The sequence below is a fragment of the Neisseria mucosa genome, from assembly GCF_013267835.1.
In the GTDB taxonomy this organism is placed as follows: Bacteria; Pseudomonadota; Gammaproteobacteria; order Burkholderiales; family Neisseriaceae; genus Neisseria.
The window spans coordinates 57,672-173,014 of record NZ_CP053939.1; the positions used below are offsets into that span (position 1 = coordinate 57,672).

The following is a 115,343-nucleotide window of genomic DNA, read 5'->3' on the forward strand; positions in this document are numbered from 1 at the left end:
CACCCTGATTGGCGCGGTCGATGCAGGCATTATGGCGCAAAACGTCTTGCTAGCTGCCGAATCGCTTGGGCTGGGTGGCGTGTATATCGGCGCATTGCGCAATAATGCGCAAAAAGTGTCGGACGTATTGAGCCTGCCGGATTATTGCGTGCCTTTGGTGGGACTCTGCCTTGGTTATCCCGACCAAGACCCGCCGTTCAAACCGCGCCTGCCGAAGGAAATGGTGTACGCCGAAAACGCCTGCCCAAGCCTGAATGCCGATGCGGTTGAAACCTATAATCAGGCCGTGGCGGATTATTATGAGTTACGCAAGGGCAGCCCGATACCTTGGAAGGAATCGCTGGCCAAAACCTTGGGCAATCCCGTGCGGCCGCATATGTTGGCGTTTTTGCAGAAAAAAGGTTTTTTGAAAAGATAATGTTCAGACGGCCTGTATGTGGCTGAGGCCGTCTGAACATAAGAACTGGAAAAGAAATATATAAAGATAATTCTCAGTTGCGCTGGTTAAGTAGGTCTATTCCAATCGGTTTAAGTGCTTGGGATAAACAGAAATGACTTCATAGCTGATGTTGTTGAGGAAGAATAGAGAGATGCGATGCTTCAGATATTTAAGCAGTTATTTAGTAAAAAATCCCAAAAATCTCAAGAGCGTGAGTCAATACTTCCCCGTAATCGCTTTGCGGATCTAGATTTTGAGCGAGTGTTGAAGTCAGGAACTCGTTGTTGTGTTGATGAAGATGGGCACTATGCTGAGGATGGTAAAATCACATTATTTGAATTTTCTATAGACTTTGCAGAATTTGAGTTCATAGGTGATTTCAAAATTGAGGAGGAAGACCAGTTTAAGCAACTATTAGCTCGTTTAAATAGTATTGACAATGCCATTCAGTCCTATTTGGAAAGTGAGATGCAACAACCCATCCCTCAGTTTGCCAAGAATCTCGGCTATACTCAGAAGAGGTGGGAGAAAACCTTTTACTTCCATCCTTGGATATTAAGTTTTGATGAAAATCCTCCTAATCTTCGCTATGTTGCCGATTATGTAAATGATGAGTTTACGGTTTTTTTTGCTAAAAAACATGGTAGATGGAAGGTATACTGGGATGAAAAGTGCCAAAACGTGATCAAAGAATAGCTAGGTAGGATTTTCGTAGAGATATAGAAACAAAGAAGAGAGCAAACCATGAAGAAACTCGACACTCAATCCCCTGATTTTCAAGCCGGACTCAAAGCGTTACTTGCTTTTGAAACCGCGCAAAATCCTGAAATAGACCGTATTGTCGCCGACATCTGCGCCGATGTTCAAAAACGCGGCGATGCAGCGTTGATTGAATATACCAACCGCTTTGACGGTACATCCGCTCAAACCATCGACGATTTAATCCTGACGCAAGACGATTTGCAGTCTGCGTTTGAGCGTTTGCCCGAAAACATTCAGACGGCCTTGAAAACAGCCGCGAGACGGGTGGAAAGCTACCATAAACACCAAAAAATGGAGTCGTGGACTTACGAAGACGAAGACGGCACGCTTTTGGGCCAACAGATTACGCCGCTTGACCGTGTCGGTATTTATGTTCCGGGCGGTAAAGCCGCTTATCCGAGTTCCGTCATCATGAACGCCATGCCTGCCCACGTTGCCGGCGTGAAAGAAATCATCATGGTTGTTCCCACTCCGAAAGGCGAGCGCAACGATATTGTGTTGGCGGCTGCTTTTGTGGCTGGTGTAACCAAAGTGTTTACGGTCGGCGGCGCGCAGGCAGTTGCGGCTTTGGCTTATGGTACGGAATCTGTGCCTCAAGTCGATAAGATTACCGGCCCGGGCAATGCTTTTGTCGCTGCGGCCAAACGACGCGTGTTCGGTGTGGTCGGCATTGATATGGTGGCAGGGCCGTCTGAAATTTTGGTGATTGCCGATGGTACGACGCCTGCCGATTGGGTGGCGATGGATTTGTTCAGTCAGGCGGAACACGATGAAATTGCACAAGCGATTTTGATCGGTACTTCCCAAGCGTATTTGGACGAAGTTCAGACGGCCATGAACCGCCTGATTGAAACCATGCCGCGCCGTGCGATTATTGAAGCTTCATTGGGCAACCGCGGCGCAATGATTTTGGCTAAAGACTTGGACGAAGCCTGCGAAATCGCCAACCATATTTCTCCCGAACACTTGGAATTGTCGGTTGAGAATCCGCAAGAGTGGGCGAAAAAAATCCGCCACGCCGGCGCGATTTTCATGGGACGCTATACCAGTGAAAGCCTGGGCGACTATTGCGCCGGCCCCAACCACGTTTTGCCGACCAGCCGCACGGCGCGTTTCTCTTCTCCTTTGGGAACATATGATTTCCAAAAACGCTCCAGTCTGATTCAGGTTTCAGAACAAGGCGCGCAGAAATTGGGCAAAACCGCCAGCGTGTTGGCGCATGGCGAAAGTTTGACTGCGCACGCCAGAGCGGCTGAGTTCCGTTTGAAAGACAATCCGTAAGAAATCAAAAAGGGCATCTAAACAGATGCCCTTTTTATTGTGATGAAGGTTTGGCCGATAAGGCATCAGGCCGTCTGAAAACAGGTTTAACGGTTTTTCAGCCAGTCATTACGCATTTGTGCGGCTTCTTCAAAATAACGGTAAAGCTCGGTTTTGTTGCCGTCTGAAAGGAGTTGTTCCAATTTGGATAATTGTTCTTTCAAATCTCCGGTCAGTTTGAGCAGGGCAGGGCGGTTGGCCAGGCAGATGTCTGTCCAGACGGCAGGGTGGCTGGAGGCAATGCGGGTAAAGTCGCGAAAGCCGGTGGCGGCATAGGGGAGATAGTCTTTGCCGTGCGGATGGTCGAACAAAGCGTGGACATAGGCAAAGGCGGCCAAATGCGGTAAGTGGGAAACGGCGGCAAAAATATTGTCATGTTCTTCGGCACTCATGGTGAAAATCTGCGAACCAACCGCCTGCCACAGGCTTTTCAACCGTCTTAGGCCGTCTGAAGCCTCTTGGCCGTGCAAGGTAATGATCAGGCGGCTGTTTTGAAACAAACCGCAACGCGCGGATTTTGCGCCGCTTTGATCCGAACCTGCAATCGGGTGGGCGGCAAAACATTGCGGCAGGCGTTCGGACAAATGGGTGCGGAAGGCATTGAGTGCCGATTGTTTGGTGCTGCCAACATCGGAAACGCAGGCCGTTTCTTTTAAGAAAGGCTTGATGTCGCGGCATACGTCAGGCAGGACGGAGACCGGCGTGGCAATCAAAACCAAATCGGCATTGCCGATGCTTTCGGCGCAAATATTCGGGCAGGCATGGTCGATGATGCCGCAGTCGAGCGCGTAATTGAGGTTGTCGGCATTGGTGTCGATGCCGGTAACGCTTTGCACCAGCCCCAAGCGTTTGAGGTCGAGCATGAACGAACCGCCGATTAAACCGACGCCGATAAGGGTAATGTGGGGGAAGAAGGCGGAAGTGTTCATGGTTTGCATCCGGTTTAAGTGGAAAAGCTTATTTTAATCTGTCATCGAGGCCGTCTGAAAGATGGAATCAAGGTTTCAGACGGCCTTTTTTAGGGTCGATTTTTCATGATTTAGGCATAGAAAAATCCGTTTAGTAGGATCATGTAACCGATTATCAGATTTTCATACACTAAAATAATCATCTGAATTAGTATAACGTCTTAAAGTAAGTAATTGGTATCTTAAAGTAAATTATTACATCATATTTTATTCTGATTGGTATCGGATAAAATAATTCACTCAGAAAGAAGGAATTTATGAGTTTTTCACAAACCGAATTAGTCAATGCAATGCATTTGCTTTCCACCCGCCTGCCTCAATTTCCCGAGCAGCAAAACCAAGTATCCCGCATGTTGCGCATTGTAACCGAACGTTTGAGCAGCCATTTGAATGAAAACCTGAAAGCGTTCGGCATCAATGAAAATCTGTGGTTCTCCCTGATGGCGGTTTACGTCAGCCCAAACAGCGAAATCCTGCCTTCGCGCTTGAGCGACCTGATGGACTTGACGCGCACCAGTGCCACACGCCTGTCGGACGATATGGTTGAACGCGGCTGGGTAGAGCGTTATATCAATCAAAAAGACCGCCGTCAGATTGTGCTAAAATTGACCCCTTCGGGTGAGACCTTCATCCACGAAGTATGGCCGCAAATTGCCCGTCAGAGCGGCCAAGCGTGGGAAGATTTCACGAAAGAGGATTATGATACGCTGCAACACCTGTTGGGTAAACTGTTGAACCGTTTGGGCAATTGACAACAGAAGGCCTGATGGTCTGCGGCAGGCACACATAAACGGAGTCTGTATGAAATTAGGTTTGGTCAAATCAAGCGTATGCGTTGCCGCAGTTTCGCTGTTGGCGGCATGTGCGCCTTTCGGCAAACAGTCGCCTTTGGATGAGACAACAGCCTATCCGCTGCCGCAAGGCCAATCTGCCGCTACTGCCCAAGACGGCTGGTGGATGAAGCTGAAAGATGAAAAATTAAACAATTTGATTGCTTCCGCCATTCAGACGTCTACCAATCTGCGTGTCGTCAAGGCAAGGTTTGAGCAGGCTCAGGCGCAGCTGGGCGTTGTAGGAGCCGCAAACAAACCGCAAGTCGGCTTGGGTGTTACAGGTCTGGGTGCTTATGTTTCACCCAAACCTCAAGCCGGTATGATCGATACCGACCATACATTGGTTTTGGCGAACGCAGCCTTGCAAGGCAGCTTGGTTTTTGACTTTTGGGGTAAAAACCGAGAGCAGATTCAAGCCGTTTTGGGAAAAAGCCGGGCGGCGGTATATGAAGCGCAGCATGTCCGCACCGAGCTGGCTCATGCCGTTGCTGCACAATATTTTGCGTGGCAGATGGCGACAGAACAACTGGCGCTGCTGGATACGCGTATAGAGCTGGCGGATAAAGCATTGAAACTGATGCAACAACGCGTTAAAGCGCAGCTGGCGCCTGCTGATGCGTTGCACGCTCTGGAAATGGCGCAACAACAATTGCAGCTTGAAAAATCGGCATGGACTCAGAAAAACGAGAAAATCCGCAACAGTTTGGCTGTATTGACCGGCCGTGTACCGGGCGCATTGAATGGACAAGTTCCGGAAAAAATGGCGGCTGTGCCGTCATTGCCAGTTAGCCGTATTGAAGCGGATTTGCTGGCGGCCCGCCCTGATATCGCGGCACAAAAAGCCTTGCTTGAAGAGAAATGGCATATCGTCAAATCAACCGAAGCAGAGTTTTATCCGAATATTGAGTTGAAAGTTTTGGCAGGCATGACGCATATTGATGCGTTCAATCTGATTCGCGGACGGACATCCGGTATGTTGGGCATTGTTCCGGCTTTGAATCTGCCATTGTTTACTTCCGGCGCGCTGCAATCCAAATTGGCAGGCAAACGCGCCCAATATAACGAGCAGGTTGCCGTGTACGACCAAACTGTTTTGAACGCCATGCGTTCGGCGGCAGATGCCGTCGTAGATTATCAAAGCTTGAAAAGTCGACAAGATACTTGGAACAAGATGGTCAATATTGCAGATAAATCTGTGCAAAATGCGAAAGGACGCGTTCGTGCAGGCTTGGATAACGGCTTGACTGCCTTGCAAAAACAAGACGAAGCTGTGCGTACGAAAATGTCGGCAGTCCAATACCATGCAGAATATCTGACAGCTTGGAGTAACCTCAATGCCCAATTGGGCGGAGGCTTTAAATTAAATAAGAAATAAACGGTTTATCAAACGGCAGGCCGTCTGAAAGTGATTTCAGACGGCCTTTTGCTTACCTTATTTACATTTGCTACCGGAAGAAATTATTGTAATGAATAGAGTGTAACTATAAAATATGACCCTTTAGCGCGTTAAACGCGCGTATTGGGGGCTGATGGTATAAGTCAGCTACCCGACAGGACAATAATATCGTTATCACATGTGCAGAATTTAAAGTTGGGACTTATGGATACTCAATCAGAAAAAAATAATGTCCAAAATGAAACGGAAGTAGCCGCTTCCGGCGCAAAAACGCATCGCAAACGCAATTTGGTTATCGTTACACTCCTATTCCTTATTACGGCAACCGTAGTTGCTTTGGCGTATTTCCTGTTTTGGCAGCATGAAGAAGAAACGGAAGATGCTTATGTGGCCGGTCATTTGGTGATGATTACGCCGCAGGTGAACGGCACGGTGCGCAAAGTCATGTATGACGATACGGATGTCGTGAAAAAAGGCGATGTTTTGGTGGCTTTGGACGACAGCGATTTTCAGCTGGCATACGATCGCGCGCAAAATGAATTGATTCAGGCCATCCGTCAAAATAAACAGCAAACTGCGGTCAATTCAAAAGCCAAAGCGCAAGTATTGTTGCGCAAAGCCGATTTGGCCCGTGCGCAAGCCGATTTGCGCCGCCGCGAATCTTTGGCGGGTACGGAAGCGGTTTCCGGCGAAGAACTCAGCCATGCACGCGCCGCTGTGGTTCAGGCTCAGGCTGCATTGAAAGCGGTTGAGGCGGAAGAAGTTTCTGCTCAGGCAGCGTTGGGCAGCAATATTCCGCTGCGCCAACAACCGGCGGTTCAGACGGCCATCAGCCACATCAAAGACGCTTGGCTGAATCTGCAACGTACGCAAATCCGTTCGCCAATCAGCGGTCAAATTGCCAAACGCAATGTCCAAGTCGGTCAACGTATCGCGCAAGGTACGCCGATGATGGCCGTTGTACCTCTGTCTGAATTGTGGGTGGATGCCAACTTTAAAGAATCGCAACTGCGCAAAATGAAAATCGGCCAGCCTGTTGAAATGACAGCCGATTTGTACGGCAGCAAAGTGGTTTACCATGGCAAGGTAATGGGCTTGTCGGCCGGTACGGGCAGCGCGTTCTCATTACTGCCGGCACAAAACGCAACGGGCAACTGGATTAAAGTTGTGCAACGTGTACCGGTGCGTATCAGTTTGGATGCTAAAGAATTGCAACAAAATCCGCTCCGTGTCGGTTTGTCGATGACTGTTAAAGTCGATGTTGCCGAGAAGGGCAGCGGTAAAGCCATGACTGCCGAAGCAGAACGAAATACTGCGCTGCCGGAAACGGAAAGTGTGGATTGGAAAGCCGCCGATGCTTTAGTCGATAAAATCTTCGAGCAATATGCAAAATAATCTTTTCAGACGGCCTGGGTCTTTTATTGAAGGCTCAGGCCGTCTGAAACATTGATTCTCTTCAATCGACCGCTTTGGCGGTTGTCTTATAGTTTAAAAATATGAATTATCCGCCGTTACAAGGGTTTAAGCTGGTGTTGGCAACGTTGGCGCTCAGCTTGGCCGTATTTATGGAAGTCTTGGACAGCACCATCGCCAACGTCGCCGTGCCCGTTATCGCAGGAGATTTGGGTGCGGCGACCACGCAGGGCACTTGGGTGATTACCTCATTTGCCGTAGCCAATGCCATTTCTGTCCCCCTGACCGGCTTTTTGGCCAAGCGGTTTGGCGAGGTTAAAATCTTTATTGCTGCCGTGATTGGTTTTGTCGTAACGTCATGGCTGTGTGGTATGGCGCATAATCTTCAAGCCTTGGTTTTTTTCCGTGTATTGCAAGGCTTCATCGCCGGGCCATTGATTCCCTTGTCACAAAGCCTGTTGATGGCTTCCTATCCGCCTGAAAAACGAACATTGGCACTGGCCTTATGGGCGATGACCGTCGTTGTTGCCCCTGTATTGGGGCCGATTTTGGGCGGTTGGATTTCTGACAACTGGCATTGGGGATGGATTTTCTTTATCAATATCCCAATCGGGGTTTTATCCGCTTCCATCGCTTGGAAACAGCTTAGACACAGGGAAACCGAAATCGTCAGGGCGCCGATTGATTACGTCGGGCTGGTGTTGATGATTGTCGGTGTCGGCGCATTGCAAATGATGCTTGATAGGGGCAAGGAATTGGACTGGTTTGCCTCGGAAGAGATTATCGTTTTGGGCGTTACCGCTTTGGTGTTTCTGACCTATTTTATTGTTTGGGAGCTGGGCGAGAAATACCCGATTGTCGATTTGTCATTGTTTAAAAATAGAAACTTCACGATAGGCGTTGTTGCCACATCGTTGGGCTTTATGGTCTATATGGGCACATTGACCCTGCTGCCTTTGGTGTTGCAATCAAATCTCGGCTATACCGCTACTTGGGCCGGTTTGGCTGCTGCACCGGTAGGTTTTCTGCCGATTATTTTATCGCCGATTATCGGTAAGTTTGGTAATCGCGTCGATATGCGCCTGTTTGTCAGTGCCAGCTTCTTAGTGTTTGCCTACACATTCCATTGGCGAACCGATTTTTATGCCGGTATGGATATGAGCAACGTCGTTTGGCCGCAATTTTGGCAGGGTTTAGGCGTAGCCATGTTCTTCCTGCCTTTGACCAGTATCACGCTATCGCATATGAAAGGCAACCAAATTGCCTCGGCCAGTAGCCTGTCTAACTTCTTGCGTGTCTTTATGGGCGGTGTCGGAGTATCCGTTGTCAGCACCATGTGGGAACGGCGCGAAGCTCTGCATCATACTCAGCTGACCGAACATATCAATTCATTGTCCTCAATCAGCAACCAATCTATTCAAGGCATGATGGCCAATGGTCTGAGCAAAGAGCAAGCCCTGGCTGCGATAAATAGCACCATTTCCCAACAAGGCTTTATTATTGGCTCAAATGAAATCTTCTTGGCAGGCAGCATTATATTCATCAGCATGATCCCCATTATTTGGCTGGCAAGACCACCATTTAACGGCTCCAGTGGGGGAGGACATTAAATAAAAGGCCGTCTGAATTTCAGACGGCCTTTTATCTATATATTATTTAAGACTCAATAACAGATCTCTAAATGCATTCGGATCTTTAATAAATGTCATTTCGCCTGATTGAGGAAAATGGAAATCCAGCAGGCGGGACACCCAGAAACGGATACATCCGGCTCTTTGTGCAGTAGGGAAATATACACGTTCTTCATCAGATAAAGGACGTACGCTTTCATAGCCATGGATAAAAGCATCATAAAGAGCAGAGTCTAATTTATTATCGGCTGTCCGCGCCCAGTCGTTAACTGCAATGGCCAAGTCGTACATAAAATTACCATTGCACGCATAATAAAAATCGATAAAGCCGGAAACTTCATCTCCATTAAGCAGTACATTGTCTTTAAATAAATCGGCATGGATAATACCGGAAGGCAAATGTTCTCCAAGATTTTCATCTAAAGCAGCAATTTCAGCTTGAAGCAGTTTGGCATCTTCGCTATCTAAAACCGGGAGTAACTGGGTGCAGGCATCATGCCACCAGCCATCATAACGAGGATTTTTCATTTTTAAAGGAAAATCTTGGCCGGCTAAATGCATTTTGGCTAACATCGCACCAGTGTGGAAACATTGAGCCTCAGTCGGCCAGCCGGTATCGGAGCCATTCAAACAGGTCACCAAACAAGCAGGTTTTCCGGCTAAAATAGAATGCAGTCCACCATCTTTACGAGCAATCGGAGCAGCGCAGGCAACGCCATTTTGGCTCAAGTGTTGGTTTAGCTCTAAAAAGAAAGGCAGTTCCTCTGATTTTAAAACCTCAAAAACAGTCAATACATAACGACCGGTTGAGGTAGTCAGAAAATAATTACTGTTAGTAATCCCTTGGGCAATTCCCTGCAAAGAGACAAAATCTCCCAAATCATATTGCAGCAAGAAATCGCGCATTTGAGCGTCGGAAACACTGGTATAGACAGACATAGCAAACTCGAAGCTGAAATAAAATCAAAGAAACATCATACCAAAAAACAAGCGGCAACAATATAAATTAAAGCATAGGTCAAATTCAAAAGGCCGTCTGAAATACTCTTTCAGACGGCCTTAGTATTGAACCGGGTTGGATTTGGGAAGCGAATAGGGAAGATTTGAGGTGTTTTTAGAAAAATAAAAAACCTGTTAAAACAGGGGAGTGATTAAATTTTTGAAAATAATTTTGCGAAAGGTGTTGACTGGTTTTGTTGGGAGGCGTATAGTTCGGTTTTTCGCTGCTGACGCGGTGAAGAAAACGAAGCAGACAGTATAACACAGTTGGTTGAAATTTTCGATAATTTTAGTTGACTTTTGAAAATTGTACTGTATAATTCGATTCGCTCTTTAAAAAACAGATTACCGATAAGTGTGAGTGCATTAGGCCTCACACTGTTTGAAAGACAGACAAGATGATGTTTTAGACATTGTCCTGTCGGTTTCTTTGAAGCAGACCAGAAGTTATAAGTTAGAGATTGAACATAAGAGTTTGATCCTGGCTCAGATTGAACGCTGGCGGCATGCTTTACACATGCAAGTCGGACGGCAGCACAGAGAAGCTTGCTTCTTGGGTGGCGAGTGGCGAACGGGTGAGTAACATATCGGAACGTACCGAGTAATGGGGGATAACTAATCGAAAGATTAGCTAATACCGCATATTCTCTGAGGAGGAAAGCAGGGGACCTTCGGGCCTTGCGTTATTCGAGCGGCCGATATCTGATTAGCTAGTTGGTGGGGTAAAGGCCTACCAAGGCGACGATCAGTAGCGGGTCTGAGAGGATGATCCGCCACACTGGGACTGAGACACGGCCCAGACTCCTACGGGAGGCAGCAGTGGGGAATTTTGGACAATGGGCGCAAGCCTGATCCAGCCATGCCGCGTGTCTGAAGAAGGCCTTCGGGTTGTAAAGGACTTTTGTCAGGGAAGAAAAGGCTGTTGCTAATACCGACAGCTGATGACGGTACCTGAAGAATAAGCACCGGCTAACTACGTGCCAGCAGCCGCGGTAATACGTAGGGTGCGAGCGTTAATCGGAATTACTGGGCGTAAAGCGAGCGCAGACGGTTACTTAAGCAGGATGTGAAATCCCCGGGCTCAACCTGGGAACTGCGTTCTGAACTGGGTGACTAGAGTGTGTCAGAGGGAGGTAGAATTCCACGTGTAGCAGTGAAATGCGTAGAGATGTGGAGGAATACCGATGGCGAAGGCAGCCTCCTGGGATAACACTGACGTTCATGCTCGAAAGCGTGGGTAGCAAACAGGATTAGATACCCTGGTAGTCCACGCCCTAAACGATGTCAATTAGCTGTTGGGCAACTTGATTGCTTAGTAGCGTAGCTAACGCGTGAAATTGACCGCCTGGGGAGTACGGTCGCAAGATTAAAACTCAAAGGAATTGACGGGGACCCGCACAAGCGGTGGATGATGTGGATTAATTCGATGCAACGCGAAGAACCTTACCTGGTCTTGACATGTACGGAATCCTCCAGAGACGGAGGAGTGCCTTCGGGAGCCGTAACACAGGTGCTGCATGGCTGTCGTCAGCTCGTGTCGTGAGATGTTGGGTTAAGTCCCGCAACGAGCGCAACCCTTGTCATTAGTTGCCATCATTAAGTTGGGCACTCTAATGAGACTGCCGGTGACAAGCCGGAGGAAGGTGGGGATGACGTCAAGTCCTCATGGCCCTTATGACCAGGGCTTCACACGTCATACAATGGTCGGTACAGAGGGTAGCCAAGCCGCGAGGCGGAGCCAATCTCACAAAACCGATCGTAGTCCGGATTGCACTCTGCAACTCGAGTGCATGAAGTCGGAATCGCTAGTAATCGCAGGTCAGCATACTGCGGTGAATACGTTCCCGGGTCTTGTACACACCGCCCGTCACACCATGGGAGTGGGGGATACCAGAAGTAGGTAGGGTAACCGCAAGGAGCCCGCTTACCACGGTATGCTTCATGACTGGGGTGAAGTCGTAACAAGGTAGCCGTAGGGGAACCTGCGGCTGGATCACCTCCTTTCTAGAGAAAGAAGAGGTCTGATGCATTCACACTTATCGGTAAACTGTAAAGATGCGGAAGAGGAAAGCTTGAGTGAAGACAAGATTCGCTTAAGAAGAGAATCCGGGTTTGTAGCTCAGCTGGTTAGAGCACACGCTTGATAAGCGTGGGGTCGGAGGTTCAAGTCCTCCCAGACCCACCAAGAACGGGGGCATAGCTCAGTTGGTAGAGCACCTGCTTTGCAAGCAGGGGGTCATCGGTTCGATCCCGTTTGCCTCCACCAAGCACTTTACAAATTAAAGGAAGCCTGCTATACTTAGCAGCTTATTTTGATTTGCGAAGTGAAATATCGACGCATCGATCTTTAACAAATTGGAAAGCCGAAATCAACAAACAAAGACAATGCGTTTGTTTTGATTTTTTATTCTTTGCAAAGGATAAAGAATCTCTCGCAAGAGAAAAGAAAACAAACACAGTATTTGGGTGATGATTGTATCGACTTAATCCTGAAACACAAAAGGCAGGATTAAGACACAACAAGCAGTAAGCTTTATCAAAGTAGGAATTTCAAGTTTGCTTCCCTAGTCAACGGGTAGGCAAACGAAGTCAGAGAGGTTCTTGAAATGATAGAGTCAAGTGAATAAGTGCATCAGGTGGATGCCTTGGCGATGATAGGCGACGAAGGACGTGTAAGCCTGCGAAAAGCGCGGGGGAGCTGGCAATAAAGCTATGATCCCGCGGTGTCCGAATGGGGAAACCCACCTCTTAGGAGGTATCCTTATCTGAATACATAGGATAAGCGAAGCGAACCCGGAGAACTGAACCATCTAAGTACCCGGAGGAAAAGAAATCAACCGAGATTCCGCAAGTAGTGGCGAGCGAACGCGGAGGAGCCTGTACGTGATAACTGTCGAGATAGAAGAACAAGCTGGGAAGCTTGACCATAGTGGGTGATAGTCCCGTATTCGAAATCTCAATGGTGGTACTAAGCGTACGAAAAGTAGGGCGGGACACGTGAAATCCTGTCTGAATATGGGGGGACCATCCTCCAAGGCTAAATACTCATCATCGACCGATAGTGAACCAGTACCGTGAGGGAAAGGCGAAAAGAACCCCGGGAGGGGAGTGAAATAGAACCTGAAACCTGATGCATACAAACAGTGGGAGCACCCTTGTGGTGTGACTGCGTACCTTTTGTATAATGGGTCAACGACTTACATTCAGTAGCGAGCTTAACCGAATAGGGGAGGCGTAGGGAAACCGAGTCTTAATAGGGCGAACAGTTGCTGGGTGTAGACCCGAAACCGAGTGATCTATCCATGGCCAGGTTGAAGGTGCCGTAACAGGTACTGGAGGACCGAACCCACGCATGTTGCAAAATGCGGGGATGAGCTGTGGATAGGGGTGAAAGGCTAAACAAACTCGGAGATAGCTGGTTCTCCCCGAAAACTATTTAGGTAGTGCCTCGAGCAAGACACTGATGGGGGTAAAGCACTGTTATGGCTAGGGGGTTATTGCAACTTACCAACCCATGGCAAACTAAGAATACCATCAAGTGGTTCCTCGGGAGACAGACAGCGGGTGCTAACGTCCGTTGTCAAGAGGGAAACAACCCAGACCGCCAGCTAAGGTCCCAAATGATAGATTAAGTGGTAAACGAAGTGGGAAGGCCCAGACAGCCAGGATGTTGGCTTAGAAGCAGCCATCATTTAAAGAAAGCGTAATAGCTCACTGGTCGAGTCGTCCTGCGCGGAAGATGTAACGGGGCTCAAATCTATAACCGAAGCTGCGGATGCCAGTTTACTGGCATGGTAGGGGAGCGTTCTGTAGGCCGATGAAGGTGCATTGTAAAGTGTGCTGGAGGTATCAGAAGTGCGAATGTTGACATGAGTAGCGATAAAGCGGGTGAAAAGCCCGCTCGCCGAAAGCCCAAGGTTTCCTACGCAACGTTCATCGGCGTAGGGTGAGTCGGCCCCTAAGGCGAGGCAGAAATGCGTAGTCGATGGGAAACAGGTTAATATTCCTGTACTTGATTCAAATGCGATGTGGGGACGGAGAAGGTTAGGTTAGCAAGCTGTTGGAATAGCTTGTTTAAGCCGGTAGGTGGAAGACTTAGGCAAATCCGGGTCTTCTTAACACCGAGAAGTGACGACGAGTGTCTACGGACATGAAGTAACCGATACCACGCTTCCAGGAAAAGCCACTAAGCTTCAGTTTGAATCGAACCGTACCGCAAACCGACACAGGTGGGCAGGATGAGAATTCTAAGGCGCTTGAGAGAACTCGGGAGAAGGAACTCGGCAAATTGATACCGTAACTTCGGGAGAAGGTATGCCCTCTAAGGTTAAGGACTTGCTCCGTAAGCCCCGGAGGGTCGCAGAGAATAGGTGGCTGCGACTGTTTATTAAAAACACAGCACTCTGCTAACACGAAAGTGGACGTATAGGGTGTGACGCCTGCCCGGTGCTGGAAGGTTAATTGAAGATGTGCAAGCATCGGATCGAAGCCCCAGTAAACGGCGGCCGTAACTATAACGGTCCTAAGGTAGCGAAATTCCTTGTCGGGTAAGTTCCGACCCGCACGAATGGCGTAACGATGGCCACACTGTCTCCTCCCGAGACTCAGCGAAGTTGAAGTGGTTGTGAAGATGCAATCTACCCGCTGCTAGACGGAAAGACCCCGTGAACCTTTACTGTAGCTTTGCATTGGACTTTGAAGTCACTTGTGTAGGATAGGTGGGAGGCTTTGAAGCAGAGACGCCAGTCTCTGTGGAGCCGTCCTTGAAATACCACCCTGGTGTCTTTGAGGTTCTAACCCAGACCCGTAATCCGGGTCGGGGACCGTGCATGGTAGGCAGTTTGACTGGGGCGGTCTCCTCCCAAAGAGTAACGGAGGAGTTCGAAGGTTACCTAGGTCCGGTCGGAAATCGGACTGATAGTGCAATGGCAAAAGGTAGCTTAACTGCGAGACCGACAAGTCGAGCAGGTGCGAAAGCAGGACATAGTGATCCGGTGGTTCTGTATGGAAGGGCCATCGCTCAACGGATAAAAGGTACTCCGGGGATAACAGGCTGATTCCGCCCAAGAGTTCATATCGACGGCGGAGTTTGGCACCTCGATGTCGGCTCATCACATCCTGGGGCTGTAGTCGGTCCCAAGGGTATGGCTGTTCGCCATTTAAAGTGGTACGTGAGCTGGGTTTAAAACGTCGTGAGACAGTTTGGTCCCTATCTGCAGTGGGCGTTGGAAGTTTGACGGGGGCTGCTCCTAGTACGAGAGGACCGGAGTGGACGAACCTCTGGTGTACCGGTTGTAACGCCAGTTGCATAGCCGGGTAGCTAAGTTCGGAAGAGATAAGCGCTGAAAGCATCTAAGCGCGAAACTCGCCTGAAGATGAGACTTCCCTTGTGGTTTAACTACACTAAAGAGTCGTTCGAGACCAGGACGTTGATAGGTGGGGTGTGGAAGCGCGGTAACGCGTGAAGCTAACCCATACTAATTGCTCGTGAGGCTTGACTCTATCATTTGAAGAACTTCAAATAATAAAAGCTTACTGACTGATTCAGTCATCACCATTTATACCGATTAAGGCTTTACCGATTTGTAACAGTTTAAGTTTGGCGGCCATAGCGAGTTGGTCCCACGCCTTCCCATCCCGAACAGGACCGTGAAACGACTCAGCGCCGATGATAGTGTGGTTCTTCCATGTGAAAGTAGGTCACCGCCAAACACCCATTCCGAAGCCCCCGACTGATGTCGGGGGCTTTTTACATGCCTGTCGTTTCTGTCGGTTTGGCGGCAGAATTGGGATAATGGGTGTTGGGGTCAAACATTGGGATAGTGATGTACCGGTGTTTATGGAGTATTTGTGCATCTTGGTATTGGAATCGGAAATATTTATCCTGTTGTTATTCTTGCACAAAAGTACCGAAAGTTACGGTTAACCGTTTGGAATGTTTGAAATCGAACGGTATTTGCGTTAATATGTCGTATGCATTTATATGGAATGGGGCCGTGTTCTACTGTCGATGTGGCAGTGTCGGCGGGGTGGGTAAAACCGTCCTGCAGACGGCCCGGTTGATTCAATCTGACACGTTATAGGAAAACCCTGATGAAGAAATTTTTATTTGGTGTATTTGCCGCCATGTGTACGGCGTTCTCTTTGGCTGCCGTGAACGTCAATACCGCCTCTTCTGCGGAACTGGAGGCATTACCGGGTATCGGCCCGGCTAAGGCGAAGGCGATTGTGGAATACCGTCAGAAGAACGGTGCGTTCAAATCGGTGGAGGAGCTGAAAAACGTGAAGGGCATCGGTGATGCGGTGCTGAACAAGTTGAAGGCGGAGGCGACGGTTTCTTCTGCCGCGCCTAAGGCCGCCCAGCCTGCCGTGAAAAAATAAGCCGGACTCTGCCTATATGCCGCCCTGCGGCCGAACCGTTTGCCGGTTGGGCCCGGGGCGGCTTTGTTTGGGGGCGGGGATGAAGCTTGAACCAGTGGGGGCTTCCGTTGGGTAAAGGGATAAACGGATAGGACGCCTATTGGATAGGGATATAAAAGATAAAGGGAAGAAAGATATGTACTTAAAGGCATTTGACGGAAAACGGAATGGGGCAACTGTGCAGAGGGGGTATTCTTTGGTACAGCTGTTGGTGGTGATGCTGCTGGTTTCGATCTTGGCGGCGGCGGCCTTTACGGCCTATCGGGAATCGGTCCGCTCGGCCAACCTGCGTGCGGCGCATGCCGCGCTGCTGGAAAATGCGCGCTTTATGGAGCAGTTCTATGCGAAAAAGGGCAGCTTTAAGCTGACGTCGACGAAGTGGCCGGAATTGCCGGTGAAGGAGGCGGGCGGTTTCTGTATCAGGATGAGCGGCCAGGCTAAGGGTATCCTGGAGGGTAAGTTTACCTTGAAGGCGGTGGCGCTGGACAGGGAGGCGGAGCCGAGGGTGCTGCGCTTGAACGAGTCGTTGACGGCGGTGGTGTGCGGGAAGATGAAAGGGAAGGGCAGTTGTACGGACGGCGAGGAGATATTTAGGGGTAATGATGCGGAGTGTAAGCCTTTTATGGGGTGACAATAGGGTGGAATGGAGATAGGAAAGTAAAAAGGACGTGCGCGGGCACGTCCTTTGAGGAGAATGAAGGGAGCGATTATTCGCTCCAGCTGACTATGCCTAGCATCCAAGTAAGGAGAATCAGACCACCGAATACGATGCGGTAGTAGGCAAAAGGAACATAGTTTTTACTGGAAACAAATTTCAGCAAAGCTTTTACTGCTAATAAACCGGCGATAAATGCTGCGATAAAACCGATGGCAATTTGTCCGACATCTTGTAAGGTAAAGAGTTTATAGTTTTTTAAGATGTCGTAACCTGTTGCCGCAATCATCATTGGTACAGCAAGGAAGAATGAAAATTCAGTAGCTGTTTTACGTTCTAATCCCCACAGCATACCGCCCATGATGGTACTGCCTGAACGTGATGTCCCAGGGATAAGGGCACAAATTTGGGCGCATCCTACAACAAATGCGTCAATTGGGCGCATATCATCGACATGGTTGACTTTAGGTTTGGCTGTTGTTTGGCGTTTTTCAACCCATAAAATGAAGAAGCCGCCCAATATTAGCATGGTAGCAACGGTAATCGGGTTGAAAAGATGCAATTTAATTTGTTTACTGAATAAGAGGCCGACAATCGCAGCGGGGATGAACGCGATAAATAAATTCAGCACAAAGCGATTGGCTGTTTGCTCTTTGCCTAGTCCTTTTATGATATGGGTAAATCGTTGGCGATATTCGAATACAACGGCTAATACGGCACCGAGCTGGATGGCGATTTCGAATACTTTTCCGTTGCTTTGGAAATTCATCAAGTCGCCGAATACAATCAAGTGGCCGGTACTTGAAATAGGGAGGAACTCGGTTAAACCTTCGATGATACCGAGAATAAGTGCTTTAAATAAAATCAGAATGTCCATAAGTTTTCAGACGGCCTTGAGGCCGTCTTTCTTTTGTTGAATAGTTAAAGTGGTTTTGAGGATTGTTCGCGGCGGACTTTAATGATGAGCTCGTCTATGGTTTTCATACCGGCTTTCCAGTCGCTACCGTTGAAATTGACTTTGTATTTGCCACCGACAATGACAGTTGGTGTGTTTTCAATTCGATAAGTTTCCGTCAATTGCTGCATTTTTGCAGCAGCCGATGTGGCGGCAGGGTTGTTGTAGGCTTGAAGCAGTTTTTGACTGTCAAAACTCGTCTGTTTACCGACCCATGTGCGGAATACATTTGCATCAGCCAAGTTAATCTTCTGTTCGTAAACGGCTTTGAAGATGACTGGATTGGCCTGATATTTCAAACCTGAAAGATTGACGGCAGCGGCTACCTTGGCCAAGCCCAACATTTCGGGCATCCAAACGACGTGCTCTGTCCGTAAGGAAACATCTTTGGTGAAGGTTTTGCTGTGTTGCAACAAAACCGGATCGAGATGGTAACAATGGACGCAGAAGTAGCCGAAAAATTCTAGCACTTCAATTTTTCCGGCTTGCTGCTGCGGGATAGGGCGACTAAGAACGGTATAGTCCACGCCTTCAGTAGCAGCCTGCGCACTCAAACTGAGCAGGCTCAGGCTGAGTGCGGCAATAGTTTGTTTCATACGCTGCTTCATCAGTGATTCCATTATTTGGTAGAACGAATCAAGCTGTTGATATTATGGCCTTGCAGGTTTTTTTGCAGTTTCACAGCGGCTTCCTGCGGCATGGTGTTACTTTGAACTCGATAAATGGTTTTGTCGCCGTTTTGCGACTCAACCACTTTGGAAGACACACCTAAAATAGCCAATTTCGCACGTTGTGAATCTGCGCTGGAGCGGTCTGCATATGAACCAAGTTGCAGGAATGCCTTTTTACCGCTGTTGGCAGCTGCTTCGGCTTTTTCTGCCGATTGTTTGCCAGCGGCGTTGCTGCTTTCTTTTGTTGCAGAGGCATTTGCTGCTTTACGTGCTTTTTCGATGCTGCCGCTGTTGAGGATTTGCTCAGGTGTCGGCTTGTTTTGTTTTTTGGCTTCGGCCGCTTTTTTCTCAGCCAATTTGCGCTCGGCACGCTCTTTTTGTTTGTCGGTCAGTTGGTCGGCCGCTTTTTTGTCTTTTGCAGTTTTATCAGCAGCTTCTTTTTCAGCTTTGGCTTTTTCTGCGCGTTTTTTTTCTAATTCGGCTTTTTTCTCGGCCAGTTTTTTCTTGGCGGCTTCTGCTTCCGCTTTTGCGGCTTTTTCTTTGGCTTCACGTTCGGCTTTGTCGGCGGCAGTTTTGTCTGCTCTTTCTTTGGCTTCGCGTTCGGCTTTATCGGCAGCGGCTTTTTCAGCTTTTTCTTTGGCTTCGCGTTCGGCTTTTTCTGCTTCAGCTTTATCCGCTTTTTCTTTGGCCTCGCGATCGGCTTTTTCCTGAGCCTCTTTTTCTGCTTGTGCCGCTTTCTCTTCAGCTTCTTTGGCAGTCTTTTCAGCCGCTTCTTTTGCTTTGGCTTCTTTTTCAGCCGCTTCTTTTGCTTTGGCTTCTTTTTCCGCCGCTTCTTTTTCAGCTTTGGCTTTTTCTTCATCTGCTTGGCTGGACGAATTGTCGGTGGCAGGGCGTTTCTCTGCTTTGTCTTGAGGTTTCAGGATTTCAGGTTCTTCACTTTGTTTAGGCTGGGTCAGCTCTTTGAAAACGTTTTGGTTGCCTTGGTTCAGGAAGAACAAAATACCGGCAATAATACCTGTTGCCAGTATCAGGCCGAAAAAGAAACCGGCCAAGCCTTTGCCATATTGTGTAGATTTTTTCATGACTTACCTTGTAATAATGGATTCAGACGGCCTGAAGGGAGACTGTCTGAGTTTGAATTCGATATTTTATCAATAACCGTTATGGACGGCAAAATCCTGATGCTTTGTTTACTCTAGTTTTACTTAAACATAAAGATTCAGGCCGTCTGAAAAGTTAGAGGGCGCGACGGAAGCCGATGGCTTTCATCACATGGGTTTTACTGACTTCTTCGTCGCCTGCCAAATCGGCCAGCGTACGGGCGACGCGCATGATGCGGTGGAAGCTTCGTGCGGATAGGGACAGTTTTTCGAGCATGGTTCCCAAGGCTTCTTGCGCTTCTTTTTGGATACGGGCTTTGCCATCGAGTTCGCTGACACTCAATTCGGCATTAACCTTGCCTTGTCGGCCGTATTGGATTTTACGCGCGGCGGTAACGCGTTTTAATACGGCGGCACTGGATTCGCCGGCTTCTTGTTGCATCAGCTCGGCGGCGGAAAGGCTGGGTACTTCGATGGTTAAATCAATGCGGTCGAGTAATGGTCCTGAAATTTTGCTTCGATAACGGGCGATGCTTTCAGGCGTGCAGCGGCAAGGTTTGGACGGATGACCGAGATAGCCGCAAGGACAGGGATTCATGGCGGCGACGAGCTGGAACTTAGCCGGATAAACGGCTTGGCGTGCGGCGCGGGAAATATGGATTTCGCCGTTTTCCAAAGGTTCGCGCAATACTTCCAATACTTTACGGTCAAACTCGGGCAATTCGTCTAAAAACAACACACCATGGTGCGCCAATGAAATTTCACCCGGACGCGGGTCGGAACCGCCGCCGACCATGGCGGCCGAGCTGGCGCTGTGGTGGGGGCTGCGGAAAGGGCGGTTGCTGTCGAGTTGTTGCTGATGATTGGGCAGGAGCGAACGCAATGCCCAGACTTCGACCAATTCGTCTTCGGTCAAAGGCGGAAGGATACCGGGCAAACGTTGCGAAAGCATGGATTTGCCCGTTCCCGGAGGGCCCATCATCAGTAGGCTGTGTCCGCCTGCCGCGGCGATTTCCAAGGCGAGGCGGGCGGTATGTTGGCCTTTGACATCAGCTAAGTCGGGTATTTTACTTTGTTCAGGCGGCCTTTGTGGCAGTTTGCATTCGGTTTGTGTCAACGGTTCGATACCGTTTAAATGTGCGGCCACTTCGCCTAAAGAACGCGCTCCATAAACCGCGATACCGCGCATGACGGCAGCCTGTTCGGCATTTTCTTGCGGCAAGACGAAAGAACGTCCCGCCTGCATGCCCTGCCATGCCATGGCCAGCGCGCCGCGTACGGGACGCAGCAGCCCGGACAGCGCCAATTCTCCGGCAAACTCATATTGCGCGAGCTTTTCAGGATTAATTTGTCCCGATGCGGCAAGAATGCCCAAGGCAATCGGTAAATCGAAACGGCCGGATTCTTTGGGGAGGTCGGCCGGTGCGAGGTTGACGGTAATTTTCTTGGCGGGGAAGTCGAAGCCGCTTTGGATGATGGCGGCACGCACGCGGTCGCGGCTTTCTTTGACTTCAGTATCGGGCAAACCGACGATATTGAAATGTGGCAAGCCGTTGGCAAGGTGGGCTTCCACTTCGACCAACGGCGCGTTCATACCGCTTAAGGCGCGGCTGTAAACCAAAGCAAGCGACATGTTTCAGACGGCCTTATTCGGCGGCTTCGGTTTGTTGTACGATTTCGGCAACCGCTTCTTCGGCAGCTTCTTCGGCAGCTTTTAAAGCAGCTTCTTCAGGCTCTTGGGCGGCTTCGAGTTTGGCCAAACGGGCTTCCAATTCGGCCAGCTTGGTACGGGTTTTAATTAAAACTTGTTGTTGGATGTCGAATTCTTCTCGGGTTACCAAATCCATGCGGCTGAATGCGCTGCCGAGCATGGCTTTAACGTTTTTTTCCATGTCTTTGGCAGGGCTGTTGGCGATGGTTTCGCTGATTTTGGAGCTGACTTCTTCAAAAAGTTGTTTGCCGAACATAATCCGTATCCTTTATTCAGAATGTATATAGAAATTCAAGTGGCTATTGTATAAGGAAAAAGGCCGTCTGAAAACGGGAATTTTGAGACGGCCTTTGCTTCCTATCGTAAATATTCCGTGTCTTTTAACGCTCAACACGGGCTTCAAAAACAGGCATCAACCATGCGCCTCCCGTGAAGCCTTTACATGAACCGGTGGTGTGTTCCTCACTGCGGACAAACGTTTTACCGTCCCACACCGCCGCATTGCTTGTCCAGCAGTCGCCTATGCCGCGGCCTTTGAAGCTACCGCTGAGGGTGGCTGTTTTCTCGTCGAATCCGCCGTGCCCGCCGTATACCATCGGCGGCAGCACTTGTTCGATTTTGGTCAACTCTTTATCGGCAATGGCATAGTAGCCGCTGGTTTGATAAGCACCGCCGATACAGATGGCCGAAATCAACACCTGACGATCGTTGAGCGGATGGACATACAGGTTGCGGTTCCAATCCATTTGCTCTTTATTGTGCAGGGCGTAACAGTAATTATCGTCGCCTTCGGAAACGCGGTTGCTGTTGCGCAGCAGCTTCATGACGGCGCTGTGGCGCGGTGTGTCTTGTTCCAGTATATCGCCTGCTGTTTTCGGTACGGCAACGGCGCGGATGACGGGCTTAGGCTGCGGGCTGAGGACTGTCTGACTGCTGTTGCCTTTGCGTATCAGCGCGGAAGGCGTGTTCAGACGACCTTGGAATTCGTCCGCTTTCAACATTGCTGCCGCCGCGCCTTTGTCGGACAAATACCATTCATATTTTCCAGAGCGGATGCTGATTTGGCTTTCTTTTTTCAATGCTTCGAGCAAGGCATTGGTTTGCGCGCTGCTCAATTTGCCTTGGCCTGTTTTGTTCAGCGCTAATTTGCCCAGTGATTTGCCGTTCAATACCAATTCGTTGCGGGTTGCAATGCTGGCGAGTTGTGCGTCATCGTCATTAAATGGCAGTAGGGAAACTTCGCCGGCCACGGCGGAGTTCGCCCCCGCTTTTCGGGTTAACAAGATGGAAACCGGCGTTTCTGTTTCATCCGCCTGATATCCCGCAAGACGGCAGGTGCCGGTATTGTCGCAGGCAATGTCCCAGTCTTGGTAATTTTGATAAAAGCCTTGAGGCGGAGCAGCCAGTGCGGTGGCAGGCAAAACAGCCAGCAGCCATTTTTTCATGATGTATTCTTTCAATTTTATTTATGTAGATTCACAAAGACAGCATAGCAATCCAAAATTTGTTACGCTGTTTTGTGAAAATACGATGTGTCGTTCGTAAAAAGGTTTGAATATTTAGATGTAAAAAAGGCCGTCTGAAACTCCCGTTCAGACGACCTCCATGCTTTTTATACGCCTGAGGCTGCTTTCAATGCGGCTGCTTTGTCGGTACGCTCCCAAGTAAACTCAGGCTCTTCGCGGCCGAAGTGGCCGTATGCGGCGGATTTGCTGTAAATCGGGCGCAGCAGGTCGAGCATTTGGACGATGCCTTTAGGACGCAGGTCGAAATGTTCGCGAACTAAAGCAATCAGTTTTTCTTCGCTGATTTTGCCGGTGCCGAAAGTGTCGATGGAAATCGAAGTCGGTTCGGCAACGCCGATGGCGTAGGAAACTTGGATTTGGCATTGGGTTGCCAAACCGGCGGCAACGATATTTTTCGCAACATAGCGGCAGGCGTAGGCGGCGGAACGGTCCACTTTGGACGGGTCTTTGCCGGAGAATGCGCCGCCGCCGTGCGGAGCTGCGCCGCCGTAGGTATCGACGATGATTTTACGGCCGGTCAAACCGCAGTCGCCTTGAGGGCCGCCGATGACGAAGCGGCCGGTCGGGTTGATCAGGTATTTGGTTTCATCAGTCAGCATTTCAGACGGCAGAACCGGTTTGATGATGTGTTCGATCACGGCATTTTTCAGCTCTTCGTAGCCGATAGACGGATCGTGTTGGGTGGACAGGACGACGGTGTCGATGCGTTTTACTTTGCCGGTTTCGCTGTCGTAAACCACGGTCAGCTGCGCTTTGGCATCAGGACGCAGCCAAGGCAGGCGGCCGTCTTTGCGCAATTCGCTTTGGCGTTGCATCAGGCGGTGGCTGTAATAGATGGCAAACGGCATCAGGGTCGGGGTTTCGTCGCAGGCATAGCCGAACATCAAACCTTGGTCGCCCGCGCCTTGGTTCAAGTCGATGCCTTCGCCTTCGTTCACGCCTTGGGCGATGTCGGGGGATTGTTGGTCGTAGTACACGCCAACCGCGCAGCCGTTGGCGTCAAAGCCCAGCTCGGACGAGTTGTAGCCGATGCGTTTGATGGTTTCGCGTGCGACTTTGATATAGTCCACTTGGGCGGTGGTAGTAATTTCGCCTGCCAATACGCACAAGCCTGTGTTGACCAAGGTTTCAGCGGCGACACGTGCTTTGGGGTCTTGCGCCAAGATGGCATCCAAAATCGCATCGGACACTTGGTCGGCAACTTTATCCGGATGGCCTTCGGATACCGATTCGGAAGTAAACAGATATTCGCTCATTGCTATTCTTTCATTAAAAACAGGCTGCTGTGTTTTCAGACGGCCTTTTATTTCGGACAGCGGAAATCATAACAAAAACTCCGCTTTTTCTCTATACAAGTGAGAAACATTCGCACTTGCCTGCTGTTTCGGAATCCTGTTGCGCGTTTCTTACAGGCAAAAAAATTCCCGCATTAAGCGGGTTTGGATTGCTCTGGCGAGCCACATCGGTTTTTCAACCGTCCACCTTACCTTTCCGTTTGAAAAGCAGGTTGGCATGGAATTCCCAACTCTTAATGCAGCGCGGATAGTAGCAGAAAAGCAGGTGTGCCGCAATATATTTGCCCGAAGTCTGTTTTGTTCAGACGGCCTGTTTCGTTTACAATCTGTCCACTTCATTTTGGTAAAACCTTATGCAAACGCTTGTTACCTTTGTTTTTAAATTTTTGGCCGCGCTGCCTTTGGCTTGGTTGCACAAATTAGGCAACCTGCTGGGTAGTTTGGGTTTCCGCGTGCTGTCGAAAGATCGCCGGCGTGTTTTTGAAAACATGAAACTTGCCGGATTGAACCCGACGGACGAGGCAGTGAAAAAAGTTTTCCGTGAAACGGCAAAAGGCGGCTTGGAATTGCCGGTGGCGTTTTTCAGACGGCCTGAGGAAATTGAAAACCTGTTTGTCAGTGTCAACGGTTGGGAGCATGTTCAGACGGCCTTGAGTGCGGGCGAAGGTTTGCTGTTTATCACGCCGCACATCGGCAGCTATGATTTGGCGGGCCGCTACATCAGCCAGCAGCTGCCGTTTCCGCTGACGGCGATGTACAAACCGCCTAAAATCAAGGCTTTTGATGCGGTGATGCAGGCAGGGCGTGTGCGCGGCAAGGGCAAGACTGCGCCGACCAGCATTCAGGGCGTCAAACAAATCATCAAGGCCCTGCGCGGCGGAGAAGCGACCATTGTGTTGCCGGACCATGTGCCGTCTCCGGAAGAAGGCGGCGACGGCGTGTGGGTGGACTTTTTCGGCAAACCTGCCTACACCATGACGTTGGCGGGCAAGCTGGCGCAAGTCAAAGGCGTGAAGGCTTTGTTTTTCTGCGGCGAGCGTCTGCCCGACGGGAAAGGCTTTGTCTTGCACATCGAGCCATTGCGCGGCGAGTTGAACGGCGATAAGGAGAACGATGCGCGCGTGATCAATGAAAATACCGAATATTGGATACGCCGTTTTCCGGAACAATATTTGTTTATGTACAACCGCTACAAACATCCCGAAGGCGCGCCTTTCCCGCCGCCGGAAGTATAGGCTTGCCGAATGTAAAAAAACCTGCTTGGATTCAAGCAGGTTTTGTATTTGGTCGGAATGAGAGGATTCGAACCTCCGACCCCTTCGTCCCGAACGAAGTGCGCTACCGGGCTGCGCTACATTCCGAATGTGGGGGAATTATAGGATAGGAGAAGCCGGTTTGTACAGGGGGTCGATAAATAATTAATAATTGGCCGCCGATGGATTTGTTTTAGGCCGTCTGAAGCGATGTGTTTCAGACGGCCTGTGTTTTTGTTTGCCGCTTCTGCTGAAGCATTTGTCCTAATGGCATTATAATGTGGGCAATTGTTTTTTAGATTGTCTGCTATGTTTTATCTTTATCAGTCCGACCGTTTGGAAGCGCTTGCCGAAATGTGCGCGCATATTCATCAGGCCTTGCCTTTGGATGCGGTATTGGCACCGGAAGAAGTGGTGGTGCAGAGCCAGGGGATGCGGCGGTATCTGAATGTGTTTTTTGCGCGCAAACTCGGCGTGGCGGCGAATTTGAAGTTCAGCCTGCCGGCCGGTCTGGCGTGGCAGCTGATGCGTAAATTGGTTCCCGATGTGCCGCCGCTCAGCCCGTTTTCGCCTGAGGTCATGCGTTGGCGTTTGCTGGATTTGTTCCGCAGCGAAGCGTTTCAGACGGCCCCGGAATACGAAAACGTGCGCCTGAAGCTGGAAAGTTATTTGCACAGCTCGGCATCGGCGGATTATCAGCTTGCCGGACAAATGGCGGATATTTTCGACCAATATTTGGTGTACCGGCCGGATTGGATTGATGCGTGGCAGGCTGGGAAGCTGCTGGGTTTGGGCGATGATGAGGATTGGCAGGCGCGGCTGTGGCGTTATTTGGACGATGGCAGCCAATCTGCGCCGCACCGCGTGGCCTTGTGGGAAAAGTTGTTGGCGCAGTTGGATAAATCGGTCTTGCCGCAAAGGTTGTTCGTATTCGGTATTTCAACAATGGCGCCGATGTATCTGCAACTGCTGCACCAAATTTCCAAGCATTGCGATGTGTTTGTGTTTGCGCTCAACCCGAGCAGCCAGTATTGGGGCGAGGTCATCGACGAGGCGCAGATTTTGAAAAGGGGCGATGAGGCGGATTTGTCGCAAGCAGGGCATCCGCTGTTGGCTTCTTTGGGCAAGCAGGGACGCGATTTCTTTGATTTTCTGGCGGAAGTGGAAACCGAGCAGGATATTCAGGTTTATGAAGAAGGAAAAGACGATACCTTGTTGCATTGCCTGCAAAACGATATCCAAAACTTGATCATGCCGCCGTCTGAACGCTTATATCAACAGGAAGAAGGCGAGGCAGGCGCGCAGCAGGCTTGGGTTCAGGTTCACGATGCGGACGGCAATCCGGTGTGTGTCGAGCCGGACAAGCTGTTGAACGACGGTTCGGTCAAAATCGTCGCGGCCCACAGTCCTTTGCGCGAACTGCAGATTTTGAAAGAAGAGCTGTCGCTGGTGTTGCAAAATAATCCCGACTGGCAGCCGCACGATATTGCCGTTTTGACGCCGAACATCGAGCCGTACAGCCCGTTTATCGAAGCCGTTTTTGGACAGGAGCAGGCGGGCAGCCAGGCGTTGCCGTATTCGATTTCGGATGTAAAACTCAGCCGCCGTCAGCCCTTGTTGTATGCTTTGGCGCAAACGTTGGACTTGCTGGAAAGCCGGTTTGAAGTGGACAAGGTTTTACCTTTGCTGGAAAGCCGGTTGGTGCTGCAACGCTTCGGTTTGAGCGAGGAAGATGTGCCACTGCTGCATGAGGCTGTTGCCGGATTGAATGTGCATTGGGGTTTGGACCAAACCATGCGCGAGGGTAAAGACAACCTCTTTACTTGGCAGCAGGCGGTAGAGCGTTTGGCCTTGGGCTGGATGCTGCCCGAAGGCGGCTACGGCATGTGGCAGGGTGTGAGCGCGTGGCATAGCAACGTCAACCAGTTGGACGTGTTCAGCGGTTTTGCCGAATTTATCCGTACTTTGGCCGATATGGCGGCGCAATGGCAAGAGCCTGCCGATGTGGAAGGCTGGGTGCAGCGTTGCCGCGATTTGCTGGAGAAACTGTTTGCTCCGGATACGGACGACCAATACGCCAAGCAGCAGTTTGAGCAGTCTTTGGCGAAATGGCAGGAAGAGGCGCAGTTGGCCGAATTTGACGGATTGTTGCCGTGTAAAACCGTTATCCGCCATATCCGCCGTTTTTTGGACAGTGAAAGCCAAGCCGGATTTTTGAGCGGCGGCATCACTTTTTGCAGTATGGTGCCGATGCGCAGCCTGCCGTTTAAAATGGTTTGCCTGCTGGGTTTGAATGACGGCGATTTTCCGCGCAATACCAAAGCGGCGGTGTTCGACCTGATTGCCAAACATCCGAAAAAAGGCGACCGCGCCCGCCGCGACGACGACCGTTATCTCTTCCTCGAAGCCTTAATCAGCGCACGCGAAATGCTGTATTTGTCTTATATCGGCCGCGATATACGCAATGATGCCGAGTTTGCGCCGTCTTCGTTAATCAGCGAGCTGCTGGATACCATTGCCGCCATGACGGGGAAAAGCGGGCGTGAGTTGTCGGAGAAATGGGTGAAACATCATCCTTTGCAGGCGTTTTCGCGCCGTTATTTCCAAAAGGACGCGCTTTCAGACGGCCTCTTCAGCACGCGCCAAGATTACGCCGATGCGCTGAACCAACCGCCTGCGGAAGCGCAGCCGTTTTTCCTTGAGGCTTTAAGTCAGGAAGAACCGGGCAAAACCATTCAGCAGGGCGAGCTTATCAGTTTTTGGCGCAACCCTGTCAAAGTTTGGCTGAAGAGAAATTTAAGCTGGGATCAGCCGTATTTGGACGGCGCCTGGGAATCTGCCGAACCGTTTGAGCCGCAACATGAAGGCCGGATTGCCGATGCCTATTTGGATGCGCGGCGCAAAGGGGAAGATTTTGAAGATACGGCCATTCGGCTGAATGCAGAAAGCCTGATGCCGGTAGGCGAGTTGGGCGGCTTGTGGCAGAAGCAGTATCAGATATCTGCGAAAAACGTAGATGCCGAGCTGATACGCAGTGACAAAAGGCCGTCTGAACCTTATGAATTACACTTTGACGACTTGGTTGTACAAGGCACCATCGGCAATCTTTACGAATGCGGACGCATTGTGTTCCAAAACCAAAAAGACAATGCGCCCAACCGCATTGCCCGTTTATTGGAGCATTTGATTTTTTGTGCCGTCGCCCCTCAATCCGTTGCCAACCGACAAACCTATATTGTCAGCCTGGGACAGACCGAAACCTATGCCGCCATCGGGCAAGAGGCCGCGAGAGAGCTTTTGAAAGAATGGTTGGTATATTTCCGAATCGGACAAAATACCCCCTTGCCGTTTTTCGCCAAAACCAGCCTTGCCGCGGCGGAGGAGTACGGCAAAAAAGAGGATTGGGATGCCGCCTTGAGAAAAGCCCATGATGTTTTTAACGGCAATAAAATGAGCAAAGGGCAGAAAGAATATACCGAAGTGAAGCTGGTGTTTGGTCATTCGGACGAAGCGCCGCTTGAAGAGCCACTATTTGAAAACCTTGTCGTCAATCTGCTTGTTCCGCTTTTGAACAGCGCTGCAGGGAAAAACAATACAACAGAACAGGAGTAAAGCATGGCCACTTATACAGAATATTTGGATTTTGATACCGAAGAAGACAAATTGAAACAGCAGCAGCTCTATCAGGCAACTGAGCTGTCGGCGCAAACGGTAGCGGCGGTTAAAAAGATCAGCCGTCCGCAAAACTGGCTGCTTGCCGCTGCACCATATTGCCCTGATTGCCGCGTGTTTGTGCCGTTTATTCAAAAAATGGCGGAGTTGAACCCCAATATCCGCGTCAACTATATTGCCCGCAACGATTTTGACGACAGCAGCCGTTTTGAGAATCCGCGCCAACAGGAAATCGTCCGCGCCAATCAAAAAATCCCTGCGCTGTTTTTGATGGGGCATGAAGAGGCTGGGCCTGTGTTTAACGAGTTTCCACAAGTGGTGTTGAACCAAATTGCGGCAGATGAAACCCGGCGCACGGAATTGCGCGATGCGTACCGTGCCGGCGAGTTTAATGCCGATATTGAGGCTCAGATTGTAGCGGCGTTGGCATGGGCAGAGTAGCGGTGTTGAGCAGATATTGCTGGTGTGTAAGGATGTGTTTTGAACCGCTTTGATATTTTGCTTTGTAATAAAAAGGCCGTCTGAAAAGATTTCAGACGGCCTTTTTTGATGCTTAACGCTTTATTAAATCTCGATTTTATTTGGCGTAAAGGTTTGCCATTTGTTGCAGGCAGGGCAGTGCCAGAAGAAGACTTGGGATTTGAAGTGGCAGTTGCGGCAGCGGTACATAACGCTTTTTTGCAGCTGGCGGCCGATAATGGAACGAATCATATCGGTATCGGCTTTCCACTCCGGATTCATACTGCTGAGTTTCAAGCCAAGCAGGCGGTACACGCCGTTGAGGTCGGGTTTTTGGCGGACGAGTTCGACAGCGATTTGCGCCGCTTCGGTTTCACCTTTGAGCAACAGGGCCTTCTCGTAGATGACGTTGATCAGGTCGAGATCGGGGAAGGTTTGCATATAGCCGATAAGGCGGTTGAGGCCTTCTTCCTGCTTGCCTTGCGCGGCATAGGCTTCATAGAGTTTCTCGCCGACCATGCTCAAATAGGCGTGGTTTTGCTGCTCGATGGCGGAATACGCTTCCACTGCGGCAGGGAAGTTGCCCTGACGGTATTCAATGTCGCCGAGAATGATGTTGGCGCGCGTACATTTTTTGTTGGCTTCGAGTGCTTTGCCGATGTTGTAGCGTGCGGTGTCGAAGTTGGATTTGAACAGCGCGGCTTGGGCGATTTCGCAATAAAACTGGGCGATTTCAAACTGGTAGGTTTGTTCGTCATGACTCAAGAGCTGTGCCATCTCGATGGCTTTTTCCCAGTCGCGGTCTTGCTGGTAAATACTCAAAAGGTGTTGGCGGGCTTCGCGTGCCATGTCGCCTTCCTGCAAGCCGAGGAAGATTTGTTCGGCACGGTCCACCAAGCCTGCGCTTTGGTAGTTTTGCGCCAATTCAAAAAGCACGCGCGCGCGTTTTTCGTTGACGGTGTCGGGCGAATCGAGCAGGGCGCGGTGCATATTGATGGCTTTGTCGTTTTCGCCGCGTTGGCGGTAGAGCTTGCCCAAAGTCAGGTTTAAGTCGTATGACTGCGGCTGCTGGTCGATCACTTCCGCCAATTCGCGCGCGGCGCGGCCGCTGTTGCGGTCAACGAGGGCGTCAAGGCTTTTGTAAAAGCCTGCCGGTATGCTTTTGGCCTGTTTCAGGACGGTCTTCATATCGACGCGCGCGGCAAACCAGCCCATAGCGAAGAAAACGGGGAGGAGGACGATGGGCAGTAAGATGACCCACAATTCGTTGTCCATGGTATTCCTTTATTGATTGGTGGCATTACGCTTTGGGAGCGGTGTCGGAAGCCGTTGCCGGTGTTTCGGTTTTGACCGCAGTCAGGTCTTTTTCGGAAAGGTGGGCGTATTTTTTCACTTCGGCACGCAGGCGGTTGTTTTCGCTGCGCAGGGTCAGCAGACGGCCGAAGAGGGCAAACATACCGAACACGATGCCGATAATAAAGGCGCCGAAAAGCACGACAATCAGCGGCAGATTGACGTTTTGGCCGGGCAGGTAGAAGAAGGATACGGTGTGGGTATTGGTGATGGCCAGCAGGAGGAAAACAAGAAGAATCAGGATTTTGATGATGGTATAGATGAGTTTCATGGGTTGCTCCGGGTGGGCCGCGGTTGGTGCAGGCCGTCTGAAAAATGGTATCAGTTTAAACGATTTGCCGGATTTCGGATAGGACGGCATGTTTCAGACGGCATGGGAAGAGTGCCTTTAATGCTGACGGGTACTTGTCAAACCCATATTGAAAGGCGTATTGTTCAGTCTTTAGTTATTATCTTACAAATCAGAATAAGAAAGGCAATCATCATGAGCAGACCAGTCCCAGCCGTATTCGGCAGCGTTTTCCACGCTGAAATGCCCGTTATCGCTTATCGTGAAGGTAAATGGCAACCGGTAGAATGGCAATCTTCCAAAGACCTGACACTCGCCCCGGGCGCACACGCCCTGCATTACGGCAGCGAATGTTTTGAAGGTTTGAAGGCATTCCGTCAGGCAAACGGCAAAATCGTGATGTTCCGCCCGACCGCCAACATCGCGCGTATGCAGCAAAGCGCAGATATTCTGCACCTGCCGCGTCCTGAAACAGAGGCTTATTTGAATGCTTTGATCGAATTGGTCAAACGCTCCGCCGAGGAAATCCCTGACGCACCTGCCGCTTTGTACCTGCGTCCAACTTTGATCGGTACCGACCCTGTGATCGGTAAAGCCGGTTCTCCTTCCGAAACAGCCTTGCTGTACATTCTGGCTTCTCCTGTCGGCGACTATTTCAAAGCCGGTTCACCCGTTAAAATCTTGGTGGAAACCGAACACATCCGTTGCGCCCCGCACATGGGCCGCGTGAAATGCGGCGGCAACTACGCTTCCGCCATGCCTTGGGTATTGAAAGCCAAAGCAGAGCACGGTGCAAACCAAGTATTGTTCTGCCCGAATGGCGACGTTCAGGAAACCGGCGCGTCTAACTTTATCCTGATTAACGGTGATGAAATCATTACCAAACCGTTGACCGATGAATTCTTGCACGGCGTTACCCGCGATTCCGTACTGACTGTTGCCAAAGATTTGGGCTACACTGTTACCGAACGCAACTTTACTGTCGATGAGCTGAAAACTGCGATTGAGAATGGTGCGGAAGCGATTCTGACCGGTACGGCTGCGGTTATTTCTCCGGTAACTTCTTTTGTGATTGACGGCAAAGAAATCGAAGTGAAGAGCCAAGAGCGCGGTTATGCAATCCGTAAGGCAATTACGGACATTCAATACGGTTTGACAGAAGACAAACACGGCTGGTTGGTCGAAGTTTGTTAAGTAGAACGCAGTGAATATAAAAGGCCGTCTGAAATATTTTTTCAGACGGCCTTTTTTTATTGGTTTTTTGATGGGGAAAGCGATAATAAAATGCTAAATTTTTTAAACAAGCGGTAGTATTTTTAGATAATCGGTATATAATGCACAGTCATGTTGTAAAAATACACATTGGAAATATCGAATTTTATTGATTTTTAGAAGAAGTTAAAAACAGTTATAGATATTTATTCTGTATATTTTGTAAATTTAGTTAAATGGGGAATGCTAAAAACATATCGTGTTAGAATTTCCCTCCTTTTGGGCTTCGTGGGATTCACTCTGTCAAGTCAAAAAGGAAAACGATGCAAGATAAAACTATTTTTATTTTGCTATAAAAATCAAAAATAACTTAACTTTGGATGAACTAATCAATTAAAAAGGGACTCTGATACATTTCCGTCAAAAATAACCGGACACATGGTACGCGGACAGATCGCCTATATAAGTCATCCAAGGGTTCTGTCTGAACACCATGACCGTTTCCAATCAGAAAACCGGCAGAAGGGGAAACGCTGCCGAGTTTCTCAAAGTGGCCAACTTCAGTTTGGCCTTTATACAGGCAATTGCTGTTACGACAGAATCCGTCTTACCTCTTTAATCAATCGGCTTTTTTGTTGCACGCTTGTGCGGTGGGAAAGGCGATATTCGATACAAGGAAATACGCTGATTATGTCACATAAACTTGCTCCTCTTGGCCGTACCCATATTCGTCACGGCTCATCTACACCTGAAGCAAATTCCAAATCATCTTCTCCTCTAAAAGAATGGATATACACCCACAATTGGGGGGATATGCCGTCGGTTTCTCCTGAGCTTAAGCAATTAAGCGGTAAAAATACGGTAACGAGAGAAGTAGTGCATGTGGCGGAGGCAGCAAGATTTGATAGTTCTTCATCATCTTCAGACGGCCTTGTGACCAAAATGCATGTTACACGGGCCAGCGTTGCTTCTGTAAGCAGCGTTTCCAGTAAACATACCATTGCGCCTAAAGTGGCGAGCAAACACGTTGTTTCAAAAGAACCGGTTAATCAATCGATGGAAAAAGTCCTGGCTGAAAGGCAAAAAGTTTACGAAGAAGCCAAAGCAAAAAAAATAGCCGAGGCTGCCGCAGCCAAAGCAAAGGCTGTAGAGCGCGCAAAAGAAGCGCATAAAGCGGCAGTCGAAAAAGCGGTTGCAGAGCGTAAAGCCAAACTCGAAGCCGCACGCAAAGAAAAAGAGGCGGAAGACAGAGTTGCCGAAGAAAAAGAAACCGTTGAGATTGTCCATAAAAAGAATCTGAAGGATTCAGACGGCCATGACAAAATAGCGGGCGTTTCTTCCGGCAAAAAAGCAATCAATAGTCACGACGGACACCTCAGTTCGGGTAAAGCAAACAAAATTGACGATCATGCCGAAGGCAGGATAGGACTATCCGGAAAATACCGCGTGTATGAATCCAAAGAGTATGGCAATTACGTTCGTGTGAATGATTTTGGTGCCGATGCGCAGGGTAAAAAAGACAGCCTTCAGGCATTTAAAGCAGCTTTAGAGGCGGCACACAAAGAAAAGGCCATGGTTTTCTTGGATGGTACTTACTATATTTCCAATCAGATTGTGATGGATAAAACCGTCTCCGGCGCGCGCGGCTTGTTTGGTTCGGGGATGGGCAAAACCAAAGTAACGTTTGATAAGGCGCAAACAGGCGAATTCAATCCGGACACCAACCATGACGATATCCGCGAATTTGCCGGTATCTTGATCGATGGGCAAAACAATAAAACCATTGCCGATTTGTCGGTTCAATATACCAACCCTGATTTTTACCGCAAAGGCTTAAGCTATTTTGGCAAGGTAAACGGTATTTTGGTCAACGATGCGGACAATACTTTAATCAGTAAAGTAGAGGTTTCCGGTGCCAACCGTGCTGGTGTGATGTTTACCTCGACCGCTTCTTTGGAAACGGAAAAAGGCCATAAGCTGACCTTTAAAGAGCGCGTGCAAAGCGGCGAAATTGATGAAAAATACGAAGCGCTGCCTTTGGGTGAGAACAACCGTATTGTCGATTCGTATCTACACCACAACCGCGTTGCCGGTGCGCTGATTGGTTTCCAACAAAACTTTATCGGCGAGGGCAACCGTTTGGATTGGAACGGCCACGAAGCGGATGGCGGGACAGGCTACGGTATGGCTGTGGCTGCCGGCAGCTACAATTACGGCATCACATACCGTAAAAACACAACCGACCACAACTACCGCAAGGGTTTGGATGTGCACGATGGCACAGGCATTGTCATTGAAAACAATGTGTTAACGGGTGACCGGCTATATGGTATTGTTGCCTACAACCGCCAGTTTTCTATGGATAAAGTCAAAATTACCGGCAATACCATTATCCAAGACCCAAGCTTCCGTTTGAATGTTGATGATGACTTGGGTAAGTACTACCACATGTATTCAGGGATTCAGGTACAAACCAATACCCAATACAGAGATTTGCACTCGGCTGACAAAGGCTATTTCGATATTAGCGATAATGTCATTAAAAATCTGACGGTTTATCAAAACAATATTCAGACTTACGCGATTGAGTTCCGTAACCATGAAAGCAAAATGGATTACACGCTCAATATGGCAAACAACAAGATCAGTGGTGAATCCACCAAATATCTGATTGCCGTCATCAACGATACCTACGACCGTGTTTTATCTAAAAACGGCATGGGCAGCGGTACCATTACCATCAGCGGCAATGATGCCGATATCGGCAAGATTATGAAAGGCGCGGTACCGGTTTATGTGGAAGAACACCATGGCAATGTCGCTATGCATGGTGCGGTGACAATTCACAACAACAAAATTTCCGTGCGTGAAGAATCTGCCGGCTATGTCGAATTTGCTTATTTGAAAAGTAATGCCAAAGAGTACAACATCACCAATAATACATTGAAACTTGGCGGTGATTTGAATGATGCTTTGATAGACGTACATAGTACCAACCCTAAGGGCAAAGCATCTTTAAATGTGGCCAACAACAAAATCCTGACGGACATTAAAGGCAAGTTGTATGATTCATGGCTGCGCTTTGAAAATGACATCAACACGTATTCTGAAGGCAATAGCCATAATGGCGCGGCACTGAAAAAAGTGAATACGACCGGCAGTAAAGTGACATTGAGCGATGTTCTTTCGGAAGCCAACCATATTGTCGAAACGACTAAAGAGACTGTGTATCACCATACTCAGAACGTGTATACATCAGGAGTGGAAGAACATCATACAACGACAGGGATTTTGTAAGCTGTTGAAGCCGTAATCTTTATGGTTTAAATATTGATAAATAAAAAAAGGCCGTCTGAAAATTTTCAGACGGCCTTTTCATCTAACTCACATTATTTAGCCAGTTCGGCACGCAGTTTGTGGGTTACGTTCATCATCACTTGGAGTTGTTCCAGAGTTTCTTTCCAGCCACGGGTTTTCAGACCGCAGTCCGGGTTCACCCACAGACGTTCAACCGGTACAACCTCGATGGCTTTACGCAACAGGTGCTCAACTTCAGCTTCAGTCGGTACGCGTGGGCTGTGGATGTCGTAAACACCCGGGCCGATGTCGTTCGGGTATTTGAATTCACCGAACGCGGTCAAGAGTTCCATGTCGGAACGTGAAGTCTCAATGGTAATCACGTCAGCATCCATAGCGGCGATGGCCGGCAAGATGTCGTTGAACTCGGAGTAACACATATGAGTGTGGATTTGAGTGCTGTCTTCGCAACCGGTAGAGGACAGGCGGAAAGATTCGCCGGCCCAGTTCAGGTAAGCATCCCAATCGGCACGTTTCAAAGGCAGACCTTCACGGATGGCAGGTTCGTCAATTTGGATGACTTTGATGCCGGCTTTTTCCAGATCCAATACTTCGTCGTTCAGAGCCAATGCGATTTGTTTGCACACGGTAGAGCGAGGAATATCATTGCGGACGAAAGACCATTGCAGAATGGTTACAGGGCCGGTCAACATGCCTTTCATTGGGCGTTTGGTCAGGCTTTGCGCGTAAGTAGACCAAGCAACAGTCATGGCTTCAGGACGGCTTACGTCACCGAAGATGATAGGTGGTTTAACGCAGCGTGAGCCGTAGCTTTGTACCCAGCCGTATTGGGTGAATGCAAAACCGCTCAACAATTCGCCGAAGTATTCAACCATGTCGTTACGCTCGGCTTCGCCGTGTACCAGTACGTCCAAGTCCAGTTTTTCTTGCTCTTCAACCACCAAGGCGATTTCTTTTTTCATCGCAGCTTCGTAATCGGCGGCAGACAGCTCGCCTTTTTTGAAGGCTGCACGTGCTTGGCGGATTTCGGTGGTTTGCGGGAAAGAACCGATGTTGGTAGTAGGCAGCAGAGGCAGGTTCAACCATGCTTGTTGCGCTTTGATACGGTCGGCAAACGGTGATTTGCGTTGGTCTGCGTTGGCAGGCAAATCGGCCAGGCGTTTGGCAACGTCTGCACGGTGGATTTCGCTGCTGTTGGCACGGGAGTCGGCGGCAGCTTGGCTGGCGGCCAGTTCTTCGGCAACAGAGTCGCGGCCTTCGTTCAATGCGGCTTTCAGAACGCGCAATTCTTGGGTTTTTTGCAGGGTGAATGCCAACCAAGAGTACAGGTCAGGTTTGTTGGCTTTCAGTTTTTCTTCAACTGACAAGTCAAATGGAGTGTGCAGCAGGGAGCAAGAGCTGGAAATCCACAAACGGTCGCCCAGTTTGGCTTGCAGAGGCTCGACAGTTTCCAAAACTTTGTTCAGGTTGGCGCGCCAAATATTGCGGCCGTCGATAACGCCGGCAGACAGAACTTTGTCGTAGTCGGCAAATGCGTCCAGTTGCTCAGGCGCGCGTACCAAGTCGATGTGCAGGCCGTCAACAGGCAGGGATTTCAGCAAGGCAGCGTGTTCGGCAACGGAACCGAAGTAAGTGCTCAACAGGATTTTGGCGTTTACTTTGCTCAAAGTGGCGTAAACGTCTTTGTAGGCTTCTACCCATTCTTTAGGCAGGTCGACAGCCAAAGCAGGCTCATCGATTTGAATCCATTCGGCACCGGCTTCAACCAAAGCGTTCAGGATTTCAACGTAAACAGGCAACAGTTTAGGCAACAGGCTCAGACGGTCGAATTCGACAGCGCCTTTTTCTTTACCTACCCACAGGAAAGTCAATGGGCCAACGATGGTCGGTTTGGCTTTCAGACCCAAAGCTTGGGCTTCTTGCAGTTGTTGAACGTAGTGTTTGGCGTTGGCTTTGAATTCGGTATCGGCGTGGAATTCAGGCACCAAGTAGTGGTAGTTGGTGTCGAACCATTTGGTCATTTCGATAGCGAATTGGTCTTTGTTACCACGCGCCAGTTGGAAGAATTGTTCCAAAGACAGGTTTTGGCTGTCGAAGCCGAAGCGGGCAGGGATGGCACCGGTGGCAACTTGCAGGTCGAGGATGTGGTCGTAGAAAGTGAAATCGCCTACGGCAACGTAATCAGCGTTGGCAGCAGCTTGGTGTTTCCAGTTTTTCTCGCGCAAGTCTTTAGCAACAGCCAGCAATTCTTGCTCGCTGATTTCTTTGCGCCAGTATTTTTCTTGTGCGAATTTCAATTCGCGGAAGGCACCGACGCGCGGGAAGCCTGAAAAATGCAATGTTGTCATGTTAACTCTCCTAGTTGGAATTTTGAATCAGGCCGGTATGGCCTGAATGTTCGATATTGTAAATCAGAATGGGGAGGCCGTCTGTTTTATTAACGCGGACGCACGCCCAAAATATGGCAGATGGCGTAAGTCAGTTCGCTGCGGTTGAGGGTGTAGAAGTGGAAGTCTTTGACACCTTCGCGCGAGAGGACTTTGACCATGTCGATGGCGATGCTGGCGGCAACAAGGTTGCGCGTGCCTTGGTCGTCATCCAAACCTTCGTACATCTTAGACAGCCAGCTTGGGATTTTGACGTTGGTCACTTGGGCCATTTTGGTCAATTGTTTGAAATTGGTTACGGGCAGGATGCCGGGAACGATTTCAACGTCGATGCCCATCATCACGCAACGGTCGCGGAAGCGCAGATAGCTTTCCACGTCGAAGAAGAATTGGGTAATAACGTTGTTTGCACCCGCATCGATTTTGCGTTTCAGATTGATCAAGTCGGCTTGTGCGGATTTGGCTTCCGGGTGCACCTCTGGATAGGCCGCTACGGAAATGTCAAAGTCGGCAACGGAGCGCAACAGTTTGACCAAATCTTCGGCATAGAAAGGTTTTTTCTCGTAGCCGGGCGGCTCGTCGCCACGCAGGGCGACAATGCGGCGGATACCGCTGTCCCAATAATCTTTGGCGATTTGGCGCAACTCGTCAGGGCTGGCGTCGATACCGGTCAGGTGGGGGGCGGCGTCAAGGCCGGTTTCTTGTTTGATGCGTTTGACGATACTGTGTGTGCGGTCGCGTTCGCCGGAGTTTGCGCCGTAGGTTACGGAAACGAATTTCGGATGCAAGGTTTGCAGGCGATGGATGGAATCCCACAGCATGGTTTCCATTTGTTCGTTTTTCGGCGGGAAAAATTCGAACGAAACGTTGATGTCGCCTTTCAAATCAGAAAGGCTGTTGTTTAAAGCAGCGATTTCTCGAGCGTGATTCATGGTTATGCACCTTCTGCATATCTTTTATTTGTTGTCAGACTGCATAATAAATTTGAGGTTGGTATGAGTCAATTTCGAAATTTTCCGAAATTGTATGAATAGATTTAATAAAGACCTCAGGCCGTCTGAAAAACAGCCTGAGGTCTTGTTTGATGAAAAGGGAAAAGGTTATTCCGCTTCATCTATCCAGGCTTGTTGCACGGCTTCGAGAATGCGCTCGCCGCAACGCGCCGGATCATCGTCAAATTCAGGCAGAGCCATAATCAAATCACGCAGTTGGGTAAAACGCACGGTTTTCGGGTCGATGCTGTCGCCGTGTAAATCGTAGAGTTCTTCGGCGATGCGTTGAGTATCTGTCCATTTCATGATGTGTTCCTTTATTGGGTTTCGACTATTGCCAATTATTTTAATCAAGAAGAAGTCGGACTGCCAGATTGTTTTACGGAAGAAGGGCAGATAAATGATGACGCTATTTTTTAACAAAATAGCATAGTTGCGTTAAAATACGGCAAGACACTTAAAACTCACGGCAATCTGCCGTTTTATACTTTCTATTCCGTTTTGAATGATTTGGTTTTCATGCAAAATTTACATTTCGCTATGCAACCAAATTTTTTGGAACGGCTCTTAAGACAATCCATCGCTTAAAAATAAAAGGAAAAAAGATGAATAACGCACTCAACGCCAAGCTGTCCAAACTGATTTACGCGCTCGCTTCCGATGATCCGGAGTATCTGTCCAAAGCAGGCGCATTCGACCGTTTGCTGTTGTTGGTTCGCGAATTTTATCGGATGCTGGACGAAACAGAAGGTTTGAAACAGCTGGTGTTCCGTCTGTATTACGGCAAACACTATGGCTTGATTAAACTGGATGCCGCTTCACCCAACGACGATGCAGGCGCATTGAGGTTGAAACGTTGGATGGTTTATTCGCGCATCGCAGAGCGTATCGAAAATTGCGGCAAGCATTTGTCGGTCGTGCTTGAAGATGCGGTGTTGGAAAATGGCGCGGACAAATCTCATTATATAGATGAAGCCAATGCCATCATCGCGCGTTTCGGTTTGGCAAGGGATGAGGCTGTACTTTCGGCCATCGAGGCAGAGGAGGCGTTGAAGGCAGAGGCCGAACTGCCGACAGTAAACAAATCTCAGAACGCTACTTCCCGTTATAACGGCAATCTGCATCAAATCAGAATGCAAGAGAAAATTGAAAATTACTCCGCTACGCAGAAGGTGGCCTCCATGCAAATTTCGCGTATGCGTTTTATTTTTCCTCATATCAAATAGTTTGCCGCATAAGCAACAGGCCGTCTGAAAACCATGAATTTGTGGTTTCAGACGGCCTTTTTCATTAAGCCTTGTTTTAATGGTCTTCACGTGCATGGTTGATCGTATATTTGGGAATTTCTACGACCAAATCTTCATCGGCAACAACTGCCTGACAGCTTAAGCGTGAATCGGCTTCCAAGCCCCATGCCTGGTCAAGCAGGTCTTCTTCCAGTTCGCTCGGTTCTTCCAAGCTGTCAAAACCTTTGCGGATGATGACGTGACAGGTTGTGCAGGCGCAGGATTTTTCACAGGCGTGATCGACTTCGATATCGTGGTCGAGCAGTACGTCAAGGACGGTTTGACCTTCTGGTGCATCTTCGATAACCGCGCCTTCGGGGCATAATGTCGCGTGTGGGAGTACGGTAATTTTTGGCATTTTTATTGTCTCGGTTGTTTAAGAGTGGTTGTGGTTAAAGTAGTTTCAGACGGCCTTGGGTATTCAATATTCAGGCCGTCTGAAAAATGGGTTTATAACATGATGCCTTTACTTTTTAAATTTTCCAGGCATTCGTCCAAGTAGGCATCATCATGTTCGGCATAAATCGGCGAAGTAGCTGTTTCAGCCGCGTGCGAATGGTATGGGGCAACGGTTTTGCCGCGATATAGCGGGTCTTTCCATAAAGCATCGGGTTTGTAACCGCGCTTTTCCATCTCTTCCATAATCAACGCGTGATACAGATAGAGTTTGTAGGGAGAATGGGTAAAAACGTAATTAACCGTCGCATGCGGTCTGCCCCAGCCCGCTCCGCGTAAAGCAGCGCATTCTCGGTGTTGCCCCAAAAGCTGGGCACGGGGGAGTAGGGGGATAAGGGTTTGGTGCCAGAGTCTCATTGTGATTCAAATAATTTTGAATATTCTGCGTAAGCTTTCTCTAAATTTTCTTTTGAGTAGGTAGTATAAATATGAAGACCTTCTTCAATTTCAGTAGTTAGCTTTGTTCCACTTTTCCCAAAGTATTCGTCTTTATAGAGACGGACTTTGGAATTTTTAGGTTTATGTGTATTTTTCGAAGAGATGAGATTTCTTAATATAGAAGGATTTTGTTGGTGCTTTTCTTTGATAAAGGAGATAAATGCACTTCTGTCTATTTCAAAAATTTTTTCTTGATGATGTTCTTCGACAGTTTTTTCAAAACCCAACTCTGCTATTTCATTTTTAGGAAATACAATTTCGCCTCTTAATGAGAGAAAAAGCCTTTTCACAAGATTTTCATCAATTGCAAAAAGCTCAGTTTCTCCTATTCGGCTTTCGCCGAAAATTTCATGAAGTAAGGTTTCTTTTTCTTTATAGTTGTCGGTTTTAATGGCTAGAATGCGCTCTAACCCAGCAACGTTTGCGTAGCCGTTGTTTTCCAAATGGCGCATTCTAATTTCAAAATTATTTTCGTCAGTAATACCAATTTTATATACACCTTTGATGACGGTTTTCATCAGATAGACAATGCCTGCTTTTTCCATTGTTGTCCTTTATTTTTATATTTCTGTAAGAGGATATCTTTTCAGACGGCCTTTTGATTCAAGGCCGTCTGAAACCATTTGCCGTCAAATATTATCAACGCTTTGCCCTGTCAACGCGCGTTGGATGTTACGGTTCATGCGTTTGGCGGCGAAGTTGTCGGTGCTGTGGCTGAGTTTGGCGACGGCGGTGCGGATGTCTTCGGCTTTGCCGTCTTTCAGATAGCCTTGCAAAGCGGCAATGTCTTGTTGAATCTGTTGCAATTCTTCGGCTTCCAATAAATCGCTGTCCAACTCAAGGGCGGCATTGACGGCGTCGGTCAGGCTTTCGGCTTCGACTACGGCTTCGGCGCGTGCGCGTGCGGCCATGTCTTCGGCGGCGTTGTTCATACTGTCTTTGAGCATTTGGGTAATGGTGCCGTCGTCCAAGCCGTAGGAAGGTTTGACTTCGATTTGCGCCTGTACGCCGGTGCTTTGTTCTTGTGCGGAAACGGACAGCAAGCCGTCGGCGTCAACTTGGAAGGTCACGCGGATACGCGCTGCGCCTGCGGCCATCGGCGGAATGCCGCGCAGGGTAAATTTGGCCAGGCTGCGGCAGTCGGAAACGAGTTCGCGCTCGCCTTGTACGACGTGTATCGTCATGGCAGTCTGACCGTCTTTGAAAGTAGTGAAGTCCTGCGCGCGCGCGGTAGGAATGGTGGAGTTGCGCGGGATGATTTTTTCGGCAAGGCCGCCGTAGGTCTCCAGGCCGAGTGATAAAGGTGTAACGTCCAGCAGCAGCCATTCGCCGTCGGTTTTGTTACCGGCAAGGACATTTGCCTGTATGGCGGCACCGAGTGCAACCACTTCGTCTGGGTTGAGGTTGTTCAACGGAGTTTGTCCAAAGAAGGTGGCGACCGCTTGTTGAACATGCAACATGCGGGTCGAGCCGCCGACCATAATCACGCCTTTAATGTCGGCTTTGGTCACGCCTGCGTCTTTCAAAGCCTGTTTGACGGGTTCGATGGTTTTTTGTACCAAATTTTGGGTCAGATTGTGAAACTCTTGGCGGGTAATGACAGTATGGACTTTATGGCCGTCTGAAAGTGTGGTTTCGATGACGGCTTCGGTTTGGGTAGTCAGTTTTTCTTTGGCGGTACGGACAAGGGAAAGCAGAAGTTGGCTGTCTTGTTCGTTGAGTTTGGAAAGGTCGTTTTGTTCGAGTAGGTGGCAGAACAAACGATGGTCGAAGTCGTCGCCGCCCAATGCGCTGTTGCCACCGGTGGCTTTGACTTCAAACAATCCTTTGGTCAGTTGCAATACGGATACGTCGAACGTACCGCCGCCCAAGTCGTAAACGACAAACGTGCCTTCCGAGGCGTTATCCAGTCCGTAGGCAATCGCGGCGGCGGTCGGCTCGTTGAGGAGGCGCAATACATTCAAGCCTGCCAAGCGCGCGGCATCTTTGGTGGCTTGACGTTGGGCATCGTCAAAATAAGCGGGTACGGTAATGACGGCACCAACCAAATCGCCGCCCAATGTTTCTTCGGCGCGCAATTTAAGGGCTTTGAGGATTTCTGCCGATACTTCGATAGGCGTTTTCGCACCTTGACGGGTGTTTAATTCGACCACGCGCTCATTGGGTGTAAATTGATAGGGCAGGTATTGCGCGTCTTGTGTGAGGTCGGTAAGGGTGCGGCCGATCAGGCGTTTGGCGGAGCTGACGGTATTTAGCGGATCGGTTTTTTGTGCGGAAAGGGCGTTTTTGCCGACTTCGACTCCGCCATCCAAATAACGGACAACCGAAGGCAGGGTGGTGCGGCCGTCTGAATCGGGCAGGCAGACTGCGCTGCCGCTGCGTACGGTGGCCACCAAGCTGTTGGTTGTGCCTAAATCAATGCCTACGGCGAGGCGGTGTTGATGGGGGGCAGCGGACATGCCGGGTTCGGAAATCTGCAAAAGAGCCATGATTGTGTGCCTTCTGATGCTGTATTTATTAGGATGGGGCAGATTTTAGCAGATTTTTGGCAGATAGTTGAGTGGTTTGCTAGGAAATAACCCTAAGGCCTAATGTTGTTAATGTTGTTTTTTAATTGAAAAGAAAGTGGATTTTGAATCCGGACTTGTATTTTTTAAGAAATGCGGATAAAATTCAGCCTCTTTGCCTTGCCTTTTACTTCGCATGGTGAAAGGCTGTTTTTAATCATCCATAAGGAGATAACATGCGTCATTACGAGATCGTGTTTATCGTTCATCCTGATCAAAGCGAGCAAGTGCCTGCTATGGTTGAGCGTTACAAAACCATGATTACTGAAGCCAGCGGTAAAATCCACCGTTTGGAAGACTGGGGCCGTCGTCAATTGGCTTACCCAATCAACAAAATCCACAAAGCACACTATGTTTTGATGAATATCGAAACTACTCCTGAAGTGGTTGAAGAGCTGGAAACTGCTTTCCGCTTCAATGATGCCGTACTGCGTCACCTGACCATCAAAACAAAACACGCTGTAACTGAAGCTTCCCCAATGCTGGGCGGCGAGAAAGCAAAAAACTTGCTGAACGGTGCAGCTGAAGAAGTTGCAGCAGCCGAATAAGATTGAACAATCTGATTAAGCTTACCGCCCGTATCTTACAGGTTCAGCCTTTGAGATATACGCCGGCAGGAATTCCTGTTTTAGATGTTGTGTTGCAACATGAATCTTGGCAGGAAGAAAACGGACAGAAATGTCTGGTTAAATTTGAAATTCCCGCGCGGATTTTAGGTAAGCAGGCTGAGGAATGGCAGTATCGGCAAGATGTCGTCATCGAGTCGGAAGGTTTTTTGGCGCAACGCAGCCAACGCTTCCCCAAGCCGGTACTACGCATACAGAACATTAAAGAATATAAAGGTTAAACGACAATGGCTCGTCAATCATTCAAACGTAGAAAATTCTGCCGCTTTACGGCTGAAAAAATCCAAGAAGTTGATTACAAACAAGTTGATTTGTTGAAAGACTTCATCTCTGAAAACGGCAAAATCATCCCTGCCCGCATTACTGGTACTAAAGCACACTACCAACGTCAGTTGGCTACTGCTGTGAAACGTGCCCGTTTCCTGGCTCTGTTGCCTTACACCGATCAACACAAATAATTTTGGAGTTTAAATCATGCAAATTATTCTGTTAGAAAAAATCGGCGGTCTGGGTAACTTGGGTGATATCGTTACCGTTAAAAACGGTTACGCACGCAACTTCCTGATCCCTGCCGGTAAAGCAAAACGTGCAACCGAAGCCAACATGAAAGAATTCGAAGCACGCCGCGCTGAATTGGAAGCCAAACAAGCTGAGATCTTGGCTGATGCTAAAGCACGTCAAGAAAAACTGGAAGGCCAAACCATTACTGTTGCTCAAAAAGCCGGTGTTGATGGTCGTCTGTTCGGTTCTGTTACCAATGCTGACATCGCTGAAGCGATTGTTGCTGCCGGTATCCAAGCTGCTAAAGCAAACGTACGTCTGCCTAACGGTCCTTTGAAAGCTGTTGGCGAATACGAAGTTGAAGTGGCTCTGCACACTGACGCTGTTGCTAAAATTACCGTTGCTGTTGTTGCAGCTGCTGAGTAATTGATTCATTCAAGGCCGTCTGAAAATCAAGGGTTTCCTTGAATTTCAGACGGCCTTGTTTATCTGCTTGAGCCGAAGTAAGTAAATATCGATTTGTCTATATTTTTTAAGTCTGTCTAGAAATATAGCGGAAGAGATGATGTATTGGCCGAATGTTCATTCGTGTTCGGGTTTGTCGTATTATTTAGTAAAGAGATTATTTATGAATAAAATCAAAATCTTTGGGATAGGTCTGACTGCTTTGGCTTTAGCTTCATGCGGCACTCCGCAAAAGCCTGCTGTTGATACGGCAAAACCTGTCGAACCTGTTTTCTCTGCAAAACGCCCTGTATTTGATGCAGCGGCTGAATCTGTTGCCAGCAGCGGTTTTAATGAAAACGTCAATGTTCAGCAGTTTATCCAATATGAAGTGAAAAACCGCCGTTTCAGTGCGGAAGAGTTGCGCAATTTCTTTAATGGCGTGGTGTATAAAGGCAACATTATTACCATTATGTACCGTCCAAGCACTTCGCGTCCTTGGTATGAATTCCGCACCGGTAACTCCGGTGCAGCCAAATTTAACGGTGGCAGACAATTCTATGCGGCAAACCGTGCTGTAATCGATGATGTGGCACGCAAATACGGCGTACCTGCCGAATTGATTGTGGCGATTCTCGGTATCGAAACCAATTACGGCAAAAATACGGGCAGCTTCCGCGTTGCCGATGCTTTGAGTACATTGGCCTTTGATTATCCCCGCCGTGCCGAATTTTTCCAAAACGAATTGAGCGAACTTTTGCTGATGGCAAAAGAAGAAAAAGAAAATATCTTTGACTTCAAAGGCAGCTATGCCGGCGCGATGGGTATGCCGCAATTTATGCCTTCCAGCTACCGTAAATGGGCGGTGGACTATGATGGTGACGGGCATCGCGATATTTGGAATAATGTCGGCGATGTGGCGGCTTCTGTCGCCAATTATATGAAACAGCATGGCTGGCAGACTGGCGGTAAGATGGTTGTGCCGGTCAGTCTGACGATTACGCCGCACTTGCAGGCGATTATCGATGAGAAAACTGCTTTGACACGCACTGTCGCAGATTTCAAAGCCTTGGGTGTCGTGCCTCAGGCTGCTGTTGCCGATAATGAAAAAGCTGTATTGTATGCTTTGGAAACCAGTCCGGGTGTATTTGAATACTATTTGGGCCTGAATAACTTCTACACCGTATGGCAATACAACCACAGCCGTATGTATGTAACAGCGGTACGCGATATTGCGAATGCAATCAATAACAATGGCCTGTAAGCCATAAGAAAACCACCCTTCGGGGTGGTTTTTAGATATTGAGGATTTGTAAGGGAGTTAAGCCATCAGTCTGATTTTCATGGCGTAACGTTTTTTACTGTGCCCTGAAACAAATTGTCCGCCTCGGGCAGGGGATAAAAATGCATTGCCTTCTGCGGTTGGCTCTGCACAAGTATATTGGCCGTTTCGATCGCTCCAGAGTGCGTACACAGGCAGATTGTAGGTGCGGATATCCAGTTTCAAGCCGTCAAATGCAACGTGTGCATCTTGGTTGGAGGAAACAAATTCGGTATGGGAGATATAGTCGGCATCGTATGGCGCGCCGTTGAAATCAAATTGTGTACCTGCGGCGGTAAAGTAGGGGTGGAATCCTGGAGAAGTGCGGACGGGCGATTCGCCGTAATTGCAGACGGTCAGGATGGCGATGGCTTCATTTTCGTTAGGCAGGCTGTAATCGAGCAACCATTCGACGTGTTCATAGCCTTTTTCTGTGCTGATTAATTTCAAGCCGATATCTGATTCATTTTGATGGCGGATTTTCCAGTCTGAGGTTCTGCCGAAACCATGTTGGGCCAGATGATTTTTGCTGTCAGGTCCGAATTGGGGTAGGCATACGTGCATGCCGCCGCGTAATTTTGTGTCATCGCCGACTTGAACGCTGGTTTTCGGAAATAAGACTTCCCGTCCTTTTAGAATCAGGGAATCAATATATCCGCCCATTGTGTTGACTTGCATGGTGGCTGATTGGTTGCGTAGTATGATTTCAGACATAATAATTTGAGCTTCAAATTGTTTATCATTTGTGTAGCATTCTAACATTGCAGTAATATGCTGTCGCCGTTGGCTTGATAGAAAATCCTTAATAAAAATCAAAAAAATGCTAGAATATATGCCATTTTCTGAGGCTGTCTGAAAAGCGGAGAATTCTTTTCAGACGGCCTTCCGATTTATTTCCCGTAGAGAAACAACATGGCTTATCAAGTTCTTGCACGAAAATGGCGTCCGAAAACCTTTGCCGATTTGGTCGGCCAGGAACACGTCGTCAAAGCTCTGCGCAACGCGCTGGACGAAGGCCGTCTGCACCATGCGTATCTGCTGACAGGAACGCGCGGTGTGGGTAAGACCACGATTGCCAGGATTTTGGCCAAGAGCTTGAACTGCGAAAATGCCGTGCATGGCGAGCCGTGCGGTCAGTGTGAAAGCTGTACGCAAATCGACAGCGGCCGTTATGTGGATTTATTGGAAATCGACGCGGCATCGAATACCGGTATCGACAATATCCGCGAAGTGTTGGAAAACGCGCAATACGCGCCGACTGCGGGTAAATACAAAGTCTATATCATCGACGAAGTGCATATGCTTTCCAAAAGCGCGTTCAATGCCATGCTGAAGACTTTGGAAGAGCCGCCCGAACACGTTAAATTCATTTTGGCGACCACCGATCCGCACAAAGTCCCCATTACCGTATTGAGCCGCTGTTTGCAGTTTGTTTTGCGCAACATGACGACTCAACAGGTTGCCGAGCATTTGGCACATGTTTTGGACCGTGAAAACGTTCCTTATCAGCCGCAGGCCTTGCAGCTTTTAGGCCGTGCCGCCGCCGGCTCGATGCGCGATGCGTTGAGCCTTTTGGATCAGGCGATTGCCATGGGTTCGGGTAAAGTGGCCGAACAAGATGTCCGACAGATGATCGGAGCGGTCGATAAACAATATTTGTTTGAATTGCTTGAAGGAATCATCAATCAAAACGGTGAGGCCTTGCTGGAAAAGGCTCAGGAAATGTCCGCCAGAGCGATTGGTTTTGACAGCGCATTGGCAGAATTGGCCATGCTGTTGCAACGTTTGGCTTTGATTCAAACCATTCCTTCCGCCTTGGCGAATGACGACCCTGAACGTGAAACCTTGCTTCGTTTAAGTCAGGCTTTGAGTGGCGAGCAGATTCAGCTTTATTATCAATGTGCTATTTATGGCAAACAGGATTTGCCGCTGGCTCCGGACGAGTATGCCGGTTTTGTCATGACGCTTTTGCGCATGCTTGCATTTGCGCCATTGGCCGCTTCGGGTTGCGATACGCAAAGTCAGATTGAACATACGGATTTGCATTCCAACCATCAGAAAGCTGAGGCTGAAAAAAAGCCTTTTCAGCTGCCGAAATCTGAGCCGATAGCAGTACCGGCGGTTGAGAAAGAGGTTGTTTCTGCCAAGCAGGATACCGTTGAAAGGCCGTCTGAAGAAACGGTTCAGCCTGTTCAGCAACAACAGGCGGATGTACCGCCTTGGGAAGACATGCCGAGCCAATTATCGGCTGAGCCGCCTCAAACTCAAACGGCGCAGATACAAGAAGCTGCGGAACCATTGCCTGTTGTAAAAGTTCAGACGGCCCCTGAGCCGGAAGAATATCCGCACATGGATGAGGAAATTCCGCCTCCGTATTTTGACGAAGCATATGTATATGAAGATTCGCATCGTGCTGATGCGATGGAAGTACCGCAGCCGGTTGCATCTGCTGAGTCTGAAGAAGAGGAGGGAGATGAAGAAGAGCTTCAGTTCGCTCCTTTGCCTGAGTTTAAAACAGAGAATTGGCACAGCATTATCGAACGCTTCGCCCGTAAATTAGGTGCAGCGCAGATGTTGGCGCAAAATGCGGCATGGACGAGTTATGATGCGGAAGCAGGTTTAATCATGCTGTCGTTGACGGATGAGGCCAAAGCCACCGCCAATAAAGAGCGCTTGGATAAAATCTGCCAGACGTTGAGCGAGGCCTATCATCTTGGCAATTTAAGGCTGCAAACCGAGCCTTGGCAAGATGATAAAGGCTGGGAAACGCCGGTGATGCGTCGTAAACGTATTCAAGAAGAAGGGCGGCAGCAGGCGCAAGATTTGTTGGAAGCGGATACGACGGCGCAGAAAATCTTGCAAACCTTTGAAGCGCAATGGCTGCCGGATTCTTTAGAGTTGGTAGGACATTCTTAACATACTGATATACAAGGCCGTCTGAAAGGCAATAGCGTTTTCAGACGGCATGAGTGAAACCCATTTATTCAAACCCATAGGAGTAAAACATGTTTGGAAAAGCCGGATTAGGCGGCCTGATGAAACAGGCCCAACAAATGCAGGAAAACATGAAAAAGGCACAAGCCAAGCTGGCTGAAACCGAAGTAGAAGGCGAAGCAGGCAACGGCTTGGTGAAAGTCGTGATGACCTGTTCCCACGTTGTCCGCAAACTTGAAATCAGCCCTGATTTGATTCAAGAAGCCGCTGACGACAAAGAAATGCTGGAAGATTTGGTATTGGCCGCCATCAATGCCGCTTCTGAAAAAGCCGAAGAAACTACCAACAAAACCATGGGCGCATTCACCCAAGGCCTGCCAGCAGGCATGGGAGATTTCTTCCGTTGATTTAAAATCAATAAAAGGCCGTCTGAAGCCAGATTTGGGTTTCAGACGGCCTTTTTTATTATGAGGATTCAGGGCTTTCTTTGGGGAAGAACAATCGTTCTTTATTGATGTAAAAAAGCCTGAACAGAAGTTCAGGCTTTTAAAATTTGGCTCCCCGACCTGGGCTCGAACCAGGGACCTGCGGATTAACAGTCCGTCGCTCTACCGACTGAGCTATCGGGGAATGGGGCGTATTATAATGGCTGGAAAAAATGTGTCAATCCATATTTTCAAGAAAATGGTGCAGAATATTTCAAATATTTGAATGTTAAAAATATTTTGTAATCAAGTTTCACATACTTTTCAGCCGTTTCAGACGGCCTTTAGTATTTGGCGTTAACCAATTTGCCGTTTTGGAACACTTGCTGCTGCATCACGGTGCCGTTGTAGGCGTAAGTGGTCAGCGAGCCGTTGCTTGGCGTGGCGCGGAACTGCATCAGCTGGTTGCGGCTGAGGACATAGGGGTCCGTGCGTTTTTGGCTGTTGTCGCTGTAAAAGTCTTGGACGACATATTCGTTGTTGCGTTTGCTGATCAGTTGGCGATGGAAGCCGCCTTTGACTGCGCTGTTGCTGGGTGTGCCGTGTGCATCAAAATAGGTCACGATTTGTTCTTCTGAGATACGGATGCCGTCTGAATCTGTGCCTTTGGTGGTTTTGGTTTTGTCCAAGCCGACAGGGATGTTGATGGATGTACCCAGACCGACATGGCGGCCGATGCCGGTGCCGACGCCTAAGCCGACGGAAACACCTGGCGTGCCGACTGTACATGCGCTGAGTGAAGCGGCCAAAAGGGCAGGTAAGAGAACTTTTTTCATAATGTGTATCCTTGTAATAAGAAATGTTTGTAATGTTGGAAGTATAGTATTTTTGCGGGGTGGCTGGTGTTAGTATTGGTAAAAGGGCGCAAGGCCGTCTGAAAAACAAGATAGAAACGGATATATCATTCTGGTGTAGAATGTGCCGGAATAATGATTTAATAAGAATGTGAATGAATAATGAAAACTTTAAAATTTACGAAGATGCACGGCTTGGGCAATGATTTTATGGTGGTCAATGCCATCGAGCAGGATTTTGATCCGTTGGCTGCGCCGCTTGCCCAATGGGCAGACCGCTATCGCGGCGTGGGTTTTGATCAGTTTTTGGTGGTGGAGAAGCCTTCTTCTGATGCGGTCGATTTTCGGTATCGTATTTTCAATGCGGATGGTCGGGAGGTAGAGCAGTGCGGCAATGGTGCACGTTGTTTTGCGCGTTTTGTCGCGGATAAGGGTTTGACGGATAAAACGGAAATTTTGGTCGAAACGGCCAAAGGGATTATTGTGCCGAAGCTGTTGGATAACGGTTTGGTTACCGTCAACATGGGTAAACCGCGTTTCATGCCGTCTGAAATTCCGTTTGTGCCTGCACATGGTGAAACGGAAGATGCGCTGACACATATTGTCTTGGTCGGTTTGGAGTCTGTACCGGTAAGCTGTGTGAATATGGGTAATCCGCATGCGGTAATTTTGGTTGATAATGTTGAAACCGCACCGGTGGATCATTGGGGCAGTGCCATTGAATCGCACGAGCAGTTTCCTGAACGGGTCAATGTCGGTTTTATGCAGATTGAAGATGAGTTGTCCGTCCGGTTGCGTGTGTTTGAGCGCGGGGTGGGGGAAACTCAGGCTTGCGGCACTGGAGCGTGTGCGGCCGTGGTGGCCGGCGTGCGCAATGGCCTGCTGAAAGCGGGTGCGCCTGTGCGTGTTACTCTGCCTGGCGGCGAATTGTTTATCAGTTGGGAAGAAGGTGGCGATGTGCAAATGACCGGCCCTGCTGAAACCGTTTTCGAAGGCGAGTTGCAGTATTCATGATGGTTTCTTTGGATTTTTGGTTTGCCATTGCGTATGCTGCGGTATCGTTGGCGTTTATTTTTCGTGCGCAGCGGTTTCAATGGTTTTGGGCTGCGGTGTTGTTGTGGCTGGGGATTTCGGCACTGGGAGCGCGCCTGTTGCCCGGAATGTGGGGCTTTACGCATACAGGCCCTTTGTTCATCCCTCATTTTTACCTGACCGCCGCCAGTGTTTTTTTCTTTATTGACGATTGCAGTAAAACGGAAGACAGAAAGTTTTGGTCGGCAGGCGAATATGCCGGTTTGACCTTATTTGCCGTTTCCAACGTCGTCATGACTTTGGCCTTTGTTTTCCTGGCTTGCGCGGTTTATTTCATCTTGCCGCTGGCAGGCTCGGTTTTTGCATGGGCGGCCTTGCTGAAAATTTATGCTTTGAAACCCATTTATTGGTTTGCATTGCAGGGCGTCCTGATGCTGGTGTTTTATCTGCACCGCGTGGTTGTTTGCAAGCAGCCTGCCTCTCTTTTCAGTATGCGGCAGATGTGGGCAGGCTGGATGGTTGCCGTCGTGATGCAGGCTGTGGTTGCCGTTGCATTGATTTTTGAGCGCAGTGGATATTGACCGCGCTTGAACCAAAAGTTATAAAGAAAGAAATTTTCGATATTGGTTTTTCAGACGGCCTGAGTTTAATATGCAGGCTGTATTACATCTAAATCAGGAGCAGGAAATGAAAATTGCAAATAATATTACCGAGCTGATCGGCAACACACCTCTGGTGAAACTGAACCGCCTGACCGAAGGTTTAAAAGCGCAAATTGCCGTTAAACTTGAATTCTTTAATCCGGGCAGCAGTGTGAAAGACCGTATTGCTGAATCTATGATTGAAGCGGCCGAGAAAGCCGGTAAAATCAATAAAGATACCGTTATCGTCGAGGCAACCAGCGGTAATACCGGTATCGGTTTGGCCATGGTGTGCGCGGCCCGGGGGTATAAATTGGCCATCACCATGCCTGAAAGCATGAGTAAAGAACGCAAAATGCTGCTGCGTGCGTTCGGTGCAGAATTGATTTTGACCCCAGCTGCCGAAGGCATGGCAGGCGCTATCGCCAAAGCCCAATCTTTAGTGGACGAACATCCGGGCACTTATTTCATGCCGCGCCAATTTGATAACGAGGCCAATCCTGAAGTTCACCGTAAAACCACTGCCGAAGAAATTTGGCGCGATACAGACGGTAAAGTGGATATTTTCGTGGCCGGTGTGGGTACGGGCGGTACGATTACCGGCGTGGGCGAAGTGTTGAAAAAATACAAACCCGAAGTTCAAATCGTGGCCGTCGAGCCTGAAGCTTCCCCAGTATTGAGTGGCGGCGAAAAAGGCCCTCATCCGATTCAAGGTTTGGGTGCAGGCTTTATCCCCAGCGTTTTGAATACGACTGTTTATGACAGCATTTCCAAAGTACCTAACGAGGCAGCGTTTGAAACTGCGCGCGCTATGGCCGAAAAAGAAGGCATTTTGGTGGGTATTTCTTCAGGTGCGGCAGTATGGAGCGCATTGCAACTGGCCAAAAAACCTGAAAACGAAGGCAAGCTGATCGTTGTCTTGTTGCCATCATATGGCGAACGCTATCTTTCTACACCTCTGTTTGCCGATTTGGCATAATATAGGATTGTTGTTAAAAGGCCGTTTTCAGACGGCCTTTTTTGCGTATGGGCTTGAGATATCGTATGAAATCTGTTGTAATTCAGTTAATCTGTTTTGAATACCGTTATTCAAAAGTTGGTTTCTTCAACGAATCATGCTTATAATGCGCATTATGAAAAAATACATTCTTCCTATCCTTGCCGTAGCGGCACTTGCCGGTTGTGAATCGATTTATGTTCCGACTTTGAAAGAAGTGCCAGTTCGACCAACCAATGTCAAAAAGCCTAAGGCTGATTCACAAGTTTCAGCCAGCGGTTATCATTTGGCTCCTTCGCATTGGGCAGATGTTTCCAAGATTCATGATGAAGCACGCCGCTTGAGCACCCAAGTGAGCCAAGGTAACCTGACCAAAGTTCAGGCCGCCCAATATTTGAACCGCTTCCGTATCCAACAAGTGGGACGCAACTCCGTCGATGACAGTATGTACGAAGTTTATCTGCGTTCTGCCGTTGACAGCCAACGTGGTGAGATTACTACCGAGCAATCCAAACAGTACATCCAAGGTGCTTTGCGCGGTTGGCAACAACGCTGGAAAAACATGGATACTAAGCCAAGCAATCCTGCATTTACCAACTTCTTGATGGAAGTTATGGGTATGCAGCCTTTGAAATAAAAAAGTCATAAACCGAGAAGGCCGTCTGAATATTCAGACGGCCTTCTTTTTGCATTTTATATCGGTATTGTTGAACTCTATCTAATCAAGAGCCAAACAGCTTGTCAGCCGCTTGACGGGCTTTTTCTTTGATGTCTTCGGTCAGGTAGTTTTTCATTTGGGAATAAACCAACGCAATGACGGCAATGTCATCACTGAAGCCAAAGGGAATCAGAAGATCGGGAATGCTGTCGATAGGGCTGAGGAAGTAAACCAGTGCGCCGACAATAATCATTTTGGCGTGTTTGGGTGTATGTTCGGATTCCCAGAGATAATAAAGCGCATAAAGCTGGCGGACGACAGGTTTGCCCAAGCGGCCGGCAAAACGTCCAAGTTTTTTCATGAAGCCGGATGTGTCTAAGTTTCGACGGCGGAAGGAGGGGATGTAGTTTTCCGGATCGGGTGTGTTTTGATGAGGGGAGTGTGCCATGATTGAGCTTCCTTTTTAAGGTATGGAAACATGGTTGGTGTTGCGTTGTATTTTAGTCTATTTGGGGGCGGATAAAATGCTTATGAATGTATAACTATGTAATAGTGATACCAATGCTGCAATAGTAATAAGTTAAGAAAGGCATATGCCTTTGTAAAAATGGCGTTTAAGAATGAGAATTTATCTTGCAGTTGATATGATTCTCAAGTCATGATGATGTTATCGTCAGTGTTACGGCGGGCAGGGTGGCTTAATTGCAGGAAAGTCACAAAAAGACCAATCATACAAAAAAAAATTTAGAAATGATTATTTGATTTTATTGGTATTTTGGTAAAAACCATTGGAGTACTCATAAATTACACTGTTCAAAATGAGATAAAACAGGTAAATTATGGTTTATGTAGCTTATTGTAGTCTTGAGCTATAGGTTTTGAGCTGATAATAAATCATAGAGGAACTGACCATGTCCGCCAAATCACGCCCGGTATTTTTGGAAATTCCCAATATCCGATTGCCCATACCGGGGATTGTATCTATTCTTCACCGTATCAGCGGCGTCGGCTTGTTTTTGATGCTGCCTGTTCTTTTATACCTCTTCTCAGGAACATTGGATCGCGAATCGTCGTTTGAAGCATATCGTTCCGTTATTTCTAATCCGTTTGTGAAGTTGATCCTCATCGGTCTGCTGTGGGCGTATCTACATCATCTCTTTGCCGGCATCCGCTTTCTGTTTTTGGATGCGCATAAAGGCTTGGAGCTGAATACCGCGCGCAATACCGCTAAAGCCGTATTTGCTTCTGCATTGGTTTTGACTGTCGTTTTGGGAGCTTTATTATGGTAGATCGTAAATTGACAGGTGCGCATTACGGTTTGCGCGATTGGGCAATGCAGCGTGCAACTGCGGTCATCATGTTGGTGTATACCGTAGTTCTTTTGGTTGTTTTGTTCACGTTGCCTAAAGAATATTCGGCATGGCAGGCATTTTTTGATCAAACTTGGGTGAAAGTGTTTACCCAAGTGAGCTTTTTGGCCGTATTTTTGCATGCGTGGGTAGGTATCCGTGATTTGTGGATGGACTACATTAAGCCTTTCGGCGTGCGTTTGTTTTTACAAGTTGCCACCATCGTTTGGTTGGTAGGCTGCTTGGTGTATTCAGTTAAAGTAATTTGGGGGTAAATATGAGTTTTCCTGTTCGTAAGTTTGATGCCGTGATTGTTGGCGGTGGTGGTGCAGGTTTACGCGCAGCCCTCCAATTGTCTAAATCTGGTTTGAATTGTGCTGTTTTGTCTAAAGTGTTCCCGACTCGTTCTCATACTGTAGCGGCTCAGGGCGGTATTTCTGCTTCATTGGGTAATGTGCAGGAAGACCGTTGGGATTGGCACATGTACGATACCGTGAAAGGTTCCGACTGGCTGGGCGACCAAGATGCGATTGAGTTTATGTGTCGCGCCGCGCCTGAGGCAGTGATTGAATTGGAACACATGGGTATGCCTTTTGACCGCGTAGAAAGCGGTAAAATTTACCAACGTCCTTTCGGCGGCCATACTGCCGAACACGGTAAACGCGCGGTAGAACGTGCTTGCGCGGTTGCCGACCGTACCGGTCATGCGATGTTGCATACGTTGTACCAACAAAACGTCCGTGCCAATACACAATTCTTTGTAGAATGGACGGCGCAAGATTTGATTCGTGATGAAAACGGCGACGTCGTCGGTGTAACCGCCATGGAAATGGAAACCGGCGAAGTTTATATTTTCCACGCTAAAGCCGTAATGTTTGCTACTGGCGGTGGCGGCCGTATTTATGCGTCTTCTACCAATGCCTATATGAATACCGGTGATGGTTTGGGTATTTGTGCCCGTGCAGGTATTCCGTTGGAAGACATGGAATTCTGGCAATTCCATCCGACCGGTGTGGCCGGTGCAGGCGTGTTGATTACCGAAGGTGTGCGCGGTGAAGGTGGTATTTTGTTGAACGCCAACGGCGAACGCTTTATGGAACGTTATGCCCCAACCGTAAAAGACTTGGCTTCCCGTGACGTGGTTTCCCGTGCAATGGCAATGGAAATCTACGAAGGTCGCGGTTGCGGCAAAAACAAAGACCATGTATTGCTGAAAATCGACCATATCGGTGCAGAAAAAATTATGGAAAAACTGCCGGGCATCCGCGAGATTTCCATTCAGTTTGCCGGTATCGACCCGATTAAAGACCCGATTCCTGTCGTGCCGACTACCCACTACATGATGGGCGGTATTCCAACCAATTATCATGGCGAAGTTGTCGTTCCTCAAGGCGACGAATACGAAGTGCCTGTAAAAGGCCTGTATGCTGCAGGTGAGTGCGCCTGTGCTTCCGTACACGGTGCGAACCGCTTGGGTACCAACTCCTTGTTGGACTTGGTGGTATTCGGTAAAGCTGCCGGCGACAGCATGATTAAATTCATCAAAGAGCAAAGCGGTTGGAAACCTCTGCCTGCTAATGCCGGCGAATTGACCCGTCAACGTATCGAGCGTTTGGACAACCAAACCGGCGGTGAAAACGTTGATGCCTTGCGTCGCGAGCTGCAACGTTCTGTTCAGCTGCACGCCGGCGTGTTCCGTACCGATGAGATTCTGAGCAAAGGCGTTCGAGAAATCATGGCGATTGCCGAGCGTGTGAAACGTACTGAAATCAAAGATAAGAGCAAAGTGTGGAATACCGCGCGTATCGAAGCCTTGGAATTGGATAATCTGATTGAAGTAGCGAAAGCGACTTTGGTGTCCGCCGAAGCACGTAAAGAATCGCGCGGCGCGCACGCTTCAGACGACCATCCTGAGCGTGATGACGAAAACTGGATGAAACATACCCTGTATCATTCAGATACCAATACTTTGTCTTACAAACCGGTACATACCAAGCCTTTGAGCGTGGAATACATCAAACCGGCCAAACGCGTTTATTGATGAGTTTTCAGACGGTCTTTATCTTGGAGGCTGTCTGAAACCTAACCATACCCACATTGAACTGCCTGAATCCATAATACAAAATCATTGGGCAGTTTATGAGAAAAGGAACACTTCTCATGGAAAAAATGAGTTTTGAAATTTACCGTTACAACCCGGACGTTGATGCCAAGCCTTATATGCAACGTTACGAGTTGGAATTGGAACCAACCGACGTTAAACTTTTGGACGCTTTGGTGCGCCTGAAAGCACAAGACGATACATTGTCTTTCCGCCGTTCTTGCCGCGAAGGTATTTGCGGTTCTGACGGTATGAACATCAACGGCAAAAACGGCTTGGCATGTCTGACTGATTTGCGCAGCCTGAAACAGCCGGTCAAAATCCGTCCTCTGCCGGGCCTGCCTGTTATCCGCGACCTGATTGTGGACATGACCCAATTCTTCAAACAATATCATTCCATCAAACCTTATGTTGTCAACGACAATCCGATTGATGCGGACAAAGAGCGTTTGCAAACTCAGGAAGAGCGTAAAGAGTTGGACGGTTTGTACGAATGTATTTTGTGTGCCTGCTGCTCGACTGCCTGCCCGTCATTCTGGTGGAATCCTGATAAATTCGTCGGTCCGTCCGGTTTGCTGAATGCTTACCGCTTCATTGCGGACAGCCGCGATACCATTACTAATGAGCGTTTGGATAATTTGAACGACCCATACCGTTTGTTCCGCTGCCACACCATTATGAACTGCGTAGACGTATGTCCTAAACACTTGAATCCGACCCGAGCCATCGGTAAGATTAAAGAGATTATGTTGAAACGAGCCGTTTAAGAAATGATGGTTTTTGACGATATTGCCAAACGGAAAATCCGTTTTCAAACCCGCCGGGGATTATTGGAATTAGATTTAATCTTCGGTAGGTTCATGGAAAAAGAATTCGAGCACCTGAGTGATCAGGAATTGTCCGAATTTTCCGAAATCCTCGAATTTCAAGACCAAGAATTGCTTGCCTTGATTAACGGACATTCGGCGACGGACAAGAAGCACCTGATTCCCATGCTTGAAAAAATCAGACAGGCATGATGTGTTATAGAGCTTGTTTGCGATACCGATCCGAACAAGCTCTTTCCATACGGAGGCCGTCTGAAAAAAGACCGTGCCGCTTAGACGGCAACGAAAGCCCCAACCTACAAAGGAGTTTAAGAATGTCTAAATCAGTCAAGCTCACCACCCCAAATCAAGAGGCTTTGGAGCTGCCAGTATTGGAAGCAAGTATCGGCCATGATGTGGTTGACATCCGTGCGTTGACAAAAAATACAGGTCTGTTTTCATTCGACCCAGGATTCGTATCCACTGCAAGTTGCGAATCCAAAATCACTTATATTGACGGCGATAAAGGTCTGTTGTATTACCGTGGTTATCCTATCGAGCAGCTGGCCGAAAAATCCGATTACTTGGAAGTTTGCTACCTGTTGATCTACGGCGAGCTGCCTACGCCCGAACAGAAAAAAGAATTTGATGCCACAGTCAGCCACCATACTATGGTACATGAACAGTTGACTTGGTTCTTCCGCGGTTTCCGCCGTGATGCGCATCCGATGGCGATGATGGTGGGTGTGGTTGGCGCGTTGTCTGCGTTCTATCAAGACAGCTTGGATATTACCAATCCTGAACACCGCAAAATCGCGATTTACCGCTTAATCTCCAAAATTCCGACCATTGCGGCAATGTGTTACCGTTATTCCAACGGTCTGCCGTTCAATTATCCCAAAAATAACCTTTCCTATGCTGAAAACTTCTTGCACATGATGTTTGCCACACCGTGTGAAGAATACAAACCTAATCCAGTATTGGCCCGCGCACTCGACCGCATCTTTATTTTGCATGCCGATCACGAGCAAAATGCGTCAACTTCAACCGTACGTTTGGCCGGTTCTTCCGGTGCGAACCCGTTTGCCTGTATCGCAGCCGGTATCGCTTGCCTGTGGGGTGCTTCACACGGCGGTGCAAACGAAGCCGTGTTGAAAATGCTGGATGAAATCGGCGATGTTTCGAATGTTGCCGAATACATGGAAGGTGTGAAACAACGCAAATACCGCCTGATGGGCTTCGGTCACCGCGTATACCGCAATATGGACCCGCGCGCCAGCATCATGCGCGAAACCTGCTATGAAGTCTTGAAAGAGTTGGGTTTGGAAGATAGTCCGAAATTCAAGCTGGCGATGGAATTGGAACAAATTGCACTGAAAGACCCATTCTTTGTCGAACGCAAACTGTATCCAAACGTCGATTTCTACTCCGGCATCGTCTTGTCCGCGTTAGGTATTCCGACCGAAATGTTTACCGTTATCTTTGCGTTGTCCCGCAGTGTAGGCTGGATTTCACATTGGCATGAAATGATTAGCGATCCGACACTGAAAATCGGCCGCCCACGTCAACTGTATACCGGTGCGGAACGTCGTGATTATGTTCCGGTGGATAAGCGCTAACAGACAATATATTAATATATTGTTGAAAAGTCGTTTGAAAAAATCGAATTGTTGTTTTCAATGAGGTTGACCCGTAATTAATTAAGTTGATAACAGGTAATTTGATTTAAAATAGGGTAGAATAAAGTGTCATTTCAGACGGCCTGAATTCCGTTCGGAGAACACGGGATTCTACCCTTTGTTTATATTTTAAAGAAAAGAGCTCACGCCATGATGGACGAAAAACTCAATTTCTCTTATCTGTTTGGTTCTAATGCGCCATACATCGAGGAGTTGTATGAAAAGTTTCTGGAAAACCCGGAATCTGTCGATGAAAAATGGAAACAGTACTTTACAGATTTGAGTAAACAGCCGGGCGCAGTCGCTGTCGATGTTGCCCACACACCGATTCGTGAATCATTTGCCACTTTGGCTAAAAAGAAAATTGCATCTGCTGTTGCAGGCGGTGTGGATGAGGCAATGATGAAAAAGCAAGTCAGCGTTTTGCGACTGATTTCTGCCTATCGTATTCAAGGCGTGGGTGCGGCCCAACTTGATCCGCTCAAACGTATTCCCCCTCAAAACATCGAAGCACTCGACCCTAAATTCCACGGTCTGTCTGATGCCGACATGGCGCTTCAATTCAATATGGGCGAGGGCGACTTTTCCGGTCAAGGCAAATTGCCCCTTTCCCAAATCATCAGTAATCTGAAACAAACCTACTGCGGCCACATCGCATTGGAATATATCTATATTCCCAATACTGAAGAGCGTCGTTGGGTGCGCAATTATTTTGAAAGCGTATTGTCCACACCGCATTACAATGCCGATCAAAAACGCCGTATCTTGAAAGAAATGACCGCTGCTGAGACTTTGGAGCGTTATCTGCATACCAAATATGTCGGTCAAAAACGTTTCGGTGTCGAAGGCGGTGAAAGCGCGATTGCCGGTTTGAATTATTTGATTCAAAACGCCGGTAAAGACGGCGTGGAAGAAGTCATCATCGGTATGGCACACCGTGGCCGTCTGAATGTTTTGGTTAACATTTTGGGCAAAAAACCGGCTGATCTGTTCGCTGAGTTTGAAGGCCGTGCCGAAATCAAATTGCCTAGCGGCGACGTGAAATACCATATGGGCTTCAGCTCCGATATCGCCACTCCGCATGGCCCGATGCATGTTTCTTTGGCGTTCAACCCGTCACACTTGGAAATTGTTAACCCGGTAGTGGAAGGTTCTGCGCGCGCCAAACAAAAACGTTTGGGCGAAAACGGCCGCGATAAAGTCTTGCCGGTATTGATTCACGGTGACTCCGCATTTATCGGTTTGGGTGTTAACCAAGCAACATTCAACCTGTCTAAAACACGCGGTTATACCACCGGCGGTACCGTTCACATCGTGATCAACAACCAAATCGGCTTTACTACTTCCGATACCCGCGATACCCGTTCTACCGTACACTGTACCGATATTGCGAAAATGGTTTCCGCTCCGGTTATCCACGTGAACGGCGATGATCCTGAACGTGTTTGCTTTGCCATTCAAGCCGCTTTGGATTACCGCAAAAAATTCCATAAAGACATCGTGATCGACGTTGTCTGCTACCGTAAATGGGGCCACAACGAGGGCGATGATCCGACCCTGACCCAACCGATGATGTACAAAAAAGTATCGCAACACCCTGGTGCGCGTGCTTTGTACACCGAACAACTGATTGCCGAAGGCGTGGTCACCCAAGCTGAGGCTGACGGTTACATCCAAGCCTACCGTGATGCTTTGGACAAAGGCGAACATGTTGAACAAACAACGCTGAGCAACTTCCAACGCACACAAATCGACTGGAGCAAATACCAAGGCAAAGATTGGCGCGAAAAAATCGAAACCGGTTTGCCTGCCGCCGACATCGAGCGTCTTACCGAGAAATTCACCGCTGTACCGGAAGGCTTTGCCCTGCATCCGACAGCAAAACGTGTGATCGAAGCGCGTAAAGCCATGGCATCCGGCAAACAGCCTATTGACTGGGGTATGGCCGAAACCCTCGCATACGCAAGCCTGCTGACCAAAGGTCATGGCGTGCGTATCTCCGGTGAGGACTCCGGCCGCGGTACATTCTCACACCGTCATGCAGTATTGCACGATCAAAAACGCGAAAAATGGGACGACGGTACTTATGTTCCTCTGCGCAACATGGGCGAAGGCTTGGGCGAGTTCTTGGTTATCGACTCTATCTTGAACGAAGAAGCTGTGATGGCGTTCGAGTACGGCTTTGCCTGCTCCGCTCCTGACAAGCTGACCATTTGGGAGGCTCAATTCGGTGACTTCGCCAACGGCGCGCAAGTAACTATCGACCAATTCCTGTCTTCAGGCGAAACCAAATGGGGTCGTTTGTGCGGCCTGACCACCATCCTGCCGCACGGTTACGACGGTCAAGGCCCCGAGCACTCTTCTGCACGCGTAGAACGTTGGTTGCAACTGTGTTCTGAGAATAATATGCAAGTCATCATGCCGTCTGAAGCGTCGCAAATGTTCCACCTCTTGCAACGCCAAGTTTTGGGTTCATACCGCAAACCGTTGGTGATTTTCATGTCCAAACGCCTGTTGCGCTTCAAAGGTGCAATGAGCCCGCTGGAAAACTTTACCGAAGGTTCGACTTTCCGTCCGGTTATCGGCGATACCGCCGAACGCGCAAGCAACGACAGCGTGAAACGCGTAGTCTTGTGTGCCGGTCAGGTTTACTATGACTTGGAAGCTGGCCGTGCCGAGCGTAAACTGGAAGATGATGTTGCTATCGTCCGCGTTGAGCAGCTGTATCCGTTCCCATATGAAGAGGTTAAAGCTGAACTGGCGAAATATCCGAACGCAAAATCTGTGGTTTGGGTGCAAGAAGAGCCGAAAAACCAAGGCGCGTTCTACCAAATCCGCCACCGCATCGAAGGCGTTATCAGCGAAGAGCAAAAACTGTCTTATGCCGGTCGTCCAAGCAGCGCATCGCCTGCAGTGGGCTACTCAAGCAAACACATTGCTCAATTGAAACAATTGGTTGAAGACGCTTTGGCGTTGTAAGCCTAGCGGCATTCCGTTTGAAATTGTTCAGGCGGAATGCCCATATGCAGAATTAAAAACACACAACAGGCCGTCTGAAAGGGCCATTGGAGACACAAAATGATTATTGATGTAAAAGTACCTATGCTGTCTGAAAGCGTATCTGAAGGCACGCTCTTGGAATGGAAGAAAAAAGTTGGCGAAGCAGTTGCCCGTGACGAAATCCTGATCGATATCGAAACTGACAAAGTGGTTTTGGAAGTACCTTCTCCACAAGCTGGTGTATTGGTTGAAATCGTAGCGCAAGACGGTGAAACCGTTGTTGCCGACCAAGTTTTGGCACGCATCGATACAGCTGCCACTGCCGCTGCTGAAGCCCCAGCCGCCGCGCCTGCAGAAGCTGCCCCAGCAGCCGCTCCAGCAGCCGCACAAAACAACGCCGCTATGCCTGCCGCTGCCAAACTGGCTGCCGAGACCGGTGTTGACGTGAACGCATTGCAAGGCTCCGGCCGTGACGGTCGCGTATTGAAAGAAGACGTACAAAATGCCGCTGCCAAACCTGCCGCAGCCGCTGCTCCTGCTGTTGCACTTCCTGCCGGCGCACGTCCTGAAGAACGCGTACCGATGAGCCGCCTGCGTGCCCGTGTTGCAGAACGCCTCTTGGCTTCTCAACAAGAAAACGCCATTCTGACCACATTCAACGAAGTCAACATGAAACCAATCATGGACTTGCGTGCGAAGTACAAAGAAAAATTCGAGAAAGAGCACGGCGTAAAACTGGGCTTTATGTCCTTCTTCGTTAAAGCCGCTGTTGCCGCCCTGAAAAAATATCCGGTTGTGAATGCTTCTGTTGACGGCAAAGACATCGTGTACCACGGCTACTTCGACATCGGTATCGCGATTGGCAGCCCACGCGGTTTGGTTGTACCTATCTTGCGCGATGCCGACCAAATGAGCATTGCCGACATTGAACAAGCAATTGTTGATTATGCGAAAAAAGCCAAAGACGGCAAAATCGCTATCGAAGATTTGACCGGCGGTACATTCAGTATTACCAACGGCGGTACTTTCGGTTCTATGATGTCTACCCCGATCATCAACCCGCCTCAATCTGCGATTTTGGGTATGCACGCTACTAAAGAGCGCGCTGTGGTTGAAAACGGCCAAGTTGTTGTCCGTCCAATGATGTATCTGGCTCTGTCTTACGACCACCGTATCATCGACGGCCGCGAAGCTGTATTGACTTTGGTAGCCATTAAAGACGCATTGGAAGACCCAGCCCGCCTGTTGTTGGATCTGTAATCGTTTCAGACGGCCTTTTATTTATTAATGAAAAGGCCGTCTGAATTTTTATTTAGATGTAGCGTAATGTAGTATCGTGCTACAATAGGCTCAACGAACGATTGAGGCCGTCTGAAACATTTGATTCGAATGAATCGACAGATATGGACTTTCAGACGGCCTTTTCTTAAAACCATCAAAACGCAGTCATTCAAAATAAAAAAGAAACAAAAAGTATCGTTTTTATTTTGAGATACTGCCAAAAGCAAAGGATGACACGATGTCTCAATATGATGTAGTAGTGATTGGTGCAGGCCCGGGCGGATACGTTGCCGCCATCCGTGCCGCGCAACTGGGTTTCAAAACCGCTTGCGTCGATGCAGGCGTCAACAAAGCTGGCGATGCCCCTGCCTTGGGCGGTACTTGCTTGAACGTAGGCTGTATCCCTTCTAAAGCCCTGTTGCAATCCAGCGAACATTTCCACGCAGCGCAACACGAGTTTGCCGAACACGGTATCACTGTCGGCGACGTAAAATTCGACGCGGCCAAAATGATTGAGCGCAAAGATGCCATCGTGACCAAACTGACCGGCGGCGTGAAATTCCTGTTCCAAAAAAACAAAGTAACCAGCCTGTTCGGTACTGCTTCCTTTGCCGGTAAAAATGGCGATGCTTACCAAATCGAAGTCGATAACAAAGGCGAGAAAACCGTTATCGAAGCCAAACACGTCATCGTAGCCACCGGTTCCGTACCGCGTCCGCTGCCACAAGTCGCTATCGACAATGTAAACGTATTGGACAACGAAGGCGCATTGAACCTGACCGAAGTGCCTGCCAAACTCGGCGTGATCGGTTCCGGCGTGATTGGTTTGGAAATGGGTTCCGTATGGAACCGCGTAGGTGCAGAAGTTACCATTCTTGAAGCCGCGCCGACCTTCTTGGCTGCCGCCGACCAACAAATCGCCAAAGAAGCCTTCAAATACTTCACCAAAGAGCAAGGTTTGAACATCGAATTGGGCGTGAAAATCGGCGACATCAAATCTGAAGGCAAAGGCGTTTCCGTTGCTTACGAAACTGCTGCCGGCGAAGCCAAAACCGAAGTATTCGACAAACTGATCGTTGCCATCGGCCGTATTCCAAACACCAAAGGCCTGAACGCAGAAGCCGTCGGCTTGGAAAAAGACGAACGCGGCTTTATCAAAGTGGACGGCGAATGCCGTACCAACCTGCCTAATGTATGGGCAATCGGTGACGTGGTCCGCGGCCCGATGTTGGCACACAAAGCCAGCGACGAAGGCGTAGCCGTTGCAGAGCGCATTGCCGGTCAAAAACCGCATATCGACTTCAACAACGTACCGTTCGTGATTTACACCGACCCTGAAATCGCTTGGGTGGGTAAAACCGAAGAGCAGCTCAAAGCCGAAGGCGTGGAGTACAAAAAAGGTACTTCGGGTTTCGGCGCAAACGGTCGCGCATTGGCCATGGGCAAAGCCAAAGGTACGGTTAAAGTATTGGCAGATGCCAAAACCGACCGTATCTTGGGCGTACATATGATTGGCCCGGTTGTCAGCGAATTGGTTACCGAAGGCGTGACTGCGCTCGAATTCTTCGCCAGCAGCGAAGACATCGCCCGCATTATCCATGCCCACCCAACCTTATCCGAAGTGGTTCACGAAGCTGCCCTGGCGGCCGACAAACGCGCTTTGCACGGTTGATAGACATTAAGGCCGTCTGAAACTTTTCAGACGGCCTTAAGGCCTTCGACAAATTGAATGTTTCGATAGCTTCGTTTTCTGATTTATAATTCCGTCAGACAAACACACAGCATTTACATTCATTATGAACAAAGAAATAGTCGGTATTTTCTTTATACCGGCGGGCATCATCAGCATGTGTATGGCCGCATTGTGGCAAATGTATGTGATGATGACCGAAACTTATACGCTCAACCGTTTCAAAGATAAAGAATTGGTTTGGCGCGTGGCATTGTTGTTTATCAGTTTCAGCCTTGCCGTTTATCTGCTCTGCCCGAATTCGCGTAAAAAAGGCATTGTCTTTTTTATTCTCGGGGGAGGCGGCGCAACCATGTATCTGCTGGCGCGGATGTGGTTGCCCTTCAGTAAATAGTAGGGCCGTCTGAAAATATGGGATTGGCCGCAGGGCGATTCCTAAAACCCACTCACCTTAAGGAGAAATCCATGAATTTACACGAGTATCAGGCTAAAGAACTGCTGGCTAGCTACGGTTTGCCCGTACAAGGCGGTATTTTGGCACACAACGGCGAAGAAGCCGCTGCAGCTTACGACAAATTGGGCGGCAAATTCGCTGTTGTCAAAGCACAAGTACATGCCGGCGGCCGCGGTAAAGCGGGCGGCGTAAAAGTCGTTAAAAGCCGCGAAGAAGCTAAAGAAGTGGCTGAAAGCCTGATTGGCACCAACTTGGTAACTTACCAAACCGATGCCAACGGCCAACCTGTCAACAGCGTTTTGGTTTGCGAAGACATGTATCCGGTTCAAACCGAGCTGTACTTGGGCGCAGTGGTTGACCGTTCTACCCGCCGCGTTACATTCATGGCTTCTACCGAAGGCGGCGTAGAAATCGAAAAAGTTGCTGCCGAAACTCCTGAAAAAATCTTCAAAGTAACCGTTGATCCGCTGGTCGGCCTGCAACCCTGCCAAGCGCGTGAAGTGGCGTTCCAACTGGGTTTGAAAGACAAACAAATCAACGAGTTCGTCAAACTGATGACCGGCGCGTACAAAGCATTTGTCGAAAACGACTTCGCCCTGTTTGAAGTGAACCCGCTGGCAGTCCGCGAAAACGGCGCGCTGGCCTGCGTGGACGGCAAAATCGGTATCGACAGCAACGCGCTCTACCGCCTGCCGAAAATCGCCGAATTGCGCGACAAATCCCAAGAAAACGAACGTGAGCTGAAAGCCTCCGAATTCGACCTGAATTACGTTGCTTTGGAAGGCAACATCGGTTGTATGGTGAACGGCGCAGGTTTGGCGATGGCAACTATGGACATCATCAAACTCAAAGGCGGCCAACCTGCCAACTTCTTGGACGTAGGCGGCGGCGCGACCAAAGAGCGCGTAGTTGAAGCGTTCAAACTGATTCTCGAAGACAAATCCGTCAAAGGCGTATTGATCAACATCTTCGGCGGTATCGTCCGTTGCGACATGATTGCGGAAGCCATCGTGGCAGCCGTTAAAGAAATCAACGTTGACGTGCCTGTCGTTGTCCGTCTGGAAGGCAATAACGCCGAACTCGGCGCGAAAATCCTGAACGAATCAGGTCTGAAACTGACTTCCGCCGACGGCCTGAATGACGCAGCCGAAAAAATTGTCGCAGCCGTAAACGCCTAAGGAGAAAAGAATGAGCGTATTGATTAATAAAGACACCAAAGTATTGGTTCAAGGTTTCACCGGTAAAAACGGTACTTTCCACTCCGAACAAGCTCTGGCTTACGGCACTAAAGTCGTCGGCGGTGTAACTCCGGGCAAAGGCGGTCAAACCCACCTGAACCTGCCCGTGTTCAACACCATGAAAGAAGCCGTTAAAGAAACCGGCGCAGACGCATCCGTGATTTATGTTCCCGCTCCGTTTGTTTTGGATTCTATCGTTGAAGCGGTTGATTCCGGCGTAGGCTTGGTGGTTGTGATTACCGAAGGCGTACCGACTCTGGACATGCTCAAAGCCAAACGCTACTTGGAAACCAACGGCAACGGTACCCGCTTGGTCGGCCCTAACTGCCCGGGCGTGATTACTCCGGGTGAGTGCAAAATCGGCATTATGCCGGGCCACATCCACACTCCCGGCCGCATCGGCATCATTTCCCGTTCCGGTACACTGACTTACGAAGCCGTGGCACAAACCACCAAACTGGGCTTGGGTCAATCAACCTGTATCGGTATCGGCGGAGACCCGATTCCGGGCATGAACCAAATCGACGCGCTGAAACTCTTCCAAGAAGACCCCGATACCGACGCCATCATCATGATCGGTGAAATCGGCGGTACTGCGGAGGAAGAAGCAGCCGAATACATCCAATCCAACGTAACCAAACCCGTTGTCGGCTACATCGCAGGTGTGACCGCTCCTAAAGGCAAACGCATGGGCCACGCCGGTGCGATTATCTCCGGCGGTAAAGGTACTGCCGAAGAAAAATTTGCCGCTTTCGAAAAAGCCGGCATCGCCTACACCCGCAGCCCTGCCGAATTGGGCAGCACCATGCTGGAAGTGTTGAAAGCAAAAGGTTTGGCATAAGACTTAAGTCTTTAAGCTGAATTGAAAAGGCCGTCTGAAGTTTTCAGACGGCCTTTAATTTGAGGGATAAATGGCAATAAGAATTGCTGCAAATTAAACCAATATTGGTAAGGACAATGCCGAAAGGGCATAAGGATAGAATCCCCTAATTGTTAAACTGTTTTACTTCGTCAGTTTTTGAACAATTTTCCCAGTTGTGTTGTCCATTCGGTATTGGTTAATTGTACCGTTGACAATATATTCGGCGGCTTTTTCAATGACATCCAATCCGACATCAAACCATTCGTTGGGAATGTAACTTTTCCCATCTTTTCCCATTAAGCGGATATTCAGTTTTTGCGCAGCAAAGAAGGCATGCAATAAACGCTCGAACGTATGCGGATTGATATTGCGGCATTCAAAAGACAATACAGGGACAACTTTGCTTTCCAAGAAAGCAGTATCGTTTTCCGCATTAGCGATTCTGTTTTCCACCGTATCCGTAGTGAAGCCTATTTTATAGAGATTTTTATAGGCGGCAAGCTGCGGTGTGGGTTGAAGCAGTTTGACGATGTAAAGATGTCCTGTTACTAAATCCGGTTGATTATCGGCAGTCAAAATATCCGGCAGGGCTTCAGTATCGGACAGCATGACTTTTTTACCGTTTTCATCTTTATAGACAGCGCGGGCGAGCGAACGGGTCAAGATGTTAGATTCCGTCCCGTTTTCATAAATAACGCGTAACCGTCTGTTTCCCCTTGTACTTTTCCTATCTTCTGTCTCCGCAAAATCAGCGACGTAACACAAAGCCCCGTGCAATAGGAACACATCGCCCGGCTGAAGGAAGGTTTCAGTTTTGAGGCGTTCAAAATGGGCTTTACTGTGTTTGAGCATATGGTGGATTTGTTTGAACCAAGCTTCAAACCGCCAAAAGTCCGCACAGGGTTGCCGTACCGCATTGTCTTCGTCCGTATAGGGAGCACCATTTATCGTCCGCTGTTGGATGTGTTCTATCCTGAAAATATCCGTATTGCCCATGTCGAGCAGGTTTAAATCATCATTGTTGAAGATATCTTCCAGCGTAACCACATTTTCTGCTTTAGAGCGTTCCGTTTTTTCAGACGGCCTCAGCAAATTGAGCGTATCGTGTTGCTGGAGGGTTTCGCAATGCTGTTTGTTGTTCAGCAAGGCTTGCCATTTCCTATCTAAAATTTTCTCATCCAAATTACCGTCTTTATTCGGTAAACGTCCATGCCGTCTGAAAAACGCTTCGACTTCGCCGAATGTTTGCAAAACCATTGCATCGGCATCGGCTTTGGCGGCAATCGGTTTGACATCGGCAAGCAGGCCTAAATCGTCATGATTGAAAATATCGTCCAAGCTGTTGATTTTAGAATCAACGCGCATACCTTTTAGCAACATATTCAGCCCCTTGCCATGCGTTCCGCTTTTTTGTTGCGGATATAGATTAAGGCCTCCCCCATGCGTTTTTCCAAGGGGTCGTCTGAATCTTTGTCAGGTATCCGATTGTTGTTGCGGAAAAAATCATTGATACGCGGCCACAGCATAGCGGCCTCATCTTCCGTCATTTGGATACGGTCTGCCTGCACATAATCCTGAATCGCTTTCAACAGCGGCGCGTCCACATTTTTGGACAAAACTTCATATGCGTCCCTGAAAGGATTGACTTCGCGGATTAAATCCACATTCAACCTATCCACATTGATAAATTTTTCGCCGACTTTGATAAAACGGTTGTCAGCAGTTTTGACTTCGCCTGTTTGCAGATTTTTGATTTGCGCATTGTCAGGCAAATCACGTTCCCTGACGGTTTCTTCGACGGAATAACTCTGCCCGGCTTCTTGCAACTTAACCGTATCGACAAAAAAATCTCCTTGTCTGACATAGGTTTTTTCGCCTTCGATAAGCGCATTATCGGGCAAATCCTTGCCGTCTTTGATACCTCCACCCTGGGTTACCGCTATTTTAGTCAGCGTCCCTTGCACGATTTGGTCTTGCTCTTCTACCGACAGCTCGGGATAACGGCAGGCAACAATTTTCGGCAGCGCGGTTTCATTGACGGCAGAGGCTGGCGTGTCTTCTTGAATATAGCGTTTGGCATTTTGCGTATCCTGTACCAACGCAGCGATAAGGTCGTCTGAATCCTTATTCAGAATATCGACGACTTTTTTAGAAGCAGGCAGCGTCGTATCGTCGATAATCACATCGCCCGGATTGGGCTGCTCATCCGGCCTCATATCCGAGCGGCGGCGGAACGTGATATTGGGTGCCAATACCTGTTCCATCAGCAGCGACAGCGTAATCGCCTTCAAAAGATTATTGACCGACACTTTGACATCCTCATCTGCCGCATCGGGCTGCGCGATCAGATTGGTAAATTGAGCATGGGTTTTGCCCTCGCAATCCCGGGTGGCGCGACCGATAATTTGGACGACTTCCGTCATCGAGCTGCGGTAGCCTATGGTCAGTACATGTTCGCAATAAGGCCAGTCGAAACCCTCCTTCGCCATACCCAGCGCAACAATAATATCCATATCATCGCGCGATTTGATATTGCGTAAATATGCCTGGATTAAAGAACGGTCGGATGTTTTACGGTCGTCCACCAAATCCGCCAGTTTCAGCAGCCTGCCGTCATGCGCTTTGACCGTGATGATGCCTGTTTCACGGTCTTTTTCCACAAATTCGCCCAATGTGTCGATGATGTGGTCGACTGCCGAATACTTATCGACCGCCGCTTCGCCCGAATTGACGTTGGGAATATGGATAATTGTCTTTTTCGACGGATCGAGCACTTCACCCAAAGCATCAAGATAGCGGCCTTGGTAGAAATGGTAGCCCAATCCCAGAGATTTCAAATATCGGTAGCCGTTGAGTTGTTCGTAGTAGGTGTAGGTTACTTTTTCAAACTTGGCTTCGTCTTCTTCGCTCAAAATCGGCACGGCATCGCCTCGGAAGTACGAGCCGGTCATGGCGATAATATGGGCCGAGGAGTTGCGCATGATTTCGTCCAAGACTGCGCCCAAACGGTTGTTTTCTTCCGCAGAAACATGATGGAACTCGTCAATCGCCACCAGCGTGTCATTAAATGCCCCGACATCTGCGAGTTTGTCGAAAGCAAAGCGGAACGTCGCATGGGTGCAGACCAAAACTGGGTCGTTGCCGCGCATAAAGCGGATAAAAGCATCCACTTTGCCTTGGTCTTTATCGTCGCCGCTACCCGTGCAGAGATTGTTTTCCGGTTTGACGCGCCAATCGGCAAAAAAGCCGTGTTTCGCCAATTCGGTATCGGCAAACGAGCCGCCGATGGACATTTCGGGTACGGCGATAATCGCTTTTTTGATGCCTTGATGGGCCAGCTTGTCTAAAGCTAAAAACATCAGCGCGCGGGATTTGCCTGAGGCGGGCGGCGCTTTGAGCAGCAGATATTGCGCGTCGCGTTTGGCAAACGCTTTGGCCTGCATTTCGCGCATGCCCATATTGTTTGGTTTGGTGCTGTTGCCGGTTTGTCCGTATTCGACGTGGAGCAGGGGGATAGTCAAGATATTTTCCTTTTAAAGACGGTAATGTCGGGGCAAAGATGCCGTTTTACGGCGTGGTTTGGCCGTTGACGGCTTTTTCGTATAAATCAAACAAAAATTCTACGCGCTCCATGCCGTCTGAAAAGGGTTTTGCGCGGTAGAGGCGGTCAACGGCGGCATCGAGGCTGAGATGGGCTTCTTTAAGCGGCGGCGGCATTTTGTCTGGATCGTAGAGCTGCGCGAGGGTTTGATCGGGATAGTCGGCGCGGATAAGCAGGATGTCTTCGGCAAGCGCGGCTATGCGGGCTTTTTCAGCTTCGCCGGCTTCGGGCCAAGGAAAATTGTTGTACACAATCGTGCCGGAATAGCGATAACGGCTTTCCAGACGGCCTGCGACAGTGCGCATCCAGTCGTTGTGCATGGCTGAAGTGAGGATGCCGAATTCGTAGAGGGTTGCGTTGGGGATAGTTTGGTTGCTGTCGGTACTGATGATTTCACTATCAAAAAATGCCATAGGGACGTATTCGCGGCGTTCGGAGGATACACGGGGAACGAGGATGTAGTTTCCGGAAGTAGGGTGGCGGATTTCTCCGAATAAGTGAGGGGTTTCTGCCAATATTTGAGTTTCTTTGCGTCTGCTTTCAGAACGAATAGCGCGTACTTTTTCAATACGCTGATGGATTTCAGGATGTTTTGACGGCATATCTGCTAACTCTTGTTCGGAAATGCCGTTTAGCCAGATACACCAACGCTCTTTGCCATTGAGGAATTCTTCGGAGCCTAACAGCCGTTTAATCCATTTTTCTGCTGTAGGGTCTTTTTCTAAAAGCGCATCTTTTTCATATGTGGTTAGAATTAAATGTCCGCCATCATTGGGCATATTGCCGAAAACCATTTCGGGTATGTTGCAAATAGGGGTACGTCTAGCTTCAATAGCAAGATTACTCCCTGGAATCAGATAGGGGCTGATGTTGGCAACGCTTTGGCTGTGCCATTCTTTATCGAGAAGTTTGTAGAGTTTGGGCTGCACGCTATTGGGGCTGAGGCCGTCTGAAAGATATGCTGCTTCCAGGCCGATGATGACGACATGGACGGCGGCTTTGTCTTTGGCATTGTTTGCCCACGGGAAGGTTTGGTAGGCAAAGGCGATGCGGTTGCCCAATGAGAAAATAGGGGGCCAGAGGGTGGCGACCTGGTCGCCTTGGCTGATGGAATTGGTGGCGACAAGGGCGAGCCTGGCGCGGCTGGCGCGGATATATTGTGCGCCTTTCCAAAACCAACAGGCAACGTAATCCAAGACGCCGTATTTTTTCCAGCCGTTAAAGACAGTGTCCATGTCTATATTTTGTTCGGCATTACGATATTGTTTGCCGCCAAATGGGGGATTGCCGACGATATAGACTTCGTCTTCTGCGCGCTTGCCACGGGGGCAGAAGGCTTCCCAGTCTTCGCGCAGGCTGTTGGCGGCCTTAATGTTGCCGCCGCTTTTGAGGGGCAGTGTGGGCAGGCTGTTGCCCAGCTCGTTTTCATGGGCAAGGTTCATTTGGTGTTCGGCCAGCCAAAGCGAGAGCATAGCGATTTCGTGGGCGAAGTCGTCCAGCTCGATGCCGTAAAATTGGTCGAGGCGGATTTGGCTGCTGAAAATGGCGTTGCTGTCGATTTCTTTGACAGCTTTGAAGATTTCGATTTCGAGGCGGCGCAGTTCTTTGTAGGCGATAATCAGGAAATTGCCGCTGCCGCAGGCAGGGTCGAAGATTTTGATGTTGCCCAGCCGCATGGAGAGGCTGTATAGGGCTTTCAGACGGCCTTCATTGCTGGGATAGCGTTTGAAGATGTCTTGAAACGCCGCCTGAAAGTCGTCAAGAAAGAGCGGCTTGATGGCTTTCATGATGTTGGGGACGGAGGTGTAGTGCTGTCCGAGGCGGCTACGTTGGGCGGGATTGATGACGCTTTGGAACATGGAGCCGAAGATATCGGGATTAATTTCGGACCAGTCGAGTTTGCCGCATTCGAGCAAAAGGCGGCGGGTGCGGTCGTCGAAATCGGGGACAGGCTCGTCTGCTTGGAAAAGCCCGCCGTTGACGTAGGGGAAGCTTGCGAGATGGGCAGGCAGGGATTCGGAACGTTTTTCAGGGGGCGTGTCGAGGGTTTGGAAAAGTGCAGTCAGGACTTCGTCTGCATTTTCGCCGGTTTTGTGCGTATGGCTTTCGATGAGTTTGGTAAAGCTGTCTTTGGGGAAGATTTTGGTGTCTTCGGCAAAAAAGCAGAAGAGCAGGCGGGTCAGGAAGACATTGAGGGCATGGATGTCTTCGGATTTTTCAAGATGGTTGGTGCGGCGGATATGGTCGAAAAGGCGCCCCATTTTTTCGGCGGCTTTGGTGTCGGCGGGATTTTCTTCAAATCCGCTGCTTTTTTCCAAGCCTGCAAGGGGAAGGAAAAAGCCGTAGTTTTGCGCCAAGTCGGTGTAGGCGCATTCGAGGTAGTCGTCGGCTTGGCTATCGTAGGCGGCGATGTTTTGAAAATCGGTTACGATAAAGAAGCGGATTTTGTTTTTGTCGGCTGTGGCGGATTGTTTCAGGTCTTGCAGGACGTCGTATATGTCTGTATCGGGGGTGACGGGTTTGAAATAGAGTTTGCGGCTGAGGGCAATTTCGCCATGCAGGGGCATATCGGCAACGTTGGTGCCGGGGGTTTGGTTTTGCAGTTTGGTAATGGTGGCTTTCGGGGTATCGAACAGGCGCAGGAAGCCGTAGATGAAGTTTGCTTTGTCTTCCGACTGCACGAGCTTGGCCAGCCCGTCAAAAAGTTTGGTAGGATTGACTGCCATGGTTGCGATACCTTTGTTAAGAAATTGTAATGATATGAAATTATATCTTTTTTTATCAAAAAAGAATATTGGAATAGGCTGTGTAAAAGGTATTAAAAAAGGCCGTCTGAAGTTTTCAGACGGCCTTTTTTAAATTTCATCGGGTTGTTTTCATAATAAGCACTTAATTTTATTTAAATTAACGTTTATTTTAGAATAAACGGTTATAATTTATTAACAGATAAATATTCTGTAACCATATCAACCTATATCAAGGAGAGAAGCATGAAAAAACACAATTTTGAAGCGCGTCGCGAGGCTTTGCTGAAAGACATCCGAGAAGTGATGGATGATGTGGAAGAGTTGTACCGCGACGGTGTGGAAGCCGGTTCGGAAGAGGGCGGCAAAGCCCGGGCCAAATTGGAAGAGAAATTGGCCGCGGCCAAAGAACGTTTGAGCCGTTTTGAAGAAGAGGCCGGCGAACGTTTGCGCCATCATGCCGAGCGTGCGCGTGAAAAATACGAGCAGTTTGAAGAAGCGGCTCAGGAACGTTTTAAAGAAGGCAAAGAGCGTTTTGCCGAATTTGAAGCCGATGCGGGCGAGCGTTTGAAACGCGGTGCCAAACACGCTGATGAAGTGGTGCATGAGAAACCATATTATGCGATGGGTTTTGCCGCATTGGCCGGTTTGGTTGTCGGTGTGTTGTTGAACCGCCGTTAATGTGAATATGTTAAGGCCGTCTGAACAGGCGTGTACATGAAATCATGGATTTCATTGCGCCGTGCAGACGGCCTTAGCCTTATTTTTCCTGGGAAAAAGGATAATCGAGATGGGAATTCGCCAGCGTTTTGAACATGGCAAGGCTTTGTTGAATCAGGGCGCGGATTTGCTGCTGCTGCGTTTGCAGGTATTGAGCTTGGATTTGACGCGTCAGGCGGAGAATGTGTTCCGTTTGGCGGTTTGGTTGGTGTTGTCCGGCGCGCTGTTGATGGTGGGCTTGGTCGGTTTGCTGTTCGGCTTGAACCGCGTGTTGTCGGATGTGGCGGCGTTGTGGGTGTTTTTCGGCATTTTCTTCGTGAGCTTGCTGATTATTGCCGTATTGTTCCGCAAAGTATCGGCAGATTATCGAGAGCAGGGCAGCCGTGTGGCTGAGACCTTGCAGGATATTCGATCGGATATTGCGTATTTGCGCGGTGAGATAGACAAGGATACGGACGATGAAGCAACAGGAGTATGAAGAAGCGCGCGAGCTGCTGCTTTTGGAAGCCAAACTGGTGCGGCTGCGGATTGAGGCGGAAAATTTGAAACTGCGTAAAGTGGAAGAACGGGAGGCGCGGCAGTCCGATCGTTTGATGATGTTGGCCGATGTGGCGTTTCAGTTGAGCCAAACGCGTTTGCTGTCTCAACGCGCTTTGTTTTCTACATCACGCCGGCGGCATTGGATTTGGCTGGTATTGGCGGTCATGTTGGGCTTGTCGAGATAATCGGGAGCGGAGGGGTAGTCTAAACATTGTCTGCGGCGCTGTGTTGGATTGTGTGAGCCGCTTGTTGAGGACGCTGCGTCATTGCGTTGCCGAGATTTAAACTTTATCTATGTTGAGTATTTTTTACAAAAGACACCGGCCGTCTGAACATTTCAGACGGCCTCAATGTTTGGAGTTTCAGATATAATGGCGGCAATTTTGAAATTGTTAAATGAAGGATAAGTGATGAACCGTTTGTATCCCCACCCGATTATCGCCCGTGAGGGCTGGCCGATTATCGGCGGCGGTTTGGCTTTGAGCCTGCTGGTGTCGATGTGCTGCGGCTGGTGGTCTTTGCCGTTTTGGGTGTTTACCGTATTTGCTCTGCAGTTTTTCCGCGACCCTGCGCGTGAAATTCCGCAAAATCCTGAAGCGGTGTTGAGCCCGGTTGACGGCCGTATCGTGGTGGTCGAGCGCGCACGCGATCCGTATCGTGATGTCGATGCTTTGAAAATCAGTATTTTTATGAACGTGTTCAACGTGCATTCGCAAAAATCGCCTGCCGATTGTACGGTAACGAAAGTGGTTTATAACAAAGGCAAATTCGTGAATGCGGATTTGGACAAAGCCAGCACGGAAAACGAACGTAACGCGGTGTTGGCGACTACGGCTTCTGGTCGTGAAATTACTTTTGTTCAAGTGGCCGGTTTGGTGGCGCGCCGTATTTTGTGTTACACCCAAGCCGGTGCGAAACTGTCCCGCGGTGAACGCTATGGCTTTATCCGCTTTGGTTCGCGCGTGGATATGTATCTGCCTGTCGATGCGCAGGCGCAAGTGGCGATTGGCGATAAAGTAACCGGCGTCAGCACTGTATTGGCGCGTTTGCCGCTGACTGCGCCGCAAACTGAATCTGAGCCTAAAACCGCAGCTTCACAAGCTGCCCAGGCTGAAACAGTGGCAAACCCATCTACCGAACAGCAGCAAATCGAAGCAGCGGCGGCCAAGATTCAAGCGGCTGCACGCGATGTTTTGAAAGATTAATGGCTGGTTTTAAAATTGGTTTAAAGTAAGAAAAAGGTTTTCAGACGGCTGTCTGAAAACCTTTTTTGTTTATCTATCTGATTTTAAAACTTCACGTTCACACCGCCGGTAAAGCTGCGGCCCATTTGCGGCGTATCAGAGAGGAAGCTGCTGTGGGCGTAAACGGACTGATTGAGCAGGTTGTCGGCTTTAACGTACCAATTCCACTCGCCATAGCGCGTATTGCGGCGGTAGTTTGCGCCGAGGTTGAGCATGTGGTGTCCGGGCGTGCGCGTTTCGTAGCGGGCAAGTTTGTTTTGGGCGAACACGCGGTAGTAGTCCAAATTGGCATCGATACGGTCGGTCAGCGAGGCTTTCAGGTGGACGCCGAGGCGCGCAGCCGGAACACGGGGCGCGTTTTGGTCGTCCTGCGCGATGAAAGGACGGTTGCCGTAGGCATCTTCCCTGCCGGGTAGGGAAGGCAGGTTTTTCAGACGGCCTCGTACATAGTCGCCGGAAACGCCGATGCGGTAGCGCGGTGTCGGTTTGAAGTAGATTTCGCCTTCCGCGCCGTAGAAGTCGGCGCCGGATTGGTTGTAGCGCACGAGCTTCATTTCGCTGTCGTCTTCGATGGATTTGGGGCCGCGTCCATCGTTTAAGGTTTGGGCGTAGATGTAGTTGCCGAAGCGGTTGCGGTAGAGTGCCAGATTGTATTGCCAGCGGTCGCCTTCGTAGCCCAGTGCGAGTTCGATGTTGTTGGAACGCTCTTTGTTGAGGTGTTTGTTGCCGACTTCAAAGGTGTTGGTGGCAACGTGTTTGCCGTGTGCGTACAGTTCTTGCGTTGACGGCAGGCGTTCTTGATGGGAGGCGGTCAGGCTGAGTTTGTGGTGTGGCGTGAAATACCAGTTGCCCGAAAGTGCGAACGAGCGGGCGGTTTGACGGTGCGCACCGAGGTCGGGTAGGGGCTGGTTGTAGTAGTTTTCCCGATCAATCAATGCTTTATCGTACTGGATGGAGGCTTTTTGTTTTTCCACGCGTACGCCGCCTTCAAGCGTGAAGTTGTCCCAGTTTGCCTGTTCTACACCGAAAAAGCTGTAATGGCGCACATTGTTGTCAATCAACATCGGTTGTTGGACAGTTTCGGGAATGGTGGAAAGCGCGCTGGATTTTTGTCCCAAATATTGCACGCCCCAGCTGCCTTTCAGACGGCCTATGGGTTGGTGGCGCAACTCGATACGGGCGTTGTGTGTTTTGTTGTTGAAGAAGTTCTCTACTGCATCGCCTGCTTTTTCGTCGTGGTGGTAGTCATTGCGGTTCAGATGTACGCGCAGGGCTTCAAAACCGGGCAGAGGCTGCTTCCATTCGGCGCGGAGTTCGTAGCGTTTGTTGCGCAGGTCTATCCACGGTTTGCCGTTGTGGGCATGGGCGTGTGCATTATCGTCGTCATGAAAGCCGCAGCTCAAGCCCGGGTTGTCGTAATCGATGTCTTCTTCGGTCAGCAGGTGCGGATAAAGCTGCAAATAGCGTTTGTTAATCAAACTCTTCTGCCAGATGATGTCGGCGTGGCAATCATCGTATTCGTGGCTGTGCGCAGGCAGGCCGTAGCGGTCGCGACGGTCGCTGTACGCCACGCCGAGGAAACCTTTATCCCCAACCCAAGACAGCCCGATGCTGCCGGTTTTTGAATCGGCATGGCTGTCGGGCAGTCGTTTCAGACGGCCTTCTTCTTTTTGATAGCGAGGTACGGCGTAATCGCCCGATTTGCGGTACAAGCCTTCGGTATGCAGCACGAAGTGGTTGCCCAAACCGATATTGATGCCTGCGGATGTCAGTTTTTCCAAATTGCCGCTGCTCAAACGCAATCCGGCTTCGCCCGATACGCCGTTTTCAGGCATTTTTTCGGGGATTTTGCCATCGGCAACATCGACCAAACCGGCTACATTGCCCGAGCTGTACAACAGCGTAACCGGGCCGCGCAGGATTTCGACCTGCTGCGACAAGGCGCTGTCCACCATCAAGGCATGGTCGGGCGAGAAGTCCGCCATGTCGCCTGTTTCGCCGTGATGGTTCAACACTTTAATCCGTCTGCCTGTTTGACCGCGTATCACAGGCGCGGACGCGCCGCCGCCGTATTGCGAGGCATGAATGCCCGGTACGCCGTCCAAAGCATCGCCCAAGTTGACGGCTTTTTGCCGCAAAGTATCGCCGGAGATGATTTTGTCGGAGGCGGTCGAAGCGTGCAGCAGCCCCGACGTTGCACGCGGACGGCTTTTACCGACGACAGTAACCTCTTCCAAGTCAACCGACTGCTCGGTTTCATGCGCTTGGGAGAGGATGGGGGTGCTGATTAAAAGAATAGATAAAACAATGGGTTTGAGTGTGGTTTGTGTCATTTTAGTTTCTCATCATATTTCGAAAGGCTGTTATTATATAACATTTCATTATTAATATGATAAGATTTTTGAGAAAAAAGGCCGTCTGAAAACGAAGCGTGGTTTTCAGACGGCCTTTGGCTTGTATGCAGATTTAAATGAAAACGGAACAATCGTTCTGCTGCCTGGTTTGGGTAAGGCAGAAAGTCATGGCAGATTGTTTGCTTTCATTGAAAGCATTACTTGGTTTCAGCGGCTTTAGCGCCAGCGGTCTCTGCAATCAAATCCAAGAATACCAACGGCTTTTTGCCGATATTTTTGAGTGCATGGGACTGGCCGGGGCGGGCGATGGTAATGTCCCCTGCGCCGACTTCGGTTTGTTTGCCTTCGCTGTCGGTAAACAGGCCTTTGCCGGATACGATGATGTAAACGTCTTCATTGCCGGTATGTTTGTGCTGACCGATAGAAGCGCCCGGCGGCAATGTGAGCCAGCCGATTTCTTTGAATGCGTCTTGGTCGGCGGTTTGATGGCGCGTGAAGGCAAAGCTGCCGAGCAACGGGCCTTGGCCTCCGGCTGCGTTTTCGCGGTTCCATTCTGCTAAGTCGGTTTTTTTGTACACTTGGATGCTGCGGTCGGTGGGGGTGGTTTGTTCGGCAGCTTGAGCGCTTAAAGATGTGCCGAGCAGAAGGGCGACAGATAATGCGGCAAATAGTGGTTTCATGGCGGTTCTCCGTTTGTCAGGTTAAGTCAGATAATGCGGATTCCGTTTTCAGACGGCCTGCGGGGTTGAAACGATTAACCCCGCAGGCTTCCCCCAAGATTTATTTCACATTGCGCAGATAGTTCAACAATAATGGAACAGGGCGGCCGGTTGCGCCTTTTTCGCCGCCGGATTTCCATGCGGTACCCGCGATGTCGAGGTGTGCCCACGGGTAGTCTTCGGTGAAATAAGACAGGAAGGTGGCGGCGGTAATCGTGCCTGCTCCGGGCGTGCCGATGTTGGGAATGTCGGCAAAGTTGGATTTGAGTTGGTCTTTGTAGGTCTCAAAGAGCGGCAGTTGCCATGCTTTGTCGTCCACGTTGCGGGAAGCGGCCAGCAGGCTGTCGACCAAATCTTGATTGTTGCCCATCACGCCGCTGACGTCATGACCCAAGGCGATGATGCACGCGCCGGTCAGAGTGGCAACGTCGATAACGGCTTTAGGTTTGAATTGTTCGGCGTAAGTGAGCGCGTCGCACAAAATCAGACGGCCTTCGGCATCGGTGTTCAACACTTCAATCGTCAGGCCTTTCATGCTTTTCACGACGTCGCCCGGTTTGTTGGCTGCGCCGGAAGGCATGTTTTCACAAGTGGCGACGATGGCAATCAGGTTGATCGGCAGTTGCAGTTTGACGGCGGCGCAAAAGGTGCTGATGACGGTTGCCGCGCCGCACATGTCGAACTTCATTTCATCCATGTTCAGGCCGGGTTTGAGGGAAATGCCGCCGGTGTCGAAGGTAATGCCTTTGCCGACCAATACCACAGGTGCGGCTTCTTTGTCGGCCGCGCCGAAATAGCTCAGTTCGACTAAATATGGATCCTCAACGCTGCCTTTGGCAACAGACCAGAACGAACCCATGTTTTCTTTGATGTAGTCTTTTTCAATGATTTTGGCGTGTGCGCCCAGTTTTTCGGCTTCGGCTTTAGCGGTACGCGCTAAAAATTCGGGTGTGCACTCGTTCGGCGCGGCATTACCCAAGTCACGGCAGAGGCTTTGTCCGTAAACTTGCGCTTCGGCTACGCGCAGGGCTTCTTTGACGGCGGCTTCGTGTGCGCTGTGGAACACAGCTTCTGTAAATTTGGCGGGCTTGGCTTCTTTTTTGTAGCGGTCGAAACGGTAGGCGGCATTGCCGAACGCGATGGCGAAGGCTTCGGCAATGGCGGTGGCTTGCGCTTCTTCAAAGGCATGAACGTCCACATTGACCGTTTCTTGGTTTTGCGCCCATTTGGCGGCTTCGGCGGCAGCTTTGTTCAATGCGGCGCGGTCGGTTTTTTCGAGGCGGGCGACGGCAATGGCTTGCAAACCGTTGTCCGTCGGGATTTTGGTGTCGGCGAAATTTTGACCTTCTTCAAGGGAAGCGAAGAGGGCGAGGGCAGTCGGGTTGCTCAGTTGCGATGCTTCGGCGCAGACAAATAATTGCGCACCTGCCTGTTGAGCCTGCAAAGTTTCGGCTTTTGTGCTAAATTTCACGTTTATTCTCCTGATTGGAACGGTTGTCGGTTATTCAGACGGCCTGTTGACTAACCGTCCGAACAGATGAAAATCATTGTACTCCATTTGTGTCATGCCGTCTGAAGCCTTATGAATAAATATGGGTTTCCCATAAACCGTATACCACGCTCAATCTTATGATTTACCAAAGAAACTTTATTAAAGAACTTTCCTTTACCGCCGTCGGCATTTTCGTCGTCCTCTTGGCGGTATTGGTGTCGACGCAGGCCATCAACCTGCTTGGCCGCGCAGCCGACGGGCGTGTCGCCATCGATGCCGTGTTGGCCTTGGTCGGCTTCTGGGTCATCGGCATGACCCCGCTTTTGCTGGTGTTGACCGCATTTATCAGTACGTTGACCGTATTGACCCGCTACTGGCGCGACAGCGAAATGTCGGTTTGGCTCTCCTGCGGATTGGCATTGAAACAATGGATACGCCCAGTCATGCAGTTTGCCGTGCCGTTTGCCATTTTGATTGCCGTCATGCAGCTTTGGGTGATGCCGTGGGCAGAGTTGCGCAGCCGCGAATATGCCGAAATCTTGAAGCAGAAGCAGGAATTGTCTTTGGTGGAAGCCGGCGAGTTCAATAACTTGGGCAAGCGCAACGGCAGGGTTTATTTTGTCGAAACCTTCGATACCGAATCCGGCATCATGAAAAACCTGTTCCTGCGCGAACAGGACAAAAACGGCAACGACAACATCGTTTTTGCCAAAGAGGGCAATTTTTCGCTGACCGACAACAAACGCACGCTTGAATTGCGCGACGGCTACCGTTACAGCGGTACGCCCGGTAAAGCCGATTACAACCGCGTTTCTTTCCAACACCTCAGCCTGATTATCAGCACCACGCCCAAACTTATCGACCCTGTTTCACACCGCCGCACCATTCCGACCGCCCAACTGATTGGCAGCAGCAATCCCCAACACCAGGCGGAATTGATGTGGCGCATCTCGCTGACCGTCAGCGTTTTGTTGCTGTGCCTGCTTGCCGTGCCGCTTTCCTATTTCAATCCGCGCAGCGGCCACACCTACAATATCCTGATTGCCATCGGTTTGTTTTTGGTTTACCAAAACGGGCTGACCTTCCTGCGCAATGCTGTGGAAGACGGCAAAATCCATTTCTGGCTCGGACTGCTGCCCATGCACATCATCATGTTTGTGATTGCCGTCGTCCTGCTGCGCGTGCGCAGTATGCCTAGCCAACCCTTCTGGCAGGCGGTTGCCAAAAGTCTGACATTGAAAGGCGGAAAATGAACCTGATTTCACGTTACATCATCCGTCAAATGGCGGTTATGGCGGTTTACGCCCTTCTTGCCTTCCTCGCTTTGTACAGCTTTTTTGAAATCATCAACGAAGTCGGCGATCTTGGAAAAGGCAGCTATAACGGCGCAAAATTGGGGCAGTATGTTTTAATGCAGATGCCTGCGCGCGCATATGAACTGATGCCGCTTGCCGTTTTGATCGGCGGCCTGATTTCCCTCAGCCAACTGGCTTCCGGCAGCGAACTGACCGTCATCAAAGCCAGCGGCATGAGCACCAAAAAGCTGCTGTTGATTCTGTCGCAGTTCGGTTTGATTTTCGCCATTGCCACCGTTGCACTTGGCGAATGGGTTGCACCCACGCTGAGCCAAAAAGCCGAAAACATCAAAGCCGCCGCCATCAACGGCAAAATCAGTACCGGCAATACCGGCCTTTGGCTGAAAGAAAAAAACAGCATCATCAACGTGCGCGAAATGCTGCCCGACCATACGCTTCTGGGCATCAAGATTTGGCAGCGCAACGATAAAAATGAACTGACCCAAGCGGCGGAAGCCGAATCCGCCGTTTTGAATCCAGACGGAAGCTGGCAGCTGAAAAATATCCGCCGCAGCATATTGGGCGAAGATAAAGTCGAGGTTTCTACCGCCGCCGAAGAAAACTGGCCGATTTCCGTCAAACGCAACCTGATGGACGTATTGCTCGTCAAGCCCGACCAAATGTCTGTCGGCGAATTGACCACTTATATCGACCATCTGGAAAAAAACAACCAAAATACCCAAGTCTATGCCATCGCATGGTGGCGCAAGCTGGTGTATCCCGTTGCCGCATGGGTGATGGCGCTTGTTGCCTTCGCCTTTACGCCGCAAACCACGCGCCACGGCAATATGGGCTTGAAACTCTTCGGCGGTATCTGCCTCGGTTTACTGTTCCACTTTGCCGGACGGCTCTTCGGCTTTACCAGCCAGTTATACGGCGTGCCGCCGTTTTTGGCCGGCGCATTGCCGACGGTTTTGTTTGCACTGTTGGCGGTGTATCTGATACGTCGTCAGGAAAAAAGATAAGGCAAAATAAACTTCAGGCCGTCTGAAAGGCAATCTTCAGACGGCCTGAGTATTTTGTGTGCAAAAAACAAAATGCTAAAGTAAAATAATACCTTTCCAAACCAATACGGCTATTGAAAATGTCCCAAACCATCTGCTTGAATATGATTGTCAAAAACGAAGCGGCAATCATCGAAGAAACACTGGCCAACATCACCGACCACATCAAACTTGACTACTACGTCATCAGCGATACCGGCTCGACCGATGATACCGTCGACGTGATCCGCCGCTTTTTCGAGGCAAAGGGCATCGCGGGCGAGATTCATCATGATGGTTGGCAAAATTTTGCATACAACCGCAATCAGGCTTTGAAACACGCAAAAGGTAAAACCGATTACGTGTTGATTTTTGATGCGGACGACCGCTTTGAAGGCAAATTGGAATTACCCGAGCTGACTGCCGACCGCTACCGCCTCCGCATGAGAAATGCTGCGGGCAGCGTGATTTATTACCGTCCGCTGTTGTTGCGCAATGACGGCACATTCTACTGGCGCGGCGTGTTGCACGAGTTTATCGAAACCGACAAACAAGATACCAGCGAAGCCACGCTTCATGGCGACTATACGGTTCTCAGCGGCCGTTTCGGCGCGCGCAGCAACATGGCGAACAAATACCTGCTTGACGCCGTTTCTTTGGAAAAAGCGTTTTACAGCCCCGAAGATGAAGACCTGAAACCGCGTTACGCCTTTTATGCGGCGCGCTCTTATTGGGATTCCGATATGCCCGAGCGTGCGAGCGAATGGTTTAAAAAACGCATCGAGTTGGGCGGTTGGGTCGAAGAAGTAACGGTTTCTTACCAACAGCTGGGCGAGTGCTACAAATTAATGGGCAAACGCGATGAAGCTTTGGCGACTTGGCTGGCAGGCTACGATTACAACCCGCGCCGAGCCGAGTGCCTCTACCTTGCGCAAACCATGCTGCGTCAGGAGGGAAAATACCGCATTTCCCATGCAATCGGCCTGATGGCGAAACGCATTCCGTTCCCGAAAGACGATATTCTTTTTGTCCAAAACAATGTTTATCAGTTGGACATCGACTATGAATTGTCGGTTACCGCCTATGCGGCCGGCGATTTGCGCCAAGGCTATGAGTCTTGCCGCCACTTGCTCTTGCTGAATGTACGCGAGGCATTGACCACGGTGACCATGCAAAATATGTGGCTCTACCGCGAACACGCGCAAACTGAAACGCGCGAAGTGTTGGAGCAGCTGGTGGCCGTCATGCAGCCTTATGCCGCGCAGGGCGGACGTTTGGCAGAAGTGACCGAATATTTTGCCGATATTTTGAAAAACCGTTAATCAGGACTTTGACCCAGCTATAAGGCCGTCTGAAAGGAAATTTTTTGAGCAAGCGCAATCTGTTTTCCGTCGATAAATCTTTGGAAAAGTCCGAACGCGTCCTCTTGGTCGGCGTGATGCTGACGGCGGACTATTCCGGCGCAAACGAAACGCGCGAGCGCGGCTTTCAGACGGCCTTGGCCGAAGCGGCAGAATTGGTGGGCGCGGCCGGCGGCGATTTGGTTTCTATCGAAACTTCACGCCGCGATAAGCCGCATCCAGCTTTGTTTGTCGGTACTGGCAAGGCGGAAGAGTTGGCGGCAGTGGTCAAGCAGCATGATGTCGGGCTGGTTGTGTTCAACCACGAACTCACGCCGACACAAGAGCGTAATCTGGAAAAAGAGCTTCAATGCCGCGTCCTTGACAGAGTGGGTTTGATTTTGGCGATTTTTGCCAAACGCGCCCAGTCGCAGGAAGGTAAGTTGCAGGTGGAACTGGCCCAGCTGAACCACTTGAGCGGACGGCTGGTGCGCGGTTATGGACATTTGCAAAGTCAGAAGGGCGGCATCGGCTTGAAAGGGCCGGGCGAAACCCAGCTGGAAACCGACCGCCGTTTAATCGGACAAAAAATTACGGCATTGAAAAAACAGCTTGCCGATGTCCGCAAACAACGCGCTACGCGCCGTAAATCGCGCATGAGCGGCCGTCTGAAAACTTTTGCCATTGTCGGCTATACCAATGCCGGAAAATCCAGCCTGTTCAACCGCTTGACCAAAGCGGACGTATTGGCGAAAGACCAGTTGTTCGCCACTTTGGATACCACTGCGCGCCGGCTTTTTCTGTCGCATGAGGCGAGCGTGATTTTGACCGATACCGTCGGCTTCGTCCGCGATTTGCCGCACAAGCTGGTGTCGGCGTTTTCCGCTACTTTGGAAGAGACAGCGATGGCGGATGTGCTACTGCACGTCGTTGATGCGTCCAATCCCGATTTTGAACGGCAGATGGACGATGTCAACGAGGTCTTGGAAGAAATCGGCGCGCATGAAATTCCGCAATTGGTGGTGTACAACAAAATCGATTTGCTGCCGTCGGGTATGCGTGAAGCAGGCATTTTGCGCGACAATTCCGGGCAGGCAGTCGGCGTGAATATTTCCGTTGCCGAAAGTTTGGGCTTGGACGGTTTGCGCGAAGCAATGATTGAATTGGCCGTACAGCCGAATGCTTGATGTTTAAATGAAACAAGGCCGTCTGAATCTTCAGACGGCCTTACCGTAAAATTTTAAATCTGAGGATTATGCCGACAGAGGGCTTTTCTTTTTGAACACGCTTTCGTAAAGCATCCAAGCGGCGAGGCTCAGGTATATGGTGCTGGACAAAATGCCGATAACGGCAAAAATAGGCATAAGGCGATCAATCATGGTGAGGTTTCCCAATAAGTTAGTTTTATAAGTAAATGTGTGTTTTTTGATTTCCGTCTTCGCGGAATGCCTAAAGTATGCTGCTTAAATGGATTGAGGTCAACAAAGAATGTATCGGGATTTTTAAAAAAGTTCCATTTTTACATTAAAATAATCGGAAGTTTTTAAAGATAAACGGTATTTATATATTACCGTTCATCGTTTGATGAACGGTCAATACTTTGTTTTCCATATTTTTTACAAAATCCGATAGCCTGGTAATTCAAAATTGAATGAAAAGAGGCGGAAAAACGCTTTTTGCTAAAATGTAACACCCTGGGACGGTTGTTTCAGGCCGTCTGAAAAATAAATCGAACACATGATGACATCTCCCACACATCCCCAAAAAAACTGTTTCCATTGCGGACTGGAAGTCCCTGAGCATCTGCATCTGACGGTTCGTTTTGAAGACGAAGAACATGAAACCTGCTGCGCCGGCTGCCAAGCGGTGGCGCAGAGTATTATCGATGCAGGTTTGGGCAATTATTACAAACAGCGTACCGCCGACGCGGAAAAATCCGAATTGCCGCCGCCGGAAGTGTTGTCGCAATTAAAGTTGTACGATTTGCCCGAAGTGCAGGCGGACTTTGTCGAGGTCGGCGTAGGGGATGAACGCGAGGCGGTATTGATGCTGGGCGGCATTACCTGCGCCGCGTGTGTGTGGCTGATTGAGCAGCAGTTGCTGCGTATGAAGGGCGTGGTGCGTGTGGATTTGAATTACAGCACCCACCGCTGCCGCGTGGTGTGGGACAGCGCCCACATCGAATTGTCGGATATTTTGCTGAAAATCCGCCAAACCGGTTATACCGCCGCGCCTTATGATGCGCAAAAAATCGAAGCGCAGGCGCAGAAAGAGCGCAAGCAGTTTATCGTCAGATTGGCCGTGGCCGGTCTGGGCATGATGCAGACGATGATGTTTGCCCTGCCGACTTATTTTTACGGCGGCGACATCGAGCCGCTTTATTTGGAAATCCTGCATTGGGGCGGCTTTTTGATGGTGTTGCCCGTTGTGTTTTACAGCGCGTTGCCGTTTTACCGCGGCGCATGGCGCGACTGGAAAAACCGCCGTGTCGGCATGGATACGCCGATTGCCATTGCCATTGTGATGACCTTTATCGCGGGTATTTACAGCCTGGCCACCAACGCAGGGCAGGGCATGTATTTTGAATCCATCGCCATGCTGCTGTTTTTCCTGTTGGGCGGGCGTTTTATGGAACAGATTGCCCGACGCAAAGCAGGCGATGCGGCGGAGCGGTTGGTCAAACTGGTTCCGGCATTTTGCCACCGTTTGCCGGCTTATCCGGAAAGCGAAGCCATCGAGGAAGCCGCAGTCGTCCGCCTCAATATAGGCGATACGATTGTTGTGAAGCCTGGCGAAGTCATTCCGGTGGACGGTACGGTTTTGTCCGGCGAGAGCGAAGTCAACGAAGCCATGTTGACCGGCGAAAGCCTGCCCATTGTGAAAAGGCCGTCTGAAAAAGTAACCGCCGGCACGCTCAACACCAGTAGCCCTTTAATCATCCGCACCGACCATACCGGCAGCAACACGCGCCTGTCCCATATCGTCAAACTGCTCGACCGCGCGCTGGCGCAAAAACCGCGTGCCGCCGAGTTGGCTGAAAAATACGCGTCCAGTTTTGTGTTTGGCGAACTCTTGCTTGCTATTCCCGTTTTTATCGGCTGGGCTTGGTATGCCGACGCGCACACCGCCTTATGGATTACCGTCGCCCTGCTGGTCATTACCTGCCCGTGTGCCTTGTCGCTCGCGACTCCGACCGCGCTGGCTGCTTCTACCGGTGCGCTGGCCAAAGACGGCATTCTCATCAGCGGCAAACAAAGCCTGGAAACGCTTGCCCAAATTGACGATGTCGTGTTCGACAAAACCGGTACGCTGACCAAAGGGCAGCTTTCCGTCAGCCGGATGTTGTCCGCAGGCCGTCTGAACGAAGCCCAAGCCCTTGCCGTTGCCCAAGCATTGGAACAGCAATCGGAACACCCCATCGCCCGTGCCATTTTAAACCATACGCTTTCAGACGACCCTGTATCCGCGCTTGATGTGAAAGTGCAGCAACGGGTCAACCGTATCGGACACGGTGTCAGCGCACAAATCGAATTGGATGGCGAAACCCAAGTTTGGGCTTTGGGCAAAGCGGCGTTTGTTGCGGAAATTGCCGGTAATCTGCCCGAAGCCTTTACCCATATCGACCACACAGGCAGCATTATTTTCTTGGGCAATCAAAGCGGTTTTCAGACGGCCTTTTTGCTGGAAGACCAAATCAAAGACAGCGCAGCTGAAATGTTGCAAAACCTGAAACAACACGGCATCCGTCTGCACCTTTTAAGCGGCGACCGTCAGGCTGCCGTCGCCCAAGTTGCGCAAGAGCTGGGTTTGGATGCCTATCGTGCCGAAGCCACGCCGGAAGACAAGCTGGCTTATGTAGAAAATCTGCAAAAACAAGGACGTAAAGTCATGATGATCGGCGACGGGATCAACGACGCCCCCGTCCTTGCCCAAGCCGACGTGTCGGCAGCCGTAGCCACGAGTGCCGATGTGGCGCGAGACGGTGCCGATGTGGTTTTGCTCAATGATGATTTGAACGTTTTGCCCGTGATGATGGAACAGGCACGCCGCACCCATCAAATCATCCGCCAAAACCTGACTTGGGCGAGCGCATACAATCTGGTTGCCGTTCCGCTGGCCGTATTTGGTTACGTGACCCCGTGGATCGCCGCGCTCGGCATGAGTTTCAGCTCGCTGCTGGTGTTGGGCAATGCCTTGAGATTGTTGAAAACCAAAAAGGCCGTCTGAAAACGGCCAATCCATTGCTCAAACGAAAGAATACGTCATGCCTAAAGTCACTTTTTATACACACGTCGCCCGACCGGCTGCCTTTGCCTGCCGCCTGATTGCGCGCGCCATACGCGATGGCGGGCAGATCTTGGTGTGGTCGGATTCCGCTGCGGCAGTGCAGCAACTCGACATTGATTTGTGGCAGCAAATTCCCGAAAGCTTTATTCCGCATGAAGTCTGGCTGCCTACCGACCTCATGCCGTCTGAAACGCCGGTATTGCTTGCGTTTGGAAATGCACTGCCGAATATTCCGAAAGATTGCACGGTTTTAAACCTGTCTGCCGATTTCTGGAGCCAAGCCCCGGCCATTCCAAACCGTATCCTTGAAATTGTGGGCAACAGCTTAGAAGATTTGGCCGAAGCCCGAGACCGTTTCCGAGCTTATCGTCAGAGCGGATTTGAGATTGAGCATTTTTCGAGAGAAGGAAAGGATTGAGTTTTGAAGATATTCAAGGCCGTCTGAATATAAACAAAGGGACATTTTGATGATGTCCCTTTGTTTTTTAGATTGATTATCGGAAGGCTTCATGCCATATGCCATAAAATATGAGGCAACAGCAGAAAGCGTAGAAATAGTGGAAAAAGCGTTCGAAAAAGGAAGTATTGGCAAGATACCATTGGACAGACTGATGGTGGTGTTGGGGATTTTTGAGGATTAAGATAGGGAAACGGGCAATCGAAGGTACGGCAAGCAAGTCAAACAGATTGAGGAAGACTGTAACCAATAATGAAAAACCGATTGTCTCATGAAATACGTCGAATGGTTGCAATGAAATGGTGTGTGCAAATAGGGAGGTCAGGGCAGATTTGTTGGACATCCATAAATAAAACAGCCCACCGATAGACAGGTAAAGCGCAAACCGGGCCCATATGGATAGTTTGCGTGGCAAATAAAGGATAAAGAATAAGTTGAGCAGGATAAAGAAAATAGGAAAAACTGATTTCATGGGTTTGTTTGCTTACAGTTTGGTATTTAAAGCTGCTAAGGGAAACGCATTATTGATTGTATGAAAGGCCGTCTGCCATTCTATTTTATGGCCGTCTGAAAAAGATTTGCGTAAGGGCAAGGATTTCAGACGGCCTTAAGTTTTTTGAAGTCAAAAAATGATGGTTTAGGATTCGGTTTTTGAGGCCGCGTTGGCGAAATAGCGGTTGGATACCGGATTGAAGATGAGGAGCAGCAAAACAGGGTGGAGTATGGATTGAATAATGATTTGTTGGGAACTATAGCTCGCCATATCGCTATACACCATGATCAACGAAGCGGCCGCCAGCACAACAGCCAGCCAACGGGCAGAACGCTTGCCTGAAAGCAGGCCGACGGCAATAAATACCGGCAAGGAAAGGAGTATGAAGTATAGGGGCATAGACAGCCACCAAGGCAGGAAAGGGAATGCCAAGGCTGCAACCTCTATCAGTACATCGCCCGAATAAATCGCCAGAGCAACAGTGATAAAGCAAGTAAGGGCAGTTAGGATGAAATAGAGAACGGTGGCGATGGTAACAGGGATTGGACGTTTCATGTAATAAAAGCCTTGGAGGGGATATCGGGGATAAGGATTAAAATCGGTATCGGCCAAACCTTGTCATTGAAGGCAATGGCCGTCTGAAAGCAGGCTATTCGTCTTTCTCAAATGAAGAAAGCTTGATGATGGCAGACTGGAAGACTGTAACCAAATAGAGCATGATAGGAAGGATGAGATACGTAAAAGGAATATCTGCGCGCAATAGTGCAATTAGAAAGGCAAGGTATAATGTCAGCAGGGCAAGGAAAATAACGCTTTTTTTCCATGTCGCTTGGCGGATTTCTTTTGCAGTCGGTTGCTTATAGCGGACTTTTTTGTGGCAGGTTGGACATTCTTTAATACTTTTTAATCCTTTGAATGCACTACCTCGAATCGGATTGGAACAATGCGGGCAAGAGAATGGGGACGGTTTCATTATTTTTTTATCGGGCTGGATAAGGCATTGCCCATCCGGAAAAGCGGGTTGGATGGGCAACGTATATGTTTATTCGTCTTTTTCAAAAGATGAAAGTTTGTTTTGAATCGGGATAATGTAGTAGACGAGAAAGCCGATAACTAATACCGTACTGATATATGGGGGGAATGTACCAAACAGGCTGATCATTATTGCCGCTACGATGCAGACAACGACTACAAAAATAGCGAAAGGTTTCAGCAAAGCTTTGAAATATTCGCCGACAGGCGGCTTTTTGAATTTGACTTTTTTATGGCAGGAAGGGCATTCTTTGACTGCGGCCAAACCTTTAACCAATCCGCCTTGGATCGGAGCATGGCAGTGAGGGCAGGGGAGAGAAGGATTAAGATTATTCATTGTATTCAATCTGACTTAGGGTTTGGAAAGGTGGTATCGATATTGCCGATACCACCGCTATTTATCGGAAACAATAGGCTTATTGGGAATATTTTTTACCTAAAGCTTCGGCTGCTTTTTGTAATTCTTGATTGGCTGTACGCAGGGTTTCTTGCAATTTTTGAGATTTGTCTTGGAAATCTTTGGCAAATTTGACTGCTTCTTTATCTTTACTATCGATAGTCAGTTCAGTAGCATACTTGCTTCCATAAATCATAAACTCATTAATTGTACTGTTGACTTGCACAGTTCGATCTAAAACTGCTTTGATTTCTGGATCTTTGATATCAATAGCAGCTGCACTTTGATGGAATTGTTCCAGTGCGGCAGTCAGTTTTTTTATCTGCTCGATAGTCTCGGCTTCTTTATTCTGTCTAGCCAACTGTTGCAATTCTTGACCTATTCGACCAATTTTTTGAGCTTCCTCACCAGTAATGAAGTTATTGAATTTTTGCAATTCGGCAAGACCGTCTGGAGATTTTTTATCGGAAATGACGATAGGTTCGGCCAGTTTAGGATCTGCTTCCGGGAATTCACTCAGGGCTTTTTCGTATTTGTTGGCCGGGCTAGATTCGCTTTGGGCAACTTGTTCTGCCGGTTTGTCGCTGCTGCCTTTATTGCCGGAGTCGCCGCAGGCTGCCAGTAGGGAAGCGGACAAGATTAGCATACCGAATTTGTTTAATACGTTCATATTAGGATTCCTTCTTAAGTTAGGGGAAACGGGGAAATTTGTTTTTATTGATGAGCGTAGACAATTATTTGTACTTTTGTTCTATTTTATTACAAATTTGTTTATTTTTCATAAATTAGGTTAAGTGGTATGTTTTTGGAATTAAACGGCAAAGATGGATGGTTATAAATTTTTGAATGCATAATGAAATTAACAAGGGTAATAAGGTTGGCTATGCTGTTTTGAACTAAAGTAGATTTTTTTATTAAGATATTGTTGGTTGATGCAATAGGAATAAAAAGGCCGTCTGAAACAATAAAGTTTCAGACGGCCTTTTGATTGGCAGGAATTAGTTGCCCAAGTCGAATGCTTTATGCAGAACGCGGGTGGCCAGTTCCATGTATTTTTCGTCAATCAGGACGGATACTTTGATTTCGGAAGTTGAAATCATTTGGATGTTGATGCCTTCTTCTGCGAGGGTGCGGAAGATTTTGGCGGCTACGCCGACGTGTGAACGCATGCCCAAGCCGACTGCGGAGACTTTGCATACGGTGTCGTCGCCGTCGATGTAGGCTGCGCCGATGCTGTCTTGACGTTGCTGCAGGATTTCGATGGTTTGCTTGTAGTCGCTGCGCGGTACGGTGAAGGAGAAGTCGGTTGTGCCTTCGCTACCGACATTTTGGATGATCATGTCGACTTCGATGTTGGCATCGGCAACTGCGCCGAGGATTTGGTAGGCAACGCCGGGTTTGTCGGGTACGCCGCGTACGTTGATGCGGGCTTGGTTTTTGTCGAATGCGATACCGGTTACGGCTGCTCTTTCCATGTTGTCGTCCTCTTCAAAGGTAATCAGGGTGCCGTCGCCGCCTTCTTGCAGGCTGCTGAGTACGCGCAGGCGCACTTTGTATTTTCCGGCGAATTCTACGGAGCGGATTTGTAAAACTTTTGAGCCGAGGCTGGCCAATTCGATCATTTCTTCGAATGTGATCGTGTCCATGCGGCGTGCTTCGGGTACGACGCGCGGGTCGGTGGTGTAAACGCCGTCTACGTCGGTATAAATTTGGCATTCATCGGCTTTGAGGGCTGCGGCAAGTGCAACGGCGGAGGTATCGGAGCCGCCGCGGCCGAGGGTTGAGATATTGCCTTCGCTGCTGATGCCTTGGAAACCGGCTACGATAACGACTTTGCCCTCGGCGAGGTCGGCACGCATTTTTTCGTCATCGATGCTTTCGATGCGGGCTTTGGTGTGGGAAGTGTCGGTTTTGAGGGCAACCTGCCAGCCGGTGTAGCTTTTGGCGTCAACGCCGATGTCTTTCAGGGCCATGGCCAGCAGGCCGATGGTCACTTGTTCGCCGGTGGCAAGGACGACGTCCAGCTCGCGCGGATCGGGATGTTCTTGCATTTCGTGCGCCAGGGCGACCAGTCGATTGGTTTCGCCGCTCATGGCGGATACGACGACTACGATGTCGTGTCCTTCGGCGCGGGCTTTGGCGACACGTTTGGCTACGTTTTTGATGCGTTCGGGCGAGCCTACTGATGTGCCGCCGTATTTATGTACGATTAACGCCATGTTTCGTGCTTTCTTGTGGGGTTTGTCGGGCAGCTTGGTTTGCTGGAAAAAGGGTTATTATTACTATTTTTTACATGAAATTCAAGGATGGGACGCGCTTTTTTGAGTAAATGCGCATAAATGGGCGGGGTTAAAAAAGGCCGTCTGAAATCTTTCAGACGGCCTTGCTGCTTATCGGGACAAAAGGGCGGCCTTTTGGTGTTGGACCAATTCGGCAATGCCTTTATGCGCGAGGGCAATGAGTTTGCCCAATTCTTCGATGCTGAACGGTGCGCCTTCGGCCGTACCTTGGATTTCGATGATTTTGCCGGATGCGGTCATGATAATGTTGACGTCGCTGTCGCAGCCTGAGTCTTCGGGATAGTCCAAGTCCAAAAGCGGTACGCCGCCCACCACGCCGGCGGAAACGGCGGCAACGGCTTCGCGGATGGGGTTTTCGCTGATGAGGCCGTCTGAAAGGAGTTTGTCCACGGCGATTTGCAGGGCAACGTAGGCGCCGGTAATGGAGGCGGTACGCGTGCCGCCGTCGGCTTGGATGACGTCGCAGTCAATCAGGATTTGGCGTTCGCCGAGTTTTTCCATATCGACGACGGCGCGCAGCGAGCGGCCGATCAGGCGTTGGATTTCTTGTGTGCGGCCGGACTGTTTGCCTGCGGCGGCCTCGCGGCGCATACGGGAGGCGGTGGAAGCCGGCAGCATACCGTATTCGGCCGTTACCCAGCCTTGTTCTTTACCGCGCAGGAACGGTGGGACATTTTCGTCGATGGAGGCGGTGCAAATCACTTTGGTGTTGCCACACTCGATAAGGCAGGAGCCGTCGGCGTGGGGGAGGAAGTTTGGGGTAATTTTGATGTTGCGCAGGCTGTCGGCGGCGCGGCCGGTGCGTGTGTAGTCGCTCATGATGGTCCTTTGGGGGAATAAAAAACAGGTTGCCTTGAATTATAGAGGAATTTGGCGGCAAAGGCCGTCTGAAAATCGGCGGTCGGGTGTGTTATAGTATCCGTACTTTCACTCGTATTTGAAAACGGAGTAAAACCATGGCTACAAGACGAAATATTCAAATCCACAGCATGACCGGCTTTGCCAATGCCGCAGGCGAATGCGGCGGCAAGCGGATTAATTTGGAAATCCGCGCGGTCAACCATCGTTATTTGGATGTCCAATTCCGTATGCCGGAAGAGTTGCGCTATTTAGAAGGCGCGTTGCGCGAGCAGATTGCCGCGGCCGTGGCGCGCGGTAAATTGGAATGCCGCATCCAGCTGCAGGATGCCTCCTCGGGCGGACAGACTTTGGAGGTCAATCAGGATTTGGTTGCCCAACTGGCGCATTTGAACAAAACTTGGCGCAAGGAGCATGATTTTGCCAAATTGAGCGTGGCCGATGTTTTGCGTTTTCCCGGCGTTTTGGCGGGTCAGGGCGAAGATGCCGAGGCTTTGGCCAAAGGTGTTAAAGATTTATTGACCAGCGCTTTGAAAGAGTTTGCAGCAGCCCGCAAACGCGAAGGCAAAAAACTGGGCGAACACCTGCTGCAACGTCTGGACGGCATGGAAGAGATTGTGGACGCTTTGAACGAATTGTTCCCCAGCCTTCTGCAGGCGCATATGGACAAAGTCAAAGCCCGTTTGGCAGAAGCCGTCGGCAATATCGACAACGACCGCTTGCAACAAGAATTTGCTTTATTCATCCAAAAATCCGATGTAGATGAGGAATTCAGCCGTTTGCGCACCCATATCGCCGAAGTGCGCCGCATCGTTACCGAAGGCAAGGGCAGCGTAGGCAAACGTTTGGATTTCCTGATGCAAGAGTTGAACCGCGAAGCCAATACCTTGGGCAGCAAAGCCATCGCCGCCGAATGCACGCAAGCGTCGGTTGAACTGAAAGTCTTAATCGAACAAATGCGCGAACAGGTTCAAAATATCGAATAAATCGATAACGAACGGATAAAACAAGGCCGTCTGAAAAGTTTCAGACGGCCTTAATGCTACTGTTTTGCTTTTGAAATTTGTTGCAAATCCCAAATCTGTATTAAAACAGGTGTAGATTGAGTGGAAAATCTAACAAATATCTTTGAATTTGAAAAAAGCTGGACAGGACTTAATAGTCTTTCAAAGTGCCATTATGATTCATCGGGCGTCAAATACCAAACCATAAATTTGTAAAAGCTACTCCAATGCCTTAGCTGATCTGTACCTAGCAAGTGTTGCTCACCCAAGCCACAATCCCAAACGCTATTATCTTCAGTATTGTAAAAATAACCCCCTTCTCCTTCCCCGGTTGTAAAGAGAATATAATTTTTTGGGATATCCCAATACTCATGAGCCATGATTGCTCCATCAAAGCTGTCAGGTGAACATGGATCAACAAGTTCACTATAGCTACCAATTAGTGATCCTAAAAAATATTTGGTATAAAGCTCATAAAATTCACTATCAGGTCTTACGCCCAAAGATAATAAAACATCATGGGTAAGTTTTTGGTCATCTAAATTTTTCTTTATTATTTCAGGATGTTTCTGCTGAGATAATAACAACTCAACCTGCTCTTTTAAATTCATTTTTTATTTCCTTTTAAGTTGTTGTAATTTAACTTCCCTGTATCGCTTTGGTCTTTTGCAAAATTAAATTGGAGGCATTTAAAACATAAGACATCACTATTTTTCTGGCTGCAAAGACTACTTGATACTTATAAGCTACGATTGTCGTTATATTTTATGTTTAATTTGATGAAATGACAGTTTTTCTATTTTCATTGTCAGAGTTATATGAATAAGTTAATATCTGTTAACTTATGGCAATTATTGTCATGATAAGAACATACAAAGGAGTAAAAACATGAACTTTCTGACCGCAGTCAGTCGGCAAATGACCCGCTTCACCGCCCTGATCATCATTCTTGCCTCTATTATCGCCTTTATCGAACCTGCTACGTTTTCATGGGTAAAAGGCGATACGCAAGTCGTTGTACTCGGCATCATCATGCTCGGCATGGGCATGACTTTGGGTAAGGAAGATTATCAAATTCTGGCGCAACGTCCGCTCGATATTTTTATCGGCGCAATCGCCCAATACACGATTATGCCCCTGCTCGCCATCGGCATTGCCAAAGCCTTCAATCTTTCACCCGGATTGACGCTGGGTCTGGTTTTGGTCGGTACCTGTCCGGGTGGCGTTTCGTCCAATATCATGAGTTTTTTGGCTAAAGGCGATGTTGCTTTTTCAGTCGGCATGACCACGGTTTCCACCGTCCTCGCGCCTGTGATAACGCCGCTGTGGATGACTTATTTGGTCGGACAAACCGTCGAAATGGACGGCTGGGGTATGTTCAAATTTATGCTGCTTGTAACGCTTTTGCCTGTTGTCATTGGTTCGGTGGCCAATATTTTGCTGCACAAAAAACACTGGTTTGAAGACGTGCGCGCGATTATGCCGGCTGTTGCCGTTGCCGCATTCGCGTGTATTGTCGGCGGCGTTGCGGCCGTCCACGGCCACCGTTTCGCCGAATCCGCCTTCGTTATGGTACTCGCCATCGCTGCCCACAATATCGGCGGCTATATCCTCGGCTATTACAGCGGCGCGTTAACCGGCATGAATACTGCTAAAAAACGCACCCTTGCCATCGAAGTCGGCGTACAAAATGCCGGACTTGCCACCGGTTTGAGCGCCAAATTTTTCCCCGGCAATGCCGAGTCTGCCGTTGCCGCCGCCGTTGCCTGCGTTTGGCACTCTGTATCGGGAACGATTTTGGGCAATTTGTTTGCCTGGTGGGACAAGCGTCAGCAATAAGCCGGTAAACATTGCCAAATAATAAAAGGCCGTCTGAAAAGGTTTCAGACGGCCTTTTGATTGTTTTTGAAATCAATGCGCTTTATGTGTCGTGCCGTACACGATTTTGTCCGTTAACGCCATGGCAAGGGCGGAAATCAGGAAACAGATGTGGGTAATGCACTGCCACATCATTTGTTTTTCGGTCAGGTTGGCGGCGTTGAGGAAGGTTTGCAGCAGATGGATGGAGGAAATGCTGATGATGGACATCGACAGCTTAACCTTCAAAACCGATGCGTTAACATGGCTGAGCCATTCGGGCTGGTCGGGGTGTTCGTTAACGTGGAGGCGGGAAACGAAGGTTTCGTAGCCGCCGATAATGACCATGGTCAGCAGATTGGCAATCATCACAACGTCAATCAGGTTTAACACGGCCATCATGATGGTGTTTTCATCCATGATGCCGAGATTGGTGACCAAATGCCATAAGGATTTGAGGAATTTGTAGGCGTAAATGCCTTGGGCGACAATCAAGCCCAGATAAATCGGCAGTTGCAGCCAGCGGCTGGCGAAAATGAAATGCGCGAAGATGCCCATTCGGTCGCGGGGCGTGTGTTTGGTCGGGGTAGAATGTTCCATAATATGTTGTGTTCGGGAAAGATAGGGGGCGGCATTTTAATGGAAAAATTTTCAAGCCGCAATCTTATTAGTGGCTGAATTTAAAAAGAAAGGCCGTCTGAAAACAGGATGTCGGCTTTTTGTTTTCAGACGGCCTTGTAGGTTGTCAGGTCGGGCAAACACGCGCAAAATCGCTTTGCTTTTTAGAGATGGACATTATGCTTGCAGATTCGTTTTTTTATTATCTGGTGTTGGTCGGCTTTGCCGCCGGGCTGATGGATGCGGCGGTTGGCGGCGGCGGGCTGTTGCAGATTCCCGGATTGTTCAACCTATTGCCAAACGCTACGCCTGTAGCTTCAGTGATGGGCATCAATAAATTCGCTTCCTGTTGCGGCACGCTGACTGCGATGGGGCAATACCTGCGCCGAATCCCCGTGCCGTGGAAAATGCTGCTGCCTGCCGCGGCGTTGGCGTTTGCCGCTTCATATTTGGGCGCGAAAACGGTGGTGTATTTCCCCGTGCAATACATGAAACCGGCAATGCTGGTCATCATGATTGCCATGTGCCTGTACACTTTTTTGAAAAAAGACTTGGGGCAGACGGCGCGCACTGAAAAGCTGACGCGCCGCGAAACTTTATGGGGCTTGTTTTTCGGCGCATTAATCGGGTTTTACGACGGCGTGTTCGGGCCGGGGACGGGCAGCCTGCTGGCTTTTGTGTTCGTCCGCTTTTACGGCTATGATTTTTTAGCGGCTAACGCCTCGGCAAAGGTCATCAATTCGACCACCAATCTTGCCACACTGACGTTTTTTATTCCGCAAGGCCATGTCGTGTGGGCATGGGCAATACCGTTGGCGGTGGCGAATTTGTGCGGCGGCGTGGTCGGCGCGCGCTTGGCAATACGCGGCGGAACTAAATTACTGCGTTACGGGTTTATGTTGCTGCTGTGCCTGACCATTGGAAAGTTTGCCTGGGATTTATTGGGTTGATATCGAATGAAAAAAAGGCCGTCTGAAATTTTCAGACGGCCTTTGCGTTTTACAGTTTAACCGAATGCTCGCGCGTTTCGTGGAATACGATGTCCGGCCAGCGTTCCTGCGTCAGATTTAAGTTGACGCGGTTAGGCGCGAGGTAGGCGAGGTTGCCGCCAGCGTCTATCGCCAGATTGCCTGCGTTGGCTTTTTCAAATTCCGCCAGCTTTTTCTTGTCTTCGCACGATACCCAGCGCGCCGACCAGATGGATGCGTTGTCAAACACGGCTTCTACGCCGTATTCGTTGGCCAGCCGCGAGGTAACGACTTCAAACTGCAACACGCCGACCGCGCCCAAAATCAAATCCGCGCCGCTCATCGGTTTGAAGACCTGCACCGCGCCTTCTTCGCCGAGCTGTTGCAAGCCTTTTTGCAGTTGCTTGATTTTTAGAGGGTTTTTGATGCGGACGCTGCGGAACAGTTCGGGCGCGAAGAAAGGGATGCCGGTGAACGCCAGTTGTTCGCCTTCGGAGAAACTGTCGCCGATTTGGATGTTGCCGTGGTTCGGGATACCGATGATGTCGCCGGCGTAGGCTTCTTCCACCAGCTCGCGGTCGTGCGACATGAAGGTTACCACGCTGGAGGCGGCGATTTCGCGGTTGATGCGCAGGTGTTTCATTTTCATGCCGCGCTCGAATTTGCCGGAGCAGACGCGCAAGAAGGCGATGCGGTCGCGGTGTTTCGGGTCCATATTGGCTTGGATTTTAAAGATAAATCCGGAAAACTTCGGCTCGTCCGGCTCGACCATGCGTACGGTCGCATCGCGCGGTTTCGGCGCGGGCGCCCATTCAATCAATGAATTGAGGATTTCCTGAATACCGAAGTTGTTAATCGCAGAGCCGAAGAATACGGGCGTGAGTTCGCCGGCGAGGAATTCGTCGAGATTGAACTCGTTGGAAGCGGCCTGCACCAATTCGATTTCGTCGCGCAACTGTTGGATTTCCAACGGAAAGCGTTGTTCCAATTCGGGATTGTCGATGCCTTTGATGATGTCGAACTCGTGCGGCAGGCGTTCGCCGCCCGCTTCAAAGAGATAGATTTCATCGTTCAGGATGTGGTACACGCCTTTGAAGTTTTTGCCCATGCCGATCGGCCAGGTTACGGGCGCGCAGCGGATTTGCAGGATGTTTTCCACTTCGTCCAGTAATTCCAAAGAATCGCGCACTTCGCGGTCGTATTTGTTCATGAACGTCACAATCGGCGTATTGCGCAGGCGGCAGACGTTCAAGAGTTTGATGGTTTGCGCTTCCACGCCTTTTGCCGCGTCGATGACCATCAAGGCGCTGTCCACGGCGGTCAAAACGCGGTAGGTGTCTTCGGAGAAGTCTTGGTGTCCCGGCGTGTCCAAGAGGTTGACGGTGTGGTCTTTGTAGTCGAACTGCATTACGGACGAAGCCACGGAAATGCCGCGCTGCTTCTCGATTTCCATCCAGTCGGAAGTAGCAAATTTGCCGGTTTTCTTGCCTTTTACCGTACCCGCGCTTTGAATCGCACCTGAAAACAGCAACAGTTTTTCGGTCAGCGTGGTTTTACCTGCGTCAGGGTGGGAGATGATGGCAAACGTGCGGCGGCGGCGCACTTGGTCGAGGATTTCTTGGGACATGGTTTTCTTTGCAAAAAGTTTCAGGCCGCTTTTTCAGACGGCCTGAAGGATATGGGTGTTGGGAAACAGGCTAAAATAAGGGCGTGTGCGACACGCCCTGCAATAGATTGAAAGATGCGGAATTGTACAAAAAAATGCTTGATAATTCAATGTTTGTACCAAACACAAGGCCGTCTGAAAAGTTTCAGACGGCCTTCGATTATGAATCGATGATTAAATATCCATCGGTTTCCATTCCGCGCCTTTTACCGGCGGCAGCCATGATTGCGTACCGCTGGAGGCAAATCCCCACAAGGTGTCGGGGAGGCCGTAATGGTCGGCGCGCGTCGGGTCGAGTTGCGTTTCGATTTCATCTTCGCGGCCTTCACGGATTTGCGTGGCGATGTGCGGATTGATCATCACGGTTTTGCCCAAGGCGATAAATTCTGCCCAACCGGTTTCATAGGCGGCCAAAATTTGGTCGGCGGTAAACAGGTTGCCCACGCCGATAAGCGGCAGTTTGCCGTTGATGCGTTCGTGGATAAACTGCATGCGGGTTTGCGCGGTATCGCCGCCGCGACGGATCTTTTTATCAAATTCCCACAGGGAAACGTGCAGATATTGCAGCGGTTTTTGTACCAATGCGTCAATCAGTGCGCCGGTTTCGGTCATGGTTAAGCCGTCATCTCCCGGCTCTTCAGGGGAGAAGCGGTAGCCGATAATGAAGTCGTCGCGCTGGTGTTTTTCGCGGACGGCAACCACGGCATCGACAACGGCCAGCGGGAAGCGCATTCTGTTTTCCAAGCTGCCGCCCCATTGGTCGTTGCGGCGGTTGCTTTGGGCAGAGTAAAACTGTTGGATTAAATAGCCGTTTGCGCCGTGGATTTCCACGCCGTCAAAACCGGCACGAAGCGCCAAATCGGCGGCTTGCGCATAAGAGGCGATGAGTGCTTCGACTTCTTCTGCGGTCGCTTCGCGTGCGTGTTCGGCTTCGCTGGCGGAAGCGCTGATTTTGTCGAGACCGTCCAAAAGGTCATCAATGGCTTTGGAACCGCCGTGATGGATTTGCAAAATCGCTTTTGCGCCTTGTTGTTGCAGGATTTGTGCGGTTTCTTTCAGGCTGTCGAGGCAGTGTTCGCCTGTGGCTTCAGGTTGGCCGTGAAAGGCTTTGCCGTCTTTTTGAACCAAAGTGGCGGCCGTGATAAACAGGCCCATATCGCCTGCGCGGTTGCTGAGGAAGGTGCGCTCTTGGTCGCTGATTAAACCGTCGGCTTGTGAGCCGAAATGGGTCATGGGGGCGACGGCAAGGCGGTTTTTGATGGTTACGCCGTTATTGAGGGTGTATGTTTGAAAGAGTGGGGCGTATTTTGGATTCATGAGATTTTGCTTTTGATAAGTGAATGGTTGGCAGAGGATTGGGCCATTCGGGAATTTATCAAGTACACAGGCCGTCTGAAAGGTTTCAGACGGCCTGTTTATTCTTTAAGCCTTAGGATTAAAGATTAGGATTGACAATGATTTTTACTGCGGATTCGTTGTTGTGGATCAAGCGTTCGAAGCCTTCGGAAATCAATTCGTCCAGTTTGATGCGTTGGGTGATGAAAGGCTCAAGGTTGATTTTGCCTTCTTCAACCAATTTGATGGTTTCGGCGTGGTCGTTGCAGTAGGCGATGGTGCCGCGCACGTCCAGCTCTTTCATCACGACGCTGTGGACGTTGATGGTGGCGGGGTGGCTCCAAATGGATACGATGACGACTTTCGCAGTCGGACGGCAGGCTTCGACCATGGTGTCCAGCACTTTGTTGACGCTGGTGCATTCGAATGCGACGTCTACGCCTTCGCCGTTGGTCAGTTTTTTCACTTCTTCAACGACATCGACTTCGGACGGGTCGAGGATGTAGTCGGCCACACCGGCTTCGCGTGCTTTGTCTTTACGCGCTTTGCTCAATTCGGTGATGATGACTTTGATGCCTTTGGCTTTCAGTACGGCAGCCAACAGCAAACCGATTGGGCCTGCACCGCCGACCAATGCGACGTCGCCTTCTTTCGCGCCACTGCGTACATAAGCATGGTGGCCGACAGACAGAGGCTCAATCAAAGCAGCTTGGTCCAATGGGATTTTGTCGGAAATAGGGTGTACCCAACGGCGTTTGACGGCAATTTTTTCAGACAAGCCGCCACCGCAGCCGCCCAAGCCGATGAAGTTCATGTCTTTGGAGAGGTGGTAGTTGCTGCCTTCGCCGGTCGGTACGTCGTCGCGGATGATGTAGGGCTCAACGACAACGTGTTGGCCGACTTTGATGTCGTCCACGCCTTCGCCTACGGCATAAACCACGCCGGAGAACTCGTGACCCATGGTGACTGGCGCTGACTCGCCGGAGATTGGGTGTGGATGGCCGCAAGGCGGAATGAAAATCGGGCCTTCCATGAATTCGTGCAGGTCGGTACCACAGATACCGCACCAAGCAACATTGATGCCGACAGTACCCGGAGCGACGGTTGGCTCGGGAATGTCTTCGATGCGGATGTCACCTTTGTTGTAAAAACGTGCTGCTTTCATTGTAACGCTCCTTTTTTAAAGTGGAGGCCGTCTGAAAAAGACGGTCAATTAGGGAAAGGGAAGCAGTGTGGCGTGTGAAGTATTTTTATTGGTATGTTTTATATTTGTTATTTTACTACTGATAATATGGAAATGGTTTGTCTTTGCTCAAATTAAAGTTTGTAAATGAAAAAAAAGGCCGTCTGAAATAGATAATCTGTTTTCAGACGGCCTGGGGTCAATAGTTTGAATGCATTATGGTGTAGGATTGTTACTTTTGCCTCGCTTCAAATGTTTTTGGTAGGCGACGACGTAATCGGCCTTGCTCAAGCCCGCCAATACGCGGATGTGGGCGGCGGCGGATTTGGACATGGATTCCAAGGTATAGCCGCCCTCCAGTACGGAAACGACACGTCCCTGACAGCTTGCCGTTGCTTGGACGATTTTGTGCGTCAGCCAGGCAAAGTCGGCTTCATGCAGGTTCAGACGGCCTGTTTCGTCTTGTTTGTGCCCGTCAAAACCTGCCGAAAGCAACACCAACTCGGGGCGGAAGGCCGTGAGCTTGGGCAGCCATTGTTCGCGGATGGTCGTGCGGAAGATACGGCTGCCTGTGCCCGGTTTGAGGGGCGTATGCAGCATATTCTTATTGCCGGCGTATTGTTCTGCCTGAGGGAAGGGGAAGATGTCGGTTTCAAACAGGTTGAAAAACATCACGCGCGGATCGTCTTGGAGAATCTCCGCCGTACCGTCGCCGAAGTGAACGTCGAAATCGATGACGGCGATGCGTTGCAAGCGGTATTGGGCAATGGCATGCATCACGCCGGCGGCAACGTTGTTGATCAGGCAAAAGCCGCCGGCGCTGTTGCTGTGGGCATGGTGGCCTGGCGGGCGGATGGCGCAAAAAGCATGCCAGGCCTTTTTGTTCATCACCATATCGACTGCCTTGACGACGGCACCGGCCGCAAAACGGGCGGCTTGAAGGGAGTCGTGGCAGATGACGGTATCGTCGTCGATACGGTGGATTTTACCGGGGAGCGGCTGGGCGGCTTCCAACTCGTGTAGATAGTTGCGCGAGTGGACCAATGCCAGTTGCGCATCTTTGATTTCCGGTGCTTCGGCGGTTTGCAGGCGACGCCAAATGCCTTCTTGTTTTAAGGCGGTTTGAATGGCGCTGATGCGTTCGGGCCTGTCGGGATGGTTGGGCCCCGGCTGGTGCTGTAGGAATATCGGATGCGAAATCCATACGGTGCGGGCGTTTTTGCCAAACAAACGGCGCAGGCGGGTGCTGATGCGCCAAAGGATTTTTTTGAACATGGAACAGTATGTGTCGGACAAGTCGTAAAGACTGCTAAATATGGTTAATAAATACGGAAATACTTGGAAATTTTTCAGACGGCCTTTAGAATAGCTCAATTTTGCAGTCCAACCAATGTGTTTGATTGCAGTGTGCAGTTTTTTACTTAATCTAAAACTTGAAAGAACGGATATATTATGAATCAAGCAGTGGCTCAATTTGCCCCTTTAGTGCTGATCATGGTGGTGTTTTACTTCCTGATTATGCGTCCTCAACAAAAGAAATTCAAAGCGCACCAAGCGATGTTGGCCGCTTTGAAAGTCGGCGATAAAGTCGTTTTGGCGGCAGGTTTCAAAGGCCGCGTGACCAAAGTCGGCGAGCAATTCTACACTGTCGACATCGGCCAAGGTGCGAAAATCGAAGTGGAAGTTGAGCGCAACGCGATTGCCGCGAAAGCCGAATAATCCGTTTTTTTGCAAAAAGCCGCCTCATTTTCCGAGCGCGGCTGTTTGCCTTTATAAATAAAGCAAAGGTTTACCATGAACCGTTATCCTTTATGGAAATACCTGCTGATTGCGTTCACGATTGTGGTTGCGGCTGTTTACTCGCTGCCCAACCTTTTCGGTGAAACGCCTGCCGTACAGGTATCGACCAACCGACAAGCCATCGTGATCAACGATCAAACCCAGTCTAAAGTGGATGCCGCGCTGAAACAGGCGGGTATTCAGACTGATGGTATGTTCATCGTCGACAACTCGCTGAAAGTGCGTTTCAAAGATACCGAAACGCAATTGAAAGCGCGCGACGTCATCGAAAATACTTTGGGCGAAGGTTATATTACCGCGCTCAACCTGTTGGCAGACAGCCCTGAGTGGATGGCGAAAATTAAAGCCAATCCGATGTTCTTGGGTCTGGACTTGCGCGGCGGCGTGCATTTCACCATGCAGGTGGACATGAAAGCCGCGATGCAGAAAACGTTTGAACGTTATTCCGGCGACATCCGCCGCGAATTGCGCCGCGAAAAAATCCGTACCGGCACGGTGCATCAGACTGAAAACGGTCTGACCGTGCCTTTGCAAGATGCTGCCGATGTACAAAAAGCCTTGCCTCAGTTGCAAAAATTGTTCCCTGAAGCCACGCTGCTGCCGGACGGCAACAATATCGTGCTGACTTTGTCTGAAGAGGCAATCAATAAAGTACGTTCTGATGCGGTTAAACAAAACATCAATACGTTGCACAACCGTGTGAACGAATTGGGCGTAGCCGAACCGGTTATCCAACAATCCGGCCTTGACCGCATTGTCGTACAGCTGCCGGGCGTGCAAGATACTGCCAAAGCCAAAGACATTATCGGCCGTACCGCGACTTTGGAAGTGCGCATGGTGGAAGACGATCCGATCAAACTGCAAGAAGCTTTGAACGGCAATGTGCCGACCGGTTACGAATTGCTGTCAAGTGGTGGCGATCATCCGGAAACTATTTTGGTCAACAAACAAGTTGAACTGACCGGCGACAACATCAACGACGCGCAACCTAGCTTTGACCAAATGGGCGCGCCTGCCGTGAGCCTGAGCCTGGATAGTGCGGGCGGCAGCATTTTTGGCGAATTGACTTCGGCCAATGTGGGTAAACGTATGGCTATGGTGTTGATCGACCAAGGTAAATCCGAAGTCGTTACCGCACCTGTCATCCGTGCCGCCATTACCGGCGGCCGCGTGGAGATTTCCGGCAGCATGACGACAGCCGAAGCCAACGATACTTCATTGTTGCTGCGTGCCGGTTCGCTGGCCGCACCGATGCAGATTGTTGAAGAACGTACCATCGGCCCGTCTTTGGGTAAAGAAAACATTGAAAAAGGTTTCCACTCTACCTTGTGGGGCTTTGCCGCTGTTGCTGCATTCATGGTGATTTACTACCGCTTGATGGGTTTCTTCTCTACCATTGCCTTGAGTACCAATATCTTGTTTTTGGTGGGTATTTTGTCTGCCATGCAGGCAACGCTGACCTTGCCGGGTATTGCCGCCTTGGCCTTGACCTTGGGTATGGCGATTGACTCCAACGTGTTGATTAATGAACGTATCCGTGAGGAATTGCGTGCCGGTGTCGCACCGCAGCAGGCCATCAACCTCGGTTTCCAACACGCTTGGGCAACCATTGTCGACTCCAACTTGACCTCTCTGATTGCCGGTATCGCTTTGTTGGTATTCGGTTCCGGCCCGGTACGCGGTTTTGCGGTTGTACACTGTATCGGTATTCTGACTTCGATGTATTCATCCGTGGTCGTGTTCCGTGCTTTGGTCAACTTGTGGTACGGCCGCCGTCGCAAATTGCAAAATATTTCCATCGGTTCGGTATGGAAGCCGAAAGCTGAAATGGCAGAAGGCAAGGAGTAAAACATGGAATTATTTAAAATCAAACGCGATATTCCGTTTATGAGCTACGGCAAACTGACGACTTTTATTTCGTTGGTTACGTTTATCGCCGCCGTGTTCTTTTTGGTAACCAAAGGCCTGAATTTCTCCGTCGAATTTACCGGCGGTACGGTGATGGAAGTCCAATATCAGCAGGGCGTTGATGTGAATAAAACACGCGAACGCCTCGATACGCTGAAAATGGGTGATGTACAGGTTCAGGCCTTGGGTACGAACAAGCACATCATGATCCGCCTGCCGAACAAAGAAGGCGTAACCTCCGCCCAATTGTCCAACCAAGTGATGGATTTGCTGAAAAAAGACAATCCTGACGTTACCTTGCGCCAAGTCGAATTCATCGGCCCTCAAGTCGGCGAAGAATTGGTCACCAATGGTTTGATGGCATTAGGCTTCGTGGTGGCAGGTATTATTATTTACTTGTCCATGCGTTTTGAGTGGCGTTTTGCAGTGTCCGCGATTATTGCGAATATGCACGATATCGTGATTATTCTCGGCTGTTTCGCCTTCTTCCAATGGGAATTCTCATTGACTGTCTTGGCAGGTATTTTGGCAGTTTTGGGTTATTCCGTGAACGAATCTGTGGTTGTGTTTGACCGTATTCGTGAAAACTTCCGTAAGCCGCATATGCGCGGCCACACTGTGCCGGAAGTCATCGACAACGCGATTACCGCGACCATGAGCCGTACTATCATTACCCACGGCTCGACCGAGGCAATGGTTGTTTCTATGCTGGTGTTCGGCGGAGCGGCCTTGCACGGCTTCTCTATGGCGCTGACCATCGGTATCGTGTTCGGTATTTACTCTTCCGTATTGGTTGCCAGCCCGCTCTTGCTGATGTTTGGCTTGAGCCGTGAGAACATTGCCAAAGAAGTGAAGAAAAAAGAAGAAGTGGTAGTTTAATCGTTGCAATACTTCGATAAAGGCCGTCTGAAAATTGATTGAATCAGTTTTCAGACGGCCTTTTGTATTTAAATTTCAGAATATTTTATTTTGATGAAATCAGAGGGGATAAATGTGAAAGAAAAAGAAAAAATAGGAATAATATAATTTTGTGATGAATCAAGTTTATTGTCTGATATGCCCTTAATTGCTTGTCAGTCCCAATATTTTAAAACATAATACTTTTGCCCCCGATGCTGGAGTTTTACTACAAGTACATGATTTAAAAAAATCTGTCGGGTGTGCAGACCCTGCCAATCAACCTCAAATAAGGAAGGTTAAGAATGAAAGTAACCAGTTTCGGCGAAGTGCTGTGGGACGATTTTCCAAACGGAAAAGTATTGGGTGGCGCGCCTTTGAATGTTGCTGTCCGTTTGCAGTCTTTGGGTATCGATGCTGCCATCATCAGCCGTCGCGGCGATGATGCCGATGGCGAGGAATTGCTGCGCCAGGTCCAAAGCAAAAACGTCAATACTGATTATTTGCAGGTTTGCCAAGAATGCGCGACCAGTTTGGTAAAAGTACACTTGGACAAGTCTGGCAGTGCGTCTTATGAGATTGTTTATCCTTGCGCGTGGGACAGGATTTCGAATGATAATGCGGCAATCAAACGAGTGGCGGAATCCGATGCTTTTGTTTTTGGCAGCTTGGCAACCCGTGACGAGATTTCGCGTAAAAGCCTGGATGTTTTATTGAAAGAAGCCAAGTTTAAAATTTTTGACGTTAATCTGCGCAAGCCGCATTACGATATTGACCGCTTGTTGGAGACCATGAAACAGTCCGATATGGTCAAACTCAATGATGATGAGCTGTATGAGTTGGCTGCGGCTTACGGCTCTCCTTATCACAGTATCGAACAAAATATCAGCTATCTTGTTAAGCTGACCGGTGTCAAAATCTTGTGTGTGACTTTGGGCAGCCATGGCGCGGTTTTGTATAAGGACGGCGAGATGTACCGTCATTGCGGTTTCCGAGTTAAAGTGGTGGATACTGTCGGCTCGGGCGACAGCTTTCTTGGTGGTTTGACTTACAAGCTGCTCAATAATGCGCCTCCTCAAGAAGCCATTACTTTTGCTTGTGCGTTGGGCGCGTTGGTTGCTTCGCGTCATGGTGCAACGGCGGATATTTCTTTGGAAGAAGTTGAAGCGTTTATGAATCCTGCTTGATATTTTGACAAGAGACGTAAAAAGGCCGTCTGAAAACCATTAAATCAGGTTTTCAGACGGCCTGAGTATTTTCAGGCTTTACCAATAAGTGGTAAAGCATTCCAGGTTGGTATTTTTCGGGCCGCCGCCTTCTTCGGTCGGCGAGCCAATCATCATCAGGCCGATGATTTTGTCTTTGTCGGTACACTCAAATGCTTCGCGCAACAATGGGCTGTTGACCCACATGCCCGTAATCCAAACATTGTCGAAGCCTTGAGCAGAAGCAGCCAGTTGTAAAGCATAGGCGGCACAGCCGGCAGTCAGCATTTGTTCCCATTCAGGTTTGGGTTTTGCCACTTCACGGTTCGGCGCAAATGTAACGCCGATAATCATAGGCGCCATGTTGCCGACACGTTCGGCCTTTTTCATGGCATCATCACCGAAGTTGAGTTCGGTAACGGTCTTGCTCAACAGCTCGCGGAAACGTTGCAAGCCGGTCTCGCTTTGAATAACGGTAAAGCGGTAGGGGCGCATATTGCCGTGATCGGGCACTTGTGTTGCCGCTTGCAGCATTTGTTCCAGTTGCTTGGCATTGGGTGCCGGAGCAGCCAGTTTTTTGGAAGAGCGACGTGTGGTCAGGAGATTTAAGGCATCCATGTTTTATTCTTTCTTGTGAACTTGAATGAGAATAATTATATAGCGGAAAGATAAATAAATCAGCAAAAGACTGAGGCCGTCTGAATTCAGGTTTCAGACGGCCTTTGGGTTTTACAGGATACCGTTGTTTTGCGTATTTTCAGTAATCAGTGCTTTGCTGATTTCGTCGGCGGTGTAACTCTTACCGCTTTCAAATACAAAGCTGTCGATATTATTGTTGGCAATATCATGGATGGTCAGGGTGTCGCCTGTATCTTTGATGGTTAAGACCCAATCATCGCCGGTTTTCAACTGTAAATCTTTCAGCGTCAGCCCTTCTTTGAAAAGGACTTGGGTATCGCTGCCACCATACGGATTAAAGGTGTCGTTGCCGCTGTTTCTGCCAAACATGATGATGGTGTTGTCGGCACCCGGATCGGTAATGGTGTCGTTGCCGCCGGCTGTATCGACGATGTTGATGCCGCGGCCCAAAGTAATGGTTTCATCACTGCGGTTGCCCCTGTATTCGACAACAGAAGTGTAACGCGACAAATCTAAATCGCTGTTGTCGCTATCGGCATGGATGGTGTGGTTGAAGTTGTTGTACACATCCCGGTTGAGTTCTTCAACGGGTTGGCCGGTGTATTGGACGATGTTTTTGTTGCCGATCATGTGCGGGATAGACAGTTTGAAGTGGTTGATCAGTTCGCCCGTGCTGTATGAGGCATTGCCGTCAAACTGAAACTCGGAAATCGCCCCATAAATACCGCTTTGATTTTTGATAGTCAAAACATCGTCTGTGCCTTTGATGTGGATATGCCAAGTGTCGCCATCCAGCAGGGGGGGAGATACAAATTGGTTGCTGTCGGGCAGGTCGGCAATATCGGTTTTGTCGTAACCTTTTTTAACGGTAATTTCAAGGTCGTCAAGGGTAATGCCGCCGCTAAATTTCACGGTGTTGGCGTTGAGCGTGTGCAGGCCGGCCTCGTTGTCGAAACCGAAGTTGTAGTCGAAAATGGTGTCGTGTCCGTAACCTTTTCCGAAAACATAGGTGTCGTTGTGTTCGCCGCCTTCCAGATAATCATTGCCTGCGCCGCCGTCGAGTAAGTCTGCGCCTACATGAGCATAGAGTTTGTCGTTACCGTTGCCGCCGTAGAGTTTATCGTCGGAAGCGGGTTCGTTGCCGTAATAGGTTTCGCTGTGTTCGCGCAAGATGTCATCGCCATCGTGGCCATAGAGGATGTCGCGGCCGTCATTGCCGCCGTCGATTTCATTGTTGCCTGCATCGCCATGCAAGGTATCGTCGCCGTTTGTACCGACAAATTTGATGGTTTCGGCTTTCAGGGCTTGGAAGGCTTGTTGGAACTGCGCGGCAGTGTAGGTTTGGTCGTTAAACTGGAAACGGTCGATGGAAACGCTGCCATCTGCGCCGATTTGGTTTTGAATCAGGGCTGAACCTTGCTCAGAAGTAATTTCCCAGCTTTGGCTGCCGTCGTCGTTATGAATGGTCTTCAGGTTGAGCTTGGCATTGTTCAGGCCGTCTGAAAACTTGAGGGTATTGATGCCTTGGTTGTCTATAATGGTATCGTTGTCGCCGTAGATATAGGTATCGTTTCCGGCGCCGCCTTTTAGAATGTCTTTGCCGTTGCCGCCCACCAAAACATCGTCTCCAGCATCGCCATTGATGGCATCGTTGCCATCGCCGCCATCCAGATAATCGTTGCCGTCGCCGCCGTTGAGGTTGTCGTTGCCACCCATGCCGTAAATGGTATCATCACCGCGTCCGCTATTGAGACGGTTGCGGCCTTCGTTGCCGGTCAGGATGTTATTGCTGTTGTTGCCGGCGGCAAAAATATTGGCTGTGCCGGTCAAGGTAACATTTTCGACGTGGGTGGCGGCAGTATATGAAATGCTGCTGAATACGGTGTCTTCGCCGCCGCCAGCTTGTTCAATCACTACGTCTTTTGCGTTATCAACATAGTAAGTGTCATTGCCGTCTCCGCCTTCCATAATGTCGGCACCGGCTTTGCCGTCGATAATATCATCGCCGGATGTGCCGATCAGGTGGTCATTACCATCGCTGCCATCGATGGTCCGGCCGCTTTCGGTATGCTCAGTCAGGGAAATATTGAAATATTTGGCAAAGCTGTTTACATCCAGTTTTTGTGTGCCGATGATGAATTGGGAGACTGCCGGCGTTGTGCCGTTTTGCGTGTATTGGTTTTTGATGGTTAAAACGGCATTGCTGTTTTTCACAGCAATCAGCCAGTCTTGACCGCCGGTTTCGTTGTTTCGGACTTCGACGGTTAAATCGTTAAGGCTCAGGTCGGTATGGAAGCGGATGCTGTTGTGGCCTTGGTCGTCGATGATGGTGTCTTGTTCGCTTTTGGCAGAGAAAAGGTAGGTGTCGTCGCCTTCGCCACCTTCAAGCATATCGTTGCCTGCTTCGCCGTTGAGGGTGTCATTGCCTGTTTCGCCGAAAAGACGGTCGTTGCCTTCGCCGCCGTTGATGAAATCGTTGCCGCCGCCGCCGTGAACGATGTCGTCGCCGCGGCCGCTGTTGAGTCGGTTGCGGCCTTCATTGCCGATGAGGATGTTGTTGCTGTTGTTGCCTGCGCCGAAGATGTTGGCCGTACCGGTCAAAACAAGGTTTTCAACGTAGTTGGGGAGGGTATAGCTGACGCTGCTGTAAACCGTATCATCGCCGCCGTTTGGGTCTTCAATGATTGTATCGTCGCTGCGGGTGACATAATAAACGTCATCCCCGGGCGTGCCTGTGGTTGTTTGGGCAAGGGGGGGAGGTTGTAATTGCTCTGCATGTCGTAATTCAAATTGCGCATTGCGGATGCGGGTTGCTTTTTCGGTTGTCATGATATTTTCTTTAGATATTGATGAGAGTAACAAGGAAGTAAACGTATCCGGCATATGGCCGGTATTGCTTAATTTGTATTGTGTTTAGGCTATATATACTAGTGCCGAAATTTGATAAAAACAACAAAAACATTAAGATATGACAATAATTAGAGAGCCTTGTCGGGCCGTGTTTGCCGTCCCTTCTTTTACTAAATGGTTTTGCCTTGTTTGATTGTTTTGTGCCTTCTATACCACACATTGATTTTTATAGTTTCAAACTATGAAGAGTGTAAAAAGGCCGTCTGAAAAAAAGAAGCAGGTTTCGCATTGCAAAACCTGCTTCTGATTTTTCAGACGGCCTGTCTGATTACAGCGTACGGGCAACTTCGACGATGTCGAAACATTCGAGTTGGTCGCCTTCCATAATCTCGTTGTAGCCTTTGATCATCAGACCACATTCGAAGCCCATGCGGACTTCTTTGACGTCGTCTTTGTAGCGTTTCAAAGAAGACAGTTCGCCGGTATGGATGACCACGTTGTTGCGGATGAGGCGGACATGGGAATCGCGTTTGACCACGCCGTCGGTAACCATACAGCCTGCAATATTGCCAACTTTGGAAACGGAGATAACCTGACGGATTTCGACCGTACCGGTGACTTGTTCTTTCTCTTCCGGAGAGAGCATGCCGCTCATGGCGGCTTTCACATCGTCGATGGCATCGTAAATGATGTTGTAGTAACGGATTTCCACATTTTCATTTTCGGCCAGTTTGCGTGCGGAAGCATCTGCACGGACGTTAAAGCCGATGATGAACGCGCCGGAAGCGATGGCCAAGTTGACATCCGATTCGGTAATGCCGCCCACGCCGCTGTGCAACACGTTCACTTTCACTTCGTCGGTGGACAGTTTTTTCAGGCTGCCCGCCAAAGCTTCGTAAGAACCTTGTACGTCTGCTTTGATGATGACAGACAAGGATTGGGCTTGGTTTTCGCCCATGTTGTTGAACATGTTTTCCAGTTTTGCGGCCTGTTGTTTGGCCAAGCGCACGTCGCGGTATTTGCCTTGACGGAAGAGGGCGATTTCGCGCGCTTTTTTCTCGTCGGCCAACACCATTGCATCTTCGCCTGCGTTCGGTACGTCGGACAAGCCGAGGATTTCGACAGGGATAGACGGTCCGGCTTCATTGATGGCTTTGCCGTTTTCGTCAACCATTGCACGAATTTTACCGAATGCAGTACCGGCCAGCAGCATATCGCCTTTTTTCAGCGTACCGCTTTGCACCAAGAGGGTAGCAACCGCGCCGCGGCCTTTGTCCAAACGTGCCTCAACGATGATACCTTTGGCTGGTGCATCGACAGGGGCGGTCAGTTCCAAAACTTCGGCTTCGAGCAAGACGGCTTCGAGCAAGGCGTCGATATTGATGCCTTTTTTGGCGGAAACGTCGATAAATTGTACATCGCCGCCCCATTCGTCCGGCACGACTTCGTGCGCGGTCAGCTCTTGGCGGATACGCTCGGGATTGGCGGCTTCTTTATCGATTTTGTTGACGGCAACCACCATCGGCACGCCTGCGGCTTTAGCATGGGCAATCGCCTCGATGGTTTGCGGCATCACGCCATCGTCGGCTGCAACCACGAGAATCACGATGTCGGTTGCTTTCGCACCGCGCGCACGCATGGCGGTAAACGCTTCGTGACCCGGAGTATCCAAGAAGGTAATCACGCCGCGCGGGGTTTCAACGTGGTATGCACCGATGTGTTGGGTAATGCCGCCTGCTTCGCCTTGTACCACTTTGGCGCGGCGGATGTAGTCCAGCAGGGAGGTTTTACCGTGGTCGACGTGACCCATGACGGTAACCACCGGAGG

The 115,343-nt window shown here is 49.5% G+C and carries 99 protein-coding genes, 4 tRNA genes, 3 rRNA genes and 1 riboswitch (2 of these 107 cut by a window edge); of the genes, 60 read left to right on the forward strand and 46 right to left on the reverse strand.

The features are described 5' to 3' along the window. From nfsA to hisD, 3 genes are all read left to right on the forward strand, one after another. Positions 1-418, forward strand: the 3' portion of a protein-coding gene (gene nfsA / locus FOC66_RS00240) for an oxygen-insensitive NADPH nitroreductase (protein ID WP_003748487.1). The gene continues 308 nt to the left of window position 1, outside the view; the window shows 418 of its 726 coding nt (coding positions 309-726); its start codon lies off the left edge, out of view; the stop codon is at positions 416-418. Between the two features lie 177 nt (positions 419-595). After that, the gene (locus FOC66_RS00245; protein WP_003748489.1) at positions 596-1,135 is read left to right on the forward strand and encodes a hypothetical protein; all 540 of its coding nucleotides are present in this window, start codon (positions 596-598) and stop codon (positions 1,133-1,135) included. A 48-nt stretch (positions 1,136-1,183) separates the two neighbouring features. Further along, on the forward strand, positions 1,184-2,482 hold the full coding sequence (gene hisD, locus FOC66_RS00250; protein ID WP_003748491.1) for a histidinol dehydrogenase: 1,299 nt from the start codon (positions 1,184-1,186) through the stop codon (positions 2,480-2,482). A gap of 86 nt (positions 2,483-2,568) precedes the next feature. Here the strand turns inward: hisD and FOC66_RS00255 are convergent, their stop codons facing one another. After that, positions 2,569-3,450: a prephenate dehydrogenase gene (locus tag FOC66_RS00255; protein WP_003748493.1), complete on the reverse strand. Its 882-nt coding sequence runs from the start codon at positions 3,448-3,450 to the stop codon at positions 2,569-2,571. A gap of 296 nt (positions 3,451-3,746) precedes the next feature. Here FOC66_RS00255 and FOC66_RS00260 point away from each other — a divergent pair, with 296 nt between their 5' ends. From FOC66_RS00260 to FOC66_RS00275, 4 genes are all read left to right on the forward strand, one after another. Further along, complete coding sequence (locus tag FOC66_RS00260; protein ID WP_003748495.1) at positions 3,747-4,241, forward strand: MarR family transcriptional regulator; 495 nt, start codon at positions 3,747-3,749, stop codon at positions 4,239-4,241. Between the two features lie 49 nt (positions 4,242-4,290). Then, a complete protein-coding gene (locus tag FOC66_RS00265; RefSeq protein WP_003748497.1) occupies positions 4,291-5,697 on the forward strand; it encodes an efflux transporter outer membrane subunit in 1,407 nt (468 codons plus the stop codon). Positions 5,698-5,922: 225 nt separating this feature from the next. Further along, a complete protein-coding gene (locus tag FOC66_RS00270; protein ID WP_003748499.1) occupies positions 5,923-7,113 on the forward strand; it encodes an efflux RND transporter periplasmic adaptor subunit in 1,191 nt (396 codons plus the stop codon). Between the two features lie 101 nt (positions 7,114-7,214). Further along, positions 7,215-8,741 carry a DHA2 family efflux MFS transporter permease subunit gene (locus tag FOC66_RS00275; protein WP_003748501.1) on the forward strand — a complete coding sequence of 509 codons (1,527 nt, stop codon included), beginning with the start codon at positions 7,215-7,217 and terminating at the stop codon, positions 8,739-8,741. A gap of 42 nt (positions 8,742-8,783) precedes the next feature. Here the strand turns inward: FOC66_RS00275 and thrB are convergent, their stop codons facing one another. After that, a complete protein-coding gene (gene thrB / locus FOC66_RS00280) occupies positions 8,784-9,701 on the reverse strand; it encodes a homoserine kinase (protein WP_003748502.1) in 918 nt (305 codons plus the stop codon). A 523-nt stretch (positions 9,702-10,224) separates the two neighbouring features. On the opposite strand from thrB, the gene FOC66_RS00285 reads away from it, so the two are divergent. The 7 genes from FOC66_RS00285 (at position 10,225) to FOC66_RS00315 (ending at position 16,812) form a co-directional block, all read left to right on the forward strand. Continuing rightward, positions 10,225-11,765 (forward strand): 16S ribosomal RNA (locus tag FOC66_RS00285). Positions 11,766-11,869: 104 nt separating this feature from the next. After that, a tRNA-Ile gene (locus FOC66_RS00290) sits at positions 11,870-11,946 on the forward strand. A gap of 5 nt (positions 11,947-11,951) precedes the next feature. Beyond that, positions 11,952-12,027 (forward strand) — tRNA-Ala (locus tag FOC66_RS00295). A 347-nt stretch (positions 12,028-12,374) separates the two neighbouring features. Next, a 23S ribosomal RNA gene (locus FOC66_RS00300) occupies positions 12,375-15,263 on the forward strand. Between the two features lie 96 nt (positions 15,264-15,359). Next, positions 15,360-15,473, forward strand: a 5S ribosomal RNA gene (gene rrf, locus FOC66_RS00305). The 16S, 23S and 5S rRNA genes sit together here with 2 tRNA genes alongside, the layout of an rRNA operon. Positions 15,474-15,854: 381 nt before the next feature. Further along, entirely contained in the window at positions 15,855-16,142 is a 288-nt protein-coding gene (locus tag FOC66_RS00310; protein WP_003747589.1) for a ComEA family DNA-binding protein, read from the forward strand. 175 nt (positions 16,143-16,317) lie between these two features. Next, positions 16,318-16,812, forward strand: a complete 495-nt coding sequence (locus FOC66_RS00315) for a type IV pilin protein (RefSeq protein ID WP_081456519.1) — start codon at positions 16,318-16,320, stop codon at positions 16,810-16,812. A gap of 76 nt (positions 16,813-16,888) precedes the next feature. On the opposite strand, the gene FOC66_RS00320 is transcribed toward FOC66_RS00315, so the two are convergent. The 7 genes from FOC66_RS00320 to metK all read right to left on the reverse strand — a co-directional run bounded on the left by FOC66_RS00320 (position 16,889) and on the right by metK (position 24,055). After that, positions 16,889-17,713: an undecaprenyl-diphosphate phosphatase gene (locus tag FOC66_RS00320; RefSeq protein ID WP_003745528.1), complete on the reverse strand. Its 825-nt coding sequence runs from the start codon at positions 17,711-17,713 to the stop codon at positions 16,889-16,891. Between the two features lie 44 nt (positions 17,714-17,757). Further along, positions 17,758-18,399, reverse strand: a complete 642-nt coding sequence (locus FOC66_RS00325; protein ID WP_003745530.1) for a thiol:disulfide interchange protein DsbA/DsbL — start codon at positions 18,397-18,399, stop codon at positions 17,758-17,760. Between the two features lie 11 nt (positions 18,400-18,410). After that, on the reverse strand, positions 18,411-19,544 hold the full coding sequence (locus FOC66_RS00330; RefSeq protein ID WP_003745531.1) for an SPOR domain-containing protein: 1,134 nt from the start codon (positions 19,542-19,544) through the stop codon (positions 18,411-18,413). A 154-nt stretch (positions 19,545-19,698) separates the two neighbouring features. Then, positions 19,699-21,195, reverse strand: coding sequence for a YifB family Mg chelatase-like AAA ATPase (locus FOC66_RS00335; protein WP_003745532.1), 1,497 nt, complete (start codon positions 21,193-21,195; stop codon positions 19,699-19,701). A 13-nt stretch (positions 21,196-21,208) separates the two neighbouring features. After that, positions 21,209-21,529: an accessory factor UbiK family protein gene (locus FOC66_RS00340; protein ID WP_003745535.1), complete on the reverse strand. Its 321-nt coding sequence runs from the start codon at positions 21,527-21,529 to the stop codon at positions 21,209-21,211. A 124-nt stretch (positions 21,530-21,653) separates the two neighbouring features. After that, positions 21,654-22,718 carry a DUF1176 domain-containing protein gene (locus FOC66_RS00345; RefSeq protein WP_003745538.1) on the reverse strand — a complete coding sequence of 355 codons (1,065 nt, stop codon included), beginning with the start codon at positions 22,716-22,718 and terminating at the stop codon, positions 21,654-21,656. A 167-nt stretch (positions 22,719-22,885) separates the two neighbouring features. Further along, positions 22,886-24,055 (reverse strand): methionine adenosyltransferase, encoded by a 1,170-nt coding sequence (metK, locus tag FOC66_RS00350; protein WP_003745540.1) that lies wholly within the window; start codon positions 24,053-24,055, stop codon positions 22,886-22,888. 173 nt (positions 24,056-24,228) lie between these two features. Beyond that, positions 24,229-24,339: riboswitch (SAM-I-IV-variant riboswitch) on the reverse strand. 108 nt (positions 24,340-24,447) lie between these two features. On the opposite strand from metK, the gene FOC66_RS00355 reads away from it, so the two are divergent. Further along, entirely contained in the window at positions 24,448-25,329 is an 882-nt protein-coding gene (locus FOC66_RS00355) for a lysophospholipid acyltransferase family protein (protein ID WP_003745542.1), read from the forward strand. A 49-nt stretch (positions 25,330-25,378) separates the two neighbouring features. On the opposite strand, the gene FOC66_RS00360 is transcribed toward FOC66_RS00355, so the two are convergent. Continuing rightward, positions 25,379-25,455 (reverse strand) — tRNA-Pro (locus FOC66_RS00360). Positions 25,456-25,656: 201 nt separating this feature from the next. On the opposite strand from FOC66_RS00360, the gene recC reads away from it, so the two are divergent. Next, a complete protein-coding gene (gene recC, locus FOC66_RS00365; protein WP_003745544.1) occupies positions 25,657-28,959 on the forward strand; it encodes an exodeoxyribonuclease V subunit gamma in 3,303 nt (1,100 codons plus the stop codon). Positions 28,960-28,962: 3 nt separating this feature from the next. After that, a complete protein-coding gene (locus FOC66_RS00370; protein ID WP_003745546.1) occupies positions 28,963-29,460 on the forward strand; it encodes a thioredoxin family protein in 498 nt (165 codons plus the stop codon). A 123-nt stretch (positions 29,461-29,583) separates the two neighbouring features. Here the strand turns inward: FOC66_RS00370 and lapB are convergent, their stop codons facing one another. Together lapB and FOC66_RS00380 are read right to left on the reverse strand one after the other, a co-directional pair. Continuing rightward, positions 29,584-30,753, reverse strand: a complete 1,170-nt coding sequence (gene lapB / locus FOC66_RS00375) for a lipopolysaccharide assembly protein LapB (protein WP_003745547.1) — start codon at positions 30,751-30,753, stop codon at positions 29,584-29,586. 25 nt (positions 30,754-30,778) lie between these two features. After that, positions 30,779-31,102 (reverse strand): LapA family protein, encoded by a 324-nt coding sequence (locus FOC66_RS00380; RefSeq protein ID WP_003745549.1) that lies wholly within the window; start codon positions 31,100-31,102, stop codon positions 30,779-30,781. A gap of 213 nt (positions 31,103-31,315) precedes the next feature. Between FOC66_RS00380 and ilvE the strand changes: the two genes are divergently transcribed. Then, the gene (gene ilvE, locus FOC66_RS00385; RefSeq protein ID WP_036493516.1) at positions 31,316-32,314 is read left to right on the forward strand and encodes a branched-chain-amino-acid transaminase; all 999 of its coding nucleotides are present in this window, start codon (positions 31,316-31,318) and stop codon (positions 32,312-32,314) included. A gap of 1,074 nt (positions 32,315-33,388) precedes the next feature. Next, the gene (locus tag FOC66_RS00390; RefSeq protein ID WP_003745553.1) at positions 33,389-35,629 is read left to right on the forward strand and encodes a right-handed parallel beta-helix repeat-containing protein; all 2,241 of its coding nucleotides are present in this window, start codon (positions 33,389-33,391) and stop codon (positions 35,627-35,629) included. Between the two features lie 92 nt (positions 35,630-35,721). On the opposite strand, the gene metE is transcribed toward FOC66_RS00390, so the two are convergent. From metE to iscX, 3 genes are all read right to left on the reverse strand, one after another. After that, positions 35,722-37,998 carry a 5-methyltetrahydropteroyltriglutamate--homocysteine S-methyltransferase gene (metE, locus tag FOC66_RS00395; RefSeq protein ID WP_003745555.1) on the reverse strand — a complete coding sequence of 759 codons (2,277 nt, stop codon included), beginning with the start codon at positions 37,996-37,998 and terminating at the stop codon, positions 35,722-35,724. 89 nt (positions 37,999-38,087) lie between these two features. Then, the gene (gene metF / locus FOC66_RS00400) at positions 38,088-38,969 is read right to left on the reverse strand and encodes a methylenetetrahydrofolate reductase (RefSeq protein ID WP_003745556.1); all 882 of its coding nucleotides are present in this window, start codon (positions 38,967-38,969) and stop codon (positions 38,088-38,090) included. A gap of 168 nt (positions 38,970-39,137) precedes the next feature. After that, positions 39,138-39,335 carry a Fe-S cluster assembly protein IscX gene (gene iscX, locus FOC66_RS00405; RefSeq protein ID WP_003682097.1) on the reverse strand — a complete coding sequence of 66 codons (198 nt, stop codon included), beginning with the start codon at positions 39,333-39,335 and terminating at the stop codon, positions 39,138-39,140. Between the two features lie 299 nt (positions 39,336-39,634). On the opposite strand from iscX, the gene FOC66_RS00410 reads away from it, so the two are divergent. After that, positions 39,635-40,255 carry a hypothetical protein gene (locus FOC66_RS00410; RefSeq protein WP_003745559.1) on the forward strand — a complete coding sequence of 207 codons (621 nt, stop codon included), beginning with the start codon at positions 39,635-39,637 and terminating at the stop codon, positions 40,253-40,255. Between the two features lie 76 nt (positions 40,256-40,331). On the opposite strand, the gene fdx is transcribed toward FOC66_RS00410, so the two are convergent. The 4 genes from fdx to hscA form a co-directional block, all read right to left on the reverse strand. Next, positions 40,332-40,673, reverse strand: a complete 342-nt coding sequence (gene fdx / locus FOC66_RS00415; protein ID WP_003745561.1) for an ISC system 2Fe-2S type ferredoxin — start codon at positions 40,671-40,673, stop codon at positions 40,332-40,334. A gap of 92 nt (positions 40,674-40,765) precedes the next feature. After that, positions 40,766-41,128: a TIGR02328 family protein gene (locus FOC66_RS00420; protein ID WP_003745563.1), complete on the reverse strand. Its 363-nt coding sequence runs from the start codon at positions 41,126-41,128 to the stop codon at positions 40,766-40,768. Next, complete coding sequence (locus FOC66_RS00425; protein ID WP_003745564.1) at positions 41,125-41,754, reverse strand: GIY-YIG nuclease family protein; 630 nt, start codon at positions 41,752-41,754, stop codon at positions 41,125-41,127. Before FOC66_RS00425 ends, FOC66_RS00420 begins: the two co-directional genes overlap by 4 nt. Before the next feature lie 84 nt (positions 41,755-41,838). Next, positions 41,839-43,698, reverse strand: coding sequence for a Fe-S protein assembly chaperone HscA (gene hscA, locus FOC66_RS00430; protein WP_003745567.1), 1,860 nt, complete (start codon positions 43,696-43,698; stop codon positions 41,839-41,841). Positions 43,699-43,952: 254 nt separating this feature from the next. On the opposite strand from hscA, the gene rpsF reads away from it, so the two are divergent. The 5 genes from rpsF (at position 43,953) to mltB (ending at position 46,611) form a co-directional block, all read left to right on the forward strand. Continuing rightward, positions 43,953-44,324 (forward strand): 30S ribosomal protein S6, encoded by a 372-nt coding sequence (gene rpsF, locus FOC66_RS00435; RefSeq protein WP_003686150.1) that lies wholly within the window; start codon positions 43,953-43,955, stop codon positions 44,322-44,324. Further along, positions 44,321-44,623: a primosomal replication protein N gene (gene priB, locus FOC66_RS00440; protein WP_172884830.1), complete on the forward strand. Its 303-nt coding sequence runs from the start codon at positions 44,321-44,323 to the stop codon at positions 44,621-44,623. The genes rpsF and priB overlap by 4 nt, the downstream gene beginning before the upstream one ends. Before the next feature lie 6 nt (positions 44,624-44,629). Continuing rightward, the gene (rpsR, locus tag FOC66_RS00445) at positions 44,630-44,860 is read left to right on the forward strand and encodes a 30S ribosomal protein S18 (RefSeq protein WP_003678863.1); all 231 of its coding nucleotides are present in this window, start codon (positions 44,630-44,632) and stop codon (positions 44,858-44,860) included. Between the two features lie 16 nt (positions 44,861-44,876). After that, positions 44,877-45,329 (forward strand): 50S ribosomal protein L9, encoded by a 453-nt coding sequence (gene rplI, locus FOC66_RS00450; protein ID WP_003678862.1) that lies wholly within the window; start codon positions 44,877-44,879, stop codon positions 45,327-45,329. Positions 45,330-45,531: 202 nt separating this feature from the next. Continuing rightward, complete coding sequence (mltB, locus tag FOC66_RS00455; protein ID WP_003745572.1) at positions 45,532-46,611, forward strand: lytic murein transglycosylase B; 1,080 nt, start codon at positions 45,532-45,534, stop codon at positions 46,609-46,611. Positions 46,612-46,668: 57 nt separating this feature from the next. Here the strand turns inward: mltB and FOC66_RS00460 are convergent, their stop codons facing one another. Beyond that, positions 46,669-47,382 carry an aldose epimerase gene (locus tag FOC66_RS00460; protein WP_036493755.1) on the reverse strand — a complete coding sequence of 238 codons (714 nt, stop codon included), beginning with the start codon at positions 47,380-47,382 and terminating at the stop codon, positions 46,669-46,671. A gap of 198 nt (positions 47,383-47,580) precedes the next feature. On the opposite strand from FOC66_RS00460, the gene dnaX reads away from it, so the two are divergent. Together dnaX and FOC66_RS00470 are read left to right on the forward strand one after the other, a co-directional pair. Next, positions 47,581-49,584: a DNA polymerase III subunit gamma/tau gene (gene dnaX / locus FOC66_RS00465; protein ID WP_003745577.1), complete on the forward strand. Its 2,004-nt coding sequence runs from the start codon at positions 47,581-47,583 to the stop codon at positions 49,582-49,584. Positions 49,585-49,673: 89 nt separating this feature from the next. Next, positions 49,674-50,009, forward strand: a complete 336-nt coding sequence (locus FOC66_RS00470) for a YbaB/EbfC family nucleoid-associated protein (RefSeq protein ID WP_003678854.1) — start codon at positions 49,674-49,676, stop codon at positions 50,007-50,009. Positions 50,010-50,156: 147 nt separating this feature from the next. Here the strand turns inward: FOC66_RS00470 and FOC66_RS00475 are convergent. After that, positions 50,157-50,232 (reverse strand) — tRNA-Asn (locus FOC66_RS00475). A gap of 139 nt (positions 50,233-50,371) precedes the next feature. After that, positions 50,372-50,863 carry a hypothetical protein gene (locus FOC66_RS00480; protein WP_003745579.1) on the reverse strand — a complete coding sequence of 164 codons (492 nt, stop codon included), beginning with the start codon at positions 50,861-50,863 and terminating at the stop codon, positions 50,372-50,374. Between the two features lie 180 nt (positions 50,864-51,043). Here FOC66_RS00480 and dapF point away from each other — a divergent pair, with 180 nt between their 5' ends. From dapF to FOC66_RS00500, 4 genes are all read left to right on the forward strand, one after another. Continuing rightward, complete coding sequence (gene dapF / locus FOC66_RS00485) at positions 51,044-51,895, forward strand: diaminopimelate epimerase (RefSeq protein ID WP_003745582.1); 852 nt, start codon at positions 51,044-51,046, stop codon at positions 51,893-51,895. Next, positions 51,892-52,494, forward strand: a complete 603-nt coding sequence (locus FOC66_RS00490; protein WP_003745583.1) for a hypothetical protein — start codon at positions 51,892-51,894, stop codon at positions 52,492-52,494. Before dapF ends, FOC66_RS00490 begins: the two co-directional genes overlap by 4 nt. Positions 52,495-52,600: 106 nt before the next feature. Then, complete coding sequence (cysK, locus tag FOC66_RS00495; protein WP_155811692.1) at positions 52,601-53,533, forward strand: cysteine synthase A; 933 nt, start codon at positions 52,601-52,603, stop codon at positions 53,531-53,533. A 154-nt stretch (positions 53,534-53,687) separates the two neighbouring features. Then, positions 53,688-54,188, forward strand: coding sequence for a membrane lipoprotein lipid attachment site-containing protein (locus tag FOC66_RS00500; protein WP_430224400.1), 501 nt, complete (start codon positions 53,688-53,690; stop codon positions 54,186-54,188). An 85-nt stretch (positions 54,189-54,273) separates the two neighbouring features. Here the strand turns inward: FOC66_RS00500 and FOC66_RS00505 are convergent, their stop codons facing one another. After that, positions 54,274-54,657 carry a YkvA family protein gene (locus FOC66_RS00505; RefSeq protein WP_003745588.1) on the reverse strand — a complete coding sequence of 128 codons (384 nt, stop codon included), beginning with the start codon at positions 54,655-54,657 and terminating at the stop codon, positions 54,274-54,276. 463 nt (positions 54,658-55,120) lie between these two features. Between FOC66_RS00505 and sdhC the strand changes: the two genes are divergently transcribed. The 12 genes from sdhC to sucD all read left to right on the forward strand — a co-directional run bounded on the left by sdhC (position 55,121) and on the right by sucD (position 68,648). After that, on the forward strand, positions 55,121-55,498 hold the full coding sequence (gene sdhC / locus FOC66_RS00510) for a succinate dehydrogenase, cytochrome b556 subunit (RefSeq protein WP_003745590.1): 378 nt from the start codon (positions 55,121-55,123) through the stop codon (positions 55,496-55,498). Then, the gene (sdhD, locus tag FOC66_RS00515) at positions 55,492-55,833 is read left to right on the forward strand and encodes a succinate dehydrogenase, hydrophobic membrane anchor protein (protein ID WP_003745591.1); all 342 of its coding nucleotides are present in this window, start codon (positions 55,492-55,494) and stop codon (positions 55,831-55,833) included. The genes sdhC and sdhD overlap by 7 nt, the downstream gene beginning before the upstream one ends. A gap of 2 nt (positions 55,834-55,835) precedes the next feature. Continuing rightward, positions 55,836-57,599, forward strand: coding sequence for a succinate dehydrogenase flavoprotein subunit (gene sdhA, locus FOC66_RS00520; RefSeq protein ID WP_003745594.1), 1,764 nt, complete (start codon positions 55,836-55,838; stop codon positions 57,597-57,599). Positions 57,600-57,718: 119 nt separating this feature from the next. After that, the gene (locus FOC66_RS00525; RefSeq protein ID WP_003678833.1) at positions 57,719-58,426 is read left to right on the forward strand and encodes a succinate dehydrogenase iron-sulfur subunit; all 708 of its coding nucleotides are present in this window, start codon (positions 57,719-57,721) and stop codon (positions 58,424-58,426) included. Positions 58,427-58,429: 3 nt separating this feature from the next. Further along, complete coding sequence (locus tag FOC66_RS00530; protein WP_003678830.1) at positions 58,430-58,678, forward strand: succinate dehydrogenase assembly factor 2; 249 nt, start codon at positions 58,430-58,432, stop codon at positions 58,676-58,678. Between the two features lie 122 nt (positions 58,679-58,800). Then, positions 58,801-60,084, forward strand: a complete 1,284-nt coding sequence (gltA, locus tag FOC66_RS00535) for a citrate synthase (RefSeq protein WP_003745599.1) — start codon at positions 58,801-58,803, stop codon at positions 60,082-60,084. A 210-nt stretch (positions 60,085-60,294) separates the two neighbouring features. After that, positions 60,295-63,123, forward strand: coding sequence for a 2-oxoglutarate dehydrogenase E1 component (locus FOC66_RS00540; protein WP_003745601.1), 2,829 nt, complete (start codon positions 60,295-60,297; stop codon positions 63,121-63,123). A gap of 99 nt (positions 63,124-63,222) precedes the next feature. Beyond that, a complete protein-coding gene (gene odhB, locus FOC66_RS00545) occupies positions 63,223-64,404 on the forward strand; it encodes a 2-oxoglutarate dehydrogenase complex dihydrolipoyllysine-residue succinyltransferase (RefSeq protein WP_002217383.1) in 1,182 nt (393 codons plus the stop codon). A gap of 259 nt (positions 64,405-64,663) precedes the next feature. Beyond that, the gene (gene lpdA, locus FOC66_RS00550) at positions 64,664-66,097 is read left to right on the forward strand and encodes a dihydrolipoyl dehydrogenase (RefSeq protein ID WP_003745605.1); all 1,434 of its coding nucleotides are present in this window, start codon (positions 64,664-64,666) and stop codon (positions 66,095-66,097) included. 124 nt (positions 66,098-66,221) lie between these two features. Continuing rightward, positions 66,222-66,509 carry a hypothetical protein gene (locus FOC66_RS00555; protein ID WP_002242554.1) on the forward strand — a complete coding sequence of 96 codons (288 nt, stop codon included), beginning with the start codon at positions 66,222-66,224 and terminating at the stop codon, positions 66,507-66,509. A 71-nt stretch (positions 66,510-66,580) separates the two neighbouring features. Continuing rightward, a complete protein-coding gene (gene sucC / locus FOC66_RS00560; protein WP_003745607.1) occupies positions 66,581-67,747 on the forward strand; it encodes an ADP-forming succinate--CoA ligase subunit beta in 1,167 nt (388 codons plus the stop codon). Positions 67,748-67,757: 10 nt separating this feature from the next. Continuing rightward, complete coding sequence (gene sucD / locus FOC66_RS00565; protein ID WP_003745608.1) at positions 67,758-68,648, forward strand: succinate--CoA ligase subunit alpha; 891 nt, start codon at positions 67,758-67,760, stop codon at positions 68,646-68,648. Positions 68,649-68,810: 162 nt separating this feature from the next. Here sucD and FOC66_RS00570 read toward each other — a convergent pair whose 3' ends face one another. Genes FOC66_RS00570 through FOC66_RS00580 form a run of 3 tightly spaced genes read right to left on the reverse strand, consistent with a single transcriptional unit; the run spans position 68,811 to position 74,996 of the window. After that, complete coding sequence (locus tag FOC66_RS00570; RefSeq protein ID WP_003745610.1) at positions 68,811-70,049, reverse strand: GIY-YIG nuclease family protein; 1,239 nt, start codon at positions 70,047-70,049, stop codon at positions 68,811-68,813. Positions 70,050-70,051: 2 nt separating this feature from the next. After that, the gene (locus tag FOC66_RS00575; protein ID WP_196794541.1) at positions 70,052-72,190 is read right to left on the reverse strand and encodes a helicase-related protein; all 2,139 of its coding nucleotides are present in this window, start codon (positions 72,188-72,190) and stop codon (positions 70,052-70,054) included. A gap of 46 nt (positions 72,191-72,236) precedes the next feature. Beyond that, positions 72,237-74,996 carry a DNA methyltransferase gene (locus FOC66_RS00580; protein WP_003745615.1) on the reverse strand — a complete coding sequence of 920 codons (2,760 nt, stop codon included), beginning with the start codon at positions 74,994-74,996 and terminating at the stop codon, positions 72,237-72,239. A 264-nt stretch (positions 74,997-75,260) separates the two neighbouring features. Here FOC66_RS00580 and FOC66_RS00585 point away from each other — a divergent pair, with 264 nt between their 5' ends. The 4 genes from FOC66_RS00585 to FOC66_RS00600 all read left to right on the forward strand — a co-directional run bounded on the left by FOC66_RS00585 (position 75,261) and on the right by FOC66_RS00600 (position 77,479). After that, the gene (locus FOC66_RS00585; RefSeq protein ID WP_003745618.1) at positions 75,261-75,695 is read left to right on the forward strand and encodes a DUF883 family protein; all 435 of its coding nucleotides are present in this window, start codon (positions 75,261-75,263) and stop codon (positions 75,693-75,695) included. Positions 75,696-75,804: 109 nt separating this feature from the next. Next, the gene (locus FOC66_RS00590; protein ID WP_003745620.1) at positions 75,805-76,212 is read left to right on the forward strand and encodes a phage holin family protein; all 408 of its coding nucleotides are present in this window, start codon (positions 75,805-75,807) and stop codon (positions 76,210-76,212) included. After that, a complete protein-coding gene (locus tag FOC66_RS00595; RefSeq protein ID WP_003745621.1) occupies positions 76,193-76,459 on the forward strand; it encodes a hypothetical protein in 267 nt (88 codons plus the stop codon). Before FOC66_RS00590 ends, FOC66_RS00595 begins: the two co-directional genes overlap by 20 nt. Before the next feature lie 225 nt (positions 76,460-76,684). Then, a complete protein-coding gene (locus FOC66_RS00600; RefSeq protein WP_003745623.1) occupies positions 76,685-77,479 on the forward strand; it encodes a phosphatidylserine decarboxylase in 795 nt (264 codons plus the stop codon). An 83-nt stretch (positions 77,480-77,562) separates the two neighbouring features. On the opposite strand, the gene znuD is transcribed toward FOC66_RS00600, so the two are convergent. From znuD to FOC66_RS00615, 3 genes are all read right to left on the reverse strand, one after another. Further along, positions 77,563-79,851: a TonB-dependent zinc receptor ZnuD gene (gene znuD, locus FOC66_RS00605; protein ID WP_003745626.1), complete on the reverse strand. Its 2,289-nt coding sequence runs from the start codon at positions 79,849-79,851 to the stop codon at positions 77,563-77,565. Positions 79,852-80,069: 218 nt separating this feature from the next. Beyond that, positions 80,070-80,552 (reverse strand): cupin domain-containing protein, encoded by a 483-nt coding sequence (locus FOC66_RS00610; protein ID WP_003745628.1) that lies wholly within the window; start codon positions 80,550-80,552, stop codon positions 80,070-80,072. A 100-nt stretch (positions 80,553-80,652) separates the two neighbouring features. Beyond that, positions 80,653-82,062 carry a leucyl aminopeptidase gene (locus FOC66_RS00615; protein ID WP_003745630.1) on the reverse strand — a complete coding sequence of 470 codons (1,410 nt, stop codon included), beginning with the start codon at positions 82,060-82,062 and terminating at the stop codon, positions 80,653-80,655. 158 nt (positions 82,063-82,220) lie between these two features. Between FOC66_RS00615 and lptF the strand changes: the two genes are divergently transcribed. From lptF to hflX, 4 genes are all read left to right on the forward strand, one after another. After that, a complete protein-coding gene (gene lptF, locus FOC66_RS00620; protein WP_003686055.1) occupies positions 82,221-83,336 on the forward strand; it encodes an LPS export ABC transporter permease LptF in 1,116 nt (371 codons plus the stop codon). Further along, positions 83,333-84,403 (forward strand): LPS export ABC transporter permease LptG, encoded by a 1,071-nt coding sequence (lptG, locus tag FOC66_RS00625; protein WP_003745632.1) that lies wholly within the window; start codon positions 83,333-83,335, stop codon positions 84,401-84,403. Before lptF ends, lptG begins: the two co-directional genes overlap by 4 nt. Positions 84,404-84,522: 119 nt before the next feature. Beyond that, positions 84,523-85,743, forward strand: a complete 1,221-nt coding sequence (locus FOC66_RS00630; protein WP_231288056.1) for a glycosyltransferase — start codon at positions 84,523-84,525, stop codon at positions 85,741-85,743. Positions 85,744-85,787: 44 nt separating this feature from the next. Beyond that, complete coding sequence (hflX, locus tag FOC66_RS00635; RefSeq protein WP_003745635.1) at positions 85,788-86,948, forward strand: GTPase HflX; 1,161 nt, start codon at positions 85,788-85,790, stop codon at positions 86,946-86,948. Positions 86,949-87,014: 66 nt separating this feature from the next. On the opposite strand, the gene FOC66_RS10800 is transcribed toward hflX, so the two are convergent. Next, positions 87,015-87,140, reverse strand: a complete 126-nt coding sequence (locus tag FOC66_RS10800) for a hypothetical protein (RefSeq protein WP_269208294.1) — start codon at positions 87,138-87,140, stop codon at positions 87,015-87,017. 361 nt (positions 87,141-87,501) lie between these two features. Between FOC66_RS10800 and FOC66_RS00640 the strand changes: the two genes are divergently transcribed. Both FOC66_RS00640 and FOC66_RS00645 read left to right on the forward strand, forming a co-directional pair. Continuing rightward, positions 87,502-89,988 (forward strand): heavy metal translocating P-type ATPase, encoded by a 2,487-nt coding sequence (locus tag FOC66_RS00640; RefSeq protein ID WP_003745637.1) that lies wholly within the window; start codon positions 87,502-87,504, stop codon positions 89,986-89,988. 37 nt (positions 89,989-90,025) lie between these two features. Continuing rightward, complete coding sequence (locus tag FOC66_RS00645; RefSeq protein ID WP_003745639.1) at positions 90,026-90,466, forward strand: DNA polymerase III subunit chi; 441 nt, start codon at positions 90,026-90,028, stop codon at positions 90,464-90,466. Positions 90,467-90,542: 76 nt separating this feature from the next. Here the strand turns inward: FOC66_RS00645 and FOC66_RS00650 are convergent, their stop codons facing one another. The 7 genes from FOC66_RS00650 to rph all read right to left on the reverse strand — a co-directional run bounded on the left by FOC66_RS00650 (position 90,543) and on the right by rph (position 95,546). Further along, complete coding sequence (locus tag FOC66_RS00650) at positions 90,543-90,977, reverse strand: hypothetical protein (RefSeq protein WP_036493519.1); 435 nt, start codon at positions 90,975-90,977, stop codon at positions 90,543-90,545. A 165-nt stretch (positions 90,978-91,142) separates the two neighbouring features. Then, entirely contained in the window at positions 91,143-91,553 is a 411-nt protein-coding gene (locus FOC66_RS00655) for a hypothetical protein (protein WP_003745642.1), read from the reverse strand. Positions 91,554-91,647: 94 nt separating this feature from the next. Then, positions 91,648-91,971, reverse strand: coding sequence for a hypothetical protein (locus FOC66_RS00660; protein WP_003745643.1), 324 nt, complete (start codon positions 91,969-91,971; stop codon positions 91,648-91,650). Positions 91,972-92,040: 69 nt separating this feature from the next. Then, positions 92,041-92,367, reverse strand: coding sequence for a purine permease (locus FOC66_RS00665; RefSeq protein WP_231288058.1), 327 nt, complete (start codon positions 92,365-92,367; stop codon positions 92,041-92,043). Between the two features lie 79 nt (positions 92,368-92,446). Beyond that, positions 92,447-93,097: a hypothetical protein gene (locus FOC66_RS00670; RefSeq protein ID WP_003745647.1), complete on the reverse strand. Its 651-nt coding sequence runs from the start codon at positions 93,095-93,097 to the stop codon at positions 92,447-92,449. A 328-nt stretch (positions 93,098-93,425) separates the two neighbouring features. Next, on the reverse strand, positions 93,426-94,646 hold the full coding sequence (locus tag FOC66_RS00675; protein ID WP_003745649.1) for an aspartate kinase: 1,221 nt from the start codon (positions 94,644-94,646) through the stop codon (positions 93,426-93,428). Between the two features lie 171 nt (positions 94,647-94,817). Further along, the gene (rph, locus tag FOC66_RS00680; protein WP_003745651.1) at positions 94,818-95,546 is read right to left on the reverse strand and encodes a ribonuclease PH; all 729 of its coding nucleotides are present in this window, start codon (positions 95,544-95,546) and stop codon (positions 94,818-94,820) included. A 137-nt stretch (positions 95,547-95,683) separates the two neighbouring features. On the opposite strand from rph, the gene FOC66_RS00685 reads away from it, so the two are divergent. Continuing rightward, on the forward strand, positions 95,684-96,571 hold the full coding sequence (locus FOC66_RS00685; protein WP_223169056.1) for a YicC/YloC family endoribonuclease: 888 nt from the start codon (positions 95,684-95,686) through the stop codon (positions 96,569-96,571). 191 nt (positions 96,572-96,762) lie between these two features. Here FOC66_RS00685 and FOC66_RS00690 read toward each other — a convergent pair whose 3' ends face one another. Next, positions 96,763-97,200, reverse strand: a complete 438-nt coding sequence (locus tag FOC66_RS00690; protein ID WP_003745654.1) for a hypothetical protein — start codon at positions 97,198-97,200, stop codon at positions 96,763-96,765. A gap of 277 nt (positions 97,201-97,477) precedes the next feature. Between FOC66_RS00690 and FOC66_RS00695 the strand changes: the two genes are divergently transcribed. Then, positions 97,478-98,428 (forward strand): bile acid:sodium symporter family protein, encoded by a 951-nt coding sequence (locus FOC66_RS00695; RefSeq protein WP_003745657.1) that lies wholly within the window; start codon positions 97,478-97,480, stop codon positions 98,426-98,428. Between the two features lie 72 nt (positions 98,429-98,500). Here the strand turns inward: FOC66_RS00695 and FOC66_RS00700 are convergent, their stop codons facing one another. After that, the gene (locus FOC66_RS00700) at positions 98,501-99,046 is read right to left on the reverse strand and encodes a TIGR00645 family protein (RefSeq protein ID WP_003745659.1); all 546 of its coding nucleotides are present in this window, start codon (positions 99,044-99,046) and stop codon (positions 98,501-98,503) included. Positions 99,047-99,243: 197 nt separating this feature from the next. Between FOC66_RS00700 and FOC66_RS00705 the strand changes: the two genes are divergently transcribed. Continuing rightward, positions 99,244-100,014: a sulfite exporter TauE/SafE family protein gene (locus tag FOC66_RS00705; protein WP_003745661.1), complete on the forward strand. Its 771-nt coding sequence runs from the start codon at positions 99,244-99,246 to the stop codon at positions 100,012-100,014. Between the two features lie 49 nt (positions 100,015-100,063). On the opposite strand, the gene FOC66_RS00710 is transcribed toward FOC66_RS00705, so the two are convergent. The 4 genes from FOC66_RS00710 to FOC66_RS00725 form a co-directional block, all read right to left on the reverse strand. Next, the gene (locus FOC66_RS00710; RefSeq protein ID WP_003745662.1) at positions 100,064-101,659 is read right to left on the reverse strand and encodes a peptide chain release factor 3; all 1,596 of its coding nucleotides are present in this window, start codon (positions 101,657-101,659) and stop codon (positions 100,064-100,066) included. 213 nt (positions 101,660-101,872) lie between these two features. Continuing rightward, positions 101,873-103,015, reverse strand: coding sequence for an NADH-dependent flavin oxidoreductase (locus FOC66_RS00715; RefSeq protein ID WP_003745664.1), 1,143 nt, complete (start codon positions 103,013-103,015; stop codon positions 101,873-101,875). Positions 103,016-103,133: 118 nt separating this feature from the next. Continuing rightward, complete coding sequence (locus FOC66_RS00720) at positions 103,134-104,198, reverse strand: 2,3-butanediol dehydrogenase (RefSeq protein WP_003745670.1); 1,065 nt, start codon at positions 104,196-104,198, stop codon at positions 103,134-103,136. A 234-nt stretch (positions 104,199-104,432) separates the two neighbouring features. After that, entirely contained in the window at positions 104,433-105,491 is a 1,059-nt protein-coding gene (locus FOC66_RS00725) for a histone deacetylase family protein (RefSeq protein ID WP_003745671.1), read from the reverse strand. A gap of 177 nt (positions 105,492-105,668) precedes the next feature. Here FOC66_RS00725 and yajC point away from each other — a divergent pair, with 177 nt between their 5' ends. From yajC to FOC66_RS00745, 4 genes are all read left to right on the forward strand, one after another. Beyond that, positions 105,669-105,935 carry a preprotein translocase subunit YajC gene (yajC, locus tag FOC66_RS00730; RefSeq protein WP_003675720.1) on the forward strand — a complete coding sequence of 89 codons (267 nt, stop codon included), beginning with the start codon at positions 105,669-105,671 and terminating at the stop codon, positions 105,933-105,935. Positions 105,936-106,010: 75 nt separating this feature from the next. Continuing rightward, positions 106,011-107,864, forward strand: a complete 1,854-nt coding sequence (gene secD, locus FOC66_RS00735) for a protein translocase subunit SecD (protein ID WP_003745673.1) — start codon at positions 106,011-106,013, stop codon at positions 107,862-107,864. Positions 107,865-107,867: 3 nt separating this feature from the next. Continuing rightward, positions 107,868-108,803, forward strand: a complete 936-nt coding sequence (secF, locus tag FOC66_RS00740; protein ID WP_003686183.1) for a protein translocase subunit SecF — start codon at positions 107,868-107,870, stop codon at positions 108,801-108,803. A 323-nt stretch (positions 108,804-109,126) separates the two neighbouring features. Further along, on the forward strand, positions 109,127-110,008 hold the full coding sequence (locus FOC66_RS00745; RefSeq protein WP_003745675.1) for a carbohydrate kinase family protein: 882 nt from the start codon (positions 109,127-109,129) through the stop codon (positions 110,006-110,008). Between the two features lie 78 nt (positions 110,009-110,086). On the opposite strand, the gene FOC66_RS00750 is transcribed toward FOC66_RS00745, so the two are convergent. From FOC66_RS00750 to infB, 3 genes are all read right to left on the reverse strand, one after another. Beyond that, on the reverse strand, positions 110,087-110,644 hold the full coding sequence (locus tag FOC66_RS00750; protein ID WP_003745677.1) for a nitroreductase family protein: 558 nt from the start codon (positions 110,642-110,644) through the stop codon (positions 110,087-110,089). Positions 110,645-110,755: 111 nt separating this feature from the next. Continuing rightward, positions 110,756-113,494 carry a calcium-binding protein gene (locus FOC66_RS00755; protein WP_003745679.1) on the reverse strand — a complete coding sequence of 913 codons (2,739 nt, stop codon included), beginning with the start codon at positions 113,492-113,494 and terminating at the stop codon, positions 110,756-110,758. Positions 113,495-113,843: 349 nt separating this feature from the next. Then, on the reverse strand, positions 113,844-115,343 hold the 3' portion of the coding sequence (gene infB / locus FOC66_RS00760; protein ID WP_003745681.1) for a translation initiation factor IF-2. 1,431 nt of this gene lie beyond the right edge of the window; only the last 1,500 of its 2,931 coding nucleotides appear in the window; its start codon lies beyond the right edge, outside the window; its stop codon occupies positions 113,844-113,846.

Coding starts and splice junctions, on each gene's coding strand:
- FOC66_RS00245 (WP_003748489.1), top strand. CDS start 596: ATGCTTCAGATATTTAAGCAGTTATTTAGTAAAAAATCCCAAAAATCT.
- hisD (WP_003748491.1), top strand. CDS start 1,184: ATGAAGAAACTCGACACTCAATCCCCTGATTTTCAAGCCGGACTCAAA.
- FOC66_RS00255 (WP_003748493.1), bottom strand. CDS start 3,450: ATGAACACTTCCGCCTTCTTCCCCCACATTACCCTTATCGGCGTCGGT.
- FOC66_RS00260 (WP_003748495.1), top strand. CDS start 3,747: ATGAGTTTTTCACAAACCGAATTAGTCAATGCAATGCATTTGCTTTCC.
- FOC66_RS00265 (WP_003748497.1), top strand. CDS start 4,291: ATGAAATTAGGTTTGGTCAAATCAAGCGTATGCGTTGCCGCAGTTTCG.
- FOC66_RS00270 (WP_003748499.1), top strand. CDS start 5,923: ATGGATACTCAATCAGAAAAAAATAATGTCCAAAATGAAACGGAAGTA.
- FOC66_RS00275 (WP_003748501.1), top strand. CDS start 7,215: ATGAATTATCCGCCGTTACAAGGGTTTAAGCTGGTGTTGGCAACGTTG.
- thrB (WP_003748502.1), bottom strand. CDS start 9,701: ATGTCTGTCTATACCAGTGTTTCCGACGCTCAAATGCGCGATTTCTTG.
- FOC66_RS00310 (WP_003747589.1), top strand. CDS start 15,855: ATGAAGAAATTTTTATTTGGTGTATTTGCCGCCATGTGTACGGCGTTC.
- FOC66_RS00315 (WP_081456519.1), top strand. CDS start 16,318: ATGTACTTAAAGGCATTTGACGGAAAACGGAATGGGGCAACTGTGCAG.
- FOC66_RS00320 (WP_003745528.1), bottom strand. CDS start 17,713: ATGGACATTCTGATTTTATTTAAAGCACTTATTCTCGGTATCATCGAA.
- FOC66_RS00325 (WP_003745530.1), bottom strand. CDS start 18,399: ATGAAGCAGCGTATGAAACAAACTATTGCCGCACTCAGCCTGAGCCTG.
- FOC66_RS00330 (WP_003745531.1), bottom strand. CDS start 19,544: ATGAAAAAATCTACACAATATGGCAAAGGCTTGGCCGGTTTCTTTTTC.
- FOC66_RS00335 (WP_003745532.1), bottom strand. CDS start 21,195: ATGTCGCTTGCTTTGGTTTACAGCCGCGCCTTAAGCGGTATGAACGCG.
- FOC66_RS00340 (WP_003745535.1), bottom strand. CDS start 21,529: ATGTTCGGCAAACAACTTTTTGAAGAAGTCAGCTCCAAAATCAGCGAA.
- FOC66_RS00345 (WP_003745538.1), bottom strand. CDS start 22,718: ATGAAAAAATGGCTGCTGGCTGTTTTGCCTGCCACCGCACTGGCTGCT.
- metK (WP_003745540.1), bottom strand. CDS start 24,055: ATGAGCGAATATCTGTTTACTTCCGAATCGGTATCCGAAGGCCATCCG.
- FOC66_RS00355 (WP_003745542.1), top strand. CDS start 24,448: ATGCAAACGCTTGTTACCTTTGTTTTTAAATTTTTGGCCGCGCTGCCT.
- recC (WP_003745544.1), top strand. CDS start 25,657: ATGTTTTATCTTTATCAGTCCGACCGTTTGGAAGCGCTTGCCGAAATG.
- FOC66_RS00370 (WP_003745546.1), top strand. CDS start 28,963: ATGGCCACTTATACAGAATATTTGGATTTTGATACCGAAGAAGACAAA.
- lapB (WP_003745547.1), bottom strand. CDS start 30,753: ATGGACAACGAATTGTGGGTCATCTTACTGCCCATCGTCCTCCTCCCC.
- FOC66_RS00380 (WP_003745549.1), bottom strand. CDS start 31,102: ATGAAACTCATCTATACCATCATCAAAATCCTGATTCTTCTTGTTTTC.
- ilvE (WP_036493516.1), top strand. CDS start 31,316: ATGAGCAGACCAGTCCCAGCCGTATTCGGCAGCGTTTTCCACGCTGAA.
- FOC66_RS00390 (WP_003745553.1), top strand. CDS start 33,389: ATGGAAAAAGTCCTGGCTGAAAGGCAAAAAGTTTACGAAGAAGCCAAA.
- metE (WP_003745555.1), bottom strand. CDS start 37,998: ATGACAACATTGCATTTTTCAGGCTTCCCGCGCGTCGGTGCCTTCCGC.
- metF (WP_003745556.1), bottom strand. CDS start 38,969: ATGAATCACGCTCGAGAAATCGCTGCTTTAAACAACAGCCTTTCTGAT.
- iscX (WP_003682097.1), bottom strand. CDS start 39,335: ATGAAATGGACAGATACTCAACGCATCGCCGAAGAACTCTACGATTTA.
- FOC66_RS00410 (WP_003745559.1), top strand. CDS start 39,635: ATGAATAACGCACTCAACGCCAAGCTGTCCAAACTGATTTACGCGCTC.
- fdx (WP_003745561.1), bottom strand. CDS start 40,673: ATGCCAAAAATTACCGTACTCCCACACGCGACATTATGCCCCGAAGGC.
- FOC66_RS00420 (WP_003745563.1), bottom strand. CDS start 41,128: ATGAGACTCTGGCACCAAACCCTTATCCCCCTACTCCCCCGTGCCCAG.
- FOC66_RS00425 (WP_003745564.1), bottom strand. CDS start 41,754: ATGGAAAAAGCAGGCATTGTCTATCTGATGAAAACCGTCATCAAAGGT.
- hscA (WP_003745567.1), bottom strand. CDS start 43,698: ATGGCTCTTTTGCAGATTTCCGAACCCGGCATGTCCGCTGCCCCCCAT.
- rpsF (WP_003686150.1), top strand. CDS start 43,953: ATGCGTCATTACGAGATCGTGTTTATCGTTCATCCTGATCAAAGCGAG.
- rpsR (WP_003678863.1), top strand. CDS start 44,630: ATGGCTCGTCAATCATTCAAACGTAGAAAATTCTGCCGCTTTACGGCT.
- rplI (WP_003678862.1), top strand. CDS start 44,877: ATGCAAATTATTCTGTTAGAAAAAATCGGCGGTCTGGGTAACTTGGGT.
- mltB (WP_003745572.1), top strand. CDS start 45,532: ATGAATAAAATCAAAATCTTTGGGATAGGTCTGACTGCTTTGGCTTTA.
- FOC66_RS00460 (WP_036493755.1), bottom strand. CDS start 47,382: ATGTCTGAAATCATACTACGCAACCAATCAGCCACCATGCAAGTCAAC.
- dnaX (WP_003745577.1), top strand. CDS start 47,581: ATGGCTTATCAAGTTCTTGCACGAAAATGGCGTCCGAAAACCTTTGCC.
- FOC66_RS00470 (WP_003678854.1), top strand. CDS start 49,674: ATGTTTGGAAAAGCCGGATTAGGCGGCCTGATGAAACAGGCCCAACAA.
- FOC66_RS00480 (WP_003745579.1), bottom strand. CDS start 50,863: ATGAAAAAAGTTCTCTTACCTGCCCTTTTGGCCGCTTCACTCAGCGCA.
- dapF (WP_003745582.1), top strand. CDS start 51,044: ATGAAAACTTTAAAATTTACGAAGATGCACGGCTTGGGCAATGATTTT.
- FOC66_RS00490 (WP_003745583.1), top strand. CDS start 51,892: ATGATGGTTTCTTTGGATTTTTGGTTTGCCATTGCGTATGCTGCGGTA.
- cysK (WP_155811692.1), top strand. CDS start 52,601: ATGAAAATTGCAAATAATATTACCGAGCTGATCGGCAACACACCTCTG.
- FOC66_RS00500 (WP_430224400.1), top strand. CDS start 53,688: ATGAAAAAATACATTCTTCCTATCCTTGCCGTAGCGGCACTTGCCGGT.
- FOC66_RS00505 (WP_003745588.1), bottom strand. CDS start 54,657: ATGGCACACTCCCCTCATCAAAACACACCCGATCCGGAAAACTACATC.
- sdhC (WP_003745590.1), top strand. CDS start 55,121: ATGTCCGCCAAATCACGCCCGGTATTTTTGGAAATTCCCAATATCCGA.
- sdhD (WP_003745591.1), top strand. CDS start 55,492: ATGGTAGATCGTAAATTGACAGGTGCGCATTACGGTTTGCGCGATTGG.
- sdhA (WP_003745594.1), top strand. CDS start 55,836: ATGAGTTTTCCTGTTCGTAAGTTTGATGCCGTGATTGTTGGCGGTGGT.
- FOC66_RS00525 (WP_003678833.1), top strand. CDS start 57,719: ATGGAAAAAATGAGTTTTGAAATTTACCGTTACAACCCGGACGTTGAT.
- FOC66_RS00530 (WP_003678830.1), top strand. CDS start 58,430: ATGATGGTTTTTGACGATATTGCCAAACGGAAAATCCGTTTTCAAACC.
- gltA (WP_003745599.1), top strand. CDS start 58,801: ATGTCTAAATCAGTCAAGCTCACCACCCCAAATCAAGAGGCTTTGGAG.
- FOC66_RS00540 (WP_003745601.1), top strand. CDS start 60,295: ATGATGGACGAAAAACTCAATTTCTCTTATCTGTTTGGTTCTAATGCG.
- odhB (WP_002217383.1), top strand. CDS start 63,223: ATGATTATTGATGTAAAAGTACCTATGCTGTCTGAAAGCGTATCTGAA.
- lpdA (WP_003745605.1), top strand. CDS start 64,664: ATGTCTCAATATGATGTAGTAGTGATTGGTGCAGGCCCGGGCGGATAC.
- FOC66_RS00555 (WP_002242554.1), top strand. CDS start 66,222: ATGAACAAAGAAATAGTCGGTATTTTCTTTATACCGGCGGGCATCATC.
- sucC (WP_003745607.1), top strand. CDS start 66,581: ATGAATTTACACGAGTATCAGGCTAAAGAACTGCTGGCTAGCTACGGT.
- sucD (WP_003745608.1), top strand. CDS start 67,758: ATGAGCGTATTGATTAATAAAGACACCAAAGTATTGGTTCAAGGTTTC.
- FOC66_RS00570 (WP_003745610.1), bottom strand. CDS start 70,049: ATGTTGCTAAAAGGTATGCGCGTTGATTCTAAAATCAACAGCTTGGAC.
- FOC66_RS00580 (WP_003745615.1), bottom strand. CDS start 74,996: ATGGCAGTCAATCCTACCAAACTTTTTGACGGGCTGGCCAAGCTCGTG.
- FOC66_RS00585 (WP_003745618.1), top strand. CDS start 75,261: ATGAAAAAACACAATTTTGAAGCGCGTCGCGAGGCTTTGCTGAAAGAC.
- FOC66_RS00590 (WP_003745620.1), top strand. CDS start 75,805: ATGGGAATTCGCCAGCGTTTTGAACATGGCAAGGCTTTGTTGAATCAG.
- FOC66_RS00595 (WP_003745621.1), top strand. CDS start 76,193: ATGAAGCAACAGGAGTATGAAGAAGCGCGCGAGCTGCTGCTTTTGGAA.
- FOC66_RS00600 (WP_003745623.1), top strand. CDS start 76,685: ATGAACCGTTTGTATCCCCACCCGATTATCGCCCGTGAGGGCTGGCCG.
- znuD (WP_003745626.1), bottom strand. CDS start 79,851: ATGACACAAACCACACTCAAACCCATTGTTTTATCTATTCTTTTAATC.
- FOC66_RS00610 (WP_003745628.1), bottom strand. CDS start 80,552: ATGAAACCACTATTTGCCGCATTATCTGTCGCCCTTCTGCTCGGCACA.
- lptF (WP_003686055.1), top strand. CDS start 82,221: ATGATTTACCAAAGAAACTTTATTAAAGAACTTTCCTTTACCGCCGTC.
- lptG (WP_003745632.1), top strand. CDS start 83,333: ATGAACCTGATTTCACGTTACATCATCCGTCAAATGGCGGTTATGGCG.
- FOC66_RS00630 (WP_231288056.1), top strand. CDS start 84,523: ATGTCCCAAACCATCTGCTTGAATATGATTGTCAAAAACGAAGCGGCA.
- FOC66_RS10800 (WP_269208294.1), bottom strand. CDS start 87,140: ATGATTGATCGCCTTATGCCTATTTTTGCCGTTATCGGCATTTTGTCC.
- FOC66_RS00640 (WP_003745637.1), top strand. CDS start 87,502: ATGACATCTCCCACACATCCCCAAAAAAACTGTTTCCATTGCGGACTG.
- FOC66_RS00645 (WP_003745639.1), top strand. CDS start 90,026: ATGCCTAAAGTCACTTTTTATACACACGTCGCCCGACCGGCTGCCTTT.
- FOC66_RS00650 (WP_036493519.1), bottom strand. CDS start 90,977: ATGAAATCAGTTTTTCCTATTTTCTTTATCCTGCTCAACTTATTCTTT.
- FOC66_RS00655 (WP_003745642.1), bottom strand. CDS start 91,553: ATGAAACGTCCAATCCCTGTTACCATCGCCACCGTTCTCTATTTCATC.
- FOC66_RS00660 (WP_003745643.1), bottom strand. CDS start 91,971: ATGAAACCGTCCCCATTCTCTTGCCCGCATTGTTCCAATCCGATTCGA.
- FOC66_RS00665 (WP_231288058.1), bottom strand. CDS start 92,367: ATGAATAATCTTAATCCTTCTCTCCCCTGCCCTCACTGCCATGCTCCG.
- FOC66_RS00670 (WP_003745647.1), bottom strand. CDS start 93,097: ATGAACGTATTAAACAAATTCGGTATGCTAATCTTGTCCGCTTCCCTA.
- FOC66_RS00675 (WP_003745649.1), bottom strand. CDS start 94,646: ATGGCGTTAATCGTACATAAATACGGCGGCACATCAGTAGGCTCGCCC.
- rph (WP_003745651.1), bottom strand. CDS start 95,546: ATGAGCGACTACACACGCACCGGCCGCGCCGCCGACAGCCTGCGCAAC.
- FOC66_RS00685 (WP_223169056.1), top strand. CDS start 95,684: ATGGCTACAAGACGAAATATTCAAATCCACAGCATGACCGGCTTTGCC.
- FOC66_RS00690 (WP_003745654.1), bottom strand. CDS start 97,200: ATGAATTTAAAAGAGCAGGTTGAGTTGTTATTATCTCAGCAGAAACAT.
- FOC66_RS00695 (WP_003745657.1), top strand. CDS start 97,478: ATGAACTTTCTGACCGCAGTCAGTCGGCAAATGACCCGCTTCACCGCC.
- FOC66_RS00700 (WP_003745659.1), bottom strand. CDS start 99,046: ATGGAACATTCTACCCCGACCAAACACACGCCCCGCGACCGAATGGGC.
- FOC66_RS00705 (WP_003745661.1), top strand. CDS start 99,244: ATGCTTGCAGATTCGTTTTTTTATTATCTGGTGTTGGTCGGCTTTGCC.
- FOC66_RS00710 (WP_003745662.1), bottom strand. CDS start 101,659: ATGTCCCAAGAAATCCTCGACCAAGTGCGCCGCCGCCGCACGTTTGCC.
- FOC66_RS00715 (WP_003745664.1), bottom strand. CDS start 103,015: ATGAATCCAAAATACGCCCCACTCTTTCAAACATACACCCTCAATAAC.
- FOC66_RS00720 (WP_003745670.1), bottom strand. CDS start 104,198: ATGAAAGCAGCACGTTTTTACAACAAAGGTGACATCCGCATCGAAGAC.
- FOC66_RS00725 (WP_003745671.1), bottom strand. CDS start 105,491: ATGTTCAAAAAAATCCTTTGGCGCATCAGCACCCGCCTGCGCCGTTTG.
- yajC (WP_003675720.1), top strand. CDS start 105,669: ATGAATCAAGCAGTGGCTCAATTTGCCCCTTTAGTGCTGATCATGGTG.
- secD (WP_003745673.1), top strand. CDS start 106,011: ATGAACCGTTATCCTTTATGGAAATACCTGCTGATTGCGTTCACGATT.
- secF (WP_003686183.1), top strand. CDS start 107,868: ATGGAATTATTTAAAATCAAACGCGATATTCCGTTTATGAGCTACGGC.
- FOC66_RS00745 (WP_003745675.1), top strand. CDS start 109,127: ATGAAAGTAACCAGTTTCGGCGAAGTGCTGTGGGACGATTTTCCAAAC.
- FOC66_RS00750 (WP_003745677.1), bottom strand. CDS start 110,644: ATGGATGCCTTAAATCTCCTGACCACACGTCGCTCTTCCAAAAAACTG.
- FOC66_RS00755 (WP_003745679.1), bottom strand. CDS start 113,494: ATGACAACCGAAAAAGCAACCCGCATCCGCAATGCGCAATTTGAATTA.